The organism is Mucilaginibacter phenanthrenivorans (assembly GCF_024721155.1).
Lineage (GTDB): Bacteria > Bacteroidota > Bacteroidia > Sphingobacteriales > Sphingobacteriaceae > Mucilaginibacter > Mucilaginibacter phenanthrenivorans.
Genome location: NZ_JAHVAP010000014.1, coordinates 1 through 115,343 on the forward strand (window position 1 = coordinate 1; position 115,343 = coordinate 115,343).

A 115,343-nucleotide genomic window follows, 5' to 3' on the forward strand; every position below is an offset into this window, starting at 1 on the left:
ACAAAGAAAAAGAAGCAAAAAGAAAGCTTCAACAATAATAATAACATATTAATTCTTGTTGAAGCTAATCTAAAGGTAAGTTTGATCTTCAATTTTACTCCCAATGCCTGTAGTTAAAGTCAACAATATATCGGTCTATTACAAAGTAACCGGCGAAGGCGATCCTATCCTGCTGGTACACGGCCATCCGTTTGATCATACGATGTGGGATCCGCAAACAGCTGCGCTCTCAAAGCTTTACCGGATAATTACTCCTGATGTAAGGGGATATGGCAAAAGCAGTTTACTTAAAACCGCTCCAACCCAATTCGAAGATTACGCAACCGACTTGCTGGCATTGATGGATGTACTGTCCATAAAAAGTTTTCACCTTGGCGGCTTGTCGCAAGGCGGACAAATAATAATGGAAATTTTCAGGCAAGCCCCAACACGGGTCAAAAGCCTGATCTTTGCTGACACATTTGCCAGCCTCGACACCCCGGAAGGAAAGCAGGTTAGATATGATACCGCCGCCCGTTTGGAAAAGGAAGGAATGGATGCCTACTCGGATGAAGTTATCTATAAAATGATAACCCCACAACATGTTTCCTCACAGCCGGATGTTTCAACCCATGTGTTAAAAATGATGAAGGCAGCATCGCCGAAAGGCGCCGCAACAGCATTAAGAGCCAGGGCTGAACGAATTGACTACTTGACGGAAGTACTTCCCAAAATCAACATCCCGACGCTGGTAATAGTAGGCCGCGAGGATGAATATACGCCAGTTGCCAAGGCAGAAGAATTACAGCAAAATTTGCAAAACTGTAAGCTGGTAATAATTGAGGATGCCGGCCATATGCCGAACCTGGAACATCCCTACGAGTTTAATACCGCTGTGCTTGACTTTTTGGACGGAATAAGTAATACGGGATCATTTTAACTTGAGAAGACTCACTAAGTTTTAAATTTTGTAAACCTCTTACTATAATTTAACGGTTTTCATTTTAGGCGAAAGTATATGCATCAATATCCAAGCTAGAAGATAAGCACAACCACAAATGGAAAAAATTATGTTATAGCCAACTACAATATGCCCGGCGTCTTTGTTGGTTTGCAAAATATAGCCTATAACATCCGGAAAGAAAAATCCTCCAACTGCACCGGCCATACTTCCAAGCCCAACCACGGAGCTAATCGCCTTCTTGGGGAACATATCTGATGCCGTTGTGAAAATACTGGCACTCCAAGCCTGGTGTGCGGCCGCAGCCAAGCCGATAAGAGCCACTGCTTGCCATATATTGGTTGCAAAACGGGCGGCAATTATTGGCACAACGCAAAATGCAAAAATCAGCATTGCCGTTTTGCGGGCCCGGAATATTGGCCATCCAATTTTTATCAGCCACGATGAGAGGTAGCCACCGCCGATACTTCCAACGGTTGTGGCGGTGTAAACGATGACTAAAGGCAGGCTTGGTTTGGTTAGATCTAAATTAAATGTGCTTGAAAAATAAGAAGGAAGCCAGAATAAAAAGAAATACCATATTGGATCAGTCAAAAACTTACCAACAACAAATGTCCATGTTTGCCTTATTCCCAATAATTGAACCCATCTAACCTTTTTTTCTTCCCCGGTATTTATAACAACCTCTTCTGAATCACTATGAATAAATTCATATTCGGCAGCAGTTAGTTTTTTATGCTTTGACGGGATTTGATAAAATATCACCCAAAAAATCAACCATATAAAACCAATCGCACCAGTAATAAGAAATGCCATTTGCCAGCCATATACACCCAAAATCCATGGCACTATAATAGGAGCAACAACAGCACCTATGTTCGCTCCTGAATTAAAGATCCCTGTAGCAAAAGCACGCTCTCTTTTCGGGAACCATTCGGCAATCGCTTTAATGGCCGATGGAAAATTACCTGACTCCCCCAAACCCAAACCTGCTCTCACAATTCCAAAACCCAAAGTACTTTTAACAATCGCGTGCAACATCGCTGCCAGGCTCCACATAATTATGGAAATGGTATAGCCTAGCTTTGTACCTATCTTGTCTATAAAATTGCCAAAAATCAATAAACCGATCGCATAAGCGGCTGTAAAAGCCTTTACTATATTTTTGTAGTCAATTTCTGTCCAATGGAATTGAGCAGCCAGCGTCGGCTTTAACAGGCCGATAATTTGCCTGTCAAGGTAATTGATCGTTGTCGCAAAAAATAAAAGGGCCACTACTACCCACCTGTAGTTTCCCGGTTTAGTTTCATTCATAATTTTGGTTTTAGGTTGGTCACATTGCGGCCTTTACCAGTTCAATGGCCTTTACGGTATCGGTATACAATTGGGCGTATTGCCGTTTTTCTATAATTTCCTTGCTGATCAACTTACTGCCCATTCCCACCGCGCATACGCCTGCGTGAAACCATGAACTGATGTTTTTAGTGGCAAGCTCCACACCACCGGTTGGCATAAAAAGCTGACCTGGAAAGAGTTCCCTTACAGAGCTTATAAATGCCGGGCCAACTATATTCGCCGGGAAGATCTTGATCAACTCGGCTCCATGTTTTTGTGCAGAGTAGATCTCCGTTGGTGTCATACAGCCGGGGATCCAAAGCAGTTTGTGTTTATGGGCTACCTTCGCCACTTCAGGATTGATGATGGGTGCAACAATAAAATCAGCGCCCAAATCAATAAAAGCCTCCGCTTCTGATACATTTTTTACAGTCCCGATCCCTAGAAAAAGGTCTGGCATCTCTTTGGCAGCAGCCTTTTTTAGCACCTTAAAATTGTCCAGCGCCTCCTTCCCCCTATTGGTATATTCAATAACCCTTATCCCGGCTTTGTAAAGTGTGCGGGTTATCTCAAGGCTTACTTCGGCATCCGCATAAAAAAACAAGGGCAACATGCCTTGCGTTAATATGCTATTCAATACGGCTTTCCTGATCTTCATTTTATAAGTTTTTTAATTTCATCTACAGTTTTATCCGTAGCATCACTATTTACAAATAACTGTGCAAATGCTGCTGCAGTAGCAAATTCAAGTATTTCAACAGGGTCAAGGCTATTATAAAACCCGTAAATTATACCTGCCATAAAACAATCTCCACTACCCACCTTATCTGCTATCTCATTTGTTTGGTATTCTTTTGAACTATAAAACTCACCACTGGTGTATAGGGTGGTGTAATAATTAATATCCGCCGATGAATCAAACCTGAATGTATTCGCCACGGCCTTACATTTCGGATATTGTGACATGATATCTTCCGACGACTTCAATGCCTCCTTTAAGTAGATGCTCTTCTGTCCCGATTCATGAATATCCGGAACCACATCAACGCCAAGCATCATTTCAGCCGCCCAAACATTGCCCATTACCAGGTCGCAATATTTTACTAATCCCGGCATTATTTCCAAAGGTATTTTGCCATATTTCCAAAGCTTGGAGCGATAGTTCAAATCGACAGAAATAACGATCCCTTTTTTACTGGCCGCCTCCAAAACCTCCATGCAAACGTCAGCCACATGCTGATTAATGGCAGGGCAGATGGCGCTGAAATGAAACCAGCTCACATCCTGTAAAAGCTCATCCCAATCAACCATTCCGGGTTTAAGATTGGAAAATGCTGAACCTGCCCGGTCATAGATCAGGGCGTTATGCTTCAAATCCTGCCCTTTTGTTAAAAAGTAAAGCCCCAATCTTCCATCACCATAAAAGACAGGCGATGTATCGATGTTTTTATTTTGAAGATGAGTTATAATCTGTGCCGATAGGCCATTATCCGGCAATGCGGTAAAATATTTAGATGGCACATCCCAAAGCGCCAGTGCTGTTGCCACATTCAGTTCGGCGCCGCCAACATAAAATGGTAATTGATTATTATTGAGCCATTCACCACCTGCGTCAGGGGTTATTCTTAGCAACAACTCACCAAATGACAATACCTTTCCGGGTTGTATGTTTAAAATTCCGCTCATTTTACCTTGTCAAAATCAAAATAGCTTTTAGCATTATAATAGCAAATATCCTGGATCACCTTACCTGTCCATTCTATATCATTTGGCAGTTCGCCGTTCTCCATATCGTTTCCAAACAGGTTACATAGGATGCGCCTGAAATATTCATGCCGCGGGAAGGACATAAAGCTGCGCGAGTCGGTAAGCATACCAACCATCCGGCTCAAAAGACCCAGGTTTGAGAGTGCATTCAGTTGCCTGATCATTCCGTCCTTTTGATCCAAAAACCACCAGGCCGAGCCAAACTGCATTTTACCGGCTATTTTGCCATCGTTAAAATTTCCGGCCATTGCCACCATCAATTCATTATCTGCGGGGTTGAGGTTATATAAAATGGTTTTGGTGAGTTTATTCCCGGCTTCCAGCTTATTAAGGAATTTCGACAGTGCCCGCCCCTGTGAAAAGTCGCCGATTGAATCATAGCCGGTATCGGGGCCCGCTTCACTTAGCGCACGTGTGTTGTTATTCCGCAATGCGCCCAAATGATATTGCTGCACCCATCCTTTTTCATGGTCCCAAACTGCAAAATGATATAACATGGCTGATTTAAATTGCGCAGACTCCTGTTGTGTTAAGGCCTGTTCATTCCGTATTTTAGTAAATATCAACCTGATCTCCAAATCGGTATAGCTTTCGGCATATAAATGCTCCAGTCCGTGATCCGACAGAGAACACCTATTTTCGGCAAAAAAATCGTGTCTCTTTTTCAGAGCAGCAAGGTAAGTGTTGAAATCACTAATGGAACCTTCCGTTACGATTTCGAGTTTACTGATATAGGCATTCAGTGCCTTTACATCATTTGCCTCCATTGCCTTATCCGGCCTGAATGCCGGCAAAACCTTAACACTATAGCTATCTTTCTTTATTTTTTTATGGTGAAACAGGTTATCCAGGGGATCATCAGTAGTGCAAACCACTTCAACATTCCTGTTTTTGATAAGATTTCTTACACTATACTCCGGCGACTGTAGCTTCTCGTTGCATTCGTCATAAATTTTCTTTGCCGTTGCAGGAGACAATAGTTCGTGGATATCAAAATAACGCTGCAGTTCGAGGTGCGTCCAATGATACAAGGGATTACGCAATGTATACGGGACGGTTGCGGCCCATTGTTCAAATTTTTCCCAGTCGCTTTTGTCGCCGGTAATATAAGCTTCGTCTACACCATTAGCCCGCATGGCCCGCCACTTATAATGATCGCCGTTGAGCCAGATTTGGGTGACATTCTTAAAATTAAGATCATCTGCTATTTGGTCGGGCGGCAGGTGGCAATGGTAATCTATGATAGGCAAATTAGCCGCATAATGATGATACAGGCGCTGCGCAGTTTTTGTTTCCAGTAAAAAATCTTCGTTTAAAAAACTCTTCATTTTAAATTACACCTGCCATTGGCGGGCAGGATAGGTTTGATGTGCTTTTTGTTTTGCACAGGCAATATACTTTTTATCCCATACAATTCGTCAAAGTAAAGCCTAATTTACAATTTGAATGTCTGTTTTTTTATTTCTGCCTCATTTTTAACACCTTATTTAACAACAATTGTTAACTAGGCAGCAAACAGCCAAACACCATGGAAAAGCACATTGTTAAAGTTTTAAACACTGAATTAGTAACGCATAACGTAAAGCGGTTTACCCTGCAAAAACCTACCGGGTATTCGTTTACATCGGGCCAGGCAACGAATGTTTCCATCAATAAGCAAGGCCTTGAAAATGAGCTTCGTCCGTTTACTTTCACCTGCCTCAACAGTGACGACCATTTAGAATTCACTATAAAAATATATACGGATCATAACGGCATCACCGCGAAATTACTCGATGTTAATAAAGGTGATGAACTGATAGTCCACGAAGTTTTTGGGGCAATAACTTATAAAGGGCCTGGTTTGTTTATAGCCGGCGGCGCAGGACTAACACCTTTTATTTCTATTTTACGCCAGCTTAAAAAAGATGGTAAACTGGCGGGTAATAAACTACTATTCGCGAACAAAACCGAAGACGATATCATCATTAATGATGAATTGAACCAGATGCTTGGCGATCTGCATATTGATATTATTTCTGAACCTAAATCGGGCAAGCCGGGAAAACATATTGATAAAGAATTGCTTAAACATCATTTGATGGATAATAAGCAACATTATTATATCTGCGGACAGGATCCATTTGTTGCACAGGTAAAGGATGATTTGATTGAATTGGGAGTGCAAAAGGAATATATTGTTATTGAGGAATGATCCTTCTCAATTATCTCACAATTTTCCGGCACTGTCCTCATCCAAATACAATAACGCATTCTCATGATTCCGCAAAATAGTAGCCGGGCATTCCTCATTGATAGCAGCATTTAACGTATCATAAACCGCTTGTGCTTTTTTCTCTCCGGGCACCATACAATAAATATATTTGGCAGCCATAAGTGCCGGTATAGTTAACGTAATGGCATGTGTCGGCACAGCACTCAACACATCAAAACATTTGTCATTAACCTGCTGCTGCCGGCATGCTGTATCAAGGTTAACTATCTTTACCCGCAAAGGGTCATTAAAATCGGCAACGTGGGGATCATTGAAAGCTATATGACCGTTTTCTCCGATGCCCATACAGACTATATCAACTGGGTATTGCTTTAACAGACCGGCATACCGCTCACATTCCATTTCCAAATCCGGGGCATTACCGTTAATATAGTTTACGTTGTGAAAAGGCAGCTTAATGAATATTTTCTGCTTAAGGAACGATGCAAAAGTTCGGGAGTCGCCTTCGGGCAGGCCAATGTATTCATCCATGTGAAAAGCGTTTACCCTTTCCCAATCGATCAATTCATTCTTAACCAGTGCGGCCAGGAATTCGTTTTGTGAAGGCGCCGCTGCGAAGATGATATTTACGTAGTGTTGTTTGCTAAGTAAGTCCGCTATTTTTTGTAAGACGATTTCAGCAGCGGCTTCACCCATTTCCATCCTGGTTTGATATTTAAGAACCTGCAAATTTGAGACACGAAGTATCGTGTCTCTACGGCAATTATCGTTCATACACCACCTTTCCCTTTATAATTGTCTTTTCAATATTAATATCGGCGTCAAAAATCACAATATCGGCATCCATACCTCTTGCAATTGATCCTTTTTTGTCTTCAATTTTCATAATCGTAGCAGGGGAAAGAGCTGCCATCTCAACGGCATCTAATAGCGGAACATCTGCCAGTTTTATCATGTTCCGCACCAGTTGGTCGGCAGTTGCTATGCTCCCGGCAAAGGCAGACCTGTCGGGTAATTTGGCTACACCATCTTCAACAATTACCTTTAACCCGCTTTTTAAGCTGCCCAAAATGCTTTCTACAGGCGGCATGCCGGCAGCGCGCATAGCATCGGTTATCAGCGCGGTTTTCTTAGCACCCTTTATTTTGTAGACTAATTTTAACAAAGGCGGTGGCAGGTGGATGCCATCAGCTATGATCTCTACATCCATGCCGTCAATCAAAAATGCGGCTTCAACAACCCCGGCGTACCTGTAGGCATTGCGACGGGTTACGCCCAACATTCCTGAGTACAAATGAGTAGCCAGCGTATACCCGTTTTCAAACGCTTCCAACGCCTCTTCGTAAATGGCATCGGTATGGGCAATGGCGGCTAAAATACCCTTCGAGGTAATGTATTTGCCAAATTCAATAGCTCCTTTCAATTCGGGTGCTGCGCTCCAGCGTTTTATTATTGTTGAACCGGCTATTATCTCTTTATATTCTTCAGGATCAGGATCACGGATGTATTTGGGATCCTGCGCACCGCATTGGTTAACGGCAAAATAAGGCCCTTCTAAATGCATCCCAATAAATCGCGCGCCTTTTGTGTTTAGTTTTTCTGCTATTTCATAAATGCGTAACGTTTCCAGTAAGTCTTCCTTGCTACTGGTAAGCGTAGTGGGTGACATGGCTGTTGTCCCATATTTGGCGTGAAGGTCGGCTATCCCTAAAAAGGCATCGACTGTATTATCCATAAAATCGTGCCCGCCGCCGCCGTGGATGTGAATATCAATAAAACCGGGAGAAATATATTTTCCACCCGCGTCTATTAAAACCGCCTCCGGTACGTCAATATCATGCTCACTTACACCTGTAATAATCCCATCGCTTATCAAAACAGTTCCACCCTTGATGATTTTTCCGGGTGTAATAATATCGCCGTTACAGATCTTAATTTGCGCCATTATTTATTTCTCGATAAACGGTCGTAAAGGAGTTTTACACGTAAATTTCTTACGTCGTTTTCAGTATTAATTTCCGATGGATTAAGGAACTTCTTATTGAGTTCGGTAAAGTGCAGGTCTATTATTTCTCCGTTCGCCATTAGGTTTTTCAATTCCTGTAAAACTCCCGGAACCATTGTTACGGTAAACGACGGCGAATTAACCTTTTGTACGATCCCCTCAAACTGGAGATAATTCAACCGGATGCCCATCATTAGTCGGTAGTGTTCAAATTCCTCCTTGTTCCTGGCAGGTTTAAGCTGGTAAAGTGTTTCCAAAGCCTGTTTGGTACTGTCGGATACCTGGCTTATTGAAAACTGCATTACTGATTCCACCTTCCCATTCCTGATCTCATAGGGTGTTATTTTCAAGGCGTGCCAAAATTTCCCCGACTCCTCCGCATTAAAGCCATAGTGGTCGGCGCAATATTTTGTTATAAAAGCATCGATGTTTAGCGGCCTTGTGCTACTGATGCTTTGCGTATAAGCTTCCACCAGCATATTAAAGCCACTTAAAGGATAAACATGCCTGATGGCATACTCCTCCGCCATTTCATTTTCAGATTCAAAAACCGGCGAATACTGGCCTGACGTGGACCACGAGGTCATGACAATCCCCTTATAACCCAATGCTGCCGCCGCGGGCACAAAATCGCGGATGTTTTTAAAATGCTTCTCCCACTGCGTTAAAAAATAATTATCCGGATTTGAACGGATTGCCGGCGCTCCCCAGATCTCATAACCGCTCTGTACTAATTTCTGATGATCTCCGAAATTATTCATGTCCCAGCCGTAATTCCAATCAATAAACACGGTACTTTTTGGTAGCAACTTGATAGCTTCGGGATATTTTAATGCGATATCCGCCCAAAGCACAGGCGTTTTACCCAGCTTGATCACAATATCGCAAAGCATTTTGATATAGTCGATATACAATTTGGATTTCCCTTCTTTTGCCGCCTTCAACCTGCAGCGTTCATCATGCCCCAGTAAATAAGTTTCATCGCCGCCGATGTGGATATATTTGGAGGTATGAGTTGCAGCCAATTCGGTGTAGAGATCGGTGAACAGCGCCTTGTCCTGCTCAGTTTGCAACGGGCAAACTTGCGAGAAATCCTTTTGATCCTCCCTCAGATCCTTATAGCGTTCGTTCCGTAAAATATATTCAACGTGTCCAAAGCTTTGCTGCAGCGGGATCACGTCTATTCCCAAAAAATTGCAGTAATTTATAAACCCGGCGATTTCTTCTTTGGTGTACGCATAGCGGTTAGCAATAAGCGGATGCTTTACAAAAGGATAAGTTCCCTCCCATTCCATTATCAGCGTGTTGATTCCTTCCTTACTTAGTTTCAGGGCAAAGGCCTTCAACGCATCCATTGTCATCACCTGGATCCGTAGATCGATGTGAAAACCTTTTACAATAAAAGGGCTTTGCTGCCTGAAACTGGTTTGTGCGCTTAAGTTGAAAACAGTTGTTAACGATAGAAAAATTATAACAATACCTTTTTTGAGCATGTTTACTGGGATAAGCGATTGGATTATCAAACTTTGGTATTCCGAAATTAATAAAAAGATGGAGTAATACTAAAGTTTAAAAGCCATAAACGAAAAAAGAGCTCCTGGGGGAACTCTTCTCGCATAAGTAGATATATGATGGTCAGGCAGCTTGTTTTACAGGAGCCTGTTTGTTGCTTTGGGCTTTAAAACGTTCCAAATCTTGCTGTAACAACGCTTTTAATTCAAGGTCAATTGCTTTTAATATTACGGTAGTTTTTGTTGAAGTTTTCATAGGTTATGTTTTTTAGTTGTTTGAATTAATACCAACATTGTGCCATTGTAATTACAAGTCAGCGAATATTTTACCCCTTGCGAATTTTCTTTAAAAACGCATCTTCAGCTATAATCCTTTCGATAAAATACGAGTTCTCCTGTTTATTGCGGTATTCGAACTGTATAGAAAAGCACTCACTTTACCAATGGTCCTATCACATAAAAAAGCCGGAGACGTGTTTACATCTCCGGCCTAAAAACTGTTATATTTTAGAATAACATTTCGGCAGGCGGGGTTACACCTTTTAAACGCAGGTAAACGGTTGTTTGCCCGCGATGATGCGTTTGGTGTTCAAAGCCCTTTCCAAACAATTCAAATTTTTCCATGTCCTTACCGGCAAACTTTGTGGTTTCGGCCAGTTGGGCGGCTGTCATTCCCTGTAAGGAACTTATTGCAAAATCGTAGCTGTCCATAACTGCCTTTGTGGTGGCCTCTTTTGTTTGGGCTACGGTTTTCTCTACTGATACGCCCTTCCCCAGCGGGCTTTCCTTACCACTTGCCGTCGCGCAGAAAAAATAATTGGCGTCAGCCAGGTGCAGCATTTGCTGTGCAAAGTTCCGCATTTCGGGCGTGGGCTTAAATGCGTAGCCGTCTGCAGGCATGGCGTCAAGGTAGGCTTTGGTGTAGGCTTTTGCCCGGGTGAACTCGCCCACAAGTTCAGCCTGGGTAAATTGCGCGTAAACCGAACTGCAGGCAAATGTTACCAGCATCGTTAATACTAATGATAACTTTTTCATGATCTTAAGATTTATAATTGGTAATTGGTTAAAATTCGCTGAAGCCTTAGGATGCGACGGGGTTAACGCACGTATAAATATAGGTTAAAATTAACAAATTTCAAGAAGCTTTATAAGCCTATCGCGAAAGTCGGTTTATAAGGATTTCATGCAGTGGATATAATACGGTTAACTTGTCTTTATCTGCCATTTCAAATTCGCTGAATTCAAAGCCGGGAGCAACCGCGCAGCTTACAAGGGTAAAGCTAGTTTTCGATGGAATTTCGGCCGCAAACCATAACCCGGCTTTAACAACAAGCGACAAATTCCCCGTAGCACTATCAGAAAGTTCAAGCGGATAGTGATCTCCGTTTTCGTCTATCACATGAACATGTAAAGGTGCTCCTTTATGAAAATACCAAATCTCGTCCGACTGGATGCGATGAAAGCCTGAATAATCATTTCCCTCCAGCAAATAATAAATAGAAGTGCAGGCTCTTTTAAATTTGAACGAGTCGTTCCCTGTAACTACAATTTCGGAACGGAAAACTTCCCGGTAATAACCACCCTCAGGATGAGGCTGTAGTTGTAAATGATCAATCCAATACGCTGCGTTTTTTTCATCCATATTAAACCGGGATTTCAATATCTGCCCTTTTTACCTTTTTCTCTGCCATCAATAATATGATCAGTAAAAATAATCCTATTGCAAAAAAGCAATCAAGCGTTAATGCCGAATTACGCATTTCATGTGTCCATGCTTCAACAAATGCAAAACAAAATAGCCCCACAACTATTGCTATTTTTTCCGTCACGTCATAAAAACTAAAAAATGAGGCGGTGTCAGGAATATTTGCAGGAAGGTACTTTGAATAAGTTGAGCGTGATAAAGATTGCACTCCGCCCATCACCAATCCAACTACCACGGCAGCGAAATAAAACTGCTTAACAGTAGCTACAAAATAAACACAGCAACAGATTATAGTCCAAATCGCAACCAAGCCTATCAAGGTTTTAACATTACCGTACTTAGCTGATGATTTTGAAGTTATAAGCGCCCCCACTACTGCCAAAAGTTGTATAATTAATATAATAGGAATAAGCGAATCGTCACCCATATGCAGCTCCTTCGCAGCGAAATTAGCAGCAACCAACATAATAGTTTGTACGCCAACCGAATAGAAAAAAAAGGCCCCCAAAAATCGCTTTAACAAAGGCATCTCCCTTACCTTTCCAAATACTTTAGCCAGCTCTTTAAATCCCCCGGTAAATACATTATAGTTATGTGAACCTGCATTTGGAATACCTTTCGGTAATTTCAGGAACGGGATAATGGCAAAACCAATCCACCATAGGGCTACTATCAAAAATGATATACGGGCAGCCTTATCCTCTGTGATGCCAAAAATAGTATGGAACTGGATAGGGACTAAACAGATCAACTGCACTACAACACTACCGACGAAGCCATATATAAAACCTTTGGCGCTAACGGCGTCCTGCTGGTCGACTGTAGCAATTTGGGGGAGATAAGAGTTATAAAAAACAAACCCACCACAATAACCTATGGATGCAAGGCCGTAACATATCAGGGGAGCTTCCAGCGGCCTCTTTTCCTGTAAGAAAAACAATCCGGCACAGGCAAGGCTGCCCATCCAGGTAAACAGCTGCAGGTATATTTTTTTATTGCCACGATAATCAGCTATCGACGTTAATATTGGTAGCAATGCTACTACTATCAGGTATGAAAAACCTAAAATATAGGTTGATAATACAGTGTTTACATATTGATGTCCGAAGAACGAAACCATATTGCCATTTTGAGAATTGGCGGTTATCGCAACGAAGTAAGCAGGAAATATGGTCGAAATGATCACCATATTGTAGGATTGATTAGCCCAATCGAACATGCACCATGCCCATATGGTTTTCTTATTATTTTTAGCTTCCATTCAGGCGCTAAAAATATATAAAATTCAGGATGGTGGAAGAAAAATAAAAAAGCCTTGCTAATGCAAGGCCAAGATCAAAGCTGGAACAACATATACCATAGCGATGGGTTTTAAACCCATCGCTATGGTATATGTTAATTTACTCCCTACCCTGGTTCAAAACGCTTAAAGCTTGTTCTGGCGATGTAAGGTACAACTGGTACAGTTCAGCAGTTTTACCAACATGTACTTCATATTCATCCTTTTCAAACCCATCTATTAAACCCTGTGCGACAACTTCCGGAGGGATGCCATTTTCTTTTCCACCAATTTCTGCAGACAGCTCAGTATCAACCAGCGGCGGCATCAATTCAAATACTTTAATCCCGGTATTTAAGGCAAGTGTATATCTTAATGCCCTGGTATAAGCGTGTAAGGCCGCTTTGCTTGCCGCGTACGTTGGTAAATTGATCCCGGGCGCAAATACGACTATCGAGGTTACATTTACAATGGCAGCTTCCTTTGAAGCCTTAAGTAAAGGCAACAACTTATCTATAAACCTGATGATCGACAGATAATTGGTATTGATCTCGTCAGATGCTTTTGAATACGCATCGCCGCCATCTCCCAGGCGATGTAAGAATGCCTGGCCCGCGTTATTTATCAAAATGTCAAGTCCGCCAAATTCGTTGGTCAGTTTTTCGAATATGTTATTCAAATCACTTTCACTGTTAACGTCTGTTGCTATATAACTAACGTTGGTTAATTGGGTAGCTGCTTTTTTAAGACGATCCTCGCTCCTGCCGGTAATAATTACCTTATTACCTCTTTCACTTAAAAGTTTGGCTGTCTGAAAGCCGATCCCTGAACCACCACCTGTGATCAGGACTGTTTTTCCTGTAATATTCATTGTTATGTTTGTTTTAGTATTGTGTTTTTTTCTTGATTCCTGTTTTTTGACTCCTACTTTTTTCAACTAATCTCTAATCTCCAGCCTCTAATCTCTAACATTAGTGATCCGTCAAGATCATTTTCGGTGCAGTGTTTTTTGGCGCCCTAACCACGATCAATAATAAAGGCAACGTAATTGCGAACAGCAGACCTATCAGGTAATAGCTATCCACGTAGCTCAGCAAAGTTGATTGCTTAACAACAGCAAGATCAATAACCTGCATACCCTTTATTTTCGCATCCATCACGCCGATCCCTTTATTGTGAAAATATGCAGTGTATGAATTAAGCCGCTCAACTGCCTGCGGATTGGTATTTGTTATGTTCGACAGCAAATCAGTACGGTGTGCAGCTATTCTACGTGCGGCGTAAGTGTTGATAGCTGAAATCCCGAACGCACCGCCCAGTTGCCGCATCATATTGTTTAACGAAGCGCCCTGTGGAATATCCTTTGGCGCCAGTGATGATATGGCCAGCATGGTCAATGGCACGGTTAAAAACGCCATACCCAAAGCACGGAAGATGAGGTTTATGGTGATAGTGAACGCCGATGTATCCAGGCTCATGCCCGACATGTTCCAGTTAAAATAGATGAAACAGCCAAAGCCGGCCGCAACGATGATCAGTGGCGATAACCCGGCCTGTAAAAGCTTACCCGAAACTATCAACCCTAATATGGCTATTATGGCACCGGGCAACAATAATAGGCCGGTTTGCGTTGGCGTGAAACCAAGCAATCGTTGTGCAATTACCGGCGTGAGGAAGATGGATGTAAACATCCCTATCCCTGTAATAAACGTGAGCAGGGCGGCAACTGTTAATGTTTTGCTTTTAAATACCCTGAGGTTCACCACCGGATGTTCCACATGCAGTTCCCAGATAATAAAAGCTGTTAATGCGATAACGGAAGTGATGGTAAGGACGGTAATATACCCGGTTGCAAACCAGTCTTCTGTTTGACCCCTTTCAAGCACCGTTTGCAACGAACCTATTCCGATGGCTAACAAAATAATGCCAGCCCAATCTACCGCATGAATTTTGGATTTTATGGTCGGCTCAGTCAGCAGGAAGTAACATGAGGTGGCGGCCATGATGCCAATCGGAATGTTGATGTAAAATATCAACGGCCAGGAATAATTTTCAGTGATGATACCGCCCATCGTTGGGCCGATAGTTGGGCCTATGAATACCCCTACGCCAAATATTGCACTAGCAACACCTTGTTTCTCCTTAGGGAACAGCTCAAAAATAACCGCCTGCGAAACAGAGAGCAGCGCACCGCCGCCAAGGCCCTGTAAAAAGCGAAAGAATACCAATGTCCAGATGTTCGTTGCACTCCCGCACATAAAAGAACAAAGCACAAACAGGATAATAGAACCGATGTAGTAATTCCTTCGCCCCAGGTTGATGGTCAAAAAGCTGGTTAAGGGTATGATGATGACATTTGCAATTGCATACGCTGTGATTACCCAGGTGGTATCCTCCAGCGTCGCGCCAAGATTACCGCTCATGTGCGAGAGGGCAACATTTACTATGGTCGTATCTATAAGCTCCATAACCGCGGCGAGAAGTACGGTGATTATCAGCAAGTTTCTTTTTAGGTTGTTCATTTTTTGTTTTTGTAATTCAAACATTAAAAAGACCGATCGGTCTTTTTAATGTCAAAAAAAATTAAATACTGTTTTGTTCGATTTCTGCCTTAAGGATCTCTATCACTACATGCATGTGTTTTGGGTCATTTTGAACTTTACTGATCAATATGGCCCCCTCAATCATGGTGAACATTTTTGTAGCGAACAAATCTGCGTTAAACGTTTTGGGAAACTCGCCCCTCTCATGCCCCAACTTAATGATATTCGAGATCCGGCCGCGGAACCTGTCGATAGACTCATTTACCTTTTGCTTGATTGCCGGGTTAGTATCATCGACTTCGGTACCAAAATTCAAGATTGGGCATCCGGCATTATTAGCCTTGAATAATTTATTTTCATAAAAATCCAACAAGGCGAAAAGCTTATCCTTTGCTGTTGTTTTAGCATCAATGCTTTTGTTGATCTCGTCAGAAAGGTTTTTAGTCAGGTACTTATATGCTTCAAGACAAATCTCCTCCTTGCTTTCAAAGTTTCCATATAATCCCCCCTTGGCAAGTTTGGTAGCTTCCATTATGTCGCTCATTGAAGTACCGGCAATACCCTTCTGGTTGAAGATGGGCGCTGCCTTTTCAATAATAAACTGCCGTGTTCTTTCTGCCTTTGTCATTATAAGTACAAATATAAACCGATTGGTCTATTTTATCAAGGTGATTTTATTTTAGTTTACGCTGGGATTACAAATTGCCTGGCAAATATGCGTAGGGGCGTATAGCATACGCCCTTGCCACCGTTTGTACATACCGCAATCATTTCTGTCCGTTTTTATAGGGCTGCTATACGCCCTTGCCACCGTTTGTACATACCGCAATCATTTCTGTCCGCTTTTATAGGGCGTATGCTATACGCCCCTACGGAAAAACATTACTTTTATTATGTTTACACACGATATCTTATACTTTAAAACCCAACCTGAAATCACATATGAAATACAATCCGCTAACACATAATCGTAAATCTATCAGATTAAAAGGATATGATTATTCCCAGTCTGGTGCCTATTTTATCACGATCTGCACCTATGGAATGCAGCTTTTCTTCGGCGACGTGATAAACGAAGAAATGAATTTAAACGAAATGGGACAAATTGCATATAACGAATGGCTAAAAACACCGGAGATTCGCCCATATGCATCATTAGATATTTTTGTGATTATGCCAAATCACATGCATGGAATTATTTTTTTAGATGATGCTTCAATGCAACCGCTGCCGGCATCAACCTCCCCGATATCTAATTCAGTTAAGCATGATGATGATTTTGTTTCCTCATTAAAATCGCCATCACATAGTATTGGTGCAATTGTACGGGGCTATAAATCCTCAGTTACTAAACAAATAAATTTGTTGAATGAAACCGGAACAGTGTGGCAACGAAATTATCATGAACACATTATTCGTAATGAAAAGTCTTATTCGCGGATCTTCGATTATATCATCAACAACCCCTCAAAATGGGCAGAAGACAAATTTTACGTGAAATGATATCAGCTAAAAATAATTTTAACTAGATCTCCTTCGCGTCACTCATCTTTATCCAACCCTCGCTTCCATTGGCAAGTTTTATTTTCAGCCAGCCATTACTGTCGTCCAAAACGTTAACCTTTGTTCCGTCATGGATCACAAATAATGAACCTGCCTTTTCACCCGGTCCGCTTTTTACGATAACCGAGGGACTAAAAACAATCGCCTCTTTATGTCCGCTAAAATAGCTTTCCTGCATTCCGGCAATAAATATAGTAAACGCGCCCAGCGCAAACAGAACGACTGCGCCATAAAATGAAGCCTTTTTAATAGCAATAGATCCGGTAAAAAAATAGAGGATCAAAATACCCGAGGCCAATAAAACAAACGCAACACTCAACCAACCCAGGCCATTTGCAGAAATCCCCAGGATAACCCCATGCCACCACTTGGTTACAAAGAATTCAGGAGCTTCATCTATCTTATCCGTGGTTTTCTGATTTACAAACTTAATATTAAAGTTAATGTCCTCATCACCCGGCGAAAGCCTGTGCGCCTTCCCATAATAAAGTAAAGCCGATGGAACTTCGCCTGTTTTATAATACGCATTGCCGATGTTAAAATAAAGGGCAGCCGATTCATAACCTGAATTAAGCGCCTTTTGATATGTAGCAAGCGCCTCTTTGTATTGCCCTTTGTTGTAACTGGCATTGCCGCTGGCAAATAACGCCTGCTGACTACTACCCTGACCGACAGTTATCGAAGGGATAACAAATGCAATTAAAATATATAATGTCCGCTTCAACATACTAAATCTTATTTTCAATGTCACTAATAATTCCCTTTGCCTTCTCAAATACTTCCTGTTTTGAGATATGTGTTACCGGTGCATATCGCGCCATTTCACAAAGATCCAGCGTCTCCAGTACCCGATTGATCAATGGTTCTTCCAACGCCTTTGCTGCTAGTGCAGATGCAATAGTCGCCCTATCGAGATTAGCATACGGAATATTAAGCTTATCACTTAGATAACCGTACATACCTTTAAATAACTCTTCATAAAATGCAGCAGTGTTATTTGCGGCCAACTGCTTTTGAGCGTTAGCCAGCCGTTTGGCAGCAACTTTGCCGGCCCTTTTATTTTTTACCAATACAACATCGCTATTGAATTTTATCATCCGGTTGCGATAGTTAAAGGCACCGATACACAGAATGGGGCCCAAAGCAAGTAAAACATAAAAAGTTGCGGACCCAAAAAACTCATCGCCGGGCCTAGCAAGCATTCCGTCATTCGTTTTTATATAACGGATATCGTTATCCAGTACCTTAATGTCCTGCTTATTGGCGCCGGCTAAAGTTGCTACATTACTTTCTGCCACGCCTTTATTCACCTTAATTTTATAAGGCTTTGACGTGAGCGTCACATACCTGTTTGTCGCAGGATTAAAGTATGAGAACTTCACCGGATCAATAGTATATTCACCTTGGTGCCTTGGGATCAACAGATAGTTATAGATCCTGCGGCCTGATACGCCATCTGCCCGCTCAGTTATGGTATCCTGTATTTTAGGATCATATTTTTCAAAGTCCAAAGGGAAACCAGTATTTAATGTTTTTAGGAGTTTGATATTGCCTGCCCCGGTAACCTTAACCCTGTAATTCAGTGCCTCATTTGCCTTAAGCTCGGTTTTATCGATGGACGCATCCATATTAAAAGTGCCTACAGCGCCAGCAAAGCTTGCCGGCTTGCCTGCATCAGGTAATGGTTTTACATGGATTACCACCGGAGCGCTCTTAGCCTGGTATTTGACCTCCTTAAACGATCCGCCGAACATCTGGTCCATAATATCATTGGAATGCACCGGCTGGCGTACCAACAGCGTCATCTCCATCGGCTCAATAGTGATATTCCCTGAGTGTTCGGGGAACAGGATAGTCTGCTTAATATCGGCAGCGTTATATTTTAAACCTTTATAAGTTTCGACATGCCATTGTACCTGCCCTTGTTGATTTTTAATATCCTCATTCCAAAAACCTGTTAAATCAGGCACCTTGTCTACCCGACTGTCTTCAATTCCTACGCGGGTATAAATTCTGAAACTGAGGGTAAGCTGCTGGCCCTGATAAACGGTCGGCTTATCTACTATCGCCTTTATAAATAGCGATTTCGCCAGGTCTGCACTATTGCCCTGGATTATGCTATTATCAGCCCCATTTTGTGGTGCCTGTTGTGCGCCACCCCGTGGCGGAAGCGTTCCTTTGGTCACTCTTATCCTGATGGGGTTTGTGCTGGTTTTATAACCGCCCACCGTAATAGTAGCCGAACCAATACTAAATTCCCCTTCCGTTGTCGCCATCAGTATATAGCTAAAGGAATTACTCACGGTAGTTTTACCATTGATAGATTCCATGCTGGTCGAAACATTTGGCCCCGACAATACCTGAAGTCCTCTAAAACTTGGCGGCACGAAATTCTCGCCGTTACCGTTTAACGAAAAGTCAACCTGGAATTGCTCGCCAACCGCTACTGTATTGCTATTTACAGAGGCAACAAACTTTACACTTTGGGCCGTTACAACTCCGACCCAAAAAAGCAAAATGGTTAATATGTAATATCTTAGTTTCATTAATGTTTGTTGTAATTGTTGTAGAAGTTGTAATTGTTGTAAGGCCGTAATTTTTTAACATCTACAACCTTTATAACCCTTACAACCTATACCTAACCCCTACCAATCCTTCTCGACGTGCACCTTCGTGCCTTTTAACTTCTTATTCTTCAGCTTGTCCTGTGTTTGCTTTTCGTCGTTGTTGAGGGCATCGAGCATCCGCTCGGCATCTTCCTTCGAAAGCTTATTGGGTTGCGGTTGCTGACCGTCCTTTTGATCTTTCTTATCCTGGTTTTGTTTATCCTGATCCTTTTTATTTTGATCCTGGTTTTTCTTATCCTGATCTTTTTTGTCCTGGTTCTTTTTATCCTGGTCCTTCTTGTTTTTGTCCTGGTTTTTCTTGTCCTGATTCTTGTTATTCTTTTTATCCTGTTGTTGCTGTTGCTTCAGTTTTTCTTGTGCGTAGGCAAGGTTATATCGCGTTTCATCATCCTTTGGATTATTTATTAACGACTTCTTATAAGCATCAATACTTTCCTGTAATTTTTTGCTTTCCAATAACGAGTTACCTAAATTGTGGTAAGCTTTAGCAGCAACTGCTTTATTGGTTGATGCCTCCCCCAACTGGTTAAATTGCTCACCCGCTTCGCCAAACTTCTTTTGTTTATATAATGCGTCGCCAAGGTTAAAATTACCTTCGGTGTTTTTTTTCTTCTCAACCGATTTACGGTAAGTAGCTTCCGCTTCTGTATATTTTTTTTGCTGATAAAGCTCGTTCCCCTTATGCACAAGGCTTTTTTCCTGCTGCGCAAAAAGCCACGAGCCCTGTAGTAAAAATAATATGATAATAATTAACTGCCTCATATCTTCTTCACTTCAAATAATTTCAAATTACTTAACCGCTGGCTTTTCCTGTTCGAGATAAAGAATTCAATAACCAGTAATATAAAAGCTATCGCCAGGAAAAACTGGAACCTATCTTCAAAATCCTTGAAACTTTTTGTGTCAACGGTTTTACGCTGGATCTTGTCTATCTGGTCCATCACGATCCCAAGCCCGCTATTGGCGTTTGTTGCCCTTACGTAAGCGCCATTCCCTGCAGCAGCGATCTCCTTGCCCATGGTTTCGTCCAACTTACTTACTACGGTTTTGCCGGCGCTGTCTAAATGGAACCCTATTTGCTTTCCATTTTCATAGATCGGAATTGGTGCACCTGCGGCAGATCCAACACCAATTACGTGAACTGTTACGTCCTTTTCGGCAGCGGCTTTAGCAGCGGCAACGGCGTCGTCCTCGTGATTTTCGCCATCAGTGATAATTATCATCGCCTTACCTGTTCCGTTCTTAAAGTCAAACGACTTCATCCCCAAATCAATTGCTGAACCTATAGCCGTACCCTGTGTTGGCACCATATTGGTATTGATGGTGTTCAAAAACAGTTTGGCTGCAGAATAGTCAGTAGTTACTGGTAATTGCACGTAAGCTTCTCCTGCAAATACTATCAGGCCGATCCGGTCGCCATGCAGGTTGTCAATTAGCTGTGCAATGGCTTGTTTGGCATTTTCAAGCCGATTGGGGGCAAGATCCTGCGACAGCATACTGTTTGATACGTCAAGCAATATCATCAGGTCAGCGCCTTTACGCTTCTCCTCTTCCATCCTCGAGCCGATCTGCGGATCGGCAGCGCCAATCACCAACATCCCAAAAGCTATCGAAAACAAAATAAATTTTAACCACGGCCTTGAAAAAGAAACATCCGGGATCATTTGATTAACCACGTTCCGGTCGCCAAATGATTTCATAGCCTTTACCTTCCACCTGCTTACGATAATAAAAAGCAGGATGAAAGCCGGGATCAGTAACAATCCCCATAAAAATTCTGTATGTGCAAAACGTAACATATCCTAAGTTAAAGCCCCCCTCAGCACCGTATTCTTTAATCCAAACTCCAGCAATAAAAATAAAAGAGCCGCAATTGCGAGCGGTAAAAACAACTCCGTTTTTTTATGATACTGGGTAACGTCAATTTTAGCCTTTTCCAGTTTATCTATTTGTTCGTAAATGCTTTTCAGGGTTTGGTTGTTGGTAGCCCTAAAATATTTGCCGCCTGTTATATCTGCAATTTTTCCAAGCGTAACCTCGTCAACGTCAACCGGGATGCGTTGGTATTGTATGCCCATCGGCGTTTGAACCGGGTATGGTGCAAACCCTTTAGTACCTAAACCAACGGTGTAAACCCTTATGTTAAATTGCTTTGCTATTTCGGCAGCGGTAATCGGCGGTATTGATCCGGTGTTGTTCGAGCCGTCTGTAAGTAAGATAATCACCTTGCTTTTTGCTTCGCTTTCCTTAAGCCGGTTAACCGCAGTAGCAAGGCCCATTCCAATAGCTGTGCCATCATCTATCATCCCGTTCTTTATATCCTTAAACAGGTTTATCAATACCTCATGATCGATAGTAAGTGGGCATTGTGTAAAGCTTTCGCCGCTGAAAATCACCAGGCCTATGCGGTCATCCGGACGGTTTTTTATAAAATCTATGGCGATATTCTTGCCGGCTTCCATGCGGTTAGGCTGAAAATCTTCCGCAAGCATACTCCCCGAGATGTCGGACGCGATAATAATATCGATCCCCTCCGTTGTGCTATTCTGCCAGCTTAATGACGATTGTGGCCTTGCCAGTGCCAATATTAACGCCGATAATGCCAGGCAACGAAAAGCGATACCCAAATGGCGCAGCATCGGAACAATGCTCTTTTTTGGCAAGGTAAATCCCTTAACAGCCGAAACGCTTAAATAACCATACAGCTTTCTCTCGCGCCAAACATACCAGGCAATTATTGCAGGCACCAATATAAATGCCCACAAAAACCATGGCTGGGCAAATTCAATTCCTTTAAACACGCTCACTACCTCCTTCCGCCTGCTGCGGCACAATTACCTGTTGCTGTGTTTTTAAAACAAAGCCCATGGCGTTTTCCATACTCAGTTCATTGTCAACCGGCAACGGCCTTTCTTTTGCAAATTTCACCAAATCGGCCAATATCAATACCTGGTTCAGTTTAACGCGGTATTCATTTGCAATATCCATGTACTTTAAAGCGGCAAAAATCTCGTCTGTTGTTTTTTCGTGTGTTTTTACTACGTAACGCTTCTCCAGGTACTCGCGGATAATATCGCTTAATTCACTATGGTATTCCTTAACAGCTTCCTGTTGCCATAATTTTCTATCGCGTAATTGTTGTAATTTGTTTAACGCTATGGTATGCGGCGGAATCTCCGGCCTTGCAGCCTCTTTCACCAGCTTTTCTACTTTTGGTCGTTTCTTCAGATACCAGATAATGCCGCCAATAATTAAAATAGCCACGAAGCCAATCACAACCCAAACCCAGTGATCCTTCAGCCAATCCCAAAAGGTATAGGAAACAGCAAGTGGTTGTTTGATATCATAAATGGCCTTTGTCGTGTCAACCTTTACGGTTTGCACCATCAGCGTAAGCTCATTGGTTTTTAAAACACCAGCGGATGAGCCAATTTCGTAAGCCGGAATGGTATAAGTACCCTGGTCGAATGAAGTTATTACATAACTTAGTGTTACAGTTTTTCGTTTGGGGTCATCCTTATCCAAAACAGTATCCAGTTTACTGCTGACTATCTGTATTTTCCCGGCAATTGAATCTGCAAGTTTAGGGAAGTTTACTTTTTCCGTTAACGACTGGTGAACAATAAGCCGCAGCCTGGTTTGGTCGCCAATACGGATAGTTGATTGGTCCAGCTTTGCCTCAACTACGGTGATTTGCGCATTAACATTAAAAGCAAAACCGGTTAAAAGCGCTATTAAAAGCAGGCATTTAAAAAAACATTTATTTATCATCACCTCTTGCTTCCCCGTTTTTTAAACAATGTCATTAAAGGTTTCACGTACGATTCGTGGGTACCAATATCAGTTGCATCTACCCCGCTCCTGCTGAACGTTTCCTTCAAAGCAGCATTTCTCCTCAAAGCATCTGCTCTAAAAGCATTACGAATCCGTTGATCACCCGTATTCACCCAGGTCAATATGCCGGTTTCCTCGTCCTTTACCGGGATCAGTCCGAGATTGGGAAATTCTTCCTCGTGCTTATCATACAATCTAAGTGCAATTATATCGTGCTTTTTGTTAGCGATCTTTAGTTCGTTCTCGAAAGCCGGGCTCATAAAATCGGACATAATAAATGCTGTACACTTCTTTTTTATCACGCTGGTAAAATATTTCAAAGCCTCGCCAACGTTGGTCCCTTTATTTTCAGGCGTAAAATCTATCAACTCGCGAATGATCATCAAAATATGGCTCCTGCCTTTTTTAGGCGGGATAAACTTCTCGATCTTATCGCTAAAAAAAATCACCCCAACTTTATCATTATTCTGGATGGCCGAAAAGGCAAGCACGGCACAAAGTTCTGTCGCCAGGTCCTGCTTTTGTTGTGTTTGCGTACCAAAATTCTCCGACCCGCTCACATCCATCAGCAACATTACGGTAAGCTCGCGCTCCTCGTCGAACACCTTGACATAAGGATGGTTGAACCGGGCGGTAACGTTCCAGTCGATGGTGCGGATCTCGTCACCAATTTGGTACTCGCGTACTTCGCTAAAGGCCATACCCCGCCCTTTAAAAGCAGAGTGATATTCGCCCGAAAAGAGATGATTGCTCAGCCCGCGGGTTTTAATCTCGATCTTTCTTACTTTTTTAAGCAGTTCTTTAGTGTCTCTCGCCATTTTTTTAGATGTGAGAAATGAGATTTGAGATTTGAGATTAAAAGTGACAGTAAATCTGTCTCACATCTCAAATCTCACATCTCAAATCTTTCTATGGTACTTCTACTGCGTTTAAGATCCCCGTGATAATATCCTCCGTTGTCATGTTCTCGGCTTCAGCTTCATAGGTTAAACCTATCCTGTGCCTTAACACATCGTGGCAAACGGCGCGAACATCTTCCGGAATTACATATCCCCTGCGCTTGATAAAGGCATACGCCTTTGACGCTAATGCAAGGTTGATGCTTGCCCTCGGCGAGCCGCCAAAACTGATGAGGTTTTTGTAATTGGCAAGTTTGTACTGCTCTGGGTAACGGGTTGCAAAAACAATATCGATGATGTATTGCTCAATCTTTTCATCCATATACACTTCGCGCACCACCTTACGTGCCTTGATGATATCATCAGGGCGGATAACAGGATTTGGCTTCAACATCCCCTGCGGAGATATATTTGAACGTACTATTCTTTTCTCGTCCTCCTTGTTCGGATAGCCTATAACAACCTTCAGCATGAAACGGTCAACCTGTGCTTCCGGTAATGGATAGGTTCCTTCCTGTTCTATAGGGTTTTGGGTGGCAAGCACCAAAAACGGTGTAGGCAGCGGGAAAGTGTTATCGCCAATGGTAACCTGGCGTTCCTGCATGGCTTCAAGTAAAGCGCTCTGCACCTTTGCCGGTGCACGGTTTATCTCATCAGCTAAAATAAAGTTACTGAATAAAGGCCCTTTCCTTACTATAAACTCTTCCTTTTTTTGGTTGTAGATCATGGTACCCAGTAAATCGGCAGGTAGCAAATCCGGTGTAAACTGGATACGGCTAAAATCAGCCTGGATACATTTCGACAGCGTATTAATCGCCAATGTTTTCGCAAGTCCGGGTACGCCTTCCAGCAGGATATGGCCATCAGCTAGCAAACCTATCAGCAAACGGTCAACCATATTTTTCTGTCCCACAATCACTTTATCCATTTCCATTTTAAGGATGTCGATAAAAGCGCTCTCCCGTTGGATCATCTCGTTCAGCGCACGTATGTCAGTTGAATAAGACGCACTTCCCACCAAGGCATCAGGCGAAGAATGCCCGGTATTACTATTTATTTCTTCCATTAAACTATTATTATTTTTTGGTAGGCAAACTTAAACAGATGATCAATTTTTTGCCAGTAAAATGTGAGGTATAAATGTTAAAATTTGTTAAAATTAACATTATTTGACGTTAATGAGGACTTGACTACTCTAAAAACGAGCACGGTTGAAAAATATCGGGGTATTAGTGACGCACTAATTAAGCACCAACGTTAAAATGATAAGGTTGTTAATAAATATTACCAAAATTATAAGCTACCTGCTTCTCAATAACTTATGATTTAGCAGGAAGTGTGGATTTTATACTGGGTAGGTTTTATAAGCGAGGAAAAAAAACACCATGTCGCCGGAAGTAATTAGCAGCACATGTCCAAAATTAATGTATGGATATGTTTCAAATGCCACGTAACCAAGCAATCCTAATCCAATAAACGCAATAAGCAAATAGAGGTACCTAAATCTAGAATTCATAATAATTTATCAATAGTTCAAAAAAATCCAGTATAACCGGAACTATAAAACACACAACACTAAGTAATTAAAGACGATTAGGGTAGCCTATGTAATTTATTTACTAAAATCGTACCATAATGCAACATCCTGCTGTTATGCGCCTTTTTAATATATATTTCAATGATTCAACTTTTTAACTACAATTTCATTAAGAAAACTTCAGCGTCAATAGTGGCAATAAAACCATTTATCGGGGAGTTTTTTCCCATCTTTTTCTTGCAGCAAAATTCAGCTTCCATAGTTTATAAAAAATCGCGTATTCATATGATTTTTTTTATTTATCATTTCTTTCTACTACTAAGAAAAATATTGAGCAAGTGGAAATTTTTAAAACCTATTTGATAGTAATTTACCTTAAGTTAAAAGCCTATCAATAAACTAATTACCTTTAATTATTTACGTAAAAACCAATGCAGCCGTTTTCGTTAACTGCAAAAAATATTTTTTTTAGAAAAGAATAAATGGGTAAAATAACAATCGGAAATACCTGTTAGGAATCAATTCCGATAGGATTATTGATTGAGTACGCGCTGTGGAAACACGTCGCCGACGGCGTTTGAAAAAACAACTCTCTATGACTTACTAATACCGGTAATTAACCTGGTTAATATTTCATCTCCCCGATAGCAGGCTATAGATTTCCCGTTGGGCTTGTACCGCAGGTTTGCCGGCGGCAACTGGTACATTACGGGCATCCCGATCTAATGTCACTGCTTGTACATTGTCATGCAATAGCAAGTCTATAATTTTAATGATCTCGTCTTTTACAGTCTCATCATATATCGGAAAGCAAACTTCAATTCTGTGGTAAATATTGCGGTTCATCCAATCGGCCGAACCAAGAAATACTTCCCTATTTCCATTATTGTTGAATATGAAGATCCGGCCGTGCTCCAGGTAGCGGTCAACAACGCGGATTATGGTAATATTTTCGCTGAGACCGGCAACGCCCGGTACCAGGCAACAAATGCTTCGTACAATCATTGAGATTTTAACGCCGGCCTGCGATGCCTCATACAGCTTATTGATAAGCACCTGTTCTTCAAGGTTATTTACCTTTATTGTGATGCTTGCAGGTTTACCTGCCCTGGCAAATGCTATTTCACGGTCAATCAGCTCAATAAACCGCCTTTGCAGGTTAAATTGAGCAACTAACAAGTGTTTAAACTGAATTTGTTTTTCTTCTGCCGGCTTTTCCCGTTTGCTTAAAAACATAAACACCAATTCCATTTCGCGCAGCAGATCGTTGTTGGAGGTAAAAAGAATATGGTCAGTATAAAACTTGGCTGTTGATTCGTTGAAATTCCCTGTAGCCAGCAAGCCCGTATAAACCATGCGATTGTTCTTCTGAGTTTTTACAATAGCTATTTTTGCGTGGACTTTAAGGGCGGTAATGCTATAAACAATTTTAACACCAGCCGCCTTCATTTTTTTGGCCCACTTCAGGTTGTTGGCTTCATCAAAGCGGGCCTTCAACTCAACCATTACGGTTACGTCCTTGCCGCTCTTTGCCGCGCTTATCAGCGCGTTTACAATCAGTGAATTGCTTGCGACACGGTATAACGTAATATAAATCTCTTTAACGTCCGGATTGATCGCGGCCTCGTTAAAGAAGCGCAATACCGGGTGATAGCTTTGATACGGCGTATGAATAATCATGTCCCTATCGGCTATCAAGGATGCTATGGTTGTAGTTTCTTCTACCCCCTCAGGGTTAACAGCGGGCCAGTCCTGGTAAGCGGTTCCCGGAGTCTTTACAGGTAATGAGAAAAAATCCTTCAGGTTATGATAAACACCCCCTGCTGTCGCATTGGCATTTTGCAGATCGAGTTGCCGGGTTGCCATTTGCATAATGCGCAAAGGAATACCCGATTGATACAAAAAACGGGTTGCCAGGCCAGCATCTCTCTTCTTTAGCTGTTTTTCAATCTCCTCAGAAAGATCGCCGGGATATTCATCCTGCAGATCAAGTTCCGCATCGCGGGTTATTTTGATGCTGTAACAGCCATGGATCTCACAATCCTTAAATACTTTATCGAGGTTGTTTCTTATGATATCATCTAAAAATGCAATATATGTTGTATTATCAACCTTAATCGTAAAAAAACGGGGAAGCTCATCAGACGGAATATTGAGCATTACTATTTTTGCAGACCCACCGGACCTAACCAAATTCACGACAAAGTACAATTTGTTGTTTTCCGGGAAGAATTTATTACCCTCATCCAAAACAACGGGCTGTAAAAACGCCAACACCTCCGATAAAAAATATTCCCGGGCCGCGTTTTTCACCGCATCAGGGAATGGCTCGTTATACAAGAGATGAACATTAATATCCTTTAGTAATGGAATTAACCGACCGCGCAATATCGCCCCAAACTTTTCCTGATGGGCATTAATCAAATCAATGGCCTTTTTCAGGACGTTCTCCTGTTCGTCAGCATCTATGTTATTACCGTCTTTTTCTCCAATTTTTTTCAAGGCGCGTAATACAGGCATTCTCACCCGATAAAACTCGTCCAGGTTTGATGAGAAAATACTCAGAAATTTTATCCGCTCCAGAAGCGGGACGTTCTCGTTGGAAGCCTCGTCCATTACACGTTCGTTAAAAGAGAGCCAGCTTAAGTCACGGTTAAAAAAACGACCTTGTCCCATTTATCTAGCAGGAATTGTAGTTGGAACCTTACCATAAAACGCCGCCGCTATAATAAACGCGATAACGGACACTATTAGGCCGAACATAAATATATTATACGCTATACGCAGTAGCCTGTATTTTCGCCCTAAAACAACGCCCTGGGCGTATACGTCCCTTATCAGGCTACCATACAAAAAATCCTTATCGATCATCATTTTTTGCATCCCATAGTTATATTCATCCAGAGTAGCCTTATAAAAGTTACCAAAAAACAGCAGATTAACTCTTCTATTGTTTACATCCTCCCGTGTAAAATTACCTGCGGGGATTGAGGGCCTTGTGGACAGTATAGAAAACGTCATAGCCAGCAGGCTAACCGTGAGCAAGATAAATGTAGGGATCACCAGGTAGCCGTACTCGCTTAACCTCCGCAGCAGTAAGCTAAGCACTGCAGATAAAATAATGGAATTAACGGTAATCATTATATGCGCCTTATTGTCGGCCATATCACTTAAGCGCTGGTGATTGCTTGAACTGATCCTGAACATGGTTTCTATTCCCTTTTCAGGTTTGTCCTTTTCTTTTATCTTTTTCTTTTTATCATCAGAGTCAGACACCGGAGCCAGGCTGGGTTCCTTTTCAGTTATAATTGTTGCGTCAAATTGCAATTTCTCTTCCTTATGCAATTTCTTCGCAGCTTTTTCCTGGTCTTTCTCTACTTTTTTCTGTTGATCAGCTTCCTCTTCCTCCCATTTATTCTTTAGCTTTTCCAGGTTTTTCTCCTTGGTATCATTCAACAATAACTTGCAATAGTCGGTATGAAAGCTTTGCCCTTCCAAAAACTTTATCGATTTTTCGCGCCACTGCTGCTTGCTAAGATTAGCATCATACAAAAGGTTTATCTCCTTCAACAACAGCTTATCCTTTTCCTTAAAGTCATCAGTACCTAAATGGAATACATCCGCATCGCAAACAATTTCTTCCAATAATGTTTTTGGCGATTGCGGCATTTTGGTTGCCAGGATACAATTTACCATCAAATCGATATGCTTTTTGTCAACTCCCCTCTCGCCGAAAAATGCTACCGCCAAATCAGCGCCCTTTTCCTCATGATTTGCCACATCAACCATATACCCAAGGTCGTGAAACCAAACAGCGCCCAAAACGATAAAGAAATCGTCATCGCTAAGCTGGTAATGATTAGCAATTTGTATTGCTGCAGCAACTACATCCTGGGTATGATTTAAGTTATGGTATAATAGCTTACTGGTATCGTGCGTTTTATAAAAATTGAGCACGTAATCCTGAGCCTGTTCAAGTAATTGCTGATAATTCATAGTGACAGATAGTTTGACGGGCAAATTAGCATTTATTTGCGGTTGATTTAAATAGTGGTAACTTGCTTAACATCTGTAAAAATAAACATTCAATCTGCAAAAACGCTCCAAGCCCCCTATTCATGTGTATATTTTTTTATAAAAACATTATACTGACAATATTCATACAACTGTTAATAACCCTGCTTTGTTTAAACAATGCTGCTGCTCAATCGCCACTACAAAAATTTGACGACAGAGTGATGATAGACCTCCAAAATACACGAACGCCGGAGAAGACTGACTTTATGCTCTTTATGTCAAACACTTACCGTTACGGTGATATCGGTGTGCCTGCGGCAATGCTTGTCGGCGGGATTATCGATCATAATGCGACATTGCGCCAAAACTCCTTGTATGTGGCCAGCAGCACGGCAGTATCTTACGGATTGATGCTATTGATAAAACATGTGGTTAAGCGCCCAAGACCTTTTATTCAAAATATCAATATAGTTCCGGTGTATCGGGCAGGCAGCACATCATTTCCATCGGGCCATGCGGCATCAACAATCGCTACTGCAACGGCCTTGTCAATGGCTTATCCCAAGTGGTACATTATTGCCCCCGCGTTTTTATGGGCCGGAACAGTTAGCTATTCCCGTATGTATTTAGGTGAACATTACCCTACCGATGTTGCTGCCGGTGCAGTACTTGGAGCAGGTTCGGCAGTTTCGCTTATGTTCATAAAAAAATAAAACCAAGGTGTTGTAGTTGGGGTTAAATTAAACAGTCATGTGTGTTTTTAAAATATTTCCAGGTTTCAATCGTCCTTCTTTATAAGAACACTTATATTAGGTAGGGTTAATTTAATTTACTTATAGCTTCATCTAAGTTTAGTCAATATTACGTAATTACTTATAAGTCAAATTTTGGTAAATTTGCATAGTTAAAACATTAACAATTTATGTTGTTTCCGCAGTTTTCAGATAATCCATTCCAGATCAAACTCTCGTTTCATAAGATAATTGAGCGGTTGGAAGAAACTGCGTCAAATGAAACAGGCATAGGCGCCAGAAGAGCCAAGGCGCTCCTGGCAGAAATACAACCGCATCCCGAGCTAAGGGATGGTATTGAGGGCCTTAACCAGATAGCCGACAATGAGACCAGGATCTCTCATTTATTGAGTGAGCTGTTTCCTGCTATTCTTTCCAAAAACGAGATAAAAGCGGTGAGCATCCCATACCTTGGGCTAACATTTAATTATACCGAACGATTCAAAGAGATTCTTAACGCCGCCGGTAAATCATTCGATTTTAATATCCGAGATTTTGATGAACACCAGTTTTATGTAATGAGCTGCTGTATTATACTTAATGCATTTTATGGCACACGCTTAGACTCGGGTAAACCATTATTTTATGATATACCTACGGCCGACGGTATCGTTAAGCATTACCGGATCTTATATAACGCTGATTTTTTGGAGATTATCCCTACAGAAAAATCCAAGATGCTGACCAAGGAGGATATTGATCTTTTAATGGACAACTATGACGACCTTGCACTGTGGAAGGAAAAATTTCCGCCAAACAGCTGGATTCTGAAGGGCTTTGGTATAATGACGTTATTTGACGCCACCGTTGAGAACGCTGTATCGAGCCTGAAAGGTAATTTATTGGGCAATGTTGAATCGACTGAATTGCAGGAAAACCTCGAAGCGATCTTCAGGTCTATATTCAAAATCCCCGACCTCCACATCGGCTTTACATCTTTCGACAAAGAAAACGACAGGTTTACCGGCACATCCTCCGGGCAATCGGTAAAAAGTTACATGCTTGAAGGCAGGGCCGAAGGAGATTGTCAACAAATGCTCAGGGCCGATTCTTATCAAAACCTGATAAAAAAGCATACGCCAATTGCTGTTACCGATCTGCCGGAGTTTGCGGCACAACACCCGGATAGTAAGCTTTCAAAACATTTTGCGGCGCAAAACATTCGAAGCTTTATTTTGGCGCCTGTTGTTAAAAATGGCACACTGCTGGGTATTTTAGAGCTGGTGTCGAAGAGAACCCGTGATCTCAACAGTGTTAATGCTAAAAAATTGGAGATCGTAATGCCTTTTATTGTGGATACCATTTATCGCAAGGTAACTGATCTGCAAACCCAGATCCAGGCCGTAATACAGAAAAATTACACCAAGCTACATCCCAGTGTAAACTGGAGATTCAGGGAAGAGGCACTTAAATATATCCAGGGTAAACATAACGGCAAGCACTATACACCAAAGGAAATAGTTTTTCACGATGTTTATCCGTTATATGGACAAATCGACATCAAAGATTCATCAGTTACGCGGAATTTAAGTGTTACTAACGACTTAAACTACCAGTTGGAAAAACTGGTCATACTGCTGGAACAAATGCAACAGTCTGAAGTTATTGTGAATACCGAGCAGAAATTACTCGATCTAAAAGCTTTTATTGACGATTTGGTGACCGGCGTAAAGGCAGATACCGAGCAGCATGTTCAAAACTATCTTGAATTAAATATCCATCCTTTATTAACGGAAAATAAAAAATTCGGCAAGGAGATCTCAAAACAGATCAAGGATTATTTTAAACATACAGACAAGACGGCCGGGGGTTTTTATGCCAATCGCCGCAAGTATGAGGCCACATTAACGTCTATTAATGAAAGGCTGATCAGCATATTGGATAACAGGCAAACTGAGGCCCAGGGATATTTTCCACACTATTTTGAACGCTTTAAAACTGATGGGGTTGAACATAACCTCTATGTTGGTGCTTCGATAAGCCCCCACCAGCCGTTTGACTTCGCGCAGCTTGAACACCTGCGCTTTTGGCAACTTTTGGTACTTTGCGAAATGGCCATGGATCAGCATCATCTTAAAAAAACACTTCCATATCCGTTAGGCGTTACATCTTTAATATTAATATTCAGCGCACCCATATCAATTCGCTTCCGGATGGATGAGAAGCACTTTGATATCGATGGCGCTTATAATATCCGCTACGAGGTCATCAAAAAGCGTATCGATAAAGCGTTTATCAAGGGCACTAAAGAGCGGATAACTCAGCAAAATAAGATTACAATTATTTTTTCAAAGCTGGAAGAAGAGCTTGATTATATGAAATATATCAACCTGCTGCAGGATGAAGGAATTCTTGCTCCTAAAATTGAAGAATTTGAAGTTGAGGATCTGCAAGGGGTGTCAGGGTTAAAGGCGCTTCGGGTTGCTGTATTGCATAACCAGGATAAACCGGTTGAAAAAATATTTAACTACAGCGAATTTTATAAACAATTGAATCTCGTTACAATAGAGAATCAAAGCTGATTGTAAAAAACATCAGTTTACTCCCGGAATGCTGTGGCGCTGCCCAAAATTGCAGATATCCTAAAATCTAAACCCTGCTGAGATATAAGGATATGCACCGTCTTTTGAAAAGCCTACTACGCCCTGTACCAATATCAGTTGCGCCGGGATCCAGTAAAGGCCGCCGCCGTAACCATCATGCCACTGGCTTGATGATTCACCCGGAACCCAAACCCTGCCAACATCATTAAAGCCTACAAGGCCCAAAGTACCCGGAACTATATAAGAGGCATAATCGAACAACTTGATCCTCACTTCCAAATTGTCATACGCCATACTTTTACCGGTAAATCTGCCACTGTAAAAACCTCTTAGATTTTGAATGCCGCCAAGCTGTAATTGTTGATAAAAAGCAGCATTGCCTATGGTTGTACCTCCGCCAACCCGATTGGCGACAACAAATAATGAGTCAGTAGACGGCGTTAAAAAAAAGCTGAAATCGGATGTTATTTGACCGTAGGTATGTGAATTAGAATTAAGACTTTTTAAGCCGGTAGCATTTACATTCCACAAAATGCCATTGTGTGGAATAATACCTTTGTCACGGGTATCAAAAACCAGGCCTGCAACCAGGCCAGCATTTGCTTGTATATCAAATACCTTTTGATTTTGATTAAGTGCGTTATAGTCATCTAAAAAGCGATTATGGTTATCTTGTTCATCACTATTGTAATATTGAGCAATAACACCGCCGCTAACCGTCCATTTTCCGTACACGTGTTTTACCCGCACATCCGCATTCAAAAAATCGTAAACGTTGCGATAATACTTCCTTTCCTTATCACCTTTATTTACGTATTGCGTTTCGTTGCCCAGACCGAAAAAATAACTCTGATAATTAGGCCCCTTTGATAATACATTTATAACCAGGTCGCTTTTACCAAACGTTTGTTTAAACTCGCCGGTATAATTAAGCAATAAGGAATTTGCACCAAAACCGTAATTAACCACCAGGCTCTGCCTGAATGCATATGGATCCTTCCTAAAGCCCTGTTTCTGGTAAATAAAGTCGGTTATCAACTGGAAGCCATAATCGCTATTATAACTACCTAATATTAAGGGCTGAAGAAAATTGTACTTGTACCCTAAGGGATGGTAGCTATTAACGGAGGTGTCGGTAGAAACCCGCAAATGCGCTTGTGAGGTTTTAGGAAAGTCGTTCTTTTTGTCTGACCGATCATAAACATACCGGTTTCCCTTACCCGTGATGGTGCTGTCCACCAAAAAAGTATCTTCATCCTTACCACCTATCATCCGCACAGTTATAGGCGAGTGATTATCGCCGTGCACCGCAAATACGTCCTTACCGCCAATGCCATAAAGCCGGATCTCATCAGTTACAGCCGGGTCAAATTCGCGCTGATAAGTTATCCTTTCAACCTTGCCGCTCTTTTTAACCTTGCTTATTGAAACAGCAACCTTGCCATCCGCCTGGTTGGTAATATCAAAACGTTCGCGGCTTTCGGACGCGGGAATTTCAACTGTTGCAGCTATAAAGCGATAGTATTTTAGTGCCTGTTCTCTTAGGATATTCCGGCGCGCAATTAGTTTACCTGTTATCTCAGCGCCGCTTTGTTTGTAAATATCAGGCGGCATCATCCTAACTGCGTCCCTTATTACTTTGTCAGTTAAGTGGGTTTGCACATAAGTTATCTGGGTTTCCCAATCTTGTTGATTAAGGCTATTTAAGAAATACCTGTCGAAATTACGGGCGTTCAAATTCCATCGGTTAATGGAGCGGATATGATCGCCATAGTTTTGAAACTTGGCCATAAATATATGCCTTGACGTTAACCACGGAAATACGCCGTACGAATTGTTATAAACCTGGTCACGATCGCGGGGTACCGGAACGTAGTTTATGCCGATGCTATCCTTTATCCTTTCAAAACGCCATTGGTCTTCGTGCCTATCCCAATCCCCAAGCAAAAAATCAAGCAAACGCGCTCTTAAAACTAATTTCTGATCAACCCTGTTATCTCCATCCTCTTGTAGCTTGCCCTGAACTTTACCTACATTATCCGTTTTTTCAACGTTTAAAGGTTCCCGTTCCTCAAATAAAAAAACCTGGTTGGCAAAATCTGCCCGGTATTTTCCCAATGCAGGATCGTCCGGCACGTAAACTATTTGCGGATGCGCGTGCGGCACACCCAATGCCTCTGCCATTGGCGGCACCGTTAATGACGCGTAAGGGTGTTCAGCCGAGATCTGGTCCTGCACGATATCTTTCGCAATTGTTGCCCTTAGGTTAGGCGGTAAAATTTTCTCGGGATATTTTTGGATGGTGCGCAGCACCCATTCCTGGCCGCTGGAATCCTGAAGTCGCAGTGATTTTGTTTGCATCCCACCCCCGGTTTGCAGAATCTTCAGCCCGCCCTTCTCCTGCGATAAGTGAAATACCTTCATTTTAACAGGTGTGGCCCATAGCTTCCGATAATCTTCACCCAAAAGAAAGCGATGCACCCCGGAAACTTTGTCATACTCCGGTTCAATAGCTACAGTGATGCTGTCAGCTTTTATCTGAGAAAATCCTTTGCCGGCCACACAGCCTAGCATAACAATGAATAAATACTTCAGTATAGATAAGTGTTTGCCCGGTGTATTTACAGGTAGTGACATAGGGTATTTGTAAGGTAGAATTCGCACTATTTTTAATCGTCAACAAAATAAGCAAAAACGCGCATTTGTTTAGTAAGAATAATTAAAAATACGGTTGTGATTGCCTAGGTTACTTAAATGTCCCAATCATCAACCGCACTCTTTTCCGGAATAGCGATTATGTAAGCAATAACCAATATGCAGATTATCAACACTGCCCTGGTAAAAATATAAATGATGTTTTCCATAACAAAATAGTTTTAGTTGTTTTACTGTGATGACGATTGAGAAAGACAATAATGCTACCAAAATATTAAATTATTGATAATCAATTAATTAATTTAAAATAACAATTAAACAAGTTACGATATTTCGTTTTTTTAACTGTATTTGCCACGATATAGCAATATCCTTAAAGTAAAAACGACCAACCCGCATATTGCAGGTTGGTCGTTTTTACTTTAATTTATTCTACAGCTATTTTCCGCCTTCAAAAATCCCCTTATAAATGGCCGTTTGTAAGGTATCCGGGTTGGGCATAGGTTTAATTTCAAAGCTTCGGGCACTCTGAGTAGCCAAAGTAATCTTTATGGCTTCCTGTTTACCTTTTTTCTCTATCAGCATTTCAACGACATCGCCGGCCTTCTTCGTGATTGCTAACGCATCCAATATGGCTTGCGTAGCCGGCTGTCCATCAATAGTAATCAATTTTGACTTCACCCTTACCCCGCTCTTCCATGCCGGCGAATCATATTCAACCGCGCTTACAAATAACGAATCCGAGTGTGGTTTGACAGTAATACCATGCCAGGCTCCCGGCTGCTTTTTCCAGGCATCGTCAATATCCAAACCGGCATAAGCAAAATACGGGTGATAGTTTATTTCCTTAACGGTAGAGGCGTATTCAAACAGCTCAGGTAACGGAACGCCGGCTGTTTCCTCGCAAGCCTGTCTGAATTCCTGCGGGGTAAAACCGCGTTTCAGCTTTTTAAAATAAGTATAATAAAGCTTACGCATCACGTCGTCGAGGCTCTTTTTGTCCTTGGTTTCGTGCCTGATCTTTAGGTCGAGCATTAAGCCCAAAACAGGTCCTTTGTCATAATAGGAAATGGTTTTATTAAACTCATCTGCCACTCTCCCATTAGGACCATCGCTCCAGGTTTCCAAACTTGCCTGCGTAGCTGATTGGAACAGGTGGCCTGGTTTCTTTTCGTAGTTCAATAAATTGGCGCGCAGCTGGCCAAGCATTTCTTCGCCGTTGGTAAGCCCGCCCCTATTTATAATGATATATTCATAGTAAACCGTGAAGCCCTCAGACACCCAAAGCATTTCAGTTTTGTTCCCCTTCTCATAGTCAAACGGACCAAGTTCTATGGGACGGATCCGCTTTACGTTATACGTGTGAAAATATTCATGCGCCAGGAAGCTGTAGAGTTTCATCCTGCCCGCCTGTTTGTCCAATCCATTACCGGTAAATGCTACCGATGCCGAATTTAAATGCTCGATGCCACCACCACCAGCGCCAAGTCCTAAAAAGGTATAATGTTTATAAGGAATCTCGCCGATGATGCCGGAACCCGTTTCAACGATCTTCTTCATATCGTCCATAAACCGTTGCTTATCATCGATCATCATTTTATAGCCGATAAAATCGTGCTGAATGCCGTTCACCTTAAAACCGGGCAGTTTTTCAAGTTTACCCATCAGAATCGGGCTGTCATACAATACGTCAAAATCAGGCGCCTGGAAAGTTGTTGAATCCTGTCCAACAATGTCCAGCCCTGTGGCAATGCGCGTCCATCCCGGGTACTGTTGAATAGTTACCGTAACAGGCTGCAAAATATTTTTATCCTGGTACATAAATAAACCTGCCGGTGAGAAATAGGCATGGGCTGTGTCGAGGTAGTTCCCTCCAACAAAATTGCGGATGGCCGCTATGTCGTATTTAAGCTTTAATGCCTTGTTTTTGGGAACACCCACCTTCCATGTGTTTTGATCAGTTTGTTTAAAATCAATGGATTTGCCACTTTCGTCCGTTGCGCCAAATGCTGACACACTTTTACCAAAGTTCATATATTGATAATAACCGGTTGTCCATGTTGGCATTTTAAACACAACTGTATCTGGCAGTTTTCCGCTAAGATCCAAGCTGATGTGGGCAATTTTCGCCGCCGGATCAACGGATAACCCATAATGCCAGTTTTGTTTGCTTTGTTGCGCCGATGCAGTGCAGATCAGCATAAAATTAAACACCGCCGTTAATAAAATTAATGCGTTGCGCCTTGCAGCTTGCCGGTAGAGATTCATCATGAGCGTTTGATTTTAAACGAATATAAAGATTGGGTTAACAATCCACTTTCTTTGAATGTTAAATTTATAAAACAGGATGTAACATTATATACCAAATCCTATCTCACTATTACTAAATATTATCCCGTTTATTTTAAACATTTTCAAAAAAGAGTAATGAATAAATTACTTCATCAAAAATCCATCAACAAATTTGCCTTTATATTAAAAATAACATAAATTTAAGCCTGTAATAACAACCGCAATTATCGCTACTATAGTTGGAAACAATAACACGAAGGAATTTTTTAAGTAAGGGTGCAATGCTTGCCGGCGGCACCTATCCTGCCATGCTGGCCTTGGGCATGTTGAAGGCAGCGCCTGCGCATGCCTTTAATTTAACAGGCAGCGGAAACGGAAAGAAGATCATCATTTTAGGCGGTGGCCTTGCGGGCATGACCTGCGCTTACGAACTCAATAAATTGGGATACAGCTGCACCATACTGGAAGCCCGCGAACGTGCAGGCGGCCGATGTTGGAGTGTAAGGAACGGAACCGTAAACACCGAAACCGACAAACTCACGCTCACTGCCCGTTTTGACGAGGGCCAATACTTTAATGCAGGCCCATCCCGCATCCCCCACAACCACCAACTTACCCTGCATTATTGCAAGGAATTCAATATCCCACTACAGGTTTACAATAATGTGAATGAAGGTTCCTACTATTTTGCCGAAGGCAAGGGGCCACTATCCAACAAGAAAATAAAGGTGCGTGAGGTTCATAACGACATCCGCGGGTACATGACTGAATTGCTTGCTAAAAGCATCGATCATGGCAACCTTGATACAGGGCTTACTAAGGAAGATTCAGAAAAAGTAATTGAATACCTGATGGCCGAAGGTGGCCTCGATCCGGATAAACTATACAAGGCATCTGCGCGCCGTGGTTATATCGAAAACCCGGGCGCCGGCGATAAGCCCGGAAAAATTGCCGATCCGCACAAACTGACGGATATGATCCAGTCTGGCTTGATGGATCCTGATTTTTACAATGTTGCCGAGTATACCTACGAATTGCAGATGACCATGTTTCAGGCAATTGGCGGTATGGACCAGATAGCAAAAGCATTGCAGAAAAAGGTAGAACCAAGTTTAAAGCTCGGGGCCGAAGTAACAAACATCACCAATATTGATAACGGCGTAAAGGTTACCTATAAAGACGCGCAGGGCGAGCATCTGCTGCAAGGCGATATTTGTATTTGTACCATCCCCCTACCTGTATTAAGCAATATCAATAATAATTTTTCGGGCGATGTAAGCCGGGCTATCGATTATATCAGTTATATGCAAACCGGTAAGATCGGGCTGCAATTTAAAAGGCGTTTTTGGGAAGAGGACGACCATATTTATGGCGGCATCACGCATACCAATAACGATCTGACGCAAATCTTCTATCCATCATACGACTACCTTGGCAAAAAGGGAATTTTATTGGGCTATTATAATTTTAATGAAAAGGCGCAGCGCACGGCTGAATTAAGCTATGCTGATCGCGAGAAGCTGGCGTTGCAAAAGGGCAGGCTAGTCCACCCACAATACGATACTGAATTTGAGAGCTCATTTTCTGTTGCCTGGCACAAAACCAAATATAATTTAGGCGGATGGGCAGTTTACAGCAGCGAGACGCGCAAAAATCAGTACCCCGTATTATTAAAACCTGATAAGCAGGTATATTTTGCAGGTGAGCATTTAACCTATTTAAACGCCTGGATGGCGGGAGCCTTTGAATCGGCCCGCAGCGTGGTTACGGCGGTGCACGGAAGATTAACCGATCAGCGGGTAAGCTATCCGACTACAACAGATAAAAAATAAACTGACTGACTTTTACTCATAATTAAAAAACTAAAATGGCAAATTCAATTAACCGCAGAACCTGGATCAAATCCAGCGCTTTAATGGCCGGGGGACTGGCCCTTGCATCGGGAACTGTCGACAAGCTGGCGGCAATGCCGGTTGCTAAAACCCAAAGGCTGATCACTAACTTCGAGGCTGAGCAGGAAATAATGCAGAGCGCACCACCGGTGTTAAAAGCGCGTTTATTTTTTAACGAGAACCCCTTCGGGCCATCACCGGCGGCTAAAAAGGCGATAACGGATTCACTGGATTTAAGCTATCAATACATTTTTGCTCAAACCGGTCAATTGGCTGGTAAAATTGCTGCATATGAAGGCTTGAAACAAAGCAACATTATGTTGAGCTCAGGATCATCGCCTTTGCTGGAGGCTGCCGCAATGCATTATTGCAAAGGCGGAAAAAGCGTTATCACGGGCGAAACAACTTACGACGACCTGCCATCACATGCAGTATTACACGGCGCAAAGTTGGTTAAGGTACCACTAACAAAGGATTATAAGCTGGACCTGGACGCTATAGAGGCAAAAGTGGACGACAATACCGGCATTATTTATATCTGCAACCCCAACAACCCTACAGCCACAGTAGTTGATGCAGAGAAGCTCAAGGCATTTTGTGAACGGGTTTCGAAGAAAACTATGGTGTTTATCGACGAGGCATATATCGATTATTTGGACGACCCTAAATCAACTACGCTAATTGGCAATGTGAAGGCCGGACAAAACATCATTGTATCGCGCACCTTTTCAAAATTGTATGGCTTTGCGGGCTTACGCTGCGGGTACATAGTGGCGCAGCCGGCAACTATTGGCGCATTGTCGATTTATGGAAGCGGATCAGGTAACCTATCTTCTGCAACAGTAGCAGCAGCGCTTGCTGCGTACCAGGAAACTGACTTCTTAAAGGATGCACGTGCAAAAACTATTGCTTCGAGAGATTTCCTTTACGCAACTCTAAAGAAAGAAGGCTACGACTATATCCCGTCTTCGGCAAACTTTGTGATGTTCCCGTTAAAAATGGACGGAGCGAAATTCGTTGGCGAAATGATGAAACGTGGTGTTGGCGTACGCAACTGGAAAATGAACGGTACCGACTGGTGCCGCGTGAGCATTGGCCGTATGGATGAAATGGAAGCATTTGCCGATGCGTTTAAACAATTATCGTAAATAACTTGAGCTCGACATAAAGGCGGGGAGCATATTGGCTGATTATCACATAGTTACAAGAGATAGAATCACAGTAAAAATCAAAGTTACTGATAATCAACATGTTCCACTTTGTTCCGGGTGTTCCACTGATAAAAATGGAACGCTTTGCCTGCCTCGATATACAAACTTTGCGCTTCGCCTCATCCAAAGCTACAGCTGCACGCGGTTGCGCGAGAGTTCGGGAGAGATGACCATTTGTTTATGTCGAACTCTTCTTAAATAACATCTTAGCACAGGTTGAAGGCCGGTGCTTAATGAAACAACAAAATATATAAATATGCGTAACCTGATATTAACTTTTTTTTTATTCTTAATCATATTTACCACCAGGGCCCAGCAAGCGGCTGTAAACCCGCGACCGCTTACTTTGGATGAATACAACAAGGCATTAACTTATACCATAGCCGATCTGGACAAAGACACCTACGTAAAGTTTGATAATGCCTATGTACTTGACCGCTATGAAAGCCGCAAGCCTTACTTTATCACCGGGGGCGATGGACTTAAAAAACGTGTCGACCTTTATAAGCTGATCGCCAAAGATGGAATGCAGGAAATAGGTCTGATGGTTTTCTATACCAGCGAAACCGGCAAAAGATACCAGGCTTTGGTTCCAGATTTTACAGCTGATGCCAAGGTATGGGCAAAATACTTCCAGGATATTGATGATATCAATAAGGTTGAAAAGAATTACATCCTTAAATTATCCTATGTCCTCTCAAAGGAAATGAGCTTCCAGCAATATAAAGTGCTGAATGGCGGCAAGGACATGAAGGAAGAAGCAGCTACCTACGGTAACGATATTTGCTTCCCCGGCGACGAGGAAGTAACTATGAGTAATGGTGCCAAAAAAATGATAAGGGATGTAAAAAGCGGCGACGAAGTTATTACCGTTGACCCGGCCACAAATAAATCATCAGTGATCAGGGTAAAGGATCTTACCGTGCATGCGGCTAAGAATTACGCCATCACCGAGCTGGTTTTGATTTCGGCTAAAGAAAAGAATACCGCCAAAGGCTTAAATATCGACTTAAATACCAAAGTGCTTAAAGCTACACCAAACCACCCAATGATGACCAAACAGGGTAGTTTTAAAATTGGCGAGATAACTGTTGGCCAGCAGGTTTTGTGTTTGAATGATAAAAACGGCAAATATGAAACTTATACCGTTTTAAAGAAAACTGAACATGCAGGTGGCGTACAAAACGTTTACAACATTGAAGCCGATGGCGGCAGTACACTTGTTTTAAACGGCGTTATGGTAATGCAGAAATAAACGATTTTTAATTGTGATTTGAAAAGGCTCTTGAATAAGGAGCCTTTTTAGTTTAAACAATTTTGCCAAATTGCAGGTATATTACAAACCACGTTTAGTACGCATCGTCTTATGAAAAATAATTTAAAGCCGTTACTCGCCAGTATAATATTGCTCGCTCTTTTAACTGGTTGTGCCGGTGGCCAGCAGGCAACTAAGAGCCCAAAAGGATATGATTTGCACAGTCCTGTTAAATACAATATGACCGATGCGCTAACGGAGATTTCCGGCATAGCATTTAATAAAGGCAATGCAGATACACTCTACGCTGAACAGGATGAGGATGGATTCCTATTTTATTTTAAACCCGGCACTGATAAAATAAACCAGCTAAAATTTGGCAAAGGCGGCGATTATGAGGACGTTGCCGTGAGTAATGGCTGGGTGATTATGCTCCGCAGCGACGGCATATTATTTACATTTCCGCTAAAAGATTTAAAAAAGGGGGAAACCAGCAGTAACAAACAGATTGACCTGTTGGCTAAAGGCGAGTATGAAGGAATGTATGCTGACGATGCAAGCCGGTCAGTTTATGTTTTATGCAAGCATTGCAGCGTCGAAAAGGCAAGCCAAACAACAACTATATTTAATCTAAAGTTAGCCGTTGATGGTTCGCTATCAAACGCCGGGCGTTCAACCATCGATATTAAGAAAGTAGAAGAGCTAACCAATCAAAAGAAAATCAGCTTCCATCCGTCGGCGCTCGCAAAAAACCCGCAAACCAATGAGTGGTATGTTCTTTCGTCGGTAAATAAATTATTGGTGATAGCCGATTCAAGCTGGAGTGTAAAGGAGGTTTATACCCTAAACCCGGCAATATTTCACCAACCAGAGGGAATGGCGTTTGATAAGGACAATAACCTTTACATCTCCAACGAGGGGGATAAATTTGCACCGGGAAACGTGTTAAAATTTCCTTTTAAACGGTAGAGACGCAATATTTTGCGTCTCGGATAATTTGCATTTATATAAAGCATTAATATTCTTATATTTAGGCAACCTTAACGCTTTAAATATAAGATCATGCCGAATCACCTGTCAATCCTTGGAATCATTCACACTGCCATCAGTATCCTTGCAATTTTTGCTGCTTTGTATGCCTTGTTTATCGACGGCAAAATAAGCCCTGCGAACAATCGGGGGAAATTGTATGTCCTATTAACTGCAATTACGTGTGTAACAGGGTTCCCGATTATGCGGTTCGGCCATCCAACCGCCGGGCACACACTCGGAATTGTAATTTTAGTGATCTTACCAATTGCGTACTTTATCACCTCGCTTAAATTTCTTGGAAGAAGTGCAATTTATCTCCAGGTTTTCCTGATGTCTTTTACCTTGTTCCTTTCTTGTATACCTGCAGTTGTTGAAACATTAACCCGTCTGCCAATCAACGGTCCCATTGCCTCCGGGCCAAATGATCCGATCATACAAAAGGGTTTACTAACACTGGTTATCTTGTTTACGGTGGGAGTAATATACCAGTTTGTGAAAATGTGGTCGCGGCAGAAACATATGAATGACCAAAAAGTAGACCTGGCTTAAGACGATTGTCTGCCTTTAAAAAATAAAGCCCCTCGTTCAATTACGAGGGGCTTTATTTTTTATGGATGTGGCGGCGGCGGTGGGCCGGGTGGATGCGGCGGTGGCTTTGGCAAACGGATATGGATGCTTGCCCGGTGATGACGCCTGTGTCTGCGATGACTCCACGGTAATGGCGGATGTGGTGGCGGAGGCGGCAACTGTAGAAACGTGGGTTCAACTTTTAGCGCTAACGGGTTTGCATGTGCAAACTGGAGGCTAAACGTTAAGAACGCTACAACTGCAAGAATTTTTAAATACTTCATGGTTCAGCTTTTGTGGTTAATTTATTTTGACAACATTAAAGTTAACATAAAGTTTTGATGTGCAATTACTACTTTTTGTATAATGTTTTATATAGGAAATCGGCAGTAAACTGTCCCGCCTCCAGCCAGCGTTCCTGCGTCTCCTTGTTTCCGGAAAAAACAGGATTAAAATGCTTCATTAATTCATGTGAATACCCCTCGAACACCTTCACATTAGTGGGGATTCCCAACCTGGTTGCTTCTGCATGAATATCCGCTCCACCATACAGTGACGTGTCTTTATGGGTTGGCGGCACCAGGCTATCTCGGCTACCATAAATATTTACGATGGGTACCTTTGCATTTTTAAGCCAGCTCAATTTAAAGATGCCGCCCCACAAATTAATAATCCCTGCAACTTTCAACACGCTTTTATCATCTGAATTTACATCAGCTATCCCAGCAAGTTTCGCCAGCTCAGCGTTACTGCTATAAGCTGCGTTCAGGGCGATCATCCCTCCTGCCGAATTTCCGGCAAGAATAATTTTATCGGGATCAATATTGTATTCTTTGGCGTGTTCCTTAAAATAGACCACCGCTTGCTTTGCATCCAGCACCGCGTAATACGCGCTGCGTTTTAGCTCATCAAAATTAAATATCGGGAACTTTTTACTTAGCGTATAGCTTAATGCGGCGCACACATAACCACGTTGGGCAAAGGTTTTGCTCCATAATTGTATGCCTTTAGCCTCTTTTGTCCCGAATTTAAACCCGCCGCCGTGCATCCAAATAATCAATGGCCTGCCGGTTGATTTATCGCCGGTTGGTTGGTAAAGGTCGAAAAAATGAGATTTTTTATTTTTAGATGAGTCAGTGGGCGAATAGCTCAAGTTCTTCGTTTCTGTTACATCGGTAAAAACCAGATCCTTATACTTAACCGATTGAGCCACACTAAAAAACGACACGCCTAATAATCCCGCAATTAATATTGATTGTTTGAACATAGCTGATATACGTTACAAATATACTGGTTGGTTGTTTGCTGTGTTTAGTTAAACGAATTGAATTCGCCCAATCTTCCATTTTTATTAGATTTGGAAAATGATACCTACAGAGAACAGCTATCAACAAGCAAGCGAAATAACATTAATGCAGGAGCAAAAGTTACAGGAACTATTGGCATACGTAGCTGAAAACTCTCCTTTTTATAAAGACTTGTTTTCCAAACACAATATCGCCATAACTGCAATAAAAACAATTGCAGACCTGGCGCTAATCCCTCCTACTGTTAAAGACGATCTGCAACAACGGAATGACGATTTTTTATGTGTATCCCGGGATAAGGTAATAGAATACACTTCCACATCAGGTACCTTAGGTCGCCCGGTAACCATCGCCCTTACTGAAAAGGACCTTGATAGATTAGCTTATAACGAGTACAATTCCTTTTTATGCGCAGATGGCTCTGCAGATGATACTTACCAGTTGATGCTAACGCTCGACAGGCAATTCATGGCAGGTATTGCTTATTACCTCGGCATCCGGAAAATCGGCGCGGGGATTATCCGTTTAGGCCCCGGCGTACCCGCGTTACAGTGGGAAACCATCAAGCGCTTAAAACCGACAGCCATAGTTGCCGTACCCTCTTTCATTTTAAAGCTGATCCAGTTTGCAAAAGACAGCGGTATCGACATCAACAGCACATCCGTTAAAAAAGCCATTTGTATTGGCGAGAACATCCGCAACAATGATTTTTCGTTAAACATCCTCGGCAAAAAAATAACCGAGAGCTGGAATATTCAGCTATACTCTACCTATGCCTCTACCGAAATGCAAACTGCGTTTACCGAATGCGGCGAGGGCAAAGGCGGGCATTACCAGCCAGAGTTGGTGATCGTGGAAGTATTGGATGAAAACGATCAGCAAGTTGAGCCCGGCGCACCGGGCGAGGTAACCATTACTACCCTCGGCGTTGAGGGCATGCCATTACTCCGCTACAAAACAGGCGACATTTGCATGTATTATGATGAGCCTTGTGCCTGCGGACGAACTACTTTGCGTTTATCGTCCATCATGGGCCGTAAAAAGCAAATGATAAAATTTAAGGGAACAACACTCTACCCACCTGCCTTATTCGATTTATTGAATGAACGCGAGGAGATCCTTGATTTTGTAATAGAAGTTTCTTCCAACGATATCGGCATGGACCAGGTATCGCTTTTCATCGTCCCTGCTGATGAAAGTGAAGAATGTGACCACCGCATCCGTGCATATTTACAGGCGAGGCTGCGGGTGAGTCCGCACATAAAGTATGTAACTGTTGAAGAGATTCAGAAGATCCAGTTTAGCGAGGCAAGCAGGAAGGCAATAAAGTTTATTGATAAAAGGGCTTGATTTAAAAATAGCGATGGGTTTTAAACCCATCGCTATTTTTAAATCACACAATTCCCTCATCCCCGTTTTATTGCACTTTACATTGATCCGTTATCTATATATTTTATACTTTAGCGGATTATTATTCACCCTGATAAAACAAATAATTTTTGCCCATGATACTTGTTGGACAAAGTGCGCTTTCTTTAAATGATTTTTCTGAACTGATATTTAAACAAAAGGAGGTTGCTTTAGATGAAGCTGCTTTAACTAAGATCAATACCAACTTCGAGTTCCTTAAACAATTCTCGTCTAACAAACTCATTTACGGCATCAATACCGGCTTTGGCCCTATGGCCCAATACAAGGTAAACGAAGAAAATATATTACAACTTCAATATAATCTTATCCGCAGTCATTCATCCGGCAGCGGTAAGTTAATGACTGCACAACTGTCAAAAGCGCTGATGATTGCCCGCTTAAATAGCTTTATGCAGGCCTATTCGGGTGTACATACAGATGTTGTTGAATTATTAAAGAACCTGATCAATAATAACATTGCCCCATGTGTTTACGAACATGGCGGTGTTGGCGCCAGTGGGGATTTAGTTCAACTGGCCCATTTGGGACTTGTTTTGATTGGCGAAGGCGAAGTTATTTTTGAAGACGCCGTTCATCCTACTATGGACATCTTCAATAAATTCAATATCAAACCGCTTTCTATCCATATCCGCGAGGGGCTGGCTATATTAAACGGCACCTCTGCCATGACAGGCATCGGGATGATCAATATCATCCAGGCTAAGAAGTTATTGAACTGGTCGGTTTTGTTTTCGGCGATGATCAATGAAATAGTCGAAGCATTTGATGACCATTATTCAAAAGAGTTAAACATAGTAAAACGGCATAAAGGGCAAAATGCGATTGCCGAAATGATGCGCAATATTTTACAGGACAGCAAAATGATCCGCGATCGTTCGGAGCATCTATACAATCCTGATAACCTTGATCAGGAAGTATTTGAGGACAAGGTACAGGAATACTATTCCTTACGCTGTGTAACCCAGATCCTTGGGCCCATATACGATACCATTGCACAGGTTGAAAACACGGTAGTAAATGAATTAAACTCCGTTAATGACAACCCGGTTATTGACCACGAGAACCAGAATATTTTTCACGGTGGTAATTTCCATGGCGATTATGTATCACTGGAAATGGACAAGCTAAAAATTGCCATGACCCGAGTATCTATGCTTGCAGAACGGCAGTTAAATTATCTTTTAAACAGCAAACTGAACCAGAAGCTGCCGCCTTTTGTGAATTTAGGTATTCTTGGTTTAAACTTCGGCATGCAGGGGATGCAATTTACAGCTACTTCTACCACTGCCGAAAATCAAACGCTATCATTCCCGATGTATGTGCACAGCATCCCGAATAACAACGATAATCAAGACATTGTAAGCATGGGTTGTAATGCTGCCTTGATGACCAAGAGGGTGATCGATAATTCATTCGAAGTGCTCGGCATTCACCTGATGACCATTTTGCAGGCAATTGATTACCTGGAATGCAAGGACAGGCTTTCAAGTATCTCAAGAGCGTTATATGACGAGGTTAGGCTGATCTTCCCGAAATTTATAGAAGATGCGCCTAAATATAAGGATTTGGAGCGCGTGAAAACTTTCCTTGAATCAACAGACCACATTACATCGTTCTCCAAATGAAATGCGCGTTAGTCACCGGCGGCTCAAGGGGCATTGGTAAGGCTATTTGCCTAAAGCTTGCCTCGCTGGATTATTATGTGCTGGTAAATTACAGAAGCAACATTGAAGAGGCCGAAAAAACGCTTGCTTTGATAAAGGAAAACGGCGGCAATGGCGAATTAATGCCATTCGACGTAGCTGATAGAGAACAGATCAAACAATTGGGCGACTGGATAGCCACCAACGAAGATAAATACATCGAAGTATTGATAAACAACGCTGGCATCCGAGATGATAGTCTGATGGCGTGGATGGCCGAAGACCAGTGGGATAATGTTTTAAAAACGAATCTCGATAGCTTTTTTTATGTTACCCGTTTGGTACTTAATGGTATGCTAACCCGCAAATACGGACGCATCATTAATATCGTTTCCCTTTCGGGCCTAAAAGGCCTTGCCGGGCAAACCAACTATTCTGCCGCAAAGGCAGGCGTAATTGGGGCAACCAAAGCTCTTGCGCAGGAAATAGCCCGGCAGGGAATTACCGTAAATGCCCTGGCCCCCGGATTTATCAAAACTGATATGACCGAAGGTCTTGATGAAAAGGAACTAAAAATGATGATTCCTGCAAGGCGATTTGGTTTACCGGAGGAAGTTGCAAGCGCCGCTGCGTTTTTTTCATCTGCAGAAGCGGGTTATATAACCGGACAGGTACTTTCGATCAATGGTGGTTTATATTCATGATCCATGGATTTCCCGGTTGAAAATATTGTCCATTTAATCCCGCAAAAAGCGCCGTTTGTTATGGTGAGCAAATTACTTTATGTGGATGAAACTAGCACCAAAAGCAGCTTTATAATAAACCCCGATAATGTATTTGTAAAGAACGGAATTTTCCAGGAAGCGGGCTTAATGGAAAATATAGCCCAAACAGCTGCGTTAAGATCAGGTTACATAGCCAGCATTGAAAACAAACCGGTTGAAGTAGGCTATATTGGGGCAATAAAAGATTTTGAAGTATTTGATTTACCAAAGGCTAATGAAGAACTGATAACTGAAATAACAATAGAAAACCACCTATTCAACGTTACCGTACTTTTGGGTAAGGTTTGGCATAATGGCAAGTTAATTGCCCAATGCGAAATGAAAGTATTTATGGACGATAAATGAGCAAGATGAGTGTAAAGGATGTTTTTATAGTTATCGATAATATATTATCCCCCCTTGGTAAGACCACGGCTGAAAATTTCGGCCAACTCAAAAACAACATTTCCGGCGTAAAGCTGCATAATGACGAAAGCTTATCTTCCACTCCCTTTTATGCGTCGTTATTTGATAAAGATGAAATCTTAATAGCTGATGGTAGTGAGTTTACCAAATTCGAGCAACTCCTTATCGCCTCCATATCCGTTGCCTTGCAAAATACCGCCATTGACATAAAAGATAAAAAAACGATTTTAATTATATCCAGCACCAAAGGCAACATCAGCCTGCTTGAAACAGAGGCAAACAGCCCCGCCCTGGAAAACAGGATTGCAATGTCGACCTCAGCCAAATTAGTTGCCGGTCATTTTGGATTTCAAAATCAACCTGTCACTATTTCAAACGCCTGTATTTCGGGTGTTATGGCACTTTTAACCGGGATGCGTTTATTAAGAACCGGCGAATATGAAAATGCAGTGATCTGCGGAGCAGATGTGATCTCCAAATTCATCGTATCCGGTTTTCAATCTTTCCAGGCGTTAAGCAATGATATTTGTAAACCATTCGATAAGGCAAGAACCGGGTTAAATTTGGGTGAAGGGGCGGCAACTGTAGTACTATCAACAAACAAGCGATTCGAAGGAAATATAAAAATTAAAGGTGGAGCAGTAAGCAACGACGCCAACCATATTTCGGGCCCGTCAAGAACCGGGGAAGAACTGGCTTATGCCATAAAAAAAGCAATGAAAGATGCTGATTTGGGATCCAATAATATTGATTTTATTTCGGCACATGGCACGGCAACTATTTATAATGATGAAATGGAAGCCAATGCGATTGGCTTAGCAGGTTTACAAGATGTTCCGTTAAATAGTTTGAAAGGATATTACGGCCATACATTGGGTGCGGCGGGATTGATAGAATCGGTTATTTCGATACACTCATTAAAAGAAAGTTTATTGATAGCGACACCAGGATTTGAGCATTTGGGTGTTACCAGCCCGGTAAATGTATGTGCCTCTCTTACGCACATCAATGCCGGCAACTTTCTTAAAACAGCATCGGGATTCGGTGGTTGTAACGCAGCCGTGGTGATAGGCAAATAATTATATTTGACAAAAAACTTGTCATTGCGAGGAGGAACGACGAAGCAAACTCGTAACTGTACAGAGCGAATAGAAAAGTGTAGAACATACATAGCGTAAATGCATTGGCGACGAGGTTGCCGCGCTATCGCTCGCAATGACAATGTTTTATAATTAAAGAATATTGATAGCAGAAAATTATATAACGAACACTTGCAGTATCTTTAATGATACTGTTCATAAAAACGACCTAAACGCTTTTGAAAATAAAGGCGCCGATTTGTCAGCGTTCCTGCTTTCCGCTTACCAGCATTTCCAATTCCATTATCCAAAGTTTTACAAAATGGATAATCTGAGCAAATTGGGCTGGCTGGCATCCGAAATATTGCTAAAAGACGATTTTAGTAAATATAATTACCAACCCGAAGAAATTGGAGTAGTTTTGGCTAATTCAAATTCAAGTTTGGATAATGATCTGAAATACTCCGATACATTAAAAGATATCCCGAGCCCTTCCGTATTTGTTTATACTTTGCCCAACATCGTTATTGGAGAAATTTGTATCAGGAACAATTTTAAAGGAGAGCATGCCTTTTTTATCCAGGAAAGTTTTAATGCCGGTTTTATAGCACAGCAGGTAAATTATTTACTTGATAATAATATTTTGCAGGCCTGTATTTGCGGCTGGGTTGATGTTTTGGAACAGCATTATAAGGCGACCCTGTTTTTAGTTGAAAAGAAAAAAGAAGAAAAAAGCTTATTATTTTCGGCAGAAAATATGGAGCGTATTTTTAATAAAGCTTAAGAATTTATATGGATCAATCGGTTTACGTGGCGGGTGTGGGTGTGATTTCGGCGATAGGGAATAATGTGGCTGAACACCTGGCTTCATTCGAGCGCGGGGAAGCAGGCATGGCGGAGATCACTTTGTTTGATACTATACACCAGCATACACGACCTGTAGCAGAGGTTAAATTGACAGACGATGAACTGATCGCCCAAACAGGATTATCAACACACAACGGGCGTACTGCGCTCCTGAGCCTGGTTGCGGCACGTGAAGCGATGTCCAATGCCGCCATCCCTGGACTGGAGAATTTAAGAGTCGGCTTTGTTTCGGCAAATACAGTAGGCGGCATGGATAGAAGCGAAGATTTTTTTGTGAGATTCCTGGCCGATAACAGCAAAGGCAAATTAAAGAACGTATTTGATCACGAATGCGGCAGCATGACAGAAATAGTAGCCGACCAGCTGGGCATAACGGATTTCATGACCACCATAAGCACCGCCTGTTCATCTTCAGCCAATGCAATATTTTATGGCGCAAGACTGATCAGGAACGATGTGGTTGATGTGGTGGTAGCCGGCGGGGCCGACGCCATCACTAAATTTACCCTCAACGGTTTTAATACCCTGATGATCCTTGATGACGAATTTTGCAAGCCATTTGACGAGCATCGCGAAGGCTTGAACCTGGGCGAAGGTGCGGGCTATTTGGTGCTGGTTTCGGATAAGGTAGCCAAAACATTAAATAAACCACTTTATTGCACTTTAAGCGGCTATAACAATAGTAACGATGCCTATCATCAAACAGCTTCGTCTCCGGACGGAACAGGATCCTATTTGGCAATGCAAAAAGCGCTTGATAAAAGTGGGCTCAAACCATCCGATATCAGCTATATTAACCTGCATGGAACCGGAACCCCAAATAACGACAGCGCCGAAGGAACGGCTGTTAAACGATTGTTCGATCCTGCGTATCCGCCAATGAGCTCAACCAAATCATTCACGGGCCATACATTGGGTGCCAGCGGGGGCATTGAAGCCGTATTTTCCGCACTTGCCATAAAACATGGTATTATATATCCTAATCTGCGATTTGAAACTCGGATGGCGGAGGTCCCATTTGAACCTGAAACCAGGTTCTTGAAGAACCAGGATATCAAACACGTTATGTCCAACTCGTTTGGCTTTGGCGGTAATTGTACATCATTAATATTTTCGAGGGTTTGATCATGAAAATATATATCCGCTCTTCTGCCTGTATCTCCGCTCAAAACACGTTTGATAACGATGGTTTTTTAAATGGTATTATTGAGTATAATACTACCCGTTTAGTGGCCGTTGAACCCGATTATAAAGAGTTTATTGATGCGAAACTGATTCGCCGGATGAGCCACGTAATTAAAATGGGCGTGGCTGTCGCAAAAAGGTGCTTGCTGAACGGCAATACAGAAATGCCCGGCGCAATAATCACCGGCACTGCATTCGGCTGCATGGAGGATACCGTTACTTTTTTAACCCGTATTATTGAACAAAACGAAGAACTGCTTCCCCCTACCGCCTTTATCCAGTCAACCCACAATACTGTTGCCGCCCAAATAGCCTTGATGCTTAAGTGTCATGCTTATAACAATACATTTGTGCACAAAGGCATTTCGTTTGAGAGCGCATTGTTTGATGCGATAATGCTTTTAAACGAACAGGAAGCAGATAACATATTAGTAGGCGGAACTGAAGAAATGGTTGATACCAGTTACACAGTTTTAACCCGCCTTGGCTTATACAAGCGCCATCCCGTTTCAAACCTGTCGCTTTACGATACCGGATCAAAGGGCACAATCGGAGGCGAAGGAGCAACGTTCTTTTTATTGACAGACAAGCCATCACCAGATAACCTTGCGGAGCTGACCGGCCTTACTACCTTTTATAATCCAAAGGATACAGAGGATATAAAAAATCGGATCACCACATTTTTAGAAAAGCATGCGGTAGCGTTTGAAGATCTCGACTTGGTTATATCAGGAAAAAACGGTGATGTAAGGAACGACGAAATCCACGAAGAACTAAACAACTCTATCTTCAAAAATATTGCACAGGCTAACTATAAACACCTTTGCGGTGAATATACGGTGGCCTCTTCATTTGCATTGTGGCTGGCGTCAAATATTATTAAAAAAGGAATAGTTCCGGAAGTAATTTTGGAGACCAAATTAAAAGTTACCGCTCCTAAAAAAGTTTTGATCTATAACCATTACCAAAACAAGTATCATTCATTAATGCTGGTTTCAGCGATTTAATTTAGTATGATGGAAGATGCAAATGATGAGTTATTCAAGGTTGACAAATTAGCGCACACCGATGGCTTGATCAAAGCTGAATTATTTATCAATCCCAATAGCGCCATATTTAAAGGTCATTTCCCCGGCCAGCCCATAGTTCCGGGCGCGTGTATGCTGCAAATTGCAAAAGAAGTAATAGAAAGCGCTTTAGGGCAATCTTTAACGATACAGAAAGCGGGCAATCTAAAGTTTATAGGTATGATCGACCCTTTGGTTACTTCTTCGGTGCAATTGGAGATTGCTTATAAATTTGTGGAGGATGAGGTTAGCTTTACGGGTAAATTGAGTGATGGGGATAGGGTGTGTTTTAAACTTCAGGCAAGATCTGTCGCTATAAAAACAATCTAAAAAAATCGTCATTGAGTAACGAAGCAACTTATACGTAGGACAGTCATGAACCTCAGTCTTTGTGGGCCCCACCTAGATGCGGCATTCAGGTTCCCACAAAGGTTGTGTTTCGTTGATTAGCATGTGAAGAGGTTGCTTCGTTCCTCGCAATGACGTGATGGTGAGGCTATTTCTTACTATGCTCCTGAATATAATCCGCCATAGTAGCCACGTCAACCAGCACTTTTCTTCCTTCCCTTGGATCCCTGATATCAATTCCGTATTCCTTTTTCATCAATACGATCAGCTCAAGGGAATCAATAGAATCCAAACCCAGGCCATCGCCAAATAGTGGCTCATCGTCTTTTATATCGGCTGGGGTTAGGTCGGTAAGGTTTAAAAATTTTATGATCTGGCTTTTAAGCTGTTCTTTTAGTTCTGTGGTCTCCATTGAGGCAATTATATTAATTTCTTTCTTTTTAACCCAATAAAGGTTACAAATTGAAATATCAGTGTAATAATGAATAAAGGTATGATATTGTTTACAACATCCTTCAATTTCCCGCCTTCGAGAAATAAAGTGTAATAGGCCTGCAAGCACCAGTGCATTGGCGAAATATCGGCAGCCGACTTAAAAAAGCCCTGCATGGCAAAGCTTGGCACCATCAACCCGCCTACACAGGCAAGTATCACGATGGATACCGCGCCAAAGCCGTTGGCCTGCTCCTGCGTATTGGCAAATACGCCCACACAAATGGCATAGCTAACTGCGCACCAGCCGCAAACTATGGTTACTATTGTTAACGCCATCAGATCAGATGGCAAATTCAACGCCGGTAACCCAAATACCGGGAACAGCCAAATACCCATCGAAAATATCACTGCTGCCTGCAGCATGGTTACCAGCAGGTAAACTACTTGTTTGGAAAGCAAGCCAACAAGATAATTAGTCGGTAAAGTTTTTAGGCGGATAAAGCTACCGCTTACCTTTTCCCTTACTACACTGCCACCTAATGACATGATGATAAAGAACATGGCGAATATCGTCCAGGCCGGTACATTGTGTTGTGTGGCATTTGGGGTGCTTCGCGTACCGTCCTTACTAACCGGGATCTCGTTGATAGCTGTCTGGTTATTCAGCATTTCATTTTCGAGCTTTTCGGGTAAAGGCTTTTCGTTGATGGAGAAATAAAGGCTTCTCAATGTTTCCCGGCTCTCCACCAATTGCATTGCACTGCGGATCGCACCCTGTACTGATAAGCGGATGGATTCCTGCAACACAGGATTATAATAAATAGTAAGCGGATCAATACCGCCAGCTGCATGCTTAACGGAATCGCCCTCAAGGCCAAAACTCTTTAAAGCCTTACCTGCAATACTTTTTGACTGAGCCGAAACCTTAGCCGAAAAATTCGCCGGGATGATTACCCCAAGCATCGCATCCTTCTCGTGCATCGCATCCGTTATCTGCTTTTCGCTTTGATCACCGGACACCAGCGAAGCCTTGAACATGCCTATCTTGTTGATGGCCGTTATTAATTGTTTGCTCGCCTGCCCGGTATCGTTATTATTGATGATAATGGACAGCTTGTTTTTGTTAACCAGCTGAAATGTACTGTTCTGGATGCTGGTTACCACCACCACTAAAATGATCGGCATCACAAACATCAGCGAGATGCCCACCTTATCGCGCAGCAGGATCCTGAAATCTTTTATTATGGTGGCTTTGAGCTTAAACATCGTTCCTGAGGTCCTTTCCGGTTAAGTTCAAAAACATCTGTTCAAGGCTTTCCTGTTTATGGTCGGCCATTAATTTATCCAAACTATCCTGTGCTATAATTTTTCCATTGTCTATCAGCGCGACTTGTTTACACAAGTCCTCTGCTTCGCTCAATTGATGCGAGGTATAGATGAGTGTAGTCCCTTCCTTGTTTAATTTCAATAAGTAATCGATAATGGCATGGCGGGTTTGCACATCTACGCCAACGGTAGGCTCGTCCAAAAATATGATCTCTGGTTTATGGATTACGCCAATGGCGAGGTTCACCCTGCGCTTCATCCCGCCGCTGAATTTCTCAACCGGCTTGTTACGCACTTCATCCAAGCCTAAAATATCCAGCAATTCGTCGGTTCTTTGTTTAATGGTGCGCTTAGTTAATCCGCTCCAGGCACCGAAGAATTGGAGGTTCTCCACCGGACTCAACTCCTGGTAAAAGGAAAAATCCTGCGGCACAAAACCGAATAACTTATTTACGGCATTATTTTGCTTACCAACTTCCAGTCCTAAAAGTTTTATATGCCCCTCATCGGCAGTTATCAAACCTGTCATCAAACTGATGAGCGTTGTTTTACCGGCGCCATTGGGCCCAAACAATCCAAACCGCTCCCCTTTAGCTATCTTTAAGTTCAGCTTTGAGAATGACACATCAGGATTGCCGGGATATTTAAATCCCATATCCTCAATATCAATAGCTAATGGAGCGTTTACTGCCATTTTATTTTCTTTAATGTTTCAAAGGCAGATCTCTCCACTTCAGCAATTTCCAACAGGTAATCGCCCATTGTATTAAAATCTTCCTGGCTGCCTATACGGCCCTTGTAAATTCCGGCTGCATGTACCGCAGCTGTACGCCACAGGTCGCCCGACTTAGTAAAGATACTGCTATACACGGCCAATTGGTTGCCTGGCAGGTAAACATCTGCCTCCTGCAAAAATGCACCATAAATGTACCGGAAGCCTCCCCCACCTGTGCCTATCTCCTCCTGCATCCTTACCATCTGTGCCAGGTAAAGTTTGGATTTTTCTATTCCCAGTTTATCGCGCCAGTTTTTTATTTTTTTTCCGGTATTCCTGATGCCGCTAATTCCTGCAAAGCTGCCGGGAATGCTGAGCATATTGTAAACATTCTTTTTTATCCCGCTTTTAATGGCCTGCCTGATCTGGTCGTCAGTAATTTCTTTATTTTCTTTGGGATAATAAATGTGCCCCTTAGGCGATAACGCGCCTTTTGCAAAACGCACCCTTTCCAACTGGTAGCTGTCCATTACGTTGGTACCTTCCATAATTGGGTCGCTCACCAAATAATTGTCACCATCCTTGCCGTAAACAATAAGGTTATGCGCATTAAAATGGAAGCGATATTCCTTCGGAAAGTATGGTAAATAGTAAACACCTACCTGGCAACCAACAGCATGCCCGGTTTCCAGGCACATGTCTAAGTACACTTGTGCCTTCTCCTTCGAACCGAACTTTTTACGTTCAACCGGGATGTTCAGGGATTTGCAGGTACGGCTAAATATATGACCCGGCATTGTACGGAATGCTATTGCAGGGCCATTGTTTATTTTTATCAACGGGATATAAGCAAAAAACAAACCTGCGCCAATGCCAAAGGCCAGCGGCTCGGTTATTTTACCCCCTGATGCATTCCATAATAAGTTGCTGGTAACGCCCGATTCACAATGTGCAGCCTGACGATGTTCAAAATCAATCTTCATGCACGGTCATAGTTTTAAGGTCTTCCACCTTTATATTAAACGCCTCAGCGTATTTTTGTAGTTTTTTGTCGGATAATTTTTTAAACACTTCGGGTTTCAAGTGCCTTTTGATCTGCCATTTCCAAATGCCGGTATAGCCTGCCAAAATTGCTACGTCCATCAGCCTGTATTCTATAAAAAACAAAAGCGGACTCGCCTTGCCATCACGCACCTGTTGTTTAGCTGCTGCGATGCGTTTTTCAATATCGCCCCAGGCAGTATCAAGTGCAGTGATCTTTACATCCCAGCCACTGCTCAACTCGGTAACGTATTTACCATTGCTGTCTGTAGCATAGCAAACCTCTTTGGTTATTTTCCCAAGCGAACTTAAGTCCTGTGGCACTTCATCCTTTTTCATCTCAGTTTAGCAAACAGTAAGCATTGCATACATATACGAGAAACGCGCGCTTTCCGGAACCAATAGCAGGATTTTCTCCCCTTTTTTCAAACGGCCGCTTTTAAACAGCTCGTCAATCATCAGGTAAACTGAGGCAGCGCCAACATTTCCAACAGTGTAAAGGTTGATAAACCATTTTTCGTAAGGGATGCCGCCACCGTACTCTTCTATCATATCGTAGATCTTGCTCTTAAAGAAGTTACTGCTGATATGGGGTAAGAAATAGTCGATATCGTCAACGCCGAGGCCTTTTTTCTCAAAGATCTCCTTGATCTTCCTGCCACCAAGCGGAACGATATTATCGCTCAATAAAGTAATATCCTGTTTTACGCTGAATATGGATTTGGTCATGATCTCTTCGGGAGTATAGTCCATAAAGCCTTTTAATGATCCGTCTTCCTGCTTCTCGCCGCCCATGTACATACATGTCTGCATCTCATTTGCGTATGACACACCTTCTATCCATTCAACCCGCAAGGATAAGCCCTCTTCATTTGGTTTATCAGTCATTAAAAATGCCGACGCACCGTCTGACAACATCCAGCGTAAAAAATCCTTTTGAAAGGCAATAAATGGATTTTCTTCCATTTCCTTCAGTTTCTGTGCTTCTTCTTCAAATACCTCAGAAACCAACAGGCCTGAAAACCTTTCTGACCCCGTGGCAACGGCTTTTTTTACCTCTCCTGACTTGATAGCCAGGTAAGCATATTTTAAAGCATGCATTCCTGCACAACAAACGCCCGATGGGGAAACTACTTCGATCCCACCAACTTCCGGAATCCAGCCATGTGTCATTACACCGTGGCTTGGCATCATCTGATCGGGTGAAGAAGTGCCGCATGACAGCAACTCGAGTCCCTTCATTTTTTCAGGGTCGTTATCAAATAATGCTCTTACCGCTTCGGCAGTCATCTGCGCATTGGTATGGGTTGATTTGCGATCCTTAGTCAGCGCGTAGTACCTGTTTATAATTCCGTTGTTGCGGAGTACAATTTTCTTTGATTTTGACGGCCTATTATCAATATACCCCAAGTATTGCTCCATTTCATCATTTGAAACAGGCTCGTTCGGAAAAAACGCCGAGGTATGGTTGATATAAACTTTTGTATCAGACATATGTTGGTATGTTAGTTTATTACTTGTAAGTATTTTAATTTATTACGTTTAATTCGTTTTCCCGAAAAAGGTTTTAAAAATATCGCATCAAGCGTAAGTAAGACCGGTGCTCCCAAAAATAAGGCCACAAACAAATAATATTTAAATGCGCTGAGCCAGGGCGTACGGTTTTTACGGCCGGCAATTATTTTCGCCCAAACTGCAAATATTGGTTTGGCCCGCGCCTCTATAAACATCAGCTTATAATTTATTTCAACCGCTTTTTGCGCTATCAAATCATCCTGCAAAGTATCAAGCTCATTATTTTCAAGGTGCTTTGCAACGGTCTCCCCGTATACTTCAGTACCAGCTATATCCTGCTCTGAAACACCTGGTTTCGGAAAGATATTTAAATAACGTTCTTTTTTGCCGGTTAGCATCCAGTAAAAAATGGTAACAAAGCTTATCGGGTTAGGATGCTTATCAAGCAGCGCTACATTCCCCACTAACTTTGCCCCAGCGTCCTTTATCATATTCCGTACCCGCACATAGGAATTAATCCACATATTGCGACCGGCACTTATGGTAATAACGGGCGTACCCTTTATTATTGCCTTAAACTCATCACTCTGCAGTAAGGAATTGCTTGGGATACTTGGTGATAAAAACCATGGCTGATAGCCTAAGATCACCAGGTCATATTTTGTATCCTTTAAATTCAGTGGATGGATCGGTTCGGGAATTCCTAAAACGCATGAAGGCATTACCGAAAAAAAGCGTGTACCTGTCCACGGGAAATCGTAGTTATTAACCAGCCTGATCTGCGCCTTCTCAACAGTCGCACCCGCCGCTATTAACGGCGCGGTAAACGTGTCGATGATCTCACCCATCTGGCCCGATTGTGTATAATAAATGGCAAGTACCTTTTTATTCATTTGGGGCAAAGTTAAAAACTATCTCTTAGCGCAGCTAAAAATCTTCCGCATGAAGCACTTTTGAATTTTTACAATAATCCTTAATAGCTTGCTGCACCGACTCGGGTAAGTTCTTGAAGTTTTTCTGTACGATCACCTTATCGTTTTCTATATCATTATGATATTTTACAATCTTAGGGGCGTGTTCCTCAATAGCCAGTCTCAAAAAGTGATATTCGGTATTGGCTGCATCATCAAGCAACGCCGATTCTAATTTTATCCGGCCCTGTTTAAAATATTTTAATTTTTGAGATGGCAGCTGCAATTTACCTGCCTTACGCATCAGTAGCGCACCTTCGTAGCCTATTTTATTAGGGTTAGAAGAAGCCTGTACTATTTCAATCTGTTTGTTAATTGCGTCCAAATCGCCGGAATCCATAACGGCATAAAAAGCAGCCTTCTCAAATTTTTGCTGCGCGATAGTAGTCTTGGTAAACCCTACGGTCAAAAGGAAAACAAGAAGTATTTTCCCGTTATTTATCATTTTCATAGCTATCAAACATAATTAAATATTAACGCTCATCAATACTAATAAATGCAAAAAATTAGCGTTTGTAAAAATGCGTCTTATTAGTTACCGGCCATTTAACACATGAATGCTGGAATTGTTATAATATATGTGATATATACACTAAATTTAAGGTATTTTCACTTACTTTGAGGTGGAATTAAGAGCATCTGGTTTTAATAAGTTAACATTAACATAACAAGGACAGATTAAAGCTACAAAGGTTTAAAGCAGTTTTAATGGAGAAACATCTACAATTTAAAGGTTTATGGGCAGTAATTTTAGGAGGATCGGGAGGGTTTGGATATGCTGCTGTTCAAAAACTTACTGCTCACGGCATGAATGTAGCTGTCCTTTACCGCGAAAATAAAGCCGCTGACAAATCCCTGAGGGAAAAACTGGCCCAAATTGCCGAAGCAAACTCAACTACCATTTTACCCTACAATATAAATGCGCTGGACGAAGGTGCCAGGGAAGCATTTGTAAAGGAATTCACGACTATTGCCCCCAAAAATAGCGTAAAACTATTGCTCCATAGCATTGCCCGTGGTAATTTAAAACCGCTTACCATTAAAGATAATCCGGAAGATGAAGGGTATAACACTTTATCTATCGACGATATCCAGCTAACCACCTACGCCATGGCTACCAGCCTGCTCGACTGGACAAAATCACTTTTAAAAACTGATCTTTTTCATGCAGATGGTCGTATCATTGGCCTTACAAGTGAAGGCGCACATAAGTATTGGGATAGCTATGCTGCAGTGTCCATTGCAAAGTCATCATTGGAAAGCCTTGCTAAGTATATGGCGGTCGAGTTTAGCGCATATGGCCTAAAAACCAATGTGATACAGGCCGGAGTAACTGAAACGGCGTCGTTGAAAATGATCCCGGGAAGTGAGAAATTACTGGAGATGGGCATAAAAAGAAATCCTTTAGGAAGAATGACAAAACCAGAAGACGTTGCGGGTGTTATCTACCTGCTGTGTACAGATGAGTCGTTTTGGATAAATGGCTCAATTATTCATGTAGATGGCGGAGAACATTGCCGTTAATAATTATTTATTTGACTTATGAATAACCACATATTAAACCATTTACCATATAAATCGTCTTTCCGTTTTGTAGATAATATCTCACTGTTGAGTGAAAACGAAGTAAGAGGAGAATATACCTTAAAGCAGGATTCTTTTTTTTACGAGGATCATTTTGCAGGAAACCCGGTAACACCCGGTGTTATTATAACGGAAATTATGGCCCAGATTGGTTTGGTTGTATTGGGGATATTTTTGATATTAAAGGAAACTGATCTGAATTTTAATGACGATGATGAGAATTTATTTCCCCTACTCACATCAACTGATGTTTCATTTTTCAAAATGGTTTTACCTGGAGAAAAAGTTACCGTAGTTTCCAAAAAACAATATTTTCGCTTCGGAAAATTGAAGTGTTATGTTGAGATGCTGGACAGTGAACATGAGGTAATTGCAAAGGGTATGTTTTCGGGCATCATAAAAAATATCGAACTAAAAAAATGAGCAAGCGTGTAGTAGTTACAGGGATGGGCATCGTATCGCCAAATGGCATTGGCATCCCGGCTTTTTTACATGCTATCCAAAATGGCATCTCGGGCATAAAATTTATGCCACGCTACCAGGAGCTTAATTTCAGCTGCCAGGTTGCGGGCATGCCTGCCTTTGATTGGGAGAGTCTAAAAAACAAGAACTACATTTCCGAAGTTACTTTTCACGGTTTAAAGGGTACCAATATTGGTTACGGCGTAGCTGCTGCCCTCGATGCATGGGCTGATTCGGGCATGGCTTACGAAACTGATGAACCTCGCTGGGAAACCGGCTGCGTTTTCGGTAACAGCATCGCCGATACCGAGGCCATGAAAAACGTAATAGCCAGGGTTGACAATAAAGAGGCGAGGAAATTAGGGTCACGGGTGGTAGAACAAGCCATGAATAGCGGTGTTACCTCGTATGTTTCAGGCAGATTAGGGCTTGGCAACAAGGTGCTCACCAATTCAGCCGCTTGTGCAACGGGTACCCAGGCAATTTTAATGGGTTATGAATATGTAAAGCATGGCTATGCCAAAAGGATGCTGGTGGGCAGCGCCGAGCATGTCGATACTTATGTTTATGGCGCCTTCGACAGTATGCGGGTATTATCACGCAAGTATAACGATGCTCCTGAAAAGGCTTCACGCCCAATGAGCATTACAGCAGGTGGATTTGTACCGGGATCCGGTTCGGCGGCTTTAATTTTAGAGGACCTTGATTATGCTTTGGAACGCGGTGCTCGCATTTATGCGGAGGTTTTAGGCGGATCGAGCAATTCGGGCGGACAAAGGCAAGGTGGCACTATGACTGCGGCAAATTCTACCGGGGTTATCCGTTGTATTCATGAGGCCATGGCAACTTCAGGTGTTTCAGCCGATCAAATTGACTTGATCAGCGGCCATTTAACCGCAACCAACGCCGACAGGCAGGAAATTCAAAACTGGACAGAAGCTTTAAATCGTGCCGGGGACGATTTTCCGTTAACCAATTCATTAAAGTCAATGATAGGCCATTCGCTGAGCGCAGCCGGCTCAATTGAAACTGTGGCATCCATATTGCAGATAGTGCACGGGTTTGTGCATCCGAACATAAATTTTGAAGATCCGAATCCTGAAATAACAAACCTGGTAAGTTTAGATAAACTGCCTGTTAAAATGATAAAAAAAGAAGTTAACATTGTAGCTAAGGCAAACTTTGGTTTCGGTGACGTTAACTCCTGTTTAATACTAAGTAAATACAAATAAAGAAATGACTAGAGAAGAAATTTTAAGTGAGCTCAAAGCGGTTATATCGCCTTACACGACGAATAAAGAAATGCTTGCCGGCATTGATGACCAAACTGATCTCATAAAAGATTTAAAGATCAATTCAGCTAACCTGGTGGATATAATTATTGATGCCGAGGCTAAATATGATATTGAAATTGATTATGATTCTGCCGATAAAATGGTAAACGTTGGCACCTGCATTGATGTAATAAGCGAAAAGCTTAAGGAAAAAATATGACCGGCACGGGTAACGATATTGTATCACTCGGTGCAATAAACGCTGCCCGTACCAATCAATATAAATTTTACTCCAAAATACTTTCTGATTCAGAAATCCCCCTGTATAACGAGTTCAATTTAGCAGTGATCCCCTTCGAAAACTTTGTGTGGTTATTATGGTCGGTAAAGGAATCGGCCTATAAACTTTTGCAGCGCCACGAGCCGGCATTGCTTTTTACGCCTGTTAAATTTGTGGTTAAAAAGCTACAAATACCTGAAAACTACGCAATAGTAAAGTTTGTGGCAAACGTTGAGGCAACAGGTTTTGAAAATAATTCTTCAATAAATGGGCTCATGAGTTTTGGGCAACATGTGCTTTATTCCCGTTCAATAATTTACCGGAACTTGATCGTTTCCGTAGTAAGTAATCACGATAGCTTCGAAAACACCTGCTGGGGAGTAAAATCCATTGACGATCCGGAACAGGAGAATCAGTCAAAGGAAGTAAGGCTATTTCTGCTGAATAGGCTAAAGCAAATTTATGGCGACTTTGATTTCAGGATAGTTAAAAATCCACATGGTTGCCCGATCCTTTTAAAGGAAACGGAGGAAACATCTATTCCTGTTTCCTTGTCTCATCATGAAAACCTTATTGGATATTCTTTTTTGAAGCATGATTAAATGATCGTAGAAATCAGTGTCCCCTTAATAAGGCCAGGGTGTCTACTATAAAGAAGTTATACAATAGCTTAAGTACCAGTTTCCTTAAATTGATGCAATATTTCGCCTGCCATAAAGGCTTCGGCCTGGATTACCATTTCTTCCGATCCGATAAAAATAGGAGAACGTTGGTGCAGTTCAGTCACTTCTAACTCAAGAATCCGGGAATTGCCATTTGTTGCCCTCCCTCCTGCCTGCTCAATTAAAAAAGCCATGGGATTGCACTCGTAAACCAATCTTAGTTTTCCGTTGGGAGCCGAAGCGGTAACCGGGTAAATAAAAATCCCCCCTTTTATCAGGTTCCGGTGAATATCAGCCACCATTGAGCCAATATAACGCGATGAATAGGGCCGGTTAGTAACCTTGTCCTCTACCTGGCAATATTTTATATATTTTTTTACACCCTGAGGGAAATGAACATAATTACCCTCGTTTATAGAATAGATCAATCCTGTTTTAGGGATTTGCATTTCGGGATGTGACAAGCAAAACTCACCTATTGATGGATCGAGCGTAAAACCATTAACTCCCTTCCCTGTGGTGTAAACCAGCATTGTTGACGAACCGTAAATAACGTAACCGGCTGCTACCTGTTCAGTACCATTTTGTAATACATCTTCAATAGTTGCCGGTCCATTGGTAGAAAACCTGCGATAAATAGAAAATATGGTACCAATCGGGACATTGACATCAATATTTGATGAACCGTCCAGCGGATCGATGGCTACAATGTATTTGGCATCCTTTGAAACATCCGTATCCAACCGGATAATATCGTCATTCTCCTCGGAGGCCACGATACAACATTCCCCGCCACTTTTCAAGGCCGATATAAACTGCTCGTTTGCGTAGACGTCCAGTTTTTGCTGGCTCTCTCCCTGAATATTGGTACTGCCGGCATTTCCTAAAATATCCATCAACCCTGCCTTGTTCACCTCCCGGTTAACAATTTTAGCGGCTATGCCTATGTCGCGCAGCAAACGCGACAGTTCGCCTTTTGCGTATGGAAAATCAGCCTGTTTTTCAATAATAAATTGCCCCAGAGTAACAAAGTTCTTCATATACTTAGTGTATTATATACATACAAAATCCATATAGTTATTTTTGCAATATAGTCAGATAATCAATAAAATAGGAATAAAAAATACAAAAAACATTTACCAATGGACGTGTTAAACAAACACTAAGTGTATCGAAATTTCAAAATCAACGAGACTTAAACCAACAAATTGCAAATACAATAGTTTCCCCTAGGTGTTTAATAAGAACGCGGTTTATTATTACCATCAATTCAAATGTTACAATAGAAAAAAGTTGATTATTACGAATTAGCTGTAAATTAGCGCTACAGACACCATGAAAAAATATTTTACAGTATTAGCTGCAATTTTTATCTGTGCAAACCTGTTTGCCCAAAACACAACCATTAATCCGGGAGCGGTTTGGCCCGACAATAATGGCGATCATATCCAGGCGCACGGCGGCGGCATTATCAAAATAAAGAAAACTTATTACTGGTATGGCGAGGAGCGGCGAAAGGGGCTGGATACCAATTATCGCTATGTAAGCTGCTACTCATCCAATGATTTAACGAACTGGAAGTTTTTGGGCGATGTTGTAAAAATGCAGGACCCTGAAAACCTGGGTTACAGGTGGATTTTGGAACGCCCAAAAGTATATTACAACAAGCAGACGAAAAAATATGTAATGTACTTTCACCTGGACACTCGCAACTATAAGTACGCCCGTGTGGGGATAGCTACGAGCGCTAAACCCGATGGAGATTTCAAATTTGTAAAAAGCTTCCGTCCGCTCGGGCATGAGAGCCGGGATATCGGCCAGTTTATAGACGACGATGGCGCCGCGTATCTTGTTTTTGAAGATCGCGCCTTAGGCTTTCACATCGTGAAGCTGAGTGACGATTATATGTCTGTTGAAAAGGAAATGAGCCTGGTAAGGAAACCACTGGAAGGTGGCGCCATAGTTCATTACAAAGGTCTGTATTATGCCATCGGATCGGCGTTAACCGGGTGGAACCCTAATCCTAACCTGTCTGCCACTTCAGCATCATTGGAAGGCCCATGGACAGAATTTAAGGACATTGCACCGCCCCAAACCAATACGTATGGTTCACAATCAACTATGTTGTTAAAGGTTGTTGGCACAAAATCAACAACCGTAATTTATATGGGCGATCAGTGGCGGCCTAAAACACAATGGGATTCGCGTTACTTATGGATCCCGGTTGAAATCGGCGATGGTAAATTATGGCTGCCTGAGCCAAAACCCTTTACCATTGATGTAAAAACAGGAGAATATAAATAAATACCAAGGGGTTAATTCATGCCCGGGTTTATTGGATTCATTTTATATGCTATTCTTTGTGCGATGATAGATCAGCGGATTTTGCGCCTCGTTATCTAAAGGATCGCCTACCTTAAGAGTTTTAAGATAACTTTCTGGAAGTATATTAGCAGTACCATTAAACACGTTACCGTCAGGCATATAGGCGCAAGTCATGGCTCTGCGAAAACCACTGGTCATGTTTGCATTTGCTCCATGAATGGTGAGTCCGCTGTGAAAGGAGCAACTTCCTGCCTTCATTGGTGCGGCTACGGATTTGGCCCTCGCAAATTGCGGATAAACTCCAAAAATACCATCCATATTTTTGCCTATCCCCTTGTTCTCGAACGTGGTTTCGTTATTCGACCCCGGGATAAAGTATAAACATCCATTTTCATAAGTGGCGTCGTCCAGCGCAATCCATATCGATAATGCCTTGCGATCAGAAAACGACCAAAATGGCGTATCTAGATGCCAGGAAGTTGGATTGGCCCAGGGCCGTTTAAATAACGCCTGGTCATGCCAGATCCTTATCCCATCTACCCCGGCCAGGTCCGCCGCCATTTTTCCGATCCTTTTGTCAAACATCAATTTCTTAACACCCTCATCTGTTTGCCACAGGTTTAGCAGTTGGTCAAAAACCTTTCCAAAATAAGCGGCGTCCTCATTTATTCCATCAGAATCACCGGTTTTCAATTCCTTATCCGGCATTTTCTGCCCGGCCCTGTTGTTTACAGCATTCATAACAGTTTCCCGCCAATGCGCCAATTCATTAGGCGACAAGAAATCTTCAACAACCAAAAATCCGTTTTTTTGAAAGGATTCAACCTGGGCCGCATCTACATGATAATTCATAAGGCAATTTTCTTTTTTGTTCGATCTTGGAGATTGCATATCACAATAACAAGCTAAAACCGCTGTGTTTTAGTTCTACACTTTCCAATAAAAATTAATTCAGATTTATTTATCAAAATTAACTGATCGCAAGAAACCGCTCTTACATAAAGCAATATGTTTTTTATACTTTTTGATATAAAACACCCGTTGAAATTAACGGCATTTCAGCGGTCGATTACAGTAATTGAGGCTCAAATTCCTGATCACTTTAGGAAAGCCAATTTCTGTATATTATCCGGCGCCGTCATCAAATAGGTCTGAATCCCTAGTTTCTGCGCGGCCACCAGGTGTTGCGGGCTATCGTCAACAAACAAGGTCTCGGCCGGGTTGAGGTGATTTTCGTCAAGCACCTGTTGAAAAATTTCAACTTCGGGTTTGCGTTTGCCGGTTAGATGCGAATAATATGTTTTTTCGAACAGGTGATCATTCCCATCCAGGCCGTGGTCGTTTTTAAGATAGTCCATTATGTAATCATAATGAATGGGGTTAATGTTGCTTAGCAAAAATGTGCGATATTTAGTCTTCAGATCGGCCAGCAGTTCCATGTTACCGGCTGGGATGCCTACCAACATGCTATTCCAGGCATTATCGATCTGCTGATCTGTCAAGTCCGGATTATTTATTACGCCGCGGATATATTCCCGGAACTCAACAGCTCCGGCCTCTCCCCTTTCAAAAGCATCAAAAATCCTGTCCTGAACCCGGTGCCCATAAAACTGAGCCGGGTCGTCAATACCAAGCTCTTTCCACGCCTGCTGGCCTTTTAAGAAATCGAGGGTAAAAATCACGTTCCCGTAATCGAATATGATGTTTTTGATAGTTGACATAATAAAGTCTGATTTATGGCAAACATACCAATACGTTAAAGATCCGCAAAGCACAAAAATTAAACAGTGTGCTATATTTTGTGATATTTCATTTTTAAGTAAACAACTTTTTTTTACCTTTGCAACTCACAAAAATGACCGCGCCTATAGCTCAGTCGGTTAGAGTAGAAGACTCATAATCTTTTGGTCCCTGGTTCGAGCCCAGGTGGGCGCACTTAAAACAGTTTTTCAAGAACAAAAAACCTCTCTAAATCTCTGATTTAGAGAGGTTTTTTGTTTTATTCTGATCCTTTTCAGTCCTTACGAATACACACTTTGGAAGTAACAGCAAAACTTATAATTCTTGACAGGGTTCGCATCCTTAAACCAGCAAATTACAATCGAAGGGCATGCGAAAGGATTCCTGTAATATTCTTAAATTCGTTCCTTAAGACAATATAAGCTAATGATCTTTAGTTTTACCGCCACGCCGGAGTTTGATTTTATGACTTATTTTGCCCGGCATATAGGGGCAATGGTAAATAACGATTTGTTGGTTATTCCTGATCACGTCGGGAACGGATACATTCGCAAACTTTCATTCGGCCCGGAATTCAAGATCACCATGCACCATTATATCTTAAAGGAAGACCTGATCATCAAACGCAATACATCCGGCCTGGGTAACGAACTGATCACCATTTTTTTTTACAGCAACGAGCAAACGCTCGGCATAGCGTTTGACAACAATCCGAATATTCAGTTTTCTGAGCGCGATGATTCCGCAATTCAGGTTACCTCCAATGACCTGAACTCGACCATACGTTTCCCGGCCGGGCACACGATACGTTACGCAGTAATCGCTATAATGCCAACGTATCTAAAAATACTATTGGCCTTAAATAAGCTAAATTCTACGCTCGAAACAATAACCACCCCAGGTAATAATTTTCTCTATTTTGAGAACATGACGGCTGAGATCAAACTGCTGCTCAAAAACTTAAGCGCGGTGGATATGAGCGATGGGTTAAGCCAATTCTATATGCAGATAAAAGTACAGGAGCTGCTGTACCTGCTTTTTCAAAAGCTGTCCAAACGCGAAAGCTTACCGCATCAAAATATTAATAGCGCGGATGCGGCCAGGCTTCTCCATATCCGTAACGAAATTATCAGTGACCTCAGCGCACCGCCGGTTTTGCCTGAGCTGGCACAAATTGCCGCCATGAGCGAAACCAAACTCAAACAACTTTTCAAGCAAGCCTTTGGTGATACTATTTACAATTATTTTCAGCGCGCCCGGATGGAGGAGGCTGCTTTTTTGTTAAAGCAAGGTAGGCGTTCGGTTGCTGAGGCTGGTTATGAACTGGGCTTTACTAACCTCAGCCACTTTAGCAGGTTGTTTGAAAAACATTACGGCTTTACACCCAAGCGGTATTCCTCACAAGCTTAAACCTATTCGTCGTATCGGACTTATTTTTCGCCTTTTTAGGCTATTATCAGCTTACTATTAGGTGCAATTTTGCTTTATCAAATTAAAAGATAAGCGAAATGAAAAAGCTATTCACTCCCTATAACAAAGCCGCACTTCAGTTGAAGAACCACGTTGTGATGGCACCGATGACCAGAAGCCGGGCGATTGGTAATGTGCCCAGCGACTTGATGGCCACCTATTACAAACAGCGTTCAGGTGCCGGACTGATCATCACCGAAGGCACTTCCCCTAGCCCCGAAGGTTTAGGCTATCCCCGCATCCCGGGTATCTTTACTGATGCCCAGGTAGAAGGATGGAAACTGGTGACTAATGCGGTTCACGAAAGTGGTTCCAAAATATTCTTACAATTGATGCATACGGGCAGAATAGCCCATAGCTCCAATCTGCCGGAAGGCTATCAGGTTGTAGGTTTATCAGCTGTTAAAGCGGCAGGTGAAATCTATACAGATACCGGCATGTTCGAATACTCCGCGCCAACAGCATTGGATGAAGAAGGCATAGCCCATATTATACAGGACCATGTGAAGGCTGCTGAAAATGCCATAGCAGCGGGCTTCGACGGCATTGAGTTACATGGAGCGCACGGCTATCTGCTGGAGCAGTCTTTAAATCCGCACGTAAATAACCGTATAGATAACTATGGCGGATCAATAGAGAACCGCAGCCGCCTGACGTTGGAGATCATACAAAAAATAGCAACCTCGATAGGGGCAGATAACGTTGGCCTGCGCATTTCACCGTTTTTAACGTCTAATGACATGCCCGCTTATGCTGAGGCCGAAGTACATGAAACCTATGTTTACCTGGCCCGGGAAGTAAACCAGTAGGGTATCGCATACTTGCACATTTCAAATAATCCGGGCATTCACGAAAAAACACACCAGGAGATTCGTGAGGCTTTCGCTAACACTATTATCTATTGCAATGGGTTTACGGCAGAAACAGCTGAAGCCAAATTACAGGATGGATCAGCTGATCTGGTCGCCTTTGGCAGAAGCTTTTTGGCCAACCCCGATTTTATGAGGAGAATAGAAAAAAACGCCCCCCTGAATGAGTTGGATTATAATACCCTTTATACTCCTGGCGAAGAAGGCTACACCGATTACCCGGTACTAGATTAATTTTTACCATTTAAAACATACAGATATGAAAATCACAACCACAGGCTCATTAGGAAATGTAGCCAAACCATTAGTAAAAAAGCTGATCGCAGCCGGACATGAAGTAACCGTGATCAGTACTAAAGATGACCGTAAAAGCCAAATTGAGGCTTTAGGCGCAAAGCCAGCGGTCGGTTCTATTAGCGACGAAGCATTTTTGACTGAAGCTTTCAAAGGTGCGGACGCGGTTTATACCATGATGCCGCCATCAATGGGGCCAGGTAATATGATACAGAACATTGCTGATGCGGGGCAAGCATACGCGAACGCTATTAAAACGGCAGGCGTAACGCGCGTAGTCATGCTAAGCAGCGTTGGCGCTGATGCTACTGAAGGTACCGGCCCGGTACAAGGTGTTCATCGTGTTGAAAAGATATTACAGGGGTTAGAAGGGGTGAATGTGACCGTATTAAGATCTGGATTTTTCTATATTAATTTTCTGAGAGATATCTCGTTGATCAAAAGCAGGAATATCTTCGGCAACAACTATAGCGGTAATGACCGGTTAGCTCTTACACATCCTGAAGATCTTTCGACGGCTCTTGCAGAGGAATTGCAATCTGCGGGAAACGGCTTTGAAGTGAAGTACATGGTGAGTGATGTTTCGACTGGAGACGAGATAGCAGGATTATTCGGTCAGGTCATTGGAAAACCGGAACTGGTTTGGACGCATATACCCGATGAACAATTAAAGCAAGGCATGCTTGCCGGAGGATTGCCGCCTGAATTAGTCGGCCTGATTGTCGAAATGGGCCAGGGCGTAAGGGCAGGTATTATTACCAAAGACTTTTTTGCCAGCGGTGCAAAGGTAGCCGGCCAAACCAAGTTGGAGCAGTTTGCTGAAGAATTTAAAGCTGCGTATCTGCACGCTTAACCTTATTTGTCTACAACAACTCACAAAACATGGAAGCAAACAAAAGTGAAATTTTAAAGATTGCCAGGGTACTGGAGACTATAAACGTTCCGATCAAAGTTGCGTTCAATTACATTCAGCCTGTTCCTTTACAAAATCTCTTCCGGGGATACAATAATATCCCGGCAATCGAAAAAACAAATGAATCAGAGAAATGGATCAGAGCGGGTTTATCCCGCACGGTAACTTTTGCTGACGGCAACACGGCAACGGAAAATATGCTGTATGTAGACGCGCCAAGTTATTTTTCTTATAAAATTGAGAACTTCACCGCTGAGGGGCTGAGCAGTCTGGTCGAAAGTATTGAGGGAGCCTGGGTATTTATCGGCCTTGAGGAAAATAAAGTACTGATCGACTGAAAATATATCATTACTCCGAAGAATGATGAAGCTGCAAAAGTAATTCAGGGGAATCTTTTGCCGGACTTCCAGGGTATGCTTGAACAAGGGATTAGAATTTGCAAAGAAAACCTGGAGGCCGGAAAAATTTGACAGAATCTGAGCTAATAGCTGGTTGTCCTGCTATCCGATTTTTTGATTGTTAGCCCTGGTTGGGCTCGAACCTGGGACCATAATTCAAAAAGTTGCGAAATTAGGCCAAAAGCGCTATTTTTGTACAAGTCAGAGAGGTGATACCCAAAGCGGCTACCAAGCCTTTTGTGTACCTCGTAGTAATTGAGGATAATTTCCTCAAATCTTCCATGAAATGGTTCGAGAAGCCCCCAGTTGGGCGCACGATAAAAGCCTCTTAGTTTGCTAAGGGGCTTTTGTTTTCGGGGGCACTCTTAATCTACTGGCAGGACAGTAACCTAACATTCACCATAGAAGGGCCGTAGTGACGATATAACCTCCACAAATAGGAGCACGTAGCTATAATCCAGGGACATCGAGGCTTTTTAGAATTATTGTTTACTTTTAACAAATCAATTAACCTCCCATACCATGAAAAGAAAAATACTAACAACAGTGGCTTTACTCCTTTCCTTTGGGGTGGCATTCGCATATTTTGCGGGCATAGATGGCAAATGGTCCGCTATGCTGAAGGGGCCAGATGGAAACGAATTCCCGATAACTTACACTTTTAAATCAAATGGCACGGCGCTCACGGGCACAGTAACCTCCTCGATAGGCAGCTTCGATATTTCGGATGGCATAGTGAAAGGCGACAGCTTATGGTTCACTGCTAACATCAATACCATGAAAATTAAAAACAAAGGCAGATACTATGCCGATGGTGACTCAATAAGCCTGCGGGTAGGCACCAGATCAACGCATACTACATTGAAACGCGCCATGGATAAATGAATCATCTATTCATCCTATAAAACACAATCAAAGCCACGACCATTTCTCTCAGTTTTTTTGACTGATCCACTATTACCCTTTTAAACGCTTCGTAACCAATTCTTTATAGGTGTCACCGATGGGCAGTTCGGTCTTACCGATCTCCACATCGCTCATAGTGAAAGCCGATACCTGTTTCAGATTGACGATGAACGACCGGTGTATGCGCAAAAAGCCCTTAGGCGAAAGTTCGTTTTCCATATCCCCGATCCTGCATTTGGTCAGGATAGTATCATCTGTCGTGATGATTTTTATATAATCCTTCAGGCTTTCGATATATAGAATGTCGTCTGTACTGATCCTGACGGTACGGTAACCCGATTTGATGGATATGCCCGACGGTTCGCCTGCACCTGGAGCAGCGGGAACAATTTCGGATTGTTTATCCTGCCGCAGGTAACGTTCAATGGCTTTGAAGAAACGGTCGAAAGTAATTGGTTTCAGCAGGTAATCCACAATATCCAGGTCATAACCCTCCAGTGCGTATTCCCGGTAAGCTGTAGTAATGATCACCTTCGGTGGGTAGCGCAGCGTTTTCAGGAAATCGATGCCGCTAATCGCCGGCATCCTGATATCAAGAAACATCAGGTCAACGTTCTTATTTTTTAGTACTTCCAGGGCTTTCAGCGCGTTCGGGCAGGTCCCGGTCACCTCCAGAAAGTCAAGCTGCCCTACGTGTTTTTGAAGCAGCGAAATTGCCAGGGGCTCGTCATCAACCAATAAGCACCTAATTTTTTTCATCTACTGCTGTTTGATGTTTCAGATCGATTGTTAAATTTACTTCAAAAGATTGAGTTTGACGGTTGACATCCAGTGCATAACCTTTTCCATAAATAAGGTCCAGTTGTTTGCGCAGGTTATTTAATCCTATCCTGTATGCCGATAAATTTTCAATACCATTTTTTTGTCCGGCGACTGTATTCGATATATTGAAAATGAAGTTTTGCTCATTTACCTGCAGGTCAATATCAATTACAGGAGCACCTGTATCATCGCTGGCACCATGTTTAAAAGCATTTTCGACCAGCGAAAGCAGTATTAACGGGGCGATAACTATTTGGTGGTCAACTCTCTCATTAAAATTTACGGTTAGCCGCTTATCATACCTTAATTTCTCCAGCTCGATATAATTCCTGATCAAAGCTACCTCTGCAGATAGGGGCACAAACTGCGTATCACAGCGGTATAAAATATGGTCAAGTATATCAGCGAGCCGGGCAATAGCCTCGGATGTCACCGGCGATGATGTAAAAGAAAGCGAATAAATATTGTTGAGTGTATTGAACAGGAAATGAGGGTTTAATTGAGCTTTTAATAGTTTCAATTCCGCCTTTGACTTCTCCTTTTCCAACCTGAGCGCCTTTTGCTGCGTTTCGTATTGATCGGTCAATAATTTCAGGAACAGGAAAACGATGGCAATGGATAGGTTTCTAAAAAAATAAACATAGAATAACCTTCCCAGATTCGTGAATACCTCATGCAGGTTTTCAAAGGCTTTGGGCGGAATGCCGGATAATGGCTCATAAACATGTAAGTTGAGTAAACGGGCAAGGGCGCAGATCAGGTACATGCCTGCTATGGTATAAATACTCATCTGAACCGGCTTTCGGGAATTTAGAAATCCGGGAATGACAAAATAAGCCAGGAAATAAGCTGTCATGATCTGCGTAATGAGCGTAACAGCATGAAACAGCAGCCGATTAGCAGAGAACCAGCCATCGGAGAACTGGTAACTTTCTTCCATCGTAGCCACCAGTAAGGCAGATATCCAAAACCAAATATGGCTTAAGACCTTGTTCTGTCGATGAAACGCAATGATTCTGGCGGTGAAATTCATGATCACCAAGTTTACGTTTTTTTGGCGATTCAAAGCGGCAACTGTCGACCAACAGGCAAAACCGCCCCCTGAATACCAGCAATTGGCCGCCCGGCTGGGTCTATCGGTTCAATTGGCCTTTATAGATGCGGGCGATCCTTATTCGCCTGCTTTCAAAATTTTGATATGGTTTAACGGGTATCATTGGTCAAAATTTACGTCCGATGAAATCAATGTTCCGGCTGCTATCAATATTTTCCGTCATCTATATTGTGTCAACGTCCCTCATTTATGGACAGTGCATCATCAAAGGTAAGGTAACCGACGAGAAAAAATTACCCATGCCGTCGGTTAGTATCCGGCTAAAAAAGCTTCCCGACACCATCCTTTATAAAGCCACATCCACAGATTTGTCAGGAAATTTCACCTTTAATAACTTACCGCAAGGCAGCTATACGCTTGAAGCTGATCTTATGGGTTACCTTTCCGTTGTCAAGCGTGGGCTGACGATCAATCCAACTGATACTGTTCTTGATATTGGTTTGCTGCAATTAGTTCCATCTGCAAAAATGCTCGGCGAGGTTGCAATCACTGCGCGAACCCCATTGATCGAAAAACAGATTGACAAAACGGTTGTTAATGTGGATCAGAATATCGCCAATACCGGCACCAATGTCTTAGAGTTACTGAAGAAATTGCCCGGCGTTCAGATAACGCCTGACGGGCAGATCACCCTTAACGGCAAATCGGGGGTTAATGTGATCATGGATGGAAAAACGACCTATTTGTCTGCTGATGACCTGGCCAATCTTTTGACCAATACGCCGTCGTCAGACATTCAAAAGATCGAGATCATGACCAATCCATCGGCAAAATATGATGCCGAGGGCACTGGTGGTATCATTAATATTATACGGAAAAAGACTACAAAAAGCGGATTTAACGGAAGCCTCACAGCCGGTTTTGGCCTGGGGCCGCACTATGACCGGTACAATAGCAGCCTTGTATTAAATTTTAAAACCAACAAGTACAATTTATATTTGAATAACAGCTATGGTTATAGCAAAGGATTTAGCACAGGTAACGGCGTCAGCGATATCATGAACAACAATGCTTTATCTTCTGAACAAGTCTCAACAAATACGGGTCTAACGATCAATAAAGCGCTCAATTCCTCAGCCGGACTGGACCTTTATCTTTCAAAAAGGACGATATTAACCTTGACAGGCAACGTCTCGGAGCGGAGATATAATAATAACCTGACTTCGGTGATGGCCTTCGCTGACAGCAACCGGAATAAGACCGGCAGCGAAAAATTTTCGGCATTAAACCTCGACAAGCCCCTCAATTTCAACACTGGGGTTCAATTAACACACAAACTCGATACAACGGGCAGGCAGTGGTCGGCAGATATTGATTATGCCAATTACAGGTACAGGCCCGAGCAGTATAATTCCGGCGTTAACTACAACCCTTCAGGGAGTTTTTTGAGCCAGGATAATGAATTGATCGACGAGTCGAGGACGCTGCATATTTTTGGCATAAGAGCCGATTATGTCCAGCCTTTGCCCGGTAACGGCAAGTTGGAAACGGGGCTAAAATCGAGCTATGTGAAAACTTTTAATAACAGTATTTATTACAACCAGTTAGACGGGCAAAATGTGATCGATCCAGCATTGGGCGATGATGATATCAACACCGAAAATATCAATGCGGCCTATATCAATTTTAACAGGCAATACCATAAATTGATGGTGCAGGCAGGTTTGCGGGCCGAACAAACGGTTATGAAAGGACAGCAGTTATTTACTAACGCCTCAGTCGATCAAAATTATTTCGGATTATTCCCAACGCTTTTTCTTAGCTACAAACTTAACGATCAGAATACCTTTAATTTTCAATTCGGACGTAGGACCGATCGCCCGGACTATCACGAATATATCCCTTTCCGAAGACCGCTTTCGGCAACAATTTCTTTCCAGGGGAACCCTAATCTAAAGCCCGACTTTAACTGGCATTCGGAACTCACCTGGTCATGGCAGAATACTTTTTTTATCACGGCAGCTTACGACATCGACCGGAATTACATGCGCACGCTTTATTATCTCGATTCCAACAAAACAACTATTACCCGCATGCCTACGAACATACAGGGTGCGCACTCGTGGAATGTAAATGTTAGTTTTAATAAGGAACTAGCCAAATGGTTCACAACCAACACCACGGTTACGATCTATCAGAATTCGTTCAACGGTAGTACAGTAAATGGCTTCAGCCTGGACGACCCCGGTTTTGCCACCATCGATCTTGTTACCAATAACAGTTTCCGCTGCAGCGATAAATTATCGATGGAGGCCGATTTTGAATATGAGTCCAAACGCCAGTTCGTCGGTTCTATATTTGGCGCCTATTCAATTCTAAGCCTTGCTGTTAAACAAAAGCTATTTCATGACCAGGGCTCGATCACCATCAATGCCAACAACGTGTTGAATACAGAAAACAGGGGCGTCACCGATCATTATTTCAATCTTAACCAATACGGATATTCGTATATTTATTCAAGAGCAATTATCGTAACTTTCAACTACAGGTTTGGCAGCGGCAAACTAACCAAAACGCAAAGCAAATCGGGCTCCGAAGAAGAGCAACACCGGGCAGGAAATTGAAACTCCTTTTATTTTTATCCAATCGAGCTACGTACATCCCCTATTTAATATCAGATGTTCATTTGACTTGCCAAAATCCCTCAACAGATCAGTAACAAGCCGCGTATCATCCAAAAAATGGTGCGAAAGTGCAGTTAGTGCGTGCCCAAATTGGCTTCTTAAAATACCCTATGCGCTTGAGCCCTTTTCTGGCTTTAAGTCAACAATATTATATTTGCATATGCCACAAACAACTGTAAGTTGGAAAGGTGCTAACAAGGGGATAAATTGAAAATTTAAAAAAAATAAAAATCAAACCCATGAGAAAAGTCATGTTCGCGATGAATATCAGTATTGACGGCTATTACGAGCACACTCATTTCAGCCCAAATGATGAACTCATGGAGTATTTTACCCAGCTAATGCACGATACCGGCGTGATTGTATACGGCCGTAAAACTTATGAGTTAATGATTCCTTATTGGCCGGAAGTCGCCAAAAATGGGTCTGACAGGCCCAGCGATATTGCCTTTGCCAAAGCCATGATCCCCATTGAAAAAATCGTCTTTTCGCGAACACTCAAAGATGCCACGGAAAATACAAGAATAGTCAGTGAAAATCCCGAAGGCCTGATCCGCGAATTGAAACAGCATCCCGGAAAAAAAATTGCCTTCAGCAGCACCAGCCTGCTTCCGAGCCTGCTGGGTCTTGGCCTGATCGATGAGCTTTACTTAGTCATCCACCCGGTTTTGGCAGGAGAAAACAAACGCTTATTTGAGAACTTCCTGGTTTCGGAAAAACTGAACTTCAAACTGGAGCATACCCAGCTATTCAAATCCGGCGCAATAGCCCTTCATTACCAGAAAAATGAATAACAATAATACGCACGATGAACGCATCGCCAAAATGAGCCTTGCCTCCGTCTATCCCTTATATCTTGCCAAGGTAGAAAAGAAAGGCCGGACAAAAGAAGAATTGGACCAGGTCATCACCTGGCTGACCGGCTTTAGCGCTGGTCAGCTCAAGGACCTGATCAACAAAAAAGTAACATTTGAAACCTTCTTTGGGCAGGCTTCGCTCCATCCCAACGCCCCGCTCATTACCGGACTCATCTGCGGCTATCGCGTAGAAGAAATTGAAAATCCGTTAACACAGCAAGTCAGGTACCTGGATAAGCTAGTTGATGAGCTAGCCAAAGGCAGGAAAATGGGAAAAATATTGAGAAGTTAAATTCAGGCCTCCACGTTATTATTAGCCAGGGTTTTGAACCGTTCGCCATGTTTTTGTGCGACGTTAACGTCACTTTTTACTGATCACATAAAAAATAGGGCTTGTTTTTCTATCTAAGTTTACTCATCAGGCTATCCCTGTAAACTTTGCCTACCGGAAGCTTTTTACCTGCGATAGATACTTCGTTTCCTTCAAGGTATTTAATAGCCTTGAGCGAGGCTATATACGACTTATGGATGCGGGCAAACTTAGAAGCAGGCAACTGAAGTTCAAACTGGGTGAGTGTTTGTTTGGACATCACGCGCTCCTGCCCGGTATAAATAAAAATATAATTCCCGTAGGCTTCAATGTAGCTAATGTCATCGAAAAAAATTTTGGTTAGTTTTTTGTCGGATTTAACCATGAGAAATAGTTCCTCTTGTTTGGCTGTCGGGGCCGTCTCGCTGGTTTTGCCGACAGCCTTTTCGGTGGCTTGTACAAAGCGCGGGAAAGAAAATGGTTTAAGCAGGTAATCAGTCACTGACAGTTCGAAACCTTCGAGCGCATATTCCGGGTAAGCGGAGGTTATAATTACGGCAGGATACTTTTTAAGCGAGCGCAGCATTTCAAAACCGGTGAGGCGCGGCATATTGATATCGAGGATGATGAGGTCAATGTCATTTGCATTTAGCACCCGCATAGCTTCAAAGGCATCTTCGCAGCTAGCTACCAGGGTTAAATAAGGCACCTGCTCAATGTAGTTCTTGAGGATGTCCCTTGCGATGGGTTCGTCGTCGACGACAATGCAGTTAATATTCATTAGCTAAGGTCTATTTCCAGGTTAACTTGAAAACAATTGTTCTCTTTGGCGATTGTTAATTGATGCTGTTGTGGATAGATCAAATCCAGGCGTTGTTTGACGTTATTTAAACCAAGGCCGCCCCTGGATTTGTTTTTTACCGGAGTGTATTCCGGGTCTACGGAGTTTTGCACTTTGAGTTTTAAATGGTTGTTTTTGATATCAATGTGAATGTGTACAAATGCAGTTTGCCCTTTTGATGCTGAAAAATGTTTAAAAGCATTCTCCACAAATATGATCAGTAATAAGGGGGCTATATAATGGTCATTGTAGTCACCACTTATGTCTAAAGTAATATCGGTTTTTTCGCTCAAACGGATCCTTTCCAATTCTACGTAATTACTGATATAGTCCAGTTCCTTACTAACTGCAACATAGTTTTGATTAGTGTCATAAAGCGAATAGCGCAACAGCTCGGACAATTTAAGCATCAAGCCCGGAAGCTTTTTTGATTCGACCACAGAAAGCCCGTAAAGATTATTAAGCGTATTGAATAAAAAATGTGGGTTTAACTGTGCTTTTAAATGCCTCAGTTCATTTTCCTTCTGCTGCTTGTCCAGGATCAGCCGGTCCAAACCAATTTTGAATATCGTAGCCATCACCGTAAACGCGACAACACTGAAGGCTATATGTTCGTTCCGCCAATCAACCCGGTCCTGTATAGGGAATAAGAAGCCGACTGCGTTAAGCACATAAGGTAAACCGAAGATAAGCACCACCACCTGAACCATGTATAGAAAACCGCCCAAAAACCATTTACGTCGTTTAAACAAAGGCACAATAAGCAGGTTTTGCGAATAAGACGGAATAGCCAATTCTAATGTTATCTGGAAAACCATACAAATGGCCGTTAAACCCACCATTCGCGTTGGGTACTCCTTTAAAAAAAGATATAGTATAAAAACGACGATCCAGAACACAACCTGTGTATAAACCTTATAGGGGCGGGTAAATAAACGTGTCCAGTCAAATTGTTTCATGATCCAAAGAACGCTCATGCGAACCTTATCACCAAATATTGGTGATGAACTGTTAGTTTTTGATGATAAACGTTTCGTCACCGCTTAAAATACGTTTATCACCGCCCTGCTGATGTTAAGCACTTAATTTTTTAACGGTGTTTTTACAGGGATACATTTGGGTAAATATTAAAACAAATGAAAACACTCATCACCTCCTTTATCGCTTTATTGCTGCTGACAAATTCAGTTTTCGCACAAAAAGATACTGTACAGACAAACCTATTAAGGGATATCCCCACCTGGATGTCTGAATACCATGTGCCTTGTGTGGGCGTGGGCCTCATTGAAAATGGCAAGATCAAATGGGTAAAAAATTTTGGCGAGTTACAACAAGGCCACCGGGCGTCAAATAATACGTTATTCAACATCGCCTCGCAAACCAAACCGGTAACGGCGATGCTGACGCTGAAGCTGGTGGAAGCGGGACAATGGGACCTTGATGAACCGCTGGCGCATTATTGGATCGACCCGGATATTGCCGACGACCCCTATTTAATGAAGCTCACCACCCGCCTGGTGCTGAGCCACCAAACCGGCTTTCCTAACTGGCGCTCGGATAATGGCGGCACTAAATTAAAATTCAAGTTTGAACCAGGTACGGCTTCCGGTTATTCGGGTGAGGGCTTTGAGTATTTGCGCCGGGCGCTGGAGAAAAAGTTTCATAAATCCCTGGCGGTACTGATGGATTCGCTGCTGTTTAAGCCTTTGGGCATGAAGGATACCTATTACTGGAGCGACCATCTCGACACCAGCCGTTTTGCCATGTGGCACGATGGGCAGGGAAAACGCTATACCACCGCTATCCAAACCCCGGTGAATGCGGCTGATGACCTGATTACGACCATCGCAGACTATTGCCGCCTGGGTATAGATGCTATGGAACTGGCGGATGCCGGGAGACCGGTTTATGCCGAAATGGTGAAGCCCCAAAGAAGGACCAAGCCAGGCAATGCCTCCGGATTGGGCTGGGGGCTGGTGGATGGTCTGCCCGATGGCGGCTATGCCCTGCAGCATGGAGGCTCGGATATTGGAGTAAGAACTATGGCGGTTTTTCTGCCCAGGTCAAAAAACGGTATCGTGGTGATGACCAATGGTGACAATGGTGGTTTCATCTGCGACCGCATTATCAAACGCGCCTTGCCGAACGGTGCTTTAATCCTGCAAACGATGAACAAAAGCGCCAGCGTACACGAAAGGATCACAATAGCTGACGGGCTTTTGCAAAACTATACAGGCATCTATGAACAAAGTAATGGAAAACTGGTAAAGGTTGAGAAGGAAGGCAACGCCTTAAAAGTATCCGGCGATGGTATACCAACAGCTATGGTATTTCCTGAATCCAATAACAAGTTCTTTTTAGATGGATATGACGTACAACTAGAGTTCCCGGATGCCAACTCGATGGTCGTTTTTGAGGGTGGCAAACAAGTATTAAAAGTTAACCGTAAATAAGATGAAAAAGTTTATCACCGCAATATTGATTTGCGTTGCCTTTGCAGCACAGGCACAAACCATCAAACAATTAAAACAGGACATGTACGGAATCGCTTCGGACGCGACTGAGGGACGCTTCACAGGCTCGCCCGGTTACCTGAAGGCAGCCCGCTATGTCGCAGGACAATTAAAGGCAGCCGGACTAAAAACAACCCTTCAATCAGTTCCGTTCGTTTGGGATAATTATGACGGCAGTATCCTAACTATTGAGGGCATAACTTACCAGCACAAGGGCGGTAATTTTATCGTCCTGCAATATTCAACATCTGAGCCTGGTCATTGGATGATTTTAAAATCCATACCTGATTCCTCTGAAACAGAGAAACTGTTAAAGGAAAAAGTTGCTGGCGTGATCTTGCTGCCAAACAAACAGCAATCCGGCGATTGGGAAACCACAGTGATCAGGCAATACCGCTTTGGCTATATGCACTACGCTGCTGACTATGTACCTGCAAATGCACCGTTAAGCATCATCACGATCAGCCCGGCTTTGGCTGAAAAAGTAAATGACGGACAAAAGCTACTGGTGAATTTAAAATTCAGGACGGAGAAGGTAAATGGCTACAACGTTATAGCCAGCCTTCCGGGAGCCGATCGAAAACGGAAGAACCAAACCATCATCGCCGGGGCGCATCTTGACCATATCGGCCGTTTGGGAGCACATATCTACAATGGCGCTAATGACGATGCCGGCGGCTGTGTGGCGTTGATGGCAGCAGCCAGGTCCTTTTCAAAACATTTCGCCAGGAGATCAATTATGTTCGTGTTTTACTGTGGTGAAGAACTGAATTTATTAGGCTCGCGTTATTTTATGGAACACCCTCCTATTCCGGTAAAAGATATAATCCTGAACATCAATCTTGAACAGATCGGCAGCAAGCACCGTTCGTTTCATGGCATATGGGCAATTGGCGACCCACAATTCCATGATAGCTTTTTCGCTTCGGGCAGCATGTTTACGGGCGCCGATCTAAAATATAGTCCGACAGATAGTTTACGTGATGTGCTGAGCAATACCGACAGTTATAGTTTTATGAAGAAAAACGTGCCATCGGTATTATTGGGTTCAGGCGGTTTTGACGAACACCATACACCTGAGGATAAGATTGATTTGATCGACTTTGCGCATTTGCAGAAGGCAAGCCGGCTACTTGTATCGTTAATCGGTAAGCTTGCGAATTAAATACTTTATTTTCTCGATAAAAACCAACTTGCAAGAGCCCCCTGTCCTAAATTAGAAACAACTTACTGAAGTTTTAAAAGATCCATTGAACTCAAAACTAAGTAAGCTTTCTGTTCAGTTTTAGCCGGTACGATTTTTCCGCTGACACAAACAGTCTTGCCCTTTAATTCCCACACGTCCTTGAAAGGCATTAACGCCTGGTCACGCCTGATTACTTTGCCGGTTATGACCACAACAAATTGCTGATTTGGGTTAATGCCGCCAAAATCCAGGTAGACATTAATCTTGTTCATATGCAGACCATCGATTTTGCCACACACAGTTACCTGCTTGCCCGCATAATCCTTAGCCTGCGCGGGGGTGATCGTTTGTGCATAGGCGGCAAAAACGAAACATAAGATCGTGATAGTTAATAAATAACGCATGATTTTAGGTTTGATTTGGATAAAACGAATGGATGCTCGATTAATTGTAAGTCTGGGTAAATAACATGCATTGTCCGGCTTGAATTCCGATATGCACCTTTACCCTTTAACAAACAGTATTTGGTGTTAAAAAGCAAGTCAATAATGCCTTCAATTCAGCATCCGGTATTCATTGGGCGTCTCCCAGCAATATTACCTTTTAAAAAAATAAAGAAATTTTCTTGATTTATTAAAATAATGTGTATCATTGTGCCATGAAAACAACAACAATACTTTGCTTTATTCCCCAACTGATTTATCAGAGAGGATAGGCTATGTATTGACTTAACACATAAAAATACTTGAATCCTCTTAGATAATCTAAGGGGATTTTTTGTTTTAGTAGCATTTTTCAGGGCGATATATCAATTGGTCAGATTACCTGCTTTGGAAGCAGGAGGTTGTCGGTTCGAGTCCGGCTCGCCCTACTATTTTTTATGGAAATATAGCTCAATTGGTGAGAGCAGCATCCTGATACGGTGTCGGTTAGAGGTTCGAGTCCTTTTATTTCCACGTTGATAACCAGGAGAATTAGCAAACATGGCGTATGCGCCGGGCCGAAAACCCGGACATCCGGGATCGTTACCCGGGTTCTCCACTACAATATTGGTCAGTTGCCCGAGTGGTCCAAGGGCGTCCTCTGCAAAAGGATTGTGTCACAAGTTCGAATCTTGTACTGACCTCGTATTTTCCCGTGGTGCAACGGCAGCACGCCTGGTTTTGGATCAGGAGGTCGTGGTTCAAATCCATGTGGGAAAACTTGTTTATTTAAAATCTGATTTTGATTGCTTACTGTGCTTGTGGCGGGTAAGGGGAGCTACGCTATCTATAAAGATATTTCTTTATTTAATACCATTAGAGAATCCCCTGCTCTCGCTCAGATGATAAAAAAATCTCTGTCCTGGCAGAGGGGGGTAACAGGGTTAACATAATTTCGAAAAATTCATGTTTATATAATTGATAATCAAACACCTATAAAAACAGGGGGTTAACATTGATTTGCAATATAGACTACTAACTATCCAAACGCAGGGCACGGGTTGCACACCGTTCCAAGCGTTCCACTTTTACACATGGAACACCCGGAACACTATGAAACACGCTGATTACCAACATGTTTCATTTTTCCACTTGATTAAAATTACTGGTTAATCCTGGTTTGAATTTACATTCTGCCCTGAAGTTGACCGAGGTGACAGCTTTAGAAAGTTTATCCTACCTCACCCCCACCACCAAACTTCTTAAAATTTCACCCAAAAAAATAATTGCAATAAATTTGCGCAACTCAAAAGTTGCATATATATTTGCAACCTAAAGGTTGCTTATTTAGCTATTACAAAATGAAACAAGATATATTTCAAGCCATAGCCGACCCTACACGCAGGGCTATTTTGACCTTACTCGCCATCCAGGCTTTGACGCCAAATGTAATGGCCGAAAAATTTGAAATGACGCGGCAGGCGGTATCAAAACATATTAAGGTACTACACGAATGCGATTTGATAAAACCCGAGCAGAGTGGCCGGGAAATTTACTATCACTTTAACGCGAAAAAAATGCAGGAATTTGATCATTGGTTGGCCCAATTCAGACAAAACTGGGAAACTCAATTTAATCAGCTCGACCAATTATTAACAACAATTAAAACACAGAAACAATGAACAACGATTTGCTATTTGATTTTAACGTTGACAAAACAGCGAAAACGGTATACATCACCAGGGAATTTAATGCCCCGCAGTCTTTGGTATGGGATGCTTTTACTAAAGCCGAATTACTGGACCAATGGGGAGCACCCGCACCCATGCGCGCCAAAACCAGGTATATGAATTTTGAAGTTGGAGGGCGCCGGGTTTATGCCATGATCAGCCCCGATGGGCAAGAGCGTTGGGCGGTGCAGGAATTTACTGCTATTACTCCGAAAACCAATTTTAAGATGTACAACGCGTTTGCTGATAAAGACGAAAACCGTGAACTGCCGGGTTCTGAATGGGATTACAATTTCAGCGAACAAAATGGTATAACCAAAGTGAACATTACCATTTTTAATGAATCGTTTGAACGTATGGAGAAATTACTCGAGGGCTTCACTATAGGGTTTAAAATGACATTAGCAAACCTGGAAGAGCTGTTAACAACCTTATCGGAAAAACAATAAAAGGAAAATTTACAATCACATTTAAAATAAAAATCATGAGAACAATTAACCCATGGATCAACTTCAACGGAAATGCCGAGGAAGCATTCACTTTTTACAAATCAGTTTTTGGTGGCGAATTCACAAAGATCATCCGCTTTAAGGACCTGGCAAGCGCCGAGTTCCAGGTACCGGAAAATGAAGCAAATAAGATAATGACGATCGCCTTACCCATTGGCAAACACAATGTGTTAATGGCCAATGACGTTCCCGAATTTATGGGACGGGTGAGCGAAAGTGAAAACAGGTCGAAAATAGCAGTAAGTGCTGAAAGTCGTGAAGAGGCAGACAAGGTATTTAACGGATTATCAGCAGGTGGCGAAGTTGAAGGGCCGATCGGCGATAGCCCCTGGGGTACATACGCCGGGATGTTCAGGGACAAATATGGTATTGAGTGGATCGTGGAATTTGACCCGGCTTATAAGGGATAATTTTAATCGAAGTAAACCACTTTTATAAAAGCTCATTTTGAAAAAGATGGGCTTTTTGTGTTAAGAATAACTTTTAAAATTATAAATAATCACGCCGGCAAAGCGTTCCATTTTTGCACATGGAACAGGTGGAACACTATGAAACATGCTGATTATCAAGAGTTCCATTTTCTTGAATTGATTGAAATTGATGGTTAACCCTGGTTTGGGTTTAAATTAGGGTTGGAAAGGGAGCTAGGTTGAATTAATATTAAAACGTTGGGCAGTAGTGGCACGCCTCTTTGGGTTACTGCGGATAGCTCCAGGAAAGGTGTTTTTTTCGGTTGATTTATTTTGTATTTTTGAAAAAAGGAAATACGATGACGGTAGCGAACAAAAATATTGTTGATGCATACAGCGGCCTGTTTGAGGGACTGGATGTGGTTACGAAATCAAAAATTGTTAAAAACCTGTCCGACTCCATAAAACGGTCAGAAAGCAACCGCGATGGCGAGGAGTTTTTTAAGGCATTCGGCGCTTTTGAGTCAGAAAAGTCTACCGAAGAAATTATTAGTGATATCAAATCATCCAGGAAGTTTCGTAAAAAAGATCTGAACTTCTGATGCAATATTTACTGGATACCAGTATTTGCGTGTTTTATCTTCGGGGTAAGTTAAACCTCGCTGATATCATACAGGAAAAAGGACGTCAAAATTTTTTTATTTCAGAAATTACCGTTGCCGAGCTTCGTTACGGCGCCGAAAATAGCAACAACCCCGAAAAGTTACACAAGGCCGTAGATGCCTTTGTCAACGGACTTTCCATCATCCCCATCTTTGGTTCTATAAACCGTTATGCAAAAGAAAAGGTACGACTCCGCCGGATTGGCAAACCCATGAATGATGAATTTGATTTGCTGATAGGCGTCACCGCAATTGAAAATAACCTGATTTTAGTAACCGACAACGTAAAACACTTTACAGGCCTTGAAGGGATTAAAATAGAGAATTGGTATACCCGTGTTTGATCTCTATCCAATAGAATGCTGGTTACCTAAACGCGGGGCACTAGCCCACCACTCTGGAACAGCGCGGATACTAGCGCCAAGGGCGAGGATATTCCATGGCAGGACAAATTAATTAGTACATTCAATTGGTAAAAATTGAAATCTGCTCCTGTTAAAATTAATTGCCTTGTGATTTATGAACCAGGATTTCCCCAGGTAGTTTTCTATTGCACCAAATCCGAGAACTAATTTGGAGCCTTTCTTTAACAATGCAATCGGATTCCTGTAATGTGTTCTTTTGGTGCCATCGGCAAATATGTAGTCTGCAAATAAAGTATCCTTTTTAAACTGCCCTATAATTTCGCCGTGATCAAACTCTTTTTCCAACTCATCTGATTGTAGTTCTGAATATTTTATTTCTAACCTGCCATAAATTTTACCGTTCGGCATTGTTTTAAATTTCAAAAAAGCACTGTCTTTTTGATAGATAGCTTTGAAACAGTGTTCAGGATAATTGATGAGTTTATAACTATCACCGCTTCGCGGTGCTGTATTTTTTGTGTTGTGATTGCAACTAAACAAAAACACTGAAATAAAAAAAATCAACTTATAAATTTCATTTTTCGTCTTTAAATTTATTTTAGCTGTTAATGTTTTTGCTGCAAAACTTACGAAATAAAGTTTGTCATACTCGTGGAACTTATACTTTCTTCCCATTAAGCTAAAATAAATTAATCGGGTTGGTTTCGCAAGCAGAATGCTAACAGTGTTTTAGATCTAAGTTACGCTCCGCTAAACTTAGACCAGGAAGGGGTAAAAAGCAAATTGAGCTCGGCACTGAAATTGTCATAGAATTCCCGCTTACAGTAACTATTTAGCGCACAATTCATATAAAGAATAAGGAACTTATTTTAATATTTTCCGTATAACCCCTGTTAGCCGTTTTAATTAGTAACACCGTATGGGAAAACCTCTATTTATACACAAGTTGCATTTTTATATGCTGTGTATAATTACGTATGGTGTGCTCACTATTACCGCAGCTCCCTGCCTCGCTCAGTCAAACCGGATAAATGTTCTCCTTAAAAAACTTGATACGGCAAAGCACGATACCGACAGGGTAAATATTTACTATTCCCTTTCCAGATTATATTGGAGTAAAAATAGTGATAGCGCACTATTCATGGCGCAAAAGTCTCTTGACCTTGCACAAAAGATTCATTTCGAAAAAGGTATTGCCCTGGCGTATCTTACCAAAGGGGTGGCCCTGGGATCAAAAGGCAGATATCCTGAAGCGCTGGCAAGTCATTTTCAATGTTTGCGCATTAGTGAAAAATTGGGGATGACGGGATTATCAGGTAATCAGTATAATAATATCGGTATTGTGTATGCAACCATGGAGGATTATACCAAGGCGCTTTACTATTACCGGAAAGCTTATGCAATTGCGCTGAAACAGCATGATCCTACAGGGTTTGCTACCTACGGCTTACTGGTAAATATCGGGGAGATCTTCAAGAAAAAAGGGCAGCCGGATTCTGCCATAGCTTACACTGTCCGGGCGCTGACAATAGCGAGAAAAGTAAAAGATTCCATCAGCATAGCTATAGCATTATATAATATCGGTGAAAACTATGTTCTCATCAAAAACTACAAGCAGGCTCAGACTTACCTGTACGAAGCGCTTGATGTAGCAACACGGGCCGCCGATGATGAAGATGTAGCCTACTGTCATAATACCCTGGCCCTTGCCTGCTACTATACCGGCGACTACAAGTCGGCTATGTTATATGCACAAAAGGGATTGCTGGAAAGCAAAAAACTGGGGATTGTTGACCTGATTACAAAAGCTTATAACGTGCTGTATTTAACCCATCTAAAAATGGGCAACTATAAGCAAGCGTTGTATTACCGGGATCTTGAAGTTACGTTAAGTGATAGCCTGAAAACAGTGGAAAGACAAAAAGCTATCAGGAACATCCAGTCGACCTATGAACTGGAACAAAAGCAAATACAAATTGACCTGCTAAATAAGGACAAGATCATAAGGCAGAAGGAACTGGACCAAACAAAATTAAAACGGGATATACTAACAGCCGGAGCAGTGCTTTTACTACTACTGGCTTTCATCCTGTTCAGGAACTACTCGCAAAAAAGGAAGCTTAGCGAACAGCTCGCTTTACAAAATAAAGATATATCGGCACAAAACCTTCAGCTGGAAGAACTGGTACATGTAAAGGACCGGCTATTTTCTATTATCGGGCATGATTTGAGAGGGCCAATCCATACCATAAGCCGGATGATGGATATGATAAAGGAAAAAAGCTTATCAGAAGAAGAAAGCGATTACTGGATAGAGAAAGTATCAGAAACCCTTGTAATAACATCACATTTAGTTGAAAACCTGCTGTATTGGGCAAAAAGTCAGATGGATGGCATTCATACCAATCCTGCAAGCTTTGATGTACAAAAAACAATCGAACAAAATATAAGCCTGCTGAAGGAAAGAGCTGCAGAAAAGCAAGTACTGATAACGGGTTTGGAGGCTGCCAAATCTGAAACTGTTTATGGGGATGAAACAATGATTGATATCGTGATCAGGAATTTAGCGGAGAACGCAGTGAAATTTTCCAAAGCTGGAGACACCGTTACTATAGCTGCTGAAAAAAACAAAGCATTCACTGTTATTACCGTAAAAGATAACGGAAAAGGCATTCCGGAGGAGTCCAAGGCAAAAATATTTGACAAGTTTTCATCATACACTACTTTCGGCACAGCCAGCGAAAAGGGAAGCGGACTTGGCCTTTTATTGTGTAAAGAGCTTGTTGAAAAAAACAACGGCACACTTTGGTTTGAAAGCATGGAAGGCATTGGCAGTTCTTTCCATTTTACCATACCATCATTTACCTGATAATTTAACGCCCCTGGTCTAAGTTTAGCGCAGCGTAACTTAGACCAGGGAAGAGTGAATAACTTTATGCTATTTGTTTTTCATTATTTTTTCAAATTCGGCCTGGGTTAGAATTTCTAAAAATTCATCGCTAAAGTGCCATGCAGATACATACCCGGCTGACACAACGAAACTGATCACCCAAGTGGTCCTTGACTTCCATAATTTAAACGCACAAATATCTGTCGCGGTTATAAAAGGACTTGTTTCACCTAAATGTTGGTGTGAGGATGCTTTTATCGGATCGTCACCACCGGTCCCCAGGGGGATAAGATTGTTATGAAGCTTTGTTTTTTTAATTATATTATTGTCTTTGTCGAAACTGATCAGGTAATCATTTCCTAATAATACTTCATCCGGCGCAGTTTGCGCAGTAATGACGTAGACTCTTTTTGCCCCATTTTTTATAATAGGAACAAGATTTAAACTGGTATTTTGATAAAATTTAAAAAGCGTGTCGTTTGAAACAGCCTGTGCGGCTTTTGACCGGATGGTATAGAACTCTTTTTCATTGTCAGTAAATTTTCTTGTTGTTGTGTCTATACTGTATTTGGACGAGTCTAAATCATGACCGAACTTAACTGTCGCTATTACCACTGGATCTTCATTTTTAGAAAAAAAGACAGTGGTCATTTCTTTTTTAGTCTCATAGGAAAAATATCCACCCGATAGAAGTTTCTTTCCGCCGAAGCTGGAGGCGAAGACCTGTGTACTATGACCCGATGCCCATTCAGAATGATAAAGCATCTCCCCTTCTGCTTTGATGCTATCAGCAATCTTTCTCAGGTCATTTTTTTGCGCTGTTGCGTTTTGCGTCAGTATAAATAGGACAATCAATGTAAACAGCTTTTTCATTAATGGCGAAAAGGTTGGTAAATATTTTGTGAATATAAAAAACCTTGCGGATTTTGTAGCTACAAAAACGCTTGCGGTAGCCGGAGATGAAACAATGATTGATATTGTGATCAGGAATTTAGCGGAGAACGCAGTAAAATTTTCCAAAGCAGGCGATACTGTTACTATAGCAGCTGAAAAAAATAAAGCATTTACTGTTATTACTGTAAAAGATAACGGAAAGGGCATCCCGGAAGCATCCAAGGCAAAAATATTTGACAAATTTTCTTCATACACTACCTTCGGCACAGCCAGCGAAAAGGGAAGCGGACTTGGCCTTTTATTGTGTAAAGAGCTTGTCGAAAAAAACAATGGTACACTTTGGTTTGAAAGTATGGAAGGCATTGGCAGTTCTTTCCATTTTACCATACCATCATTTACCTGATAATTTTACCCGCTGGTCTAAGTTTAGCGCAGCGTAACTTAGACCTACAATGCCCAAAGCTTTCAGCTTAATAAAATGGCCCCTGGTCTAAGTTTAGCGCAGCGTAACTTAGACCTACAATGCCCAAAGCTTTCAGCTTAATAAAATAACCGGTACTAATCCCCCCTGGTCTAAGTTTAGCGCAGCGTAACTTAGACCTGCAATACTCAAAGCTTTCAGCTTAACAAAATAACCGGTACTAAACCTTTCTGATCGGTATAATAATCTTTTGCACTACTGTATAAATAATCCGGCGGATATTCAACTGCTCCTGATTCTACCGGGTTGTTGTGCAGGTAATCAAGTCGCTGGTCCATCATTTCATTGGTCGACAATTGTATAGGGTGATTATGCTGTTGCCAAAACTGGTATTTTTCATTATTGCTATTGTATTGGCCGGCCCGTCCAAACATCCAAAGCATCCACTCCCTCCTGCTTTCCTGCACGTTTTCGCTAATGGCTTTCAGGATTGTTTTTGACGTATGCCTTTTCAGGTCACGTATAATATCCGACAAGTTGCCTTTCTCCGTACTGATTATCAGGTGTACGTGACTCGACATAATACACCACGCATATAATTCAAGGCCCTTGTTTTCTATGCAATACTTTAAGCTATCTACAACTATCTCACAGTAAATCCTCCGTACGAACACATCTATCCAATTAACCGTTGCAAAACTTACGAAATAAAGCTTGTCGTGCTCGTGGAACTTATACTTTCTTCCCATTGAGCTAAAATAAATTAATCGGGTTGGTTTCGCAAGCAGAATGCTTGCTGTGTTTTAGGTCTAAGTTACGCTGCGCTAAACTTAGACCAGGAGGGATTATAAGAAATCATTTGTAAACAAAATTATTCCCTGCATTAAACACTGTTGCGCAACAGCCACCTTCTGTCTTGTGGCAGCGGAGAAAAACGCTCGCGGTAGTTGGGGATCAAGATAGTAACGGACTTCTTAAAGTTTTAGTAAAAGTATTTGAAATTAGGTTTTTTTCAACATTTGTAAAACTTAAACTTCGATGAAATTTATAAAGTAAATAGACAATAGATAGAATAGATATATTGATTGTATTGATGTGCCTCGATACGTCGAATTGAGATTTGACCTCTTCTAAATTTTTAGCTAAACCCATAAATATTTCGCCTTTAGTGTGAACCGTACGACAAAGTTCCTGATAGTGATGAAATAATTGATCGTTAAAAATTTTAGTGTTTTTATCTTCAATTGCTTTTATCAACGGATGGGAATCAAAATACAATTTCAATTCGTGCATTGGTGTGTAGTCATTCCTGCCTAAATTTAGTAACTCAAATTCTACAGGATGATCAAAGTAGTAAATATGATTGTAGAAGTTTTCGATTAATCTTCTTGTAATAATTAGCGACGGGTGATAAAATCCAATAAATATTAAACTACAGTTTGATAGTAAATCAGAAAGAAGTTCATTTAGAAAAAGGAATTTATTATCTTCTTTAAAATTTTCTTCTAATTTCCCCTCAAATAATGCAATGAGATATGTAAGTCTGTGGTATTTTTTAAGAAAGGGTTTGTTTTTAACATCGATTAAATGTAATAGTTTGCCGCTTTCAGCCAATTTGGCTTGAAATTTCGTAAAATCCTTGTCTATGTTTTCCGATTTAAAAATACCGCTCATCAAATTTTGATTTTACGTATCATAAGCTCCCAGTCCTTAAAAAAATTGGATTTGTCGCTTTTAGTAGAATCGGAGCCCTTGATCGATTTGATTGCTATATTTAAATCTTCAATCTTATTTTTGTCAAAATTAGAAATCGCAAGAATTACACGACCAATTATATCTTCTCTTTTTTTCTTTTCGGCACTCGGTATGAATATATCCAATCGCGTTGCAAAATCTGCGATATCTTGATTTTTTTCAAATAAATCCTTATTAGTTAATAAAAATGGAATTGTACCTATAAGGCTTTCTAAAGGATTATCATCGCTTTGCTTTTTTTCATCGTAGTTGACGATATCATTAGACTGTAATCCATCAAGGACTTTTCTAACATTATCAATAATCGCCACTAAATCTTTTTTTGATAATTTACTGTAGTCCATGTTACAATTTATTTAATAACTCTTGAGTAATAGATTTAAATTCTTCAGAATATCTTTTGTTTGCTGCATACGAATAAAAATTGTTTAGTGATTTTATACTTTTAGCAACTTTGGTAGAATGACTTGAATGGTCCTTAAAACAATCCCATCCACTTGTTTTTACACTTGTCATTATTTCTTCCGAGACTTTTCCAGCAGACACCATAGTAAATACAACGCCTAGATTTTTTAATGAATGCCCGTGTAGTTCTTCATACTCTTCTAATCCTCTTTCGAGCAACGGTAATCCTAAGGAAGATAAGTAATCGGGTTTAATAGGTATCAAATAATATTCAGATGCTAGATATGCACTTAATGTTAACAAAGAAAGAGTAGGTGGGCAATCGATAATAATGTAATCGTAATGACTGCATTTTTCATCAAGGAATTTTTTTAGTAAGTTTTCGACACCTCTCTTGTTTGTTTCAAAGTTAATTAATTTCAAAGAAGAAGGAATCAAATCGAGGTTACCAACTACTCGATTTCGAAGCAAAAATGTTCGGGCTTTAATAATATAATCATCTAAGTTAATTGGTTGACTTTTAGTTTTTTTTCTACTGGATGATAAACTTATCTCATCTTCCTTTGATGGCATCAATATATCATAGACAGTTTTTTTATTTTCGAAATGATTCAATATCTCGTTTTGACCAACCAAATATTGTGTTGCATTAAATTGCGGGTCAATATCTACTAATAAAATTTTTTTGGAATGGTACCTCCCTAATATATAGGAAATATTGACTGACAGGGTTGTTTTTCCAACCCCGCCTTTCATATTAATTACGGTAATCACTTTAGTCATTCTTAAAGGTTTAGATTAAAATCCGATTTTAGATATGATGTAAATTTAATATAATATTTCAATTTCATAACTGTATTTGCATTTTTGTCTACTTGACGGCGGCCGTGGTTCCCATTTGGCGCGAGTCTTACGGGCCGCTAATGCGTAAAAGCTACTCGTGATACCGCCTGCTAAGTCACCAAGTGCTGTTACCCACATTTCGCTTTCCAATCCACAAAATACTGCCTGATCATAGCATCTATATTTTCCCTTGTCGCACCAGCCCAATACCATTGATTCTCCGAATAGAGTAAATCGTCGTAAGCATAATACAACGAGAAAAAATCATATAAATCCGATTCATATCCATCATCTATGCAGACCTCTGTTAAGGTACTCAACACATTAAGTGTCTGAAGCTTTCCATCAAGTGCCTGGCCAACCAAATAGCAAGCGTAATTTCTTATAACCTGTTCGCGGTCGTCCCATTTCAAATCCAATTCCTTAAGAACCTTATCTGCCAGGCTTTGTAATTCAAACTGGTTATAAGGTTCAACTTCTCCGGCAAGGATTATCAAATTTTCGGTTTCAAATCCGGCTTCCAGCATACTGTAAGCCCAATCAATCCATTGCCTGTTAACATTCCTGCCAAGCATTTTAAAAGCTAATATTTCTGCCGTTGAGGGTATGGATTTCATTTGTTTATAATATTAGTCTTTAAAAATACAATTTCGTCATGCTGAATTTATTTCGGCACCCCACTTGCTAAGCTTGCATCATGCTTTCACGAGCGCAGACTTAGCACATGGTTACCTTTATGATGGGGTGCCGAAACAAGTTCGGCATGACGGTTGGGTGAATAAACTGCTACTGCCAACTCACAACTCACAACTGCCCACTCCCTACTCAGTCCTCCGGCCTCTCCCTTGCATCTGCCATTTTCACTATCCTCGGTTCAAATTTGGCGAGCACTTCCACCAGGTCGTGCTGGGCGGCCATAACGGCGTGGATGTCTTTGTAGGCCATCGGGGCCTCGTCTATGTCGCTGCCCATTAGGGTGATGCGTTTGTCGATCAGGTTGGCGGCAATGGCATCTTTATCCAGCGTTTTAAAGGCTGCGCTGCGGCTCATTAACCTGCCCGCACCGTGACTGGCGGAATTGATGCTCGCCGCGTCGCCCTTACCGCGCACCACAAAACCGGGTGTGCTCATGCTGCCGGGGATGATGCCGAGCACGCCTTCGCCGGCCGGGGTTGCGCCCTTGCGGTGTACCATAACTTCGGTGCCGTCGGCCAGCTGTTCCTTCCAGGCAAAATTGTGGTGGTTCTCAATCCGCATTAATGGCGAAAGGTTAAGCGCACGCGCAATTTTGTTATGGATCTCGTGGTGGTTGGCGCTGGCATATTCGCCGGCCAAATTCATGGCGATCCAGTATTCCTGTCCCTCGTCCTTATCCAAATCAAGCCATGCCAAATGCTTGGCTTCGGCAGGCAACTTAGTCTTGCTCATGGCGATCTTTGAATAATGATCTGCCACGCTCCCCCCAAATCCACGCGAACCGGAGTGCGACAACAAAGCCAAATACCTCCCCGCCGGGATGCCGTCCAAAGCGCCGTCGGCAATGGTGAGTTCGCCCCATTCCACAAAGTGGTTCCCGGTGCCGCTGGTGCCGAGCTGGGCATAAGCCTTATTCTTCAGGCTGCGGATCACCTTTGTTTCGCTCCACGCGCTGCTGTCAAACAACGAGCTGTCGTGGTACGATTTGGTGGTGCAGCCGATGCCAAAATAAGTATGCTCCAGCAGCATGTTCTGCAACTTGGCAGTTTCGGTGTCCACCGCTTCGGCAGGCAGGTCGAAAATGCTGAGGCACATGCGGCAGGCAATATCCACCCCAACGGCAAAGGGAATAATGGTGTTTGCCGTGGTGGCCAGCACCCCGCCGATAGGCAGGCCGTAACCCTGGTGCGCATCGGGCATGAGGGCGCCGGCAACAGCTACCGGCAATTTGACAGCTGTCTTCATCTGTGCCAGGGCGCCCACCTCAATATGTTCCAGTCCCCATACCGGGAAATCGGCAATCTCTTCCTTCAACTTAAAGTTGGTTCGCTGCTGTTTTAAAAACTTGCCGTCCTTACGCAGCTCAATAATGCTTTCGGCCAGGTTTTTAAACTTACCGCCCTTCTTTAAGGCGTAAGGCATCGGGTCGTCAATAAGCGCTTCCAAATTTGCCAGGATTTCGGGCTTGGCCATTACGCCGTGCTTCAGCAAACCATTCGCCACGCGACTGAATGCTTCTAATATTTTAACGTCGTTAATGCCGAGGGCGGTTAACTCGTTGTTGCTTACTTTTTCTTTTTCCATTGTAGTATTCTTTTTTACCCTCAACATTTTTTACCCCTCTAAATCTCCGCTTATAAAGGGGAGACTTTGGGCTTCGCTTGTGGAGAGTTTGTTGTATTATTGATTCTTCTTCCTCGTTCGCCGGTGCCTCCCCTCCCTCAACTGAGGGAGGGGTCGGGGGAGGGTAAAATCGCCAGTGCTTGTGCCGACCTTCCCCCCCCTCTCACATTCAACACCACAAAAAAACACCCCTCCTGCGCAATCTATTTGCGCAGTAAAAAATAAATTAATAAATTTCAAAAATAATTCACTCATTCGCCAATTCACTCATTCACAAATTAAACTGTGCCTGTTAACCGCAACGCCCTTATCCGTTACCGCACCATCGATAGCTGCCTGCAAAACCGCTATAAAAAGTGGACGCTGGACGACCTGATCGAAGCCTGTGGCGACGCCATTTACGAATACCAGGGAATTGATACCGGGGTGAGTCGGCGTACCATACAGGCCGATATAGAGATGATGCGCAGCAATAAGCTGGGTTATGAAGCGCCGATAGTGGTGGTTGATAAGAAGTATTATACCTACGGCGACAAAAATTACAGCATCACCAACAGCCCGCTAAACCAGCAGGATATGCAGGTATTGAGCGAGGTATCCGGCCTGTTAAAGCAATTCAAGGGCTTTAACCACTTCACCGATCTTAACGAAATGGTGAGCAAGCTGGAAGACAAGATCTATTCGCAAAAAAACCAAAGCACGCCGGTTATTGATTTCGAGAAGAATGACAACCTGAAGGGATTGGAATGGATCGAGGTGATCCGCAGGGCTATTGTGGCTAAGAAGGCGGTGTGCATTTCCTACCAGTCGTTTAAGGCGCGGGAGGTAAGTAGTTTTTGTTTCAGTGCCTATTTGCTAAAGGAATACCGCAACCGCTGGTTTGTGCTGGGGGTTCAGCATAAACGGAACACCCTGCTCATGAACCTTGCTTTAGACAGGATCCACGCTATCCGGGAAGACGAAGAGGCCTACCTGGAAAACAAAACTATAGACCTGGCTACTTATTATAACGACGTGATCGGCGTTACAAAATCACCCAACCAGCGCGACTGTGAGGTGATCTTCTGGATAGATAATGCCAATGCGCCTTATGTAATTACCAAGCCGCTGCACCATACGCAAAAATTATTAAAGGAAGTGCCTGACGGCAAGATCTTCAGCATCCGGGTGATCATGAATTTTGAGCTGGAGCGCGAGCTGCTGGGCTTCGGCGCCAAAATGCGGGTGCTGGGGCCGAGGATCCTGGTGAAGCAAATGAAGGCACAACTTTTGAAAACCCTGGAAAACTACAATATGGATGAGGCAATACCGAGGGCCGATAGCTTAAACTCATATGGTACGATGAGTGAAGGGGATACAACAACCGTTAGCAAGTTTTTAAGCCTGGTGTTAAGGCACCGGCCGCAGCTGATCGGCATAGAACCGGACGAACAAGGCTGGGTAAATGTAGACGAACTGCTGCAGCAAGCTAAGGCCCACGGCAGGGACATCAGTCCGGAGCAGTTAAACCACGTGGTGGAAACCAATAATAAAAACCGCTTTGCCTTTGATGAAACCCGGCAGAAGATCCGCGCCAGCCAGGGGCATTCAATTGACGTAGAGTTGGGCTACCAGCCGCAAATGCCTCCCGAGGTATTATACCACGGAACAGGAGAAAAATCTGTTCCATCTATTTTGGCCGGCGGATTAGAAAAGCGCAACCGGCAGCACGTACATTTAAGCAGGGACCGGGAAACTGCAACACAGGTTGGAGGCAGGCATGGCAAACCCGCAATATTTAATGTGCTCGCGGGGGAAATGCATAGGAACGGTTATATTTTCTACCTGTCGGAGAACAAGGTTTGGCTCACGGATGCTGTGCCTGCGCAGTTTTTAAAGTTGGTGGAGTAATTATTAGAGAAGTAAAATGGATAACCGCAACATCAGGCCCGAATGGGTGCCATCGGGTTATAGGGAGGAAAATAAGGAGCAGGCCGAAGTTGCCAAACCTGGCGACGTAACATCATCAACCCAAAGCAAAGATCTTTCCAGGGAGCGAAAAGCCGGTAAAAGCTCCCCGCGAAAAATATACAAGCCTTGATTCTTAAAACTGCTTCCTCGGGCGTTTTTTCCGCTCCTCGTCCCGCGGGCCGTTGAACTTGGAAACAAACCTCGGTTTTGGTGCGGGTTTATCCTCGCGGATCTTAACTGCCAATTCACGACCGCTTACTGTTGTGCCATCCAATGCTTCAACCGCACGTTCGGCACCCTCTTCACTAACCATCTCCAAAAAGGCATAGCCCTTACAGATCCTGGTTTTCTTGTCCCTCACAATCTTTATCGTACTAATGTCACCATGAAAGCCGACGAGCATCGCGATGTCGAGTTCCGTAAAATCAAGAGGAAAGCCTCCTACAAATAATTTGGTCATAAATTATATAACAGTAATAGGACAAATATAGTACGTTGGCTGACAAAAGCTAGAAAATTAACATAAACTGATGCGGATCATTCCATTGGCGGGTAAAACCCGGTCCCGGTAACTGTTTTTTTACTTCATTAACCCATCCTGCTAAAACTGAAGCGACAACGAATTCACAAAAAAGTGCTACTAAAAGTGCCCGGCCACTGCCCAAATTATTCTCCAAATCCTGAATTTTCGCCGGCTTTACTATTGGCGCCGTCAATATTCCAACCGTTTACTAAAATATAAGGCGTTGCGCTCCCGGCATCCTTGTGCTCGTAGCTGCACTCAATTGTCCTGCTTTCGCCCGGCGCCAAGGTGATGTAGTTGTCTTCAAAAATAACAGGCAAAATATCTTCGCCGCCTTTTTCCTTCAAAGCCCTTATATGCACAAAAAATGCTACCGTTTTCCCTGTATTGGTTATGGTGATCTTGTGCGATGCTTCCTTTTCTGTTTTATTGGATGTATGACTTACGGTTAAAGTGGCCTTTGGCATATTACCCAGCGCACTATAATCTGCAAAGACAGATTGCGGCGTATAGTACCAGGTAGATTTACCCCAGTTCAGCACATCCTTTTTGTCCGACAGCCAATACCAATTGATACTCTTAACCTCGCCATTGGCGTCCTTTAATTCCAATCGAACGAAATAAACGTCACTCATGCCGGCAACCTGGGGCAAAGTAAAACACAGTTTTGTGCCATCTGCACCCACGTCAGCTTTTGTTTCCTTCGTATATTTCAGTGTTCCGTCAAGGTTATAACCCGTTGCCTTTACCTGCAAACCGGTAAAAGGCTTCAACAAGGAATTGATAATGTTTACACTGTTGGATTTGTAAGAATACATCACATGCAGCGGCTCCATGGATTTTTTCATCCCGAAATAGGTTCCTGCCGGATACAGGTAGTAATCGTAGGTGTGCCAGATCAAACTTGGCCATGGATTACTGAGCATCCACTGCACCACGCCTGTTGCGTTATTATATTTTTTCAAGCCATAACCCTCCATCATAGCGCGGTGCCCTTCATAGTTTTGCAGTTGGGCTTTTGCAAGGTAATCCGCCATATTTACGGGCGTTCCGTAACGGGCATAAAGCGCTATGTCGAAGATCTTAGTGTTACCGAACTGCATGGTGCCGCAATGATAGAGCCAGTCGAGGCTCTTGTTATTGATGGAATCCTTAGGCAAGAATTTGATCAAACTTTCATATGGCGGGATAGACGGCCCTGGCGAGATCTCTGTTGCGAAGCTCCATGCACCACCATACTTTGTTGTATCAGCCTCCCAATATGCAGGGGGCACGTAATCATAAGGACCGGCCATCTTCACCCCTGTTGGGCCGGAAATCTTCGACGCGGTTTCATTTGCACTGGCGATGGTTGGGTTGGGCCATTTCAGGTCGGCTTCAATTGCCAGCCAGTCGGCCTCCACCTTTTTTACGCGCGGCGGCATATCGCTGCCGTTAAGCCAGATCAGCAACGACGGCTTATTGCGCAACCAGTACATTACGCTACTGTCTGACGACATGGCGATACTTCTTTTGGCGGCGTCCCATTTATCAGGATATTGCCATGCGCCGCAGCACATCCATCCCGTCATAACCAGCAAACCCTCCTTATCGCATATCGAATAAAAACTATCATCCTCCAGCTTGCCTTCCGAGCGGACAATGTTCATGTTCATATCTTTCACCAGTTTCAACTCCTGCTGCTGGCGCAATACCGACCTGCGCTGAAAAATATCCGGCGACCATGCCGCACCGCGCAGCATAATAGGCTTACCGTTTACCACAAATTTCCTTGCCTTATTGTTATCAATCAATACTGAAGTAACCTGCCGGATGCCAAAGTTTTCAGTGAGCTCGTTACTTATCTTACCACCGGTAGTTAATGAAAGCTCAACCCTGTTTAACTCCGGCTTACCATATTGCCATGGCCACCAAATCCGGGGGTTCTTTATATTGAGCTGCGGGTAAGCAGCGGAACTAAATGTAACCTGCTTTTTCTGTCGCGGCAGCAAATGAACCTTTTGCTCAAAGCTGATATCGCCATTAATTTTCCCCTTAACTATCGCGTCCTGCGGGGCATCGGTATAATTTACTGCCATGGCATCAACCGACAAATGCGCCACAGCCAATGAGGGCAAATCAAACTTTGTAGTAACCAAAGGATACTCCACACCAACCTTACGATAAGTTTTTATTTCCACATTATTGATGATACCGTTGTTGAAATCGGGTGGATAATGGATCCAATCGGCGTAGTCAATAGCAAGATCGCCTTCACCCTTGTTAGGATTAAACGGACGTTTTACTTCGATGGCCAATACATTTTCACCGGTGTATTTTATATTTTTGGTGATATCAAGCTCTATGATGCGGAACGGGCCGATGATCTGCGTTGAATCCGCTATCAATTTCCCATTGAGCCAAACATTTGCCTTGTAGTTTATTCCCTGCAGCTTAAGCACCACATTTTTGCCACTTTCCGCTTCGGGGAGTTTAAACTCTCTACGAAACCACCAGGGCTTGTCCAGCCGGGCATCATTTAATTTTTCAAAGTTCCTGCTATAAAAAGGATCAAAATCATACACTTTATTGGCAATTAAACCGGCTATAACCGTTGTTGGCACACTTACCCTATACCATTTATCGGCTTTAAAATTCCCCGTCGAAATCTGGCTACCCTTCGAAGCATCCGTAATTGCCGATTGCATGTTCCAATCGTTTTTTAACAACTGCCGGTAGCTTTCTGTCGCTTCATCCTGGCTAAAAGCATATTGGCAACTGATGCCCAGAAAAACAAGAAGTATGATTTTTTTCATTTCAATGTTAAATAAGGGCCAAAGCCGTTTGATGGCGGGTTTTATTAATGGTTCACAATTTTAATAAAATAATACCGTAAACTTTTTTTCGTCAGCGTCTTTTTACGACCTTCGCCCACTACAAACGTACTACTATGAAGGCTATCTGTGTTTTTTGCGGCGCCAACTTTAACGGCGATCCCGTACTGCTCCAGGCCATCGAACAACTTGCCGAGATTATGGTGAGCCGGAATATCACCCTTGTATATGGCGGCGGCAAGGTTGGAGTGATGGGCCTCCTGGCCGATGCTATTTTGAGTAAGGGCGGGGAAGCCGTTGGTGTTATCCCGCAATTTTTACTGGATAAGGAAGTGGGCCATCCTGGTTTAACCAAACTGCACATCGTTGATAACATGCACCAGCGCAAGCAAATGATGAACGACCTGTGCGATGGCATCATCATGCTGCCCGGCGGCTTTGGCACGCTCGAAGAATTCTTTGAGGTACTAACCTGGCTGCAACTTGGGTTGCATAGTCACCCGGTGGGCATTTTGAACGTAAACGGTTTTTATGATCTGTTACTTCAGCAAATGGACCTAATGGTTGATCAAAAGTTTTTGAAGCCGGCAAACCGTAAGTTAGTTTTAACATCTGGCGATGCTGTTGAGCTGGTTAATTTGATGGATAGTATTGAGATTAAGCCAGACGAGGTTTGGTTCAGGGATATGAATTTGACTTAGGACAAAAGCTTTTTTACAGTATCTGATATATTATCACTCATTACTATTTTATTGTTATGTTTTTCGAGGGTGATTGCAAAGCCATCTGAATTATTAACAATATAAGCATCATCCGCTATCTCTAGGGCTTTCGGTAACAACGCAAATGAGCGTTCATATCTGCTTCTTATTACTTCCGGGTTCACATTGTGTAAACCCATCAACGCTCTAAGCCCAACCCTCATTATATTCAATTCCGGATTATCAGTGTAAACAAAATACAAATAGGTCTTGTATCCCTTAGATTTTGCTATTCCTAATAAATCGACTTTCGATTCATGTGACATTACTGTTTCATAACAAAAAGATTGACCGGTTTCCAGAAGCTTCTCAACCAGAAAAGAAGCAATAAATGATGCATGATAGGAATTTATCTCGTTTTTAGGGAACGCGAATTTCAATATTCCTGCTTTTATATTAATCTTATCTAAAAAGATCGATTCCTTAATCTTTTCATGAAACAAGGTGGAAGATTTAATATGATCAATAAAATCCTTTTGGGAGACGCTTACACGGTAGGCATTAAAGTTAAAACGAGAATTTGCTTTTATTTCCCGCTCGTAACGATCTGCATTAATATATAGCTCTGTGTGAATCGAGCCGTTACTTCTAAGATATTCAAAAAGAGAAGTCTTTCCTGAACCATTAGGCCCTGCGAACATCCGAAATTTAGGAGGCATTTATTATAGAGAAACTTGTAATTCCTTCAATCGTTCCTGGGTAGCTATTTCTGTGTGTTTATCGGGAAACACCAACGTAACCACTCCATCTCTTAACACAGCATAGGGTAAATGATTCCTAAAAGCCTTTCTTTTGGCGGGTAAATCCGCGCCTTTGATAGCCTCTTCAAAATTTTCTATATCTACTGCTATTTTCATCTTACTAAATTACAAATAAAATTATAGAATGTTTATTACAAACACCAGCCTTATTTATAATGGCTAACCCACCCTCACAAACCTATACAACAAATAATATCCTCCAGCGGCCAAAACACTCAACCCGCAAAGTGCCCACCATAGTAAATTAAATCCACCAAAAGCTATGATAGCGCCGCCGGTAACCGGGGCAATAACCTGCGCAGCGGACCATGACATGGTGTACAGTGCCGCATATTCTCCCCTGTTATATTCGGTTGATCTGCTGATCCAGAACGAATTCATAAATGGCATGCTCAGCATTTCGCTAAAAGTAATCAACAAAACAATAAATATCGCCGCCACAGTACTCGCCGGTAAGAATATCAGCAGCACAAAACTAACAGCTCCCATCAAAATACCGCTGATGATATAGATCAATCCATGACGCTTGCCCTCCAGGTTGTGAATCAACACCATTTCAACTACACCGATCAAAATGCCGTTCAGCGCCATTAGAAATCCAATAAAGCGTTCGCCAAAATGCCATTGAAGTTTATAAAAAACAGGCTCCATTATAAAAAACTGGAAGAAACACATGGCAAAAAGTGTGGAGAATAAAATAAAAATCAAATAAACACCATCATTCCATGGCGACATCTTTTTGATTCCCTCCGCTATCTTTTTCATACCGCCAACAATGCTTGACCTGGGCATTATCTTCAGCAATAGTAAAGCGGCCAGGATGTTGGAAACCCCATCAACCCAAAACAATAAATGATAATTTATGGAAGCTATTAATCCACCCAAACCTGCACCAACAGCCCATCCAAGGTTTATTGCCAGTCTGTTAAGTGAATAGGAACGGGTTTTATTTTCCGGAGTACTATAATGTGCGATGGCCGTCGAGTTTGCAGGCCTAAACGACTCATTACAAAAACTCAGCACATAAGTGCCGATACAAACCGTTAAAAATGTATGCTGGTAACCTAAAACAATAAACAGCAAGCCGCCGCTTAGCAAAGCACCAACCTGCAGATCATAAAAACCAAATTTGTCTGTAAACTTTCCACCAACAAACGCTCCGCAGATAGAACCGACACCAAACAACGACATAATCACCCCGGCCTGTACGATACTAAAATGCAACTGCTTAACACAATAAATACTCATGAACGGAACCACCATAGTACCACTCCGGTTAATGAGCATCACCAGGCTTAGGTACCAGCTATTTTTGGAAAGTCCTTGGTAAGCGTTTTTGTATAATTGGATGAAGGAGGTAAACATTGTAGCGTAAAGATAGTTAAAAGCAAAAAGCTGAAAGATTAAAGCTAAAAGCTTTAAGAGGAAAATCCGACGAACTAAAAGAATCTTTCTACTTTTCGCTTTAAGCTTTTAGCTCAATATTGAATTGCGGTTCCTTAGCCAGTGATCCGCCAAAACCAGCGCAGCCATTGCCTCAACAATAGGCACTGCGCGCGGCACCACACATGGATCGTGTCGGCCTTTGCCGGAGATCTCTGCGGCATTTCCCTGGCTGTCTATTGTTGCCTGGTTGTGCATAATGGTAGCCACCGGTTTAAAGGCCACAGTAAAGGCAATCGGCATACCGTTACTGATGCCGCCTTGGATACCGCCTGAGTAATTAGTAAGCGTACCAACCTCACCCGAAGAGTTTTTTATAAAGATGTCGTTATGCTCCGAGCCGCGCATTTCGCTACCCGCAAAGCCAGAGCCATATTCAAAGCCGTGTAAGGCGTTAATACTCAGCATTGCCTTACCTAAATCGGCATGCAATTTATCAAACACCGGCTCACCAAGGCCAACCGGGCAATTTAATATATGACAGTTCACCTTGCCGCCAACGGTATCACCCTGTTTACGGATAGAATCAATATATTCGATCATTTCCTCGGCAGTAGCCGGATCGGCGCAGCGAACTATATTTTTCTCCCGTTCATCTATAAATTCCTGTGCATTTTTTATCTCCACATTGGGCGCATCAATTCTGCCTACGCTGCTCACATGCGCGACAATTTCGATACCCTGCGTTTTTAAAAGCAATTTTGCTATGGCACCCGCCGCGACGCGGGCTGCGGTTTCTCGGGCGGATGAACGGCCCCCGCCCCTATGGTCGCGGATACCATATTTTGTTTGATAGGTATAATCAGCGTGCGATGGACGGAACACATCCACATTATGGGTATAATCCTTTGAACGTTGGTCTTCATTAGGGATCAGCATGGCAATAGGCGTACCTGTGGTTTTACCCTCAAAAATCCCCGAAAGGATCTTAACTGTATCGCTTTCCTTACGCTGTGTAGTGATTTTTGACTGCCCCGGCTTGCGTTTATCCAGTTCACCCTGGATATACTCCATGTCGATCTCCAGTTGCGCCGGACAGCCATCTATTATTACCCCAATAGCTTCGCCGTGCGACTCGCCAAAAGTTGTGATCCTGAATAATTGTCCGAATGAATTGCCTGCCATAAGCCCCTAACCCCTAAAGGGGAATAAAATTTAGTAAATGTATTAATTAGTTATCAAAGAAATCCTGCTCCCCCTTTAGGGGGCTGGGGGGATAAATCCCACCTTCTCCAAATCCGTCCAAAACGCCGGGTACGATTTTTCAACCACGTCAGCGTCTTCAACTTCAACCTGCGGGATCAACAGGGCCAGCGGCGCAAAGGCCATCGCCATACGGTGATCGTCGTACGTGTTGATAAAAACGTGCTCAGGGATCTGTTTTTCACTGCAATCAAGTTTATAAACCTGACCTTTTTCAATCAGCTTCACTCCTATTTTGGCCAGCTCATTTTGTAAAGCTTTTATACGATCTGTTTCCTTTATTTTTAAAGTTTCCAATCCCGTAAACGTAGCTTCATGACCTAATGCCGCACAAACCACAATAATGGTCTGAGCCAGGTCTGGGCATTCCTTTAAGTCAAAGATCTTTCTTGCAAGCGGTTTTGCTTCCTTTTGCAGGTAAACGCCGCCATCCTTAAACTGGGAGGTTATCCCAAAGTTGGCCATGATCTCAGTGATCACACTATCGCCTTGTAAGCTATATTGTGTTAATCCCGGCAAAAACAATTCTGCCTCGTCAGCTAACGCAGCTATTGCGTACCAGTATGATGCTGCGCTCCAATCCGGTTCAATATAAATTGAAGTGGGCGCAAATTCCTGGTTTTGTATAGCAATAACATTGTCATTCCAGGCATGTTGAATACCTGCCGATTGTAGCATGGCCAGCGTCATTTCCACGTAGGGGCGCGATGTTAGGTCACCCTCAATGTGTAGCTCCAAACCCAAAGGCAGCCGGGCAGCTATAAGCAATAATGCAGTGATGTACTGGCTGCTTATATTTCCTTTTATACTGACCTTATTAGATTGCTGCGCTAAGCTGCCTTTTAGTTTTATTGGCGGGAAGCCTTCGTTTTCTACGTACTCAATTTGCGCACCCAGTTCACGCAATGCCTCTACCAATATCCCTATCGGGCGCTGTTTCATTCGTTCGCTGCCGGTTAGTATCACTTCTTCATTCTGCAATGTTAAAAATGCAGTTAAAAAGCGCATAGCTGTACCTGCCGGACCGATATTGATTAGTCTTAAGTCCTGAGTCTGAAGTCCGGAGTCATTTGGTTTTTGACTTAAGACTTTCGACTCCAGACTCAGGACTTCCGCCAAAGTAACCGCATCCGCAGCATCTGAAATATTTTCAACTTTTACCTTACCACCGCTAAGCGCTTCAATGATCAAAGCGCGGTTACATTCACTTTTTGAACCGGTGAGTTGTACCGTGCCTTTTACAGTTTTGCCGTTTTTGGTAAGGGTGATGTTATGTTTCATTAAAATATATTCCTGTAGAGACGCAATATCTTGCGTCTCTGTATATAATATCCTGTTCAAGAGACGCAAAGTATTGCGTCTCTACGGAGTTTGGTTTATGCGTGCGTTAACTTATCTGCCGCCTGGCCTGCTTCGTCCTTGTTCATTATCTCGGTTTGTTTACGGATAGATTCAGCATGGATCAATTCCAGCAATTTCTCGGTAAACTCTGCGCTTAATTTTAACGCCTTGCCGTAGTTAACGCCTTTTCTCAGGATCTCGTCCCAGCGGTTAACCTGCAAAATGGTAATATTGTTATCTTTTTTGTAGTTACCAATCTGCTCAACAATATTCATACGCTCAGACATTTTCTGGATCACCAAATCATCAATTTTATCGATCTGGTTACGCAGTTCTTCCAGCTTATCCTTAACCTCTGCATTGCGAACCTCTGGTTTACGAAGGGTTAAATGCTCAATGATTTCAGCTAAAGCTTTTGGAGTAACCTGTTGTTTAGCATCTGTCCAGGCAACAGTTGGATCGATGTGTGATTCGATCATTAATCCCTGCATATCCAGGTCAAGCGCTTTTTGCGAGATGTAGCCAATCAGATCGCGGTTACCAGTAATATGGCTTGGATCGTTGATCATAGGTAATTCAGGTGCAAGTGTTTTCAGGCTGATAGCCAAATCCCACATTGGTTCGTTACGAAACGCGCTTTTTTCGTGCGATGAAAATCCACGGTGAATAGCTGCTAACTTCGTGATACCTGCATTATTGATCCGCTCCAAAGCGCCAACCCATAATGAAAGATCGGGATTTACCGGATTTTTAACCATCACCGGTACATCAACGCCGCGTAAAGCGTCAGCAATTTCCTGTACGGTAAAAGGGTTAACGGTTGAACGTGCGCCAACCCAAAGAATATCAACACCTGCCTTTAAAGCTTCCTCAACGTGCTTTGCAGTAGCAACTTCAACCGCAGTTGGCAAGCCGGTTTCTTCCTTAGCGCGTTTTAACCATTGCAAACCAATGCTGCCGATACCTTCAAATTCTCCGGGGCGGGTACGTGGTTTCCAGATTCCCGCACGTAATGCTGATACCTTACCGGTTTTTGCTAATAAATGCGCGGTTGCTACCAACTGATCTTCAGTTTCTGCACTACACGGACCTGCAATTAATAGTGGCTCGCTGCCGGTTTTAATCCAGGAACTTAATGGTTGTATGTTTAAATTCAGTTTCATCTTGTTTTGTTTTTGTCCGGAAGTCCGGAAGATTAATTTTTAATTTATTTTAATTATTTGTTTTTGGCTCTTTTAATTCAGATATCCGGCGTCAGATATCTTTTTTGTCTTTCGGACTTTCCGACTTTCGGATTTTCCGACTCCTCCTCTCAACTCATCTTTTTCATATTTATATATGTCCTCGGCACTCTTTCGCCCTTTACTGTTTTGGGGAGCTTTTCATTCTCTTCATCATGCCTTTCATATTCGCCCAGGATATTGAAATTGTGGGTATATTTCAGGATCTGCCTTATGGCAGTATCATATTGCTTAGTCTCTTCCCACTCCACATCTACATAAAAATTATATTCATTGCGTTTACCCAAAATCGGCATACTCTGGATCTTGCTCATGTTCAAGCTTTGCTCAGCAAAAATATTCAGCACCTTTGCCAATGCACCAACCTTGTTGCTTACCTGGAAACACAACGATGCTTTGTTAGGGTTTTTCTTAGTCACGTTTTCATGATGGGTAAGGATCAGGAAACGGGTAAAGTTTTTTTTGTTCGATTCTATGCGGCGTTCCAAAACGTCCAGTCCGTAAAGTCTTGCCGCTAAGGTGTTAGCAATAGCAACCGTATCCGTAAGCTGTTCATCACGGATGCGTTTGGCGCAGGCAGCGGTATCATTACTCTCAACAATATTCAGGTGAGGGTATTCATCAAAGAAATCAACACACTGGCGGATGGCTATAGGGTGCGAGGTTACATATTTTATATCCTCGAACTTTACACCTGGCAATGCCATTAGATGAAGCTGGATAGGCAGGTAAATTTCGCCTACAACCGGGAACGCATAACTTAACAACAGCGAGTAGTTTGGCAAAATGCTGCCGGCAATGCTATTTTCGATAGCCATTACCACATAATCGGCCTTTTTGTCCTTCAATGCCTCGAATGTTTGCTTAAAGGAGTTGCACTCGATGGTCTGGATATCTTCGCCAAAATATTTCAGCGCGGCCTCTTCATGGAAGGAAGCGCGAATTCCCTGTATTGCAACTCTCAATTGTTCAGTCTTCATAAATCCCTTTTAAAGCAAAAAGTCCCGGTTTTTGGCCGGGACTTTTCAGTTTCTTATATGTTTGTTATCGCATATTAGTCCCGGCTCTTACTGGTAAAGTAAAAGTAGTAACCATAAAAATATGCGCTGTTAAATTTCATTTGTTTTTTATTTCGATGTAAATGTACAGGTAAAAATGGTATTGTCAATAGAAAATTTTATTTTTTTGATTTTTAGTAGGCCAAACAGAATTTTATTTGGAAAAACACCAATAAAACTTCTCCGCAAGCGCGAATATTTTACAAAACCGACAACATACCTTTTTTTGCAGCAGTAAATGGGATCACCGGGTTATCCATCCCATCCGTAAACTTAGTGCGAAAAGCCGAGGATGAGATCAGCATATTTGTAAATTTTATACTGCTGCCATCCTTAAAGTTTATTGCATAAGCCTCTACAAAATTGGGGTTCCTTGATCCCTTATGTTCGTAGGTAACAATTTCGCTGATGTCCATTTTATTATAAGTTTTTATTTCCTGCTGATTGTATCCAAACGAGAAAACATCATTCCCTTTTGATATTTGCAGGTAGTTATCCCTGTTGATTATCGCGTTGCAATAAATTTTACCAAGTATAAAATAATAAAAAGCCGATAAAACTACGAGCGGCAAACGTACATACCATCGTGTATTGGTGGCAAACACGGAAGCATCGGCTACGACAAAGAATACTCCATATAAAAGCATAAAACCCGTCAGCATTATTATGCGCCACAGCTTCTCCCGGTATTCAAAGTAATTGGTAACGAAATGTGCCTGGTTACCAATGTTGAATATGTGTTTTTCAAAATCCTTTAATTCTATCTCGCTGTTAAAAAAATCAGCGACTATTTTAAGCACGTCCACCTTTTCAATTACATGATATTCATATAAATGATTATCATTATCAAGGTAATACAGGCAGAATTTGCCATTAAAATACAGCCCAATCTTCAAATAATTCACATACTCATCCTGTATGGTTACCGATGGACCGGTTAATTGAATATCCGTTAAAGTTCGTTCATCGTCCCAGGGGAAAGTCTTAACGAGTTCGATCGTTTCATCAAGGGTTCTTACCTTCTCGTCGGAAAACTCACCTTTTTCGTAGGTCTTATGTTGCAGTTTGGATATAAATTCAGGCATTTAGGGGAACTAAAAAGCTAATATAAATTTATTACTTACCTGAAATATCTGCATAACGCCACTTCAGCATATCCTTCATATATAAATTAATATCCCATTGATTGGCAACCGGCATTTTTGTGTACGGTAATGCCGGCATATAAGGTGCAGGCCCGAATTCCGGCGAGATTGTCATTAGCTGCGCACCGCCTTCCATGCGATATTTTACAATGTCGTCCCACCAGCTTAGGTGTGCTTCTAACTCCTCAACCCATTCGTCAGCCCGGGGATCGGAAACCTGGGCTGACTCCGCATGCCCAACCCTGGCATGGATATGTACAGTGCGGGTTACAGCTAAGTCAACCGCCTCCTGCTGTTGTACCAATAAGCTTTCAGACACGTTGCACCAATGCGAAAAATCGGCGGTGATCACTATATCAGGATTAGCGATCAGCAGATCCTTAGTTATATGTGCTGCAAACAACGCCTTGTTTCGGTGGGTTTCATGGGCTACAACGATCCCGGTTTGCTTTGTTATTTCGGTGGCAATTTTAAAAAGCTCACTGTTTTGTTCAGCCGTAAAGTAATCCTTCCCGGTTTGCGAGTCGATAAATAAGGGCTTTAACGAGGTTAAATATTCCAGGTGCTTTTTTAAGCTCGCCTTATGCTGCTCAAAATCCCTTTCGAAAGATTGATAATATTGCGCGATCAATAAAAGCCCGTACTTATCCAGGGCTTCAAAGATCTGGGCCCGTTCAGTATCGTCAAAGGGGATCGGCGCTTCTACACCATCGTAACCTGCTGCTTTTACTTTGGCACAGAAAGCGTCCCAGGCAATATGCTCAGAACCCCATTTCGGACAAAAAAACTTGATTTGCATAAATAAATAGTTTCGTCAAACATCAACAAAAATTAATTGAACTATGGTAAAAACTAATTGAAATTTCGGATCAAGATAATGGGGCTACTTCTACACCGTTGAAACAGCGCTGAATAGAGGGCTACTTTACAGTTTGATTTTCCCACTCCCTTTGCAATACCCTCGCCGTTTGTGTACTTCCATCATGACTCCACCCCGGCGGATTTATAAAATATTGCAGTTTTGCTTTCAATGTAGGCGCCTTCCGTACATCTGCTAATAAAGCTTTCCATTCATGAAAAAGTATGTTCACCGGCCCAAGATCATCCGGTTGATGGGTTAAGCCATATTTCACCGGTTCAGGCAGGTTTTCCGCGCGGAATGTGCCGAACATCCTGTCCCAGATGATTAAAACCATGCCCATATTTTTATCAAGATAGGGAACATTTGAAGCGTGATGCACCCGGTGGTGCGACGGCGTAACAAATATTAGCCCGTACCATTTTGGCAGCGGCACATTATATTGCGTGTGTACCAGGTTACCATAAAGTTGGGTTATCAAATAAGCATATAGGATATCAACGGCATTGAAACCCATAAAAGCAAGCGGCAGGTAAAAAAACACCCGGTAAAGCGGCTCAAAAACGGTAGAACGAAAACCGGTTGTGAAATTAAAATGCTCGCTGGAATGGTGTGTTACGTGAATGGCCCAAAACAGGCGGCAGTAATGCCCGGTATAGTGCAGCGCCCAGTATAAAAAATCCTGCACAACAACCAGCACAAACCAATAAAGGATAGCGTTATGAATTTCAAAAAGCCTGAAATGCCAGGCATAATTTAAAATGAAAAATGTGCTGCCGCCAACAGCAAGATTCAACAAAAAAGCAAGTGCAGTTAAATAAATATTGGTAAAAGTATCCCGTTTATCATAGTATTGGCGATTTTCGCGGTAGCTGAACCACATTTCGAGCACTGTCATTACCACCAGTAAACCTACCAGTAGCAGTGCTGTTTCTTGTCTAATGTCGGGGTGAAACATTTTTATTTCGAATGCAGGATGTTAAAATAGCACGGTTTAATTTATACCCTAATTTCAATGTTACAAGTTTGCATAATAGGATAAACTCTCACAAAGTTCGGCATCTGTGCAAATATTATCAAGGCTGCATTGACCAATACTTGTCAATAGCGTGCAATTTATTTTACCGTTCTGGTTCTTCTTATCCTTCAACATAATTGAACACAGCGTTTCAAAATTTGCATTGGCCAGGCTATACTTTGGATAAAGATCGCCAATTACCTTGACAATCTCATTTAAATCTTCGCTACTTAACCCGGCTTTCTTGTGCGACAGATAAGCCTCGCAGATCATTCCCAGCGCTATAGCCTCGCCATGTGTAAGCGGGTTTTTATCGTTTATCAGTGAGTTAGTTTCAACGGCGTGGCCAATGGTATGGCCAAAGTTCAGCGCTTTACGGATCCCGTGTTCTTTTGGATCTTCAGTCACAACGTCATTCTTAATCTCAACCGAACGATAGATCAGTTCAGCCGATGGCGCGCTCAGATCGCTATTTTTTAAAGCTTCCCAATATGCGGCGTCCATTATAAGGCCATGCTTCAGCATTTCTGCCACACCAGAGAGTACTTGCCTTTCCGGCAAGGTCTTCAAAAAATCATTAGAAATAAACACCGCCTTAGGCATGGTGAACGTGCCGATGATGTTCTTAACATTATCAAGGTCGATGCCTGTTTTACCGCCAACGGAAGCGTCCACCTGCGAAAGCAGCGTTGTAGGTATATGTACAAAATCAATCCCGCGTTTAAAAGTTGATGCTGCAAAGCCGCCCATATCAGTGATTACCCCGCCGCCGAGGTTTACCAGCAATGCCTTACGGTCCGCCTCAAAATCTATCAGCATTTTCCAGATCCCAATACAAAAATCGATGGTCTTGCTTTCCTCGCCGGCATTTACTTCGATAATGTCGAAATTTTCATGACCTTCAAATTGCGCCTGGATCAGGGGCATGCAGTGTACCGAGGTATTTTCATCTGTTAAAATGAACGACCGGGAATAATTGCCGGCCTTAATAAACTTTTCAAGCTCGGCTATGCTGTCTTCAAAAAATATGGGGTAGGTATCGCTTTGGATGGTCTTCATAACTAAATAACTCTGATAACTTCGCCACGAAATTCAACTGTATCGCCCTTTTTTACTTTAAGGCGTTTGCGAAAATCAACATGGCCGTTATACATCACTTCGCCCTCTGTTACAACTATTTGCGCCTCGCCGCCGGTTTGCACCAGGTTGGTAGCCTTCAGCAGCTGGATCATTTGGATGTAGTCGCCGGTAACTTTAAATTCTATCATCGGGCAACAAAAATAAACTATTCAATGAATAATGAGATATTTGGTTTGCAATTTATAATTTTGCGCACCGGTTTATATTTCACAGGTCATAGTTTGTGGTTATTTTCTAGTAGCTATGAACTGTTAAATATGAATCATGTACTAACTGACCATGATCGAAAAAAATAACTTATCTTTTGAAAATACGGAGATAGCTTTCCGGCATTCTTCAAATTTCGACCTTAAGCGCGCCTACTGGCTGTTCAGGGTAATCAATGTTAACTTTTTAGTAAAGATAGGACCACCAATAACCAATTTTGCGGTAAAAATCGGCTTGCCTATTAAGGGACTGATAAAGGCTACTATATTTAAACACTTTTGCGGCGGCGAAACCATTGCCGAATGCGATAAAACCATTAAAAACCTGCATAACGGCGGCGTAGGCACCATCCTTGATTACTCGATAGAGGGTGAAGATGATGAGCATGTATTTGATAACACCCGCGACGAGATCATCCGCACCATTGAACGTGCAGCAGTTGACAAAGCGGTGCCGATCACCGTATTTAAGGTTACAGGTGTTGGTCGTTTTTCATTATTGGAAAAGCTTGATGAAAAGGCGCAGCTCAGCATAATGGAGCAGGAAGAATGGGAAAAGGTGCAGGCCCGGGTTATGGCAATCTGCCAAAAGGCCCATGAAACCGGCATCCCGGTAATGATCGACGCTGAAGAAAGCTGGATCCAGGAAACCATTGATATGCTGGCTTTGGATATGA

The 115,343-nt window shown here is 42.3% G+C and carries 112 protein-coding genes, 5 tRNA genes and 1 pseudogene (1 of these 118 running past the window's edge); 51 read left to right on the plus strand and 67 right to left on the minus strand.

The features are described 5' to 3' along the window. Window positions 1-103: 103 nt before the first annotated feature. Window positions 104-919, plus strand: coding sequence for an alpha/beta fold hydrolase (locus KXD93_RS25970; RefSeq protein ID WP_258140450.1), 816 nt, complete (start codon window positions 104-106; stop codon window positions 917-919). A gap of 42 nt (window positions 920-961) precedes the next feature. Here KXD93_RS25970 and KXD93_RS25975 read toward each other — a convergent pair whose 3' ends face one another. Genes KXD93_RS25975 through uxaC form a run of 4 tightly spaced genes read right to left on the minus strand, consistent with a single transcriptional unit; the run spans window position 962 to window position 5,370 of the window. Beyond that, entirely contained in the window at window positions 962-2,254 is a 1,293-nt protein-coding gene (locus KXD93_RS25975) for an MFS transporter (RefSeq protein WP_258140451.1), read from the minus strand. A gap of 19 nt (window positions 2,255-2,273) precedes the next feature. Beyond that, window positions 2,274-2,933, minus strand: a complete 660-nt coding sequence (locus tag KXD93_RS25980; RefSeq protein ID WP_258140452.1) for a beta/alpha barrel domain-containing protein — start codon at window positions 2,931-2,933, stop codon at window positions 2,274-2,276. After that, window positions 2,930-3,961, minus strand: a complete 1,032-nt coding sequence (locus tag KXD93_RS25985; RefSeq protein WP_258140453.1) for a sugar kinase — start codon at window positions 3,959-3,961, stop codon at window positions 2,930-2,932. Before KXD93_RS25985 ends, KXD93_RS25980 begins: the two co-directional genes overlap by 4 nt. Further along, a complete protein-coding gene (gene uxaC, locus KXD93_RS25990) occupies window positions 3,958-5,370 on the minus strand; it encodes a glucuronate isomerase (RefSeq protein ID WP_258140454.1) in 1,413 nt (470 codons plus the stop codon). Before uxaC ends, KXD93_RS25985 begins: the two co-directional genes overlap by 4 nt. A 200-nt stretch (window positions 5,371-5,570) precedes the next feature. Here uxaC and KXD93_RS25995 point away from each other — a divergent pair, with 200 nt between their 5' ends. After that, window positions 5,571-6,236 carry an FAD-binding oxidoreductase gene (locus KXD93_RS25995; protein WP_258140455.1) on the plus strand — a complete coding sequence of 222 codons (666 nt, stop codon included), beginning with the start codon at window positions 5,571-5,573 and terminating at the stop codon, window positions 6,234-6,236. Window positions 6,237-6,251: 15 nt separating this feature from the next. Here KXD93_RS25995 and KXD93_RS26000 read toward each other — a convergent pair whose 3' ends face one another. The 10 genes from KXD93_RS26000 to KXD93_RS26045 form a co-directional block, all read right to left on the minus strand. Then, window positions 6,252-6,959, minus strand: coding sequence for a glucosamine-6-phosphate deaminase (locus KXD93_RS26000; RefSeq protein ID WP_258140456.1), 708 nt, complete (start codon window positions 6,957-6,959; stop codon window positions 6,252-6,254). A 61-nt stretch (window positions 6,960-7,020) separates the two neighbouring features. Next, window positions 7,021-8,202 (minus strand): N-acetylglucosamine-6-phosphate deacetylase, encoded by a 1,182-nt coding sequence (gene nagA / locus KXD93_RS26005; protein WP_258140457.1) that lies wholly within the window; start codon window positions 8,200-8,202, stop codon window positions 7,021-7,023. After that, the gene (locus tag KXD93_RS26010) at window positions 8,202-9,755 is read right to left on the minus strand and encodes a beta-N-acetylhexosaminidase (RefSeq protein WP_258140458.1); all 1,554 of its coding nucleotides are present in this window, start codon (window positions 9,753-9,755) and stop codon (window positions 8,202-8,204) included. The genes nagA and KXD93_RS26010 overlap by 1 nt, the downstream gene beginning before the upstream one ends. A 142-nt stretch (window positions 9,756-9,897) precedes the next feature. Next, window positions 9,898-10,029, minus strand: a complete 132-nt coding sequence (locus KXD93_RS26015; protein ID WP_258140459.1) for a hypothetical protein — start codon at window positions 10,027-10,029, stop codon at window positions 9,898-9,900. A gap of 251 nt (window positions 10,030-10,280) precedes the next feature. Next, window positions 10,281-10,808: a DinB family protein gene (locus tag KXD93_RS26020; RefSeq protein ID WP_258140460.1), complete on the minus strand. Its 528-nt coding sequence runs from the start codon at window positions 10,806-10,808 to the stop codon at window positions 10,281-10,283. A 118-nt stretch (window positions 10,809-10,926) separates the two neighbouring features. Further along, window positions 10,927-11,415, minus strand: coding sequence for a cupin domain-containing protein (locus KXD93_RS26025; RefSeq protein WP_258140461.1), 489 nt, complete (start codon window positions 11,413-11,415; stop codon window positions 10,927-10,929). 1 nt (window position 11,416) lies between these two features. Continuing rightward, window positions 11,417-12,739, minus strand: a complete 1,323-nt coding sequence (locus KXD93_RS26030; RefSeq protein ID WP_258140462.1) for an MFS transporter — start codon at window positions 12,737-12,739, stop codon at window positions 11,417-11,419. A gap of 139 nt (window positions 12,740-12,878) precedes the next feature. Then, window positions 12,879-13,628, minus strand: coding sequence for an SDR family oxidoreductase (locus KXD93_RS26035; RefSeq protein ID WP_258140463.1), 750 nt, complete (start codon window positions 13,626-13,628; stop codon window positions 12,879-12,881). A gap of 100 nt (window positions 13,629-13,728) precedes the next feature. Continuing rightward, window positions 13,729-15,279, minus strand: coding sequence for a DHA2 family efflux MFS transporter permease subunit (locus KXD93_RS26040; RefSeq protein ID WP_373417376.1), 1,551 nt, complete (start codon window positions 15,277-15,279; stop codon window positions 13,729-13,731). 61 nt (window positions 15,280-15,340) lie between these two features. Beyond that, on the minus strand, window positions 15,341-15,928 hold the full coding sequence (locus KXD93_RS26045) for a TetR/AcrR family transcriptional regulator (RefSeq protein WP_258140465.1): 588 nt from the start codon (window positions 15,926-15,928) through the stop codon (window positions 15,341-15,343). 314 nt (window positions 15,929-16,242) lie between these two features. On the opposite strand from KXD93_RS26045, the gene KXD93_RS26050 reads away from it, so the two are divergent. Further along, on the plus strand, window positions 16,243-16,803 hold the full coding sequence (locus tag KXD93_RS26050) for a transposase (RefSeq protein WP_258140466.1): 561 nt from the start codon (window positions 16,243-16,245) through the stop codon (window positions 16,801-16,803). 22 nt (window positions 16,804-16,825) lie between these two features. Here the strand turns inward: KXD93_RS26050 and KXD93_RS26055 are convergent, their stop codons facing one another. The 11 genes from KXD93_RS26055 to KXD93_RS26105 form a co-directional block, all read right to left on the minus strand. After that, the gene (locus tag KXD93_RS26055) at window positions 16,826-17,590 is read right to left on the minus strand and encodes a tetratricopeptide repeat protein (protein WP_258140467.1); all 765 of its coding nucleotides are present in this window, start codon (window positions 17,588-17,590) and stop codon (window positions 16,826-16,828) included. A gap of 1 nt (window position 17,591) precedes the next feature. Next, the gene (locus tag KXD93_RS26060; RefSeq protein ID WP_258140468.1) at window positions 17,592-19,409 is read right to left on the minus strand and encodes a BatD family protein; all 1,818 of its coding nucleotides are present in this window, start codon (window positions 19,407-19,409) and stop codon (window positions 17,592-17,594) included. Between the two features lie 99 nt (window positions 19,410-19,508). Beyond that, a complete protein-coding gene (locus tag KXD93_RS26065) occupies window positions 19,509-20,252 on the minus strand; it encodes a tetratricopeptide repeat protein (protein ID WP_258140469.1) in 744 nt (247 codons plus the stop codon). Then, complete coding sequence (locus KXD93_RS26070) at window positions 20,249-21,289, minus strand: vWA domain-containing protein (protein WP_258140470.1); 1,041 nt, start codon at window positions 21,287-21,289, stop codon at window positions 20,249-20,251. The genes KXD93_RS26065 and KXD93_RS26070 overlap by 4 nt, the downstream gene beginning before the upstream one ends. Before the next feature lie 3 nt (window positions 21,290-21,292). Continuing rightward, on the minus strand, window positions 21,293-22,291 hold the full coding sequence (locus KXD93_RS26075) for a vWA domain-containing protein (protein ID WP_258140471.1): 999 nt from the start codon (window positions 22,289-22,291) through the stop codon (window positions 21,293-21,295). Next, on the minus strand, window positions 22,284-23,261 hold the full coding sequence (locus KXD93_RS26080; RefSeq protein WP_258140472.1) for a BatD family protein: 978 nt from the start codon (window positions 23,259-23,261) through the stop codon (window positions 22,284-22,286). Before KXD93_RS26080 ends, KXD93_RS26075 begins: the two co-directional genes overlap by 8 nt. After that, window positions 23,261-24,142, minus strand: coding sequence for a DUF58 domain-containing protein (locus tag KXD93_RS26085; protein WP_258140473.1), 882 nt, complete (start codon window positions 24,140-24,142; stop codon window positions 23,261-23,263). Before KXD93_RS26085 ends, KXD93_RS26080 begins: the two co-directional genes overlap by 1 nt. Before the next feature lie 91 nt (window positions 24,143-24,233). Then, window positions 24,234-25,289, minus strand: coding sequence for an AAA family ATPase (locus tag KXD93_RS26090; protein ID WP_258140474.1), 1,056 nt, complete (start codon window positions 25,287-25,289; stop codon window positions 24,234-24,236). A gap of 279 nt (window positions 25,290-25,568) precedes the next feature. Next, complete coding sequence (locus tag KXD93_RS26095; protein ID WP_258140475.1) at window positions 25,569-25,739, minus strand: hypothetical protein; 171 nt, start codon at window positions 25,737-25,739, stop codon at window positions 25,569-25,571. A gap of 654 nt (window positions 25,740-26,393) precedes the next feature. Then, on the minus strand, window positions 26,394-28,436 hold the full coding sequence (gene ppk1, locus KXD93_RS26100) for a polyphosphate kinase 1 (protein ID WP_258140476.1): 2,043 nt from the start codon (window positions 28,434-28,436) through the stop codon (window positions 26,394-26,396). Then, window positions 28,437-29,756, minus strand: coding sequence for a Pycsar system effector family protein (locus KXD93_RS26105; RefSeq protein WP_258140477.1), 1,320 nt, complete (start codon window positions 29,754-29,756; stop codon window positions 28,437-28,439). It lies immediately after the preceding gene. Window positions 29,757-29,998: 242 nt separating this feature from the next. Here KXD93_RS26105 and KXD93_RS26110 point away from each other — a divergent pair, with 242 nt between their 5' ends. Together KXD93_RS26110 and KXD93_RS26115 are read left to right on the plus strand one after the other, a co-directional pair. After that, entirely contained in the window at window positions 29,999-30,490 is a 492-nt protein-coding gene (locus KXD93_RS26110) for a phosphatase PAP2 family protein (RefSeq protein WP_258140478.1), read from the plus strand. 209 nt (window positions 30,491-30,699) lie between these two features. Next, window positions 30,700-33,090, plus strand: a complete 2,391-nt coding sequence (locus KXD93_RS26115; protein WP_258140479.1) for a GAF domain-containing protein — start codon at window positions 30,700-30,702, stop codon at window positions 33,088-33,090. A 60-nt stretch (window positions 33,091-33,150) separates the two neighbouring features. Here KXD93_RS26115 and KXD93_RS26120 read toward each other — a convergent pair whose 3' ends face one another. Both KXD93_RS26120 and KXD93_RS26125 read right to left on the minus strand, forming a co-directional pair. Then, window positions 33,151-35,748 carry a BamA/TamA family outer membrane protein gene (locus tag KXD93_RS26120; protein WP_258140480.1) on the minus strand — a complete coding sequence of 866 codons (2,598 nt, stop codon included), beginning with the start codon at window positions 35,746-35,748 and terminating at the stop codon, window positions 33,151-33,153. Window positions 35,749-36,204: 456 nt separating this feature from the next. Beyond that, window positions 36,205-38,037, minus strand: a complete 1,833-nt coding sequence (locus tag KXD93_RS26125) for a M61 family metallopeptidase (RefSeq protein WP_258140481.1) — start codon at window positions 38,035-38,037, stop codon at window positions 36,205-36,207. Between the two features lie 260 nt (window positions 38,038-38,297). Between KXD93_RS26125 and KXD93_RS26130 the strand changes: the two genes are divergently transcribed. The 5 genes from KXD93_RS26130 (at window position 38,298) to KXD93_RS26150 (ending at window position 43,997) form a co-directional block, all read left to right on the plus strand. After that, window positions 38,298-39,890, plus strand: coding sequence for a flavin monoamine oxidase family protein (locus KXD93_RS26130; RefSeq protein WP_258140482.1), 1,593 nt, complete (start codon window positions 38,298-38,300; stop codon window positions 39,888-39,890). Between the two features lie 35 nt (window positions 39,891-39,925). Further along, window positions 39,926-41,098: a pyridoxal phosphate-dependent aminotransferase gene (locus KXD93_RS26135; protein WP_258140483.1), complete on the plus strand. Its 1,173-nt coding sequence runs from the start codon at window positions 39,926-39,928 to the stop codon at window positions 41,096-41,098. A gap of 319 nt (window positions 41,099-41,417) precedes the next feature. Next, a complete protein-coding gene (locus KXD93_RS26140; protein WP_258140484.1) occupies window positions 41,418-42,416 on the plus strand; it encodes a Hint domain-containing protein in 999 nt (332 codons plus the stop codon). Between the two features lie 111 nt (window positions 42,417-42,527). Continuing rightward, window positions 42,528-43,385: an SdiA-regulated domain-containing protein gene (locus KXD93_RS26145; RefSeq protein WP_258140485.1), complete on the plus strand. Its 858-nt coding sequence runs from the start codon at window positions 42,528-42,530 to the stop codon at window positions 43,383-43,385. A gap of 93 nt (window positions 43,386-43,478) precedes the next feature. After that, a complete protein-coding gene (locus KXD93_RS26150) occupies window positions 43,479-43,997 on the plus strand; it encodes a hypothetical protein (RefSeq protein ID WP_258140486.1) in 519 nt (172 codons plus the stop codon). A 59-nt stretch (window positions 43,998-44,056) separates the two neighbouring features. Here the strand turns inward: KXD93_RS26150 and KXD93_RS26155 are convergent, their stop codons facing one another. Both KXD93_RS26155 and KXD93_RS26160 read right to left on the minus strand, forming a co-directional pair. Next, window positions 44,057-44,299 carry a hypothetical protein gene (locus KXD93_RS26155; protein ID WP_258140487.1) on the minus strand — a complete coding sequence of 81 codons (243 nt, stop codon included), beginning with the start codon at window positions 44,297-44,299 and terminating at the stop codon, window positions 44,057-44,059. Window positions 44,300-44,367: 68 nt separating this feature from the next. Beyond that, on the minus strand, window positions 44,368-45,282 hold the full coding sequence (locus KXD93_RS26160) for an alpha/beta hydrolase (RefSeq protein ID WP_258140488.1): 915 nt from the start codon (window positions 45,280-45,282) through the stop codon (window positions 44,368-44,370). Between the two features lie 97 nt (window positions 45,283-45,379). Here KXD93_RS26160 and flxY point away from each other — a divergent pair, with 97 nt between their 5' ends. From flxY to KXD93_RS26205, 9 genes are all read left to right on the plus strand, one after another. Then, window positions 45,380-46,672 carry a flexirubin biosynthesis putative acyl-CoA ligase FlxY gene (flxY, locus tag KXD93_RS26165; protein ID WP_258140489.1) on the plus strand — a complete coding sequence of 431 codons (1,293 nt, stop codon included), beginning with the start codon at window positions 45,380-45,382 and terminating at the stop codon, window positions 46,670-46,672. 155 nt (window positions 46,673-46,827) lie between these two features. Beyond that, window positions 46,828-48,378, plus strand: coding sequence for a flexirubin biosynthesis tyrosine ammonia-lyase FlxA (gene flxA, locus KXD93_RS26170; RefSeq protein ID WP_258140490.1), 1,551 nt, complete (start codon window positions 46,828-46,830; stop codon window positions 48,376-48,378). Beyond that, a complete protein-coding gene (gene flxB, locus KXD93_RS26175; RefSeq protein ID WP_258140491.1) occupies window positions 48,375-49,100 on the plus strand; it encodes a flexirubin biosynthesis SDR family reductase FlxB in 726 nt (241 codons plus the stop codon). Before flxA ends, flxB begins: the two co-directional genes overlap by 4 nt. Window positions 49,101-49,103: 3 nt before the next feature. Continuing rightward, on the plus strand, window positions 49,104-49,526 hold the full coding sequence (locus KXD93_RS26180; protein ID WP_258140492.1) for a hotdog family protein: 423 nt from the start codon (window positions 49,104-49,106) through the stop codon (window positions 49,524-49,526). After that, window positions 49,523-50,665 carry a beta-ketoacyl-[acyl-carrier-protein] synthase family protein gene (locus tag KXD93_RS26185; RefSeq protein ID WP_258140493.1) on the plus strand — a complete coding sequence of 381 codons (1,143 nt, stop codon included), beginning with the start codon at window positions 49,523-49,525 and terminating at the stop codon, window positions 50,663-50,665. The genes KXD93_RS26180 and KXD93_RS26185 overlap by 4 nt, the downstream gene beginning before the upstream one ends. 163 nt (window positions 50,666-50,828) lie before the next feature. Continuing rightward, entirely contained in the window at window positions 50,829-51,449 is a 621-nt protein-coding gene (locus tag KXD93_RS26190) for a hypothetical protein (RefSeq protein ID WP_258140494.1), read from the plus strand. A gap of 8 nt (window positions 51,450-51,457) precedes the next feature. Further along, window positions 51,458-52,657 (plus strand): beta-ketoacyl-[acyl-carrier-protein] synthase family protein, encoded by a 1,200-nt coding sequence (locus tag KXD93_RS26195; protein WP_258140495.1) that lies wholly within the window; start codon window positions 51,458-51,460, stop codon window positions 52,655-52,657. Between the two features lie 2 nt (window positions 52,658-52,659). After that, window positions 52,660-53,724 (plus strand): beta-ketoacyl synthase chain length factor, encoded by a 1,065-nt coding sequence (locus tag KXD93_RS26200; RefSeq protein WP_258140496.1) that lies wholly within the window; start codon window positions 52,660-52,662, stop codon window positions 53,722-53,724. 6 nt (window positions 53,725-53,730) lie between these two features. Further along, window positions 53,731-54,114, plus strand: a complete 384-nt coding sequence (locus tag KXD93_RS26205) for an ApeI family dehydratase (protein ID WP_258140497.1) — start codon at window positions 53,731-53,733, stop codon at window positions 54,112-54,114. Window positions 54,115-54,280: 166 nt separating this feature from the next. Here the strand turns inward: KXD93_RS26205 and KXD93_RS26210 are convergent, their stop codons facing one another. From KXD93_RS26210 to KXD93_RS26245, 8 genes are read right to left on the minus strand one after another with little or no spacing between them, the layout of a single operon-like run. Continuing rightward, entirely contained in the window at window positions 54,281-54,544 is a 264-nt protein-coding gene (locus KXD93_RS26210) for a phosphopantetheine-binding protein (RefSeq protein ID WP_258140498.1), read from the minus strand. Window positions 54,545-54,552: 8 nt separating this feature from the next. Continuing rightward, on the minus strand, window positions 54,553-55,833 hold the full coding sequence (locus tag KXD93_RS26215) for an ABC transporter permease (RefSeq protein ID WP_258140499.1): 1,281 nt from the start codon (window positions 55,831-55,833) through the stop codon (window positions 54,553-54,555). Continuing rightward, on the minus strand, window positions 55,826-56,587 hold the full coding sequence (locus tag KXD93_RS26220) for an ABC transporter ATP-binding protein (protein ID WP_258140500.1): 762 nt from the start codon (window positions 56,585-56,587) through the stop codon (window positions 55,826-55,828). The genes KXD93_RS26215 and KXD93_RS26220 overlap by 8 nt, the downstream gene beginning before the upstream one ends. Beyond that, the gene (gene darH, locus KXD93_RS26225) at window positions 56,578-57,591 is read right to left on the minus strand and encodes a BtrH-related acyltransferase DarH (protein WP_258140501.1); all 1,014 of its coding nucleotides are present in this window, start codon (window positions 57,589-57,591) and stop codon (window positions 56,578-56,580) included. Before darH ends, KXD93_RS26220 begins: the two co-directional genes overlap by 10 nt. Continuing rightward, window positions 57,581-57,988, minus strand: coding sequence for a flexirubin biosynthesis protein DarG (gene DarG / locus KXD93_RS26230; RefSeq protein ID WP_258140502.1), 408 nt, complete (start codon window positions 57,986-57,988; stop codon window positions 57,581-57,583). Before DarG ends, darH begins: the two co-directional genes overlap by 11 nt. A 6-nt stretch (window positions 57,989-57,994) precedes the next feature. Further along, window positions 57,995-59,143, minus strand: coding sequence for a dialkylresorcinol biosynthesis protein DarB (gene darB / locus KXD93_RS26235; RefSeq protein ID WP_258140503.1), 1,149 nt, complete (start codon window positions 59,141-59,143; stop codon window positions 57,995-57,997). Window positions 59,144-59,154: 11 nt separating this feature from the next. Continuing rightward, a complete protein-coding gene (locus tag KXD93_RS26240; protein ID WP_258140504.1) occupies window positions 59,155-60,057 on the minus strand; it encodes a hypothetical protein in 903 nt (300 codons plus the stop codon). Window positions 60,058-60,091: 34 nt separating this feature from the next. After that, on the minus strand, window positions 60,092-60,586 hold the full coding sequence (locus tag KXD93_RS26245; RefSeq protein ID WP_258140505.1) for a hypothetical protein: 495 nt from the start codon (window positions 60,584-60,586) through the stop codon (window positions 60,092-60,094). A gap of 257 nt (window positions 60,587-60,843) precedes the next feature. Between KXD93_RS26245 and KXD93_RS26250 the strand changes: the two genes are divergently transcribed. From KXD93_RS26250 to KXD93_RS26270, 5 genes are read left to right on the plus strand one after another with little or no spacing between them, the layout of a single operon-like run. Beyond that, window positions 60,844-61,659, plus strand: a complete 816-nt coding sequence (locus KXD93_RS26250; protein WP_258140506.1) for an SDR family oxidoreductase — start codon at window positions 60,844-60,846, stop codon at window positions 61,657-61,659. A gap of 18 nt (window positions 61,660-61,677) precedes the next feature. Further along, on the plus strand, window positions 61,678-62,142 hold the full coding sequence (locus KXD93_RS26255) for a 3-hydroxyacyl-ACP dehydratase FabZ family protein (RefSeq protein WP_258140507.1): 465 nt from the start codon (window positions 61,678-61,680) through the stop codon (window positions 62,140-62,142). Then, the gene (locus tag KXD93_RS26260) at window positions 62,139-63,413 is read left to right on the plus strand and encodes a beta-ketoacyl-[acyl-carrier-protein] synthase family protein (protein ID WP_258140508.1); all 1,275 of its coding nucleotides are present in this window, start codon (window positions 62,139-62,141) and stop codon (window positions 63,411-63,413) included. Before KXD93_RS26255 ends, KXD93_RS26260 begins: the two co-directional genes overlap by 4 nt. A 4-nt stretch (window positions 63,414-63,417) precedes the next feature. Further along, on the plus strand, window positions 63,418-63,675 hold the full coding sequence (locus KXD93_RS26265; protein WP_258140509.1) for an acyl carrier protein: 258 nt from the start codon (window positions 63,418-63,420) through the stop codon (window positions 63,673-63,675). Next, complete coding sequence (locus KXD93_RS26270; RefSeq protein WP_258140510.1) at window positions 63,672-64,337, plus strand: holo-ACP synthase; 666 nt, start codon at window positions 63,672-63,674, stop codon at window positions 64,335-64,337. Before KXD93_RS26265 ends, KXD93_RS26270 begins: the two co-directional genes overlap by 4 nt. 68 nt (window positions 64,338-64,405) lie before the next feature. Here KXD93_RS26270 and fbp read toward each other — a convergent pair whose 3' ends face one another. Continuing rightward, window positions 64,406-65,437 (minus strand): class 1 fructose-bisphosphatase, encoded by a 1,032-nt coding sequence (gene fbp, locus KXD93_RS26275; protein ID WP_258140511.1) that lies wholly within the window; start codon window positions 65,435-65,437, stop codon window positions 64,406-64,408. Between the two features lie 295 nt (window positions 65,438-65,732). On the opposite strand from fbp, the gene KXD93_RS26280 reads away from it, so the two are divergent. Next, the gene (locus KXD93_RS26280; RefSeq protein ID WP_258140512.1) at window positions 65,733-66,701 is read left to right on the plus strand and encodes a family 43 glycosylhydrolase; all 969 of its coding nucleotides are present in this window, start codon (window positions 65,733-65,735) and stop codon (window positions 66,699-66,701) included. 42 nt (window positions 66,702-66,743) lie between these two features. Here KXD93_RS26280 and KXD93_RS26285 read toward each other — a convergent pair whose 3' ends face one another. Next, window positions 66,744-67,574: a phytanoyl-CoA dioxygenase family protein gene (locus KXD93_RS26285; protein WP_258140513.1), complete on the minus strand. Its 831-nt coding sequence runs from the start codon at window positions 67,572-67,574 to the stop codon at window positions 66,744-66,746. 245 nt (window positions 67,575-67,819) lie between these two features. Continuing rightward, window positions 67,820-68,443 carry an HAD family hydrolase gene (locus KXD93_RS26290; RefSeq protein ID WP_258140514.1) on the minus strand — a complete coding sequence of 208 codons (624 nt, stop codon included), beginning with the start codon at window positions 68,441-68,443 and terminating at the stop codon, window positions 67,820-67,822. Between the two features lie 140 nt (window positions 68,444-68,583). Between KXD93_RS26290 and KXD93_RS26295 the strand changes: the two genes are divergently transcribed. The 6 genes and pseudogenes from KXD93_RS26295 to KXD93_RS26320 all read left to right on the plus strand — a co-directional run bounded on the left by KXD93_RS26295 (window position 68,584) and on the right by KXD93_RS26320 (window position 73,291). After that, window positions 68,584-68,657 (plus strand) — tRNA-Ile (locus tag KXD93_RS26295). Window positions 68,658-68,888: 231 nt separating this feature from the next. Beyond that, on the plus strand, window positions 68,889-69,872 hold the full coding sequence (locus KXD93_RS26300) for a helix-turn-helix domain-containing protein (RefSeq protein ID WP_258140515.1): 984 nt from the start codon (window positions 68,889-68,891) through the stop codon (window positions 69,870-69,872). 98 nt (window positions 69,873-69,970) lie between these two features. Further along, window positions 69,971-71,035: pseudogene (locus KXD93_RS26305) on the plus strand (alkene reductase). Between the two features lie 25 nt (window positions 71,036-71,060). Beyond that, window positions 71,061-71,948, plus strand: a complete 888-nt coding sequence (locus tag KXD93_RS26310; protein WP_258140516.1) for an NAD(P)H-binding protein — start codon at window positions 71,061-71,063, stop codon at window positions 71,946-71,948. A 29-nt stretch (window positions 71,949-71,977) separates the two neighbouring features. Then, entirely contained in the window at window positions 71,978-72,346 is a 369-nt protein-coding gene (locus tag KXD93_RS26315) for an SRPBCC family protein (RefSeq protein ID WP_258140517.1), read from the plus strand. Window positions 72,347-72,928: 582 nt separating this feature from the next. Next, window positions 72,929-73,291, plus strand: coding sequence for a hypothetical protein (locus tag KXD93_RS26320; protein ID WP_258140518.1), 363 nt, complete (start codon window positions 72,929-72,931; stop codon window positions 73,289-73,291). 72 nt (window positions 73,292-73,363) lie between these two features. Here the strand turns inward: KXD93_RS26320 and KXD93_RS26325 are convergent, their stop codons facing one another. Continuing rightward, window positions 73,364-74,071 carry a LytR/AlgR family response regulator transcription factor gene (locus KXD93_RS26325; protein WP_258140519.1) on the minus strand — a complete coding sequence of 236 codons (708 nt, stop codon included), beginning with the start codon at window positions 74,069-74,071 and terminating at the stop codon, window positions 73,364-73,366. Further along, window positions 74,058-75,167 carry a sensor histidine kinase gene (locus KXD93_RS26330; protein WP_258140520.1) on the minus strand — a complete coding sequence of 370 codons (1,110 nt, stop codon included), beginning with the start codon at window positions 75,165-75,167 and terminating at the stop codon, window positions 74,058-74,060. The genes KXD93_RS26325 and KXD93_RS26330 overlap by 14 nt, the downstream gene beginning before the upstream one ends. Before the next feature lie 203 nt (window positions 75,168-75,370). Here KXD93_RS26330 and KXD93_RS26335 point away from each other — a divergent pair, with 203 nt between their 5' ends. The 3 genes from KXD93_RS26335 to KXD93_RS26345 all read left to right on the plus strand — a co-directional run bounded on the left by KXD93_RS26335 (window position 75,371) and on the right by KXD93_RS26345 (window position 79,021). Beyond that, window positions 75,371-77,812 (plus strand): outer membrane beta-barrel protein, encoded by a 2,442-nt coding sequence (locus tag KXD93_RS26335; protein WP_258140521.1) that lies wholly within the window; start codon window positions 75,371-75,373, stop codon window positions 77,810-77,812. 299 nt (window positions 77,813-78,111) lie between these two features. Continuing rightward, window positions 78,112-78,666, plus strand: coding sequence for a dihydrofolate reductase family protein (locus KXD93_RS26340; protein WP_258140522.1), 555 nt, complete (start codon window positions 78,112-78,114; stop codon window positions 78,664-78,666). Next, window positions 78,659-79,021, plus strand: a complete 363-nt coding sequence (locus KXD93_RS26345) for a DUF2200 domain-containing protein (protein ID WP_258140523.1) — start codon at window positions 78,659-78,661, stop codon at window positions 79,019-79,021. The genes KXD93_RS26340 and KXD93_RS26345 overlap by 8 nt, the downstream gene beginning before the upstream one ends. A 109-nt stretch (window positions 79,022-79,130) precedes the next feature. Here KXD93_RS26345 and KXD93_RS26350 read toward each other — a convergent pair whose 3' ends face one another. Then, a complete protein-coding gene (locus tag KXD93_RS26350) occupies window positions 79,131-79,820 on the minus strand; it encodes a LytR/AlgR family response regulator transcription factor (RefSeq protein WP_258140524.1) in 690 nt (229 codons plus the stop codon). Further along, a complete protein-coding gene (locus tag KXD93_RS26355; protein WP_258140525.1) occupies window positions 79,820-80,920 on the minus strand; it encodes a sensor histidine kinase in 1,101 nt (366 codons plus the stop codon). The genes KXD93_RS26350 and KXD93_RS26355 overlap by 1 nt, the downstream gene beginning before the upstream one ends. A gap of 96 nt (window positions 80,921-81,016) precedes the next feature. Between KXD93_RS26355 and KXD93_RS26360 the strand changes: the two genes are divergently transcribed. Together KXD93_RS26360 and KXD93_RS26365 are read left to right on the plus strand one after the other, a co-directional pair. Beyond that, window positions 81,017-82,333: a serine hydrolase domain-containing protein gene (locus KXD93_RS26360; protein WP_258140526.1), complete on the plus strand. Its 1,317-nt coding sequence runs from the start codon at window positions 81,017-81,019 to the stop codon at window positions 82,331-82,333. Window position 82,334: 1 nt separating this feature from the next. After that, entirely contained in the window at window positions 82,335-83,558 is a 1,224-nt protein-coding gene (locus KXD93_RS26365) for a M28 family metallopeptidase (RefSeq protein ID WP_258140527.1), read from the plus strand. Window positions 83,559-83,620: 62 nt separating this feature from the next. Here KXD93_RS26365 and KXD93_RS26370 read toward each other — a convergent pair whose 3' ends face one another. Beyond that, window positions 83,621-83,983, minus strand: a complete 363-nt coding sequence (locus KXD93_RS26370) for a hypothetical protein (RefSeq protein ID WP_258140528.1) — start codon at window positions 83,981-83,983, stop codon at window positions 83,621-83,623. Between the two features lie 393 nt (window positions 83,984-84,376). Between KXD93_RS26370 and KXD93_RS26375 the strand changes: the two genes are divergently transcribed. The 9 genes from KXD93_RS26375 (at window position 84,377) to KXD93_RS26415 (ending at window position 87,656) form a co-directional block, all read left to right on the plus strand. Further along, window positions 84,377-84,450: transfer RNA gene (locus KXD93_RS26375), tRNA-Pro, on the plus strand. A gap of 11 nt (window positions 84,451-84,461) precedes the next feature. Continuing rightward, window positions 84,462-84,535, plus strand: a tRNA-Ile gene (locus tag KXD93_RS26380). A gap of 95 nt (window positions 84,536-84,630) precedes the next feature. After that, window positions 84,631-84,705: transfer RNA gene (locus tag KXD93_RS26385), tRNA-Cys, on the plus strand. Window positions 84,706-84,710: 5 nt separating this feature from the next. After that, window positions 84,711-84,781: transfer RNA gene (locus tag KXD93_RS26390), tRNA-Gln, on the plus strand. A gap of 581 nt (window positions 84,782-85,362) precedes the next feature. After that, complete coding sequence (locus tag KXD93_RS26395) at window positions 85,363-85,683, plus strand: ArsR/SmtB family transcription factor (protein ID WP_258140529.1); 321 nt, start codon at window positions 85,363-85,365, stop codon at window positions 85,681-85,683. Further along, window positions 85,680-86,180 (plus strand): SRPBCC family protein, encoded by a 501-nt coding sequence (locus tag KXD93_RS26400; protein WP_258140530.1) that lies wholly within the window; start codon window positions 85,680-85,682, stop codon window positions 86,178-86,180. The genes KXD93_RS26395 and KXD93_RS26400 overlap by 4 nt, the downstream gene beginning before the upstream one ends. Before the next feature lie 35 nt (window positions 86,181-86,215). Beyond that, entirely contained in the window at window positions 86,216-86,650 is a 435-nt protein-coding gene (locus KXD93_RS26405; RefSeq protein ID WP_258140531.1) for a VOC family protein, read from the plus strand. A 359-nt stretch (window positions 86,651-87,009) separates the two neighbouring features. Beyond that, window positions 87,010-87,252, plus strand: a complete 243-nt coding sequence (locus KXD93_RS26410; protein WP_258140532.1) for a hypothetical protein — start codon at window positions 87,010-87,012, stop codon at window positions 87,250-87,252. Next, window positions 87,252-87,656, plus strand: coding sequence for a type II toxin-antitoxin system VapC family toxin (locus tag KXD93_RS26415; RefSeq protein ID WP_258140533.1), 405 nt, complete (start codon window positions 87,252-87,254; stop codon window positions 87,654-87,656). The genes KXD93_RS26410 and KXD93_RS26415 overlap by 1 nt, the downstream gene beginning before the upstream one ends. Window positions 87,657-87,764: 108 nt before the next feature. Here KXD93_RS26415 and KXD93_RS26420 read toward each other — a convergent pair whose 3' ends face one another. After that, on the minus strand, window positions 87,765-88,352 hold the full coding sequence (locus tag KXD93_RS26420; RefSeq protein ID WP_258140534.1) for a hypothetical protein: 588 nt from the start codon (window positions 88,350-88,352) through the stop codon (window positions 87,765-87,767). A 244-nt stretch (window positions 88,353-88,596) separates the two neighbouring features. On the opposite strand from KXD93_RS26420, the gene KXD93_RS26425 reads away from it, so the two are divergent. Further along, on the plus strand, window positions 88,597-90,546 hold the full coding sequence (locus KXD93_RS26425; protein WP_258140535.1) for a tetratricopeptide repeat-containing sensor histidine kinase: 1,950 nt from the start codon (window positions 88,597-88,599) through the stop codon (window positions 90,544-90,546). A gap of 69 nt (window positions 90,547-90,615) precedes the next feature. On the opposite strand, the gene KXD93_RS26430 is transcribed toward KXD93_RS26425, so the two are convergent. Next, window positions 90,616-91,440, minus strand: coding sequence for a hypothetical protein (locus KXD93_RS26430; RefSeq protein ID WP_258140536.1), 825 nt, complete (start codon window positions 91,438-91,440; stop codon window positions 90,616-90,618). A 28-nt stretch (window positions 91,441-91,468) separates the two neighbouring features. Between KXD93_RS26430 and KXD93_RS26435 the strand changes: the two genes are divergently transcribed. Next, the gene (locus tag KXD93_RS26435) at window positions 91,469-91,864 is read left to right on the plus strand and encodes a sensor histidine kinase (protein ID WP_258140537.1); all 396 of its coding nucleotides are present in this window, start codon (window positions 91,469-91,471) and stop codon (window positions 91,862-91,864) included. Window positions 91,865-92,079: 215 nt separating this feature from the next. On the opposite strand, the gene KXD93_RS26440 is transcribed toward KXD93_RS26435, so the two are convergent. The 6 genes from KXD93_RS26440 to KXD93_RS26465 form a co-directional block, all read right to left on the minus strand. Beyond that, window positions 92,080-92,631, minus strand: a complete 552-nt coding sequence (locus KXD93_RS26440; protein WP_258140538.1) for an REP-associated tyrosine transposase — start codon at window positions 92,629-92,631, stop codon at window positions 92,080-92,082. A 205-nt stretch (window positions 92,632-92,836) separates the two neighbouring features. After that, the gene (locus KXD93_RS26445) at window positions 92,837-93,556 is read right to left on the minus strand and encodes a hypothetical protein (protein WP_258140539.1); all 720 of its coding nucleotides are present in this window, start codon (window positions 93,554-93,556) and stop codon (window positions 92,837-92,839) included. Beyond that, window positions 93,556-93,981: a hypothetical protein gene (locus KXD93_RS26450; RefSeq protein WP_258140540.1), complete on the minus strand. Its 426-nt coding sequence runs from the start codon at window positions 93,979-93,981 to the stop codon at window positions 93,556-93,558. Before KXD93_RS26450 ends, KXD93_RS26445 begins: the two co-directional genes overlap by 1 nt. A gap of 1 nt (window position 93,982) precedes the next feature. Next, window positions 93,983-94,825, minus strand: coding sequence for a ParA family protein (locus KXD93_RS26455; protein ID WP_258140541.1), 843 nt, complete (start codon window positions 94,823-94,825; stop codon window positions 93,983-93,985). 188 nt (window positions 94,826-95,013) lie between these two features. Continuing rightward, window positions 95,014-95,502: a hypothetical protein gene (locus tag KXD93_RS26460; protein ID WP_258140542.1), complete on the minus strand. Its 489-nt coding sequence runs from the start codon at window positions 95,500-95,502 to the stop codon at window positions 95,014-95,016. Window positions 95,503-95,710: 208 nt separating this feature from the next. Beyond that, window positions 95,711-97,165 (minus strand): RtcB family protein, encoded by a 1,455-nt coding sequence (locus KXD93_RS26465; RefSeq protein WP_258140543.1) that lies wholly within the window; start codon window positions 97,163-97,165, stop codon window positions 95,711-95,713. Window positions 97,166-97,489: 324 nt separating this feature from the next. On the opposite strand from KXD93_RS26465, the gene KXD93_RS26470 reads away from it, so the two are divergent. Further along, complete coding sequence (locus tag KXD93_RS26470; protein WP_258140544.1) at window positions 97,490-99,094, plus strand: RNA 2'-phosphotransferase; 1,605 nt, start codon at window positions 97,490-97,492, stop codon at window positions 99,092-99,094. A 16-nt stretch (window positions 99,095-99,110) separates the two neighbouring features. Further along, window positions 99,111-99,284, plus strand: coding sequence for a hypothetical protein (locus tag KXD93_RS26475; RefSeq protein ID WP_258140545.1), 174 nt, complete (start codon window positions 99,111-99,113; stop codon window positions 99,282-99,284). Between the two features lie 3 nt (window positions 99,285-99,287). Here the strand turns inward: KXD93_RS26475 and KXD93_RS26480 are convergent, their stop codons facing one another. Then, the gene (locus tag KXD93_RS26480; protein ID WP_258140546.1) at window positions 99,288-99,614 is read right to left on the minus strand and encodes an RNA recognition motif domain-containing protein; all 327 of its coding nucleotides are present in this window, start codon (window positions 99,612-99,614) and stop codon (window positions 99,288-99,290) included. A gap of 206 nt (window positions 99,615-99,820) precedes the next feature. After that, complete coding sequence (locus KXD93_RS26485) at window positions 99,821-102,472, minus strand: glycosyl hydrolase 2 galactose-binding domain-containing protein (protein WP_258140547.1); 2,652 nt, start codon at window positions 102,470-102,472, stop codon at window positions 99,821-99,823. Between the two features lie 134 nt (window positions 102,473-102,606). Here KXD93_RS26485 and KXD93_RS26490 point away from each other — a divergent pair, with 134 nt between their 5' ends. Then, the gene (locus KXD93_RS26490) at window positions 102,607-103,191 is read left to right on the plus strand and encodes an LOG family protein (RefSeq protein ID WP_258140548.1); all 585 of its coding nucleotides are present in this window, start codon (window positions 102,607-102,609) and stop codon (window positions 103,189-103,191) included. Here the strand turns inward: KXD93_RS26490 and KXD93_RS26495 are convergent. From KXD93_RS26495 to KXD93_RS26550, 12 genes are all read right to left on the minus strand, one after another. Further along, window positions 103,188-103,910, minus strand: a complete 723-nt coding sequence (locus tag KXD93_RS26495) for a zeta toxin family protein (RefSeq protein ID WP_258140549.1) — start codon at window positions 103,908-103,910, stop codon at window positions 103,188-103,190. The genes KXD93_RS26490 and KXD93_RS26495 overlap by 4 nt on opposite strands. Before the next feature lie 3 nt (window positions 103,911-103,913). Further along, window positions 103,914-104,108 carry a hypothetical protein gene (locus KXD93_RS26500; RefSeq protein ID WP_258140550.1) on the minus strand — a complete coding sequence of 65 codons (195 nt, stop codon included), beginning with the start codon at window positions 104,106-104,108 and terminating at the stop codon, window positions 103,914-103,916. A gap of 63 nt (window positions 104,109-104,171) precedes the next feature. Then, window positions 104,172-105,377 (minus strand): MFS transporter, encoded by a 1,206-nt coding sequence (locus tag KXD93_RS26505; protein WP_258140552.1) that lies wholly within the window; start codon window positions 105,375-105,377, stop codon window positions 104,172-104,174. Window positions 105,378-105,485: 108 nt separating this feature from the next. Then, window positions 105,486-106,580: a chorismate synthase gene (gene aroC / locus KXD93_RS26510; protein WP_258140553.1), complete on the minus strand. Its 1,095-nt coding sequence runs from the start codon at window positions 106,578-106,580 to the stop codon at window positions 105,486-105,488. A gap of 75 nt (window positions 106,581-106,655) precedes the next feature. Then, window positions 106,656-107,939 (minus strand): 3-phosphoshikimate 1-carboxyvinyltransferase, encoded by a 1,284-nt coding sequence (gene aroA, locus KXD93_RS26515; RefSeq protein WP_258140554.1) that lies wholly within the window; start codon window positions 107,937-107,939, stop codon window positions 106,656-106,658. 95 nt (window positions 107,940-108,034) lie between these two features. Further along, window positions 108,035-109,162 carry a chorismate mutase gene (locus KXD93_RS26520; protein ID WP_258140555.1) on the minus strand — a complete coding sequence of 376 codons (1,128 nt, stop codon included), beginning with the start codon at window positions 109,160-109,162 and terminating at the stop codon, window positions 108,035-108,037. A gap of 149 nt (window positions 109,163-109,311) precedes the next feature. Further along, window positions 109,312-110,220 (minus strand): prephenate dehydratase, encoded by a 909-nt coding sequence (locus KXD93_RS26525; RefSeq protein ID WP_258140556.1) that lies wholly within the window; start codon window positions 110,218-110,220, stop codon window positions 109,312-109,314. A gap of 278 nt (window positions 110,221-110,498) precedes the next feature. Then, window positions 110,499-111,383, minus strand: a complete 885-nt coding sequence (locus KXD93_RS26530) for a PH domain-containing protein (protein WP_258140557.1) — start codon at window positions 111,381-111,383, stop codon at window positions 110,499-110,501. A 31-nt stretch (window positions 111,384-111,414) separates the two neighbouring features. Then, window positions 111,415-112,242, minus strand: a complete 828-nt coding sequence (locus KXD93_RS26535; RefSeq protein WP_258140558.1) for a sugar phosphate isomerase/epimerase family protein — start codon at window positions 112,240-112,242, stop codon at window positions 111,415-111,417. 121 nt (window positions 112,243-112,363) lie between these two features. Beyond that, a complete protein-coding gene (locus KXD93_RS26540) occupies window positions 112,364-113,260 on the minus strand; it encodes a sterol desaturase family protein (protein ID WP_258140559.1) in 897 nt (298 codons plus the stop codon). A gap of 60 nt (window positions 113,261-113,320) precedes the next feature. After that, complete coding sequence (gene aroB / locus KXD93_RS26545; protein WP_258140560.1) at window positions 113,321-114,379, minus strand: 3-dehydroquinate synthase; 1,059 nt, start codon at window positions 114,377-114,379, stop codon at window positions 113,321-113,323. Window positions 114,380-114,381: 2 nt separating this feature from the next. Next, window positions 114,382-114,588 (minus strand): RNA-binding S4 domain-containing protein, encoded by a 207-nt coding sequence (locus KXD93_RS26550; protein ID WP_258140561.1) that lies wholly within the window; start codon window positions 114,586-114,588, stop codon window positions 114,382-114,384. A 151-nt stretch (window positions 114,589-114,739) separates the two neighbouring features. Between KXD93_RS26550 and KXD93_RS26555 the strand changes: the two genes are divergently transcribed. Further along, window positions 114,740-115,343, plus strand: the 5' portion of a protein-coding gene (locus tag KXD93_RS26555) for a proline dehydrogenase family protein (protein WP_258140562.1). 581 nt of this gene lie beyond the right edge of the window; 604 of the gene's 1,185 nt are visible here — the first part of the coding sequence; the start codon lies at window positions 114,740-114,742; its stop codon lies beyond the right edge, outside the window.

What these genes read in the sequence shown, in the direction of transcription:
- KXD93_RS26505 (WP_258140552.1), bottom strand. Translation starts at nt 105,377, where the DNA reads ATGTTTACCTCCTTCATCCAATTATACAAAAACGCTTACCAAGGACTT.
- KXD93_RS26345 (WP_258140523.1), top strand. Translation starts at nt 78,659, where the DNA reads ATGAATAACAATAATACGCACGATGAACGCATCGCCAAAATGAGCCTT.
- KXD93_RS26405 (WP_258140531.1), top strand. Translation starts at nt 86,216, where the DNA reads ATGAGAACAATTAACCCATGGATCAACTTCAACGGAAATGCCGAGGAA.
- aroA (WP_258140554.1), bottom strand. Translation starts at nt 107,939, where the DNA reads ATGAAACATAACATCACCCTTACCAAAAACGGCAAAACTGTAAAAGGC.
- KXD93_RS25985 (WP_258140453.1), bottom strand. Translation starts at nt 3,961, where the DNA reads ATGAGCGGAATTTTAAACATACAACCCGGAAAGGTATTGTCATTTGGT.
- KXD93_RS26055 (WP_258140467.1), bottom strand. Translation starts at nt 17,590, where the DNA reads ATGTTGAAGCGGACATTATATATTTTAATTGCATTTGTTATCCCTTCG.
- KXD93_RS26150 (WP_258140486.1), top strand. Translation starts at nt 43,479, where the DNA reads ATGCCGAATCACCTGTCAATCCTTGGAATCATTCACACTGCCATCAGT.
- KXD93_RS26540 (WP_258140559.1), bottom strand. Translation starts at nt 113,260, where the DNA reads ATGTTTCACCCCGACATTAGACAAGAAACAGCACTGCTACTGGTAGGT.
- KXD93_RS26010 (WP_258140458.1), bottom strand. Translation starts at nt 9,755, where the DNA reads ATGCTCAAAAAAGGTATTGTTATAATTTTTCTATCGTTAACAACTGTT.
- KXD93_RS26110 (WP_258140478.1), top strand. Translation starts at nt 29,999, where the DNA reads ATGATAGACCTCCAAAATACACGAACGCCGGAGAAGACTGACTTTATG.
- KXD93_RS26445 (WP_258140539.1), bottom strand. Translation starts at nt 93,556, where the DNA reads ATGAGCGGTATTTTTAAATCGGAAAACATAGACAAGGATTTTACGAAA.
- KXD93_RS26195 (WP_258140495.1), top strand. Translation starts at nt 51,458, where the DNA reads ATGGATCAATCGGTTTACGTGGCGGGTGTGGGTGTGATTTCGGCGATA.
- DarG (WP_258140502.1), bottom strand. Translation starts at nt 57,988, where the DNA reads ATGAAAAAGGATGAAGTGCCACAGGACTTAAGTTCGCTTGGGAAAATA.
- KXD93_RS26360 (WP_258140526.1), top strand. Translation starts at nt 81,017, where the DNA reads ATGAAAACACTCATCACCTCCTTTATCGCTTTATTGCTGCTGACAAAT.
- KXD93_RS26330 (WP_258140520.1), bottom strand. Translation starts at nt 75,167, where the DNA reads ATGAATTTCACCGCCAGAATCATTGCGTTTCATCGACAGAACAAGGTC.
- KXD93_RS26155 (WP_258140487.1), bottom strand. Translation starts at nt 44,299, where the DNA reads ATGAAGTATTTAAAAATTCTTGCAGTTGTAGCGTTCTTAACGTTTAGC.
- KXD93_RS26045 (WP_258140465.1), bottom strand. Translation starts at nt 15,928, where the DNA reads ATGACAAAGGCAGAAAGAACACGGCAGTTTATTATTGAAAAGGCAGCG.
- KXD93_RS26080 (WP_258140472.1), bottom strand. Translation starts at nt 23,261, where the DNA reads ATGATAAATAAATGTTTTTTTAAATGCCTGCTTTTAATAGCGCTTTTA.
- KXD93_RS26400 (WP_258140530.1), top strand. Translation starts at nt 85,680, where the DNA reads ATGAACAACGATTTGCTATTTGATTTTAACGTTGACAAAACAGCGAAA.
- KXD93_RS26000 (WP_258140456.1), bottom strand. Translation starts at nt 6,959, where the DNA reads ATGGAAATGGGTGAAGCCGCTGCTGAAATCGTCTTACAAAAAATAGCG.
- KXD93_RS26240 (WP_258140504.1), bottom strand. Translation starts at nt 60,057, where the DNA reads ATGAATAAAAAGGTACTTGCCATTTATTATACACAATCGGGCCAGATG.
- KXD93_RS26050 (WP_258140466.1), top strand. Translation starts at nt 16,243, where the DNA reads ATGAAATACAATCCGCTAACACATAATCGTAAATCTATCAGATTAAAA.
- KXD93_RS26025 (WP_258140461.1), bottom strand. Translation starts at nt 11,415, where the DNA reads ATGGATGAAAAAAACGCAGCGTATTGGATTGATCATTTACAACTACAG.
- KXD93_RS26410 (WP_258140532.1), top strand. Translation starts at nt 87,010, where the DNA reads ATGACGGTAGCGAACAAAAATATTGTTGATGCATACAGCGGCCTGTTT.
- KXD93_RS26285 (WP_258140513.1), bottom strand. Translation starts at nt 67,574, where the DNA reads ATGAATTATCATGTAGATGCGGCCCAGGTTGAATCCTTTCAAAAAAAC.
- KXD93_RS26490 (WP_258140548.1), top strand. Translation starts at nt 102,607, where the DNA reads ATGAAGGCTATCTGTGTTTTTTGCGGCGCCAACTTTAACGGCGATCCC.
- nagA (WP_258140457.1), bottom strand. Translation starts at nt 8,202, where the DNA reads ATGGCGCAAATTAAGATCTGTAACGGCGATATTATTACACCCGGAAAA.
- KXD93_RS26485 (WP_258140547.1), bottom strand. Translation starts at nt 102,472, where the DNA reads ATGAAAAAAATCATACTTCTTGTTTTTCTGGGCATCAGTTGCCAATAT.
- KXD93_RS26220 (WP_258140500.1), bottom strand. Translation starts at nt 56,587, where the DNA reads ATGGCAGTAAACGCTCCATTAGCTATTGATATTGAGGATATGGGATTT.
- KXD93_RS25980 (WP_258140452.1), bottom strand. Translation starts at nt 2,933, where the DNA reads ATGAAGATCAGGAAAGCCGTATTGAATAGCATATTAACGCAAGGCATG.
- KXD93_RS26140 (WP_258140484.1), top strand. Translation starts at nt 41,418, where the DNA reads ATGCGTAACCTGATATTAACTTTTTTTTTATTCTTAATCATATTTACC.
- KXD93_RS26200 (WP_258140496.1), top strand. Translation starts at nt 52,660, where the DNA reads ATGAAAATATATATCCGCTCTTCTGCCTGTATCTCCGCTCAAAACACG.
- KXD93_RS26205 (WP_258140497.1), top strand. Translation starts at nt 53,731, where the DNA reads ATGATGGAAGATGCAAATGATGAGTTATTCAAGGTTGACAAATTAGCG.
- KXD93_RS26465 (WP_258140543.1), bottom strand. Translation starts at nt 97,165, where the DNA reads ATGGAAAAAGAAAAAGTAAGCAACAACGAGTTAACCGCCCTCGGCATT.
- KXD93_RS26215 (WP_258140499.1), bottom strand. Translation starts at nt 55,833, where the DNA reads ATGTTTAAGCTCAAAGCCACCATAATAAAAGATTTCAGGATCCTGCTG.
- KXD93_RS26340 (WP_258140522.1), top strand. Translation starts at nt 78,112, where the DNA reads ATGAGAAAAGTCATGTTCGCGATGAATATCAGTATTGACGGCTATTAC.
- KXD93_RS26500 (WP_258140550.1), bottom strand. Translation starts at nt 104,108, where the DNA reads ATGAAAATAGCAGTAGATATAGAAAATTTTGAAGAGGCTATCAAAGGC.
- KXD93_RS26450 (WP_258140540.1), bottom strand. Translation starts at nt 93,981, where the DNA reads ATGGACTACAGTAAATTATCAAAAAAAGATTTAGTGGCGATTATTGAT.
- KXD93_RS26090 (WP_258140474.1), bottom strand. Translation starts at nt 25,289, where the DNA reads ATGGAAGAAATAAATAGTAATACCGGGCATTCTTCGCCTGATGCCTTG.
- uxaC (WP_258140454.1), bottom strand. Translation starts at nt 5,370, where the DNA reads ATGAAGAGTTTTTTAAACGAAGATTTTTTACTGGAAACAAAAACTGCG.
- KXD93_RS26535 (WP_258140558.1), bottom strand. Translation starts at nt 112,242, where the DNA reads ATGCAAATCAAGTTTTTTTGTCCGAAATGGGGTTCTGAGCATATTGCC.
- KXD93_RS26015 (WP_258140459.1), bottom strand. Translation starts at nt 10,029, where the DNA reads ATGAAAACTTCAACAAAAACTACCGTAATATTAAAAGCAATTGACCTT.
- KXD93_RS25995 (WP_258140455.1), top strand. Translation starts at nt 5,571, where the DNA reads ATGGAAAAGCACATTGTTAAAGTTTTAAACACTGAATTAGTAACGCAT.
- KXD93_RS26135 (WP_258140483.1), top strand. Translation starts at nt 39,926, where the DNA reads ATGGCAAATTCAATTAACCGCAGAACCTGGATCAAATCCAGCGCTTTA.
- KXD93_RS26095 (WP_258140475.1), bottom strand. Translation starts at nt 25,739, where the DNA reads ATGAATTCTAGATTTAGGTACCTCTATTTGCTTATTGCGTTTATTGGA.
- KXD93_RS26440 (WP_258140538.1), bottom strand. Translation starts at nt 92,631, where the DNA reads ATGGGAAGAAAGTATAAGTTCCACGAGCACGACAAGCTTTATTTCGTA.
- KXD93_RS26290 (WP_258140514.1), bottom strand. Translation starts at nt 68,443, where the DNA reads ATGTCAACTATCAAAAACATCATATTCGATTACGGGAACGTGATTTTT.
- KXD93_RS26125 (WP_258140481.1), bottom strand. Translation starts at nt 38,037, where the DNA reads ATGATGAATCTCTACCGGCAAGCTGCAAGGCGCAACGCATTAATTTTA.
- darH (WP_258140501.1), bottom strand. Translation starts at nt 57,591, where the DNA reads ATGAAGATTGATTTTGAACATCGTCAGGCTGCACATTGTGAATCGGGC.
- KXD93_RS26250 (WP_258140506.1), top strand. Translation starts at nt 60,844, where the DNA reads ATGGAGAAACATCTACAATTTAAAGGTTTATGGGCAGTAATTTTAGGA.
- KXD93_RS26430 (WP_258140536.1), bottom strand. Translation starts at nt 91,440, where the DNA reads ATGAAAAAGCTGTTTACATTGATTGTCCTATTTATACTGACGCAAAAC.
- KXD93_RS26085 (WP_258140473.1), bottom strand. Translation starts at nt 24,142, where the DNA reads ATGGCGAGAGACACTAAAGAACTGCTTAAAAAAGTAAGAAAGATCGAG.
- KXD93_RS26530 (WP_258140557.1), bottom strand. Translation starts at nt 111,383, where the DNA reads ATGCCTGAATTTATATCCAAACTGCAACATAAGACCTACGAAAAAGGT.
- KXD93_RS26105 (WP_258140477.1), bottom strand. Translation starts at nt 29,756, where the DNA reads ATGAATTATCAGCAATTACTTGAACAGGCTCAGGATTACGTGCTCAAT.
- KXD93_RS26525 (WP_258140556.1), bottom strand. Translation starts at nt 110,220, where the DNA reads ATGAAGACTGAACAATTGAGAGTTGCAATACAGGGAATTCGCGCTTCC.
- KXD93_RS26145 (WP_258140485.1), top strand. Translation starts at nt 42,528, where the DNA reads ATGAAAAATAATTTAAAGCCGTTACTCGCCAGTATAATATTGCTCGCT.
- KXD93_RS26115 (WP_258140479.1), top strand. Translation starts at nt 30,700, where the DNA reads ATGTTGTTTCCGCAGTTTTCAGATAATCCATTCCAGATCAAACTCTCG.
- KXD93_RS26335 (WP_258140521.1), top strand. Translation starts at nt 75,371, where the DNA reads ATGAAATCAATGTTCCGGCTGCTATCAATATTTTCCGTCATCTATATT.
- ppk1 (WP_258140476.1), bottom strand. Translation starts at nt 28,436, where the DNA reads ATGGGACAAGGTCGTTTTTTTAACCGTGACTTAAGCTGGCTCTCTTTT.
- KXD93_RS26325 (WP_258140519.1), bottom strand. Translation starts at nt 74,071, where the DNA reads ATGAAAAAAATTAGGTGCTTATTGGTTGATGACGAGCCCCTGGCAATT.
- KXD93_RS26365 (WP_258140527.1), top strand. Translation starts at nt 82,335, where the DNA reads ATGAAAAAGTTTATCACCGCAATATTGATTTGCGTTGCCTTTGCAGCA.
- fbp (WP_258140511.1), bottom strand. Translation starts at nt 65,437, where the DNA reads ATGAAGAACTTTGTTACTCTGGGGCAATTTATTATTGAAAAACAGGCT.
- KXD93_RS26030 (WP_258140462.1), bottom strand. Translation starts at nt 12,739, where the DNA reads ATGGAAGCTAAAAATAATAAGAAAACCATATGGGCATGGTGCATGTTC.
- KXD93_RS26520 (WP_258140555.1), bottom strand. Translation starts at nt 109,162, where the DNA reads ATGAAACTGAATTTAAACATACAACCATTAAGTTCCTGGATTAAAACC.
- KXD93_RS26035 (WP_258140463.1), bottom strand. Translation starts at nt 13,628, where the DNA reads ATGAATATTACAGGAAAAACAGTCCTGATCACAGGTGGTGGTTCAGGG.
- KXD93_RS26210 (WP_258140498.1), bottom strand. Translation starts at nt 54,544, where the DNA reads ATGGAGACCACAGAACTAAAAGAACAGCTTAAAAGCCAGATCATAAAA.
- KXD93_RS26320 (WP_258140518.1), top strand. Translation starts at nt 72,929, where the DNA reads ATGAAAAGAAAAATACTAACAACAGTGGCTTTACTCCTTTCCTTTGGG.
- KXD93_RS26245 (WP_258140505.1), bottom strand. Translation starts at nt 60,586, where the DNA reads ATGAAAATGATAAATAACGGGAAAATACTTCTTGTTTTCCTTTTGACC.
- KXD93_RS26415 (WP_258140533.1), top strand. Translation starts at nt 87,252, where the DNA reads ATGCAATATTTACTGGATACCAGTATTTGCGTGTTTTATCTTCGGGGT.
- KXD93_RS26070 (WP_258140470.1), bottom strand. Translation starts at nt 21,289, where the DNA reads ATGTTACGTTTTGCACATACAGAATTTTTATGGGGATTGTTACTGATC.
- KXD93_RS26260 (WP_258140508.1), top strand. Translation starts at nt 62,139, where the DNA reads ATGAGCAAGCGTGTAGTAGTTACAGGGATGGGCATCGTATCGCCAAAT.
- KXD93_RS26185 (WP_258140493.1), top strand. Translation starts at nt 49,523, where the DNA reads ATGAGCAAGATGAGTGTAAAGGATGTTTTTATAGTTATCGATAATATA.
- KXD93_RS26020 (WP_258140460.1), bottom strand. Translation starts at nt 10,808, where the DNA reads ATGAAAAAGTTATCATTAGTATTAACGATGCTGGTAACATTTGCCTGC.
- flxB (WP_258140491.1), top strand. Translation starts at nt 48,375, where the DNA reads ATGAAATGCGCGTTAGTCACCGGCGGCTCAAGGGGCATTGGTAAGGCT.
- KXD93_RS26065 (WP_258140469.1), bottom strand. Translation starts at nt 20,252, where the DNA reads ATGAGGCAGTTAATTATTATCATATTATTTTTACTACAGGGCTCGTGG.
- KXD93_RS26120 (WP_258140480.1), bottom strand. Translation starts at nt 35,748, where the DNA reads ATGTCACTACCTGTAAATACACCGGGCAAACACTTATCTATACTGAAG.
- KXD93_RS26495 (WP_258140549.1), bottom strand. Translation starts at nt 103,910, where the DNA reads ATGCCTCCTAAATTTCGGATGTTCGCAGGGCCTAATGGTTCAGGAAAG.
- KXD93_RS26060 (WP_258140468.1), bottom strand. Translation starts at nt 19,409, where the DNA reads ATGAAACTAAGATATTACATATTAACCATTTTGCTTTTTTGGGTCGGA.
- KXD93_RS26265 (WP_258140509.1), top strand. Translation starts at nt 63,418, where the DNA reads ATGACTAGAGAAGAAATTTTAAGTGAGCTCAAAGCGGTTATATCGCCT.
- aroC (WP_258140553.1), bottom strand. Translation starts at nt 106,580, where the DNA reads ATGGCAGGCAATTCATTCGGACAATTATTCAGGATCACAACTTTTGGC.
- KXD93_RS26420 (WP_258140534.1), bottom strand. Translation starts at nt 88,352, where the DNA reads ATGGGAAGAAAGTATAAGTTCCACGAGTATGACAAACTTTATTTCGTA.
- KXD93_RS26310 (WP_258140516.1), top strand. Translation starts at nt 71,061, where the DNA reads ATGAAAATCACAACCACAGGCTCATTAGGAAATGTAGCCAAACCATTA.
- KXD93_RS26425 (WP_258140535.1), top strand. Translation starts at nt 88,597, where the DNA reads ATGGGAAAACCTCTATTTATACACAAGTTGCATTTTTATATGCTGTGT.
- KXD93_RS26480 (WP_258140546.1), bottom strand. Translation starts at nt 99,614, where the DNA reads ATGACCAAATTATTTGTAGGAGGCTTTCCTCTTGATTTTACGGAACTC.
- KXD93_RS26255 (WP_258140507.1), top strand. Translation starts at nt 61,678, where the DNA reads ATGAATAACCACATATTAAACCATTTACCATATAAATCGTCTTTCCGT.
- aroB (WP_258140560.1), bottom strand. Translation starts at nt 114,379, where the DNA reads ATGAAGACCATCCAAAGCGATACCTACCCCATATTTTTTGAAGACAGC.
- KXD93_RS26460 (WP_258140542.1), bottom strand. Translation starts at nt 95,502, where the DNA reads ATGAAATCCATACCCTCAACGGCAGAAATATTAGCTTTTAAAATGCTT.
- flxY (WP_258140489.1), top strand. Translation starts at nt 45,380, where the DNA reads ATGATACCTACAGAGAACAGCTATCAACAAGCAAGCGAAATAACATTA.
- KXD93_RS26475 (WP_258140545.1), top strand. Translation starts at nt 99,111, where the DNA reads ATGGATAACCGCAACATCAGGCCCGAATGGGTGCCATCGGGTTATAGG.
- KXD93_RS26550 (WP_258140561.1), bottom strand. Translation starts at nt 114,588, where the DNA reads ATGATAGAATTTAAAGTTACCGGCGACTACATCCAAATGATCCAGCTG.
- flxA (WP_258140490.1), top strand. Translation starts at nt 46,828, where the DNA reads ATGATACTTGTTGGACAAAGTGCGCTTTCTTTAAATGATTTTTCTGAA.
- KXD93_RS25970 (WP_258140450.1), top strand. Translation starts at nt 104, where the DNA reads ATGCCTGTAGTTAAAGTCAACAATATATCGGTCTATTACAAAGTAACC.
- KXD93_RS26350 (WP_258140524.1), bottom strand. Translation starts at nt 79,820, where the DNA reads ATGAATATTAACTGCATTGTCGTCGACGACGAACCCATCGCAAGGGAC.
- KXD93_RS26300 (WP_258140515.1), top strand. Translation starts at nt 68,889, where the DNA reads ATGATCTTTAGTTTTACCGCCACGCCGGAGTTTGATTTTATGACTTAT.
- KXD93_RS26395 (WP_258140529.1), top strand. Translation starts at nt 85,363, where the DNA reads ATGAAACAAGATATATTTCAAGCCATAGCCGACCCTACACGCAGGGCT.
- darB (WP_258140503.1), bottom strand. Translation starts at nt 59,143, where the DNA reads ATGTCTGATACAAAAGTTTATATCAACCATACCTCGGCGTTTTTTCCG.
- KXD93_RS26315 (WP_258140517.1), top strand. Translation starts at nt 71,978, where the DNA reads ATGGAAGCAAACAAAAGTGAAATTTTAAAGATTGCCAGGGTACTGGAG.
- KXD93_RS25975 (WP_258140451.1), bottom strand. Translation starts at nt 2,254, where the DNA reads ATGAATGAAACTAAACCGGGAAACTACAGGTGGGTAGTAGTGGCCCTT.
- KXD93_RS26040 (WP_373417376.1), bottom strand. Translation starts at nt 15,279, where the DNA reads ATGAACAACCTAAAAAGAAACTTGCTGATAATCACCGTACTTCTCGCC.
- KXD93_RS26270 (WP_258140510.1), top strand. Translation starts at nt 63,672, where the DNA reads ATGACCGGCACGGGTAACGATATTGTATCACTCGGTGCAATAAACGCT.
- KXD93_RS26455 (WP_258140541.1), bottom strand. Translation starts at nt 94,825, where the DNA reads ATGACTAAAGTGATTACCGTAATTAATATGAAAGGCGGGGTTGGAAAA.
- KXD93_RS26180 (WP_258140492.1), top strand. Translation starts at nt 49,104, where the DNA reads ATGGATTTCCCGGTTGAAAATATTGTCCATTTAATCCCGCAAAAAGCG.
- KXD93_RS26370 (WP_258140528.1), bottom strand. Translation starts at nt 83,983, where the DNA reads ATGCGTTATTTATTAACTATCACGATCTTATGTTTCGTTTTTGCCGCC.
- KXD93_RS26160 (WP_258140488.1), bottom strand. Translation starts at nt 45,282, where the DNA reads ATGTTCAAACAATCAATATTAATTGCGGGATTATTAGGCGTGTCGTTT.
- KXD93_RS26280 (WP_258140512.1), top strand. Translation starts at nt 65,733, where the DNA reads ATGAAAAAATATTTTACAGTATTAGCTGCAATTTTTATCTGTGCAAAC.